We start from the raw sequence: 113,291 nt of genomic DNA, 5'->3' as shown, positions 1-113,291 counted from the left end.
GACCGGCTCCCGGCAGGCCTGGCCGGAGACGGTGCCCGGCCGCAAGGGCGGGGCCTCCCGTCCGGACGACGACGTGGACCCGCTCAACGACGACGACGCGGACGTCAGCGAGCTGTCCGGCATGGCCCTGATCCAGCGTGAACTGGGCGGCCGCGTCATCGAGGAGATCGACCACTCCTGAGTGCCTTCCCCGCCCGAGGGACGGTCGCCGCATGGACGGAGACTGGTGGGGTAACCGGTGTCCGTCCGCCCACGACCCGGCGCGGAACACGTACGCACGCCGGTGCGGAAACCGGGGCGGACGCCGTAGGCTCGGTCGCGACGAACATGTCGCTGGACGCTGAGGAGCGCAACCATCGTGAATCCAGGGGATGTCAACCTCCAGCAGTTGCTGGAGCAGGCTCAGCTGATGCAGCAGCAGCTCGTCACCGCGCAGCAGGAGCTCAGCGACGCCGAGGTCGAGGGCAGTGCCGGAGGCGGCCTGGTCGTCGCCACCGTCAACGGCAGCGGCGAGCTTCTCGATCTCGAGATCAGCCCGCTGGCCATCGACGCGAGCGACCCGGAGGAGACCGCGCAGACGATCGCGGACCTCGTGCTCGCCGCCGTGCGGGACGCCGTACGCGCCGCGGGGGAGCTGCAGCAGGAGAAGCTGGGCCCGCTCGCGCAGGGACTCGGGGGCGGCCTCGGCGGCCAGCTGCCGGGGTTCTAGAGCATGTACGAAGGGGTCGTCCAGAACCTGATCGACGAACTCGGGCTGCTGCCCGGCGTCGGTCCCAAGAGCGCGCAGCGGATCGCGTTCCACCTCCTCGCGGCCGACCCGGCCGACGTCAAGCGGCTCGCGCACGCGCTGCTCGAAGTGAAGGAGAAGGTGCGCTTCTGCCGCGTGTGCGGAAACGTGGCCGAAGAGGACCAGTGCCGGATCTGCCGGGACCAGCGGCGTGATCCGCACGTCATCTGCGTGGTCGAGGAGTCGAAGGACGTGGTGGCGATCGAGCGGACCCGCGAGTTCCGCGGTCGCTACCACGTGCTCGGCGGGGCGATCAGCCCGATCGACGGCGTCGGCCCGGACGACCTGAAGATCCGCGAGTTGATGGCCCGGCTGGCCGACGGCCAGGTGACCGAGTTGATCCTCGCGACCGACCCGAACCTCGAGGGCGAGGCGACGGCCACCTACCTGGCCAGGCTCGTCAAGCCCCTGGGATTGAAAGTGACCCGACTGGCCAGCGGTCTGCCTGTGGGCGGTGATCTCGAGTACGCCGACGAGGTCACTTTGGGCCGCGCTTTCGAAGGACGGAGGCTGCTGGATGTCTGACGAGTGGAACGACCTGGCCGCACGCGTCGCCGGACACGCGCAGAACTTCATCGACGGCCTCACCCGCCTGGCCGGCGGTGAGGGCGGCGACGCGACGCTGCCGCTTCTCCTGGTGGAGGTGGCCCAGGTCAGCCTCGCGGGCACCCAGCTCGGGGCCGCCCAGGACGTGATCCTCCAGGGCAACGTCGAACCCGCGCTGAGCGACGACCCCGACATCGACCCCCTCCGTACGGCTCTCGCCGCCCGCCTCGCCCCGGTGGACGACTACGCCGAGGTGTTCGACCCCTACAAGGACACCGTGGTCACCCCTTACCGGCTGTCCGACGACCTCACGGCGGTGGCGGCCGACCTCATCCACGGGCTGCGGCACTACCAGGCGGGTCGTCCGCTGGAGGCGCTGTGGTGGTGGCAGTACTCCTACTTCAACACCTGGGGCAACCACGCGGGCGCGGCGCTGCGGGCCCTGCAGGCGCTGGTCGCACACACCCGGCTGGACGTGGTCGAAGAGGGCACCGCGGTCTGACCCGGCGGCGGAGCGTCCACATGCTGGTCGGTGCCGGTCTCAGTTTGGGACGTCCAAGTACACTGTGAGCTCCACGTCCTGATTCGTTGGAGATTCCAGTGGCGCTCGTTGTGCAGAAGTACGGTGGTTCCTCCGTAGCCGACGCGTCCTGCATCAAGCGGGTCGCCCAACGGATCGTCGCGACGAAAAAAGCGGGCAACGACGTCGTGGTGGTGGTCTCCGCGATGGGCGACACCACCGACGAGCTGCTCGACCTGGCCCAGCAGGTGTCGCCGCTGCCGCCAGGCCGCGAGCTCGACATGCTGCTGACCTCGGGTGAGCGGATCTCGATGGCGCTGCTCGCGATGGCGATCGCCAACCTCGGTCACGAGGCGCGCAGCTTCACCGGCTCGCAGGCAGGCGTCATCACCGACTCGACGCACGGCAAGGCGCGCATCATCGACGTGACGCCCAGCCGCATCCAGGAGGCCGTCGACGCCGGTCAGATCGCGATCGTGGCCGGGTTCCAGGGCGTCTCCCAGGACAGCAAGGACATCACGACGCTGGGCCGGGGGGGTTCCGACACCACGGCCGTCGCTCTCGCGGCGGCGCTCGGCGCGGACGTGTGTGAGATCTACACCGACGTGGACGGCATCTACACCGCTGATCCCCGCATCGTCCGTACGGCGCGGCAGATCCCGCGGATCTCCTACGACGAGGCCATGGAGATGGCGGCGTGCGGGGCGAAGATCCTGCACCTGCGCTGCGTGGAGTACGCCCGCAGGTTCGACCTGCCCATCCACGTCAGAAGCTCGTTCAGCACCAGGGAAGGCACCTGGGTCGTCTCCGACCCCTACAGCGAAGGAACCGAAGTGGAGCAGCCCATCATCTCCGGGGTCGCGCACGACCGGAGCGAGGCCAAGATCACTGTGGTCGGGGTGCCCGACAAGGTCGGCGAGGCGGCCGCCATCTTCCGCACGCTGGCGGACGCCGAGATCAACATCGACATGATCGTGCAGAACGTGTCGGCCGCGGCGACCGGTCGCACCGACATCTCCTTCACGCTCCCGGCCAACGACAGCCAGACGGCCCTCACGGCGCTGAAGAAGATCCAGAACCAGGTGGCCTTCGAGTCGCTGCTGTACGACGACCAGATCGGCAAGGTCTCCCTGATCGGCGCGGGCATGCGCTCGCACCCGGGTGTCACCGCCAAGTTCTTCGGCGCGCTGGCCGACGCCGGGGTGAACATCGAGATGATCTCGACCTCGGAGATCCGCATCTCCGTCGTCGTGGGGCAGAACGAAGTGGACACCGCGGTCGCCGCCGCCCACCGCGCGTTCGACCTCGACGCCGACCAGGTCGAGGCCGTTGTCTACGGAGGTACCGGACGATGAGCCGCAAGCCCACCCTCGCCGTCGTCGGCGCGACCGGTGCCGTCGGCACCGTCATGCTCGAAATCCTGACCGGCCGCACCGACCTGTCCGACGCGTACGGCGAGATCCGGCTGATCGCCTCGCCGCGGTCCGCGGGCAAGGTGCTGAGCGTGCGCGGCGAGGACGTCGTCGTCCAGGCGCTGTCGCCGGAGGCGTTCGACGGCGTCCACATCGCGATGTTCGACGTGCCGGACGAGGTCTCCGCCGAGTGGGCGCCGATCGCCGCCTCGCGGGGCGCGGTGGCCGTGGACAACTCCGGCGCCTTCCGGATGGACCCGGACGTGCCGCTCGTGGTGCCCGAGTGCAACCCCGAGCAGGCCCGCAACCGGCCCAAGGGGATCATCTCGAACCCCAACTGCACCACGCTCTCGATGATGGCCGCGATGGGCGCGCTGCACCGCGAGTACGGCCTGCGCGAACTGGTCGTCGCCTCCTACCAGGCGGTGTCCGGCGCCGGGGTGGCCGGGCCCGAGCGGCTGTACGCCGAGATCGAGGCCGTCGCCGGCGACCGGACGATGGGCACCGTGGCGGGCGACGTGCGCAAGGCCGTGCCCGACCTGGCCGGATCGCCGTTCCCGGCCCCGCTGGTGCTCAACGTGGTGCCGCTCGCGGGCTCGCTCAAGGACGGCGGCTGGACCTCTGAAGAGCTGAAGGTCCGCAACGAGTCGCGCAAGATCCTCGGCATCCCCGACCTGAGGGTCTCGGCGACCTGCGTGCGCGTCCCCGTGGTGACCACCCACTCGCTGGCCGTCCACGCGACGTTCGAGCGGGAGGTCACGGTCGAGGGCGCCCGCGCGATCCTGGACGCCGCCCCGACCGTCGTGGTGCTCGACGACCCCGCGAACGGCGTGTTCCCCACGCCGGCGGACGTCGTGGGCACCGACCCGACCTACGTCGGGCGGATCCGCCAGGCGCTCGACTTCCCGAACACGCTCGACCTGTTCCTGTGCGGCGACAACCTGCGCAAGGGCGCCGCGCTCAACACGGCCGAGATCGCCGCGCTGGTCGCGACCGAGTTCGCGTAGGGGTCACCTGAACAGCACGTCCCAGTGGGTGGGCTCGTCCGCCCACACGTCCGCCCTCACGTCCGACGGCGCGGCGCGGTACAGCGCCGCGCCGTCGGCGCGTGTGCGCCAGTAGCGGTAGGTGCCCGTGACGTACGCGTCGAGGCACCGGTTGTGCGCGAGGTCCACCTTGTAGCCGTTGCCGTGGCTGTAGTGGCCGTCGGCGTGCCCGGTCTCGGTGCCGCCGGTGACCGTCACCGGGCACCTGCTGTCCCGCCGCAGGTCGATGGTGCGCATCAGCGTGCCGTACCTGATGTCCTCCAGCGACGTGCAGTACGGACGGCGGCGGTCGGCGCAGTCTCCGGTCGACTTCCGGCGCACTCCGGCGTCCAGCAGCAGGCCGGTCGCCCGCGCGTGGCCGATCCGCTCGTCCGCCGCCATCGTGTCCCAGGTCTTCACGGTGGCGACGAACGTGCCGGCCAGCAGCGGCGGAAGGGAGACCTCCCCGCTCACCTCCACACCGGGATCGGCCGCGGGCGGCGGCGCCGGAGGGGGGAGGGGGTCCTTGCCGTGGTGCTGCATGGGCAGGGAGATCAGTACGGCGGTGCCGATGCCGGCCAGCCCCCGCCGTGACGGGCGGACGTCCACGTGCCTCGTTTCCTCACTCGACGACGGGGGCTGAGGTCTTCAATGCCATACGCGGGGCCGGGTGGGCCTGCTGCCACGAGGCGGTTTGCCACGACCCGTGGATCATCTTGTCGGTTCATGACCGGACGCGGGCCCGAGCCGTACAGTGACGAGCGTGGCCGAGAGTACACGGGAGCAGATCGTCGAGACGGCCCTCCGGTTGTTCAGGGATCGGGGGTACGAGGCGACCACGATGCGTGCCATCGCCGCGGAGGCGGGCGTGTCGGTGGGCAACGCCTACTACTACTTCAGGTCCAAAGAGCAGCTGATCCAGGCGTACTACGACCGGGCGCAGGAGACGCACGAGGCGGCCTGTCATGAGGTGTTCGCCGCTGAGCGGTCGTTCGCCGGACGGCTGGGCGGCGTGCTGCGGGAGTGGGTGCGGATCTCCGAGCCGTACCACGAGTTCGCGGTGAAGTTCTTCAAGCACGCGGCGGAGCCCAGCAACCCCCTCAGCCCCTTCAGCGCCGAGTCCGCGCCCGCCCGCGAGTCGGCCATCGCGCTCTACCGGGAGGTGGTCGAGGGATCGGCCGGGCGGATGGACGACGAACTGCGCGAGGAGCTTCCCGAACTGCTGTGGCTGCTGTGGATGGGGGTCGTGTTGTTCTGGGTCCACGACAGCTCGCCCGGCTGCGCGCGCACCTATCGGCTGATCGACCGGGTCGTCCCGCTCGTCGACCGGCTGGTCGGCCTGTCGCATCTGCCCGGCATCAAGGGCGTGGCCAGAGAGGTCATCGAGGTGGTCCACGAACTTCGGGCGTGACCGCGACTCCATACCGTCCGGTTGGTATGGTCGGGGCGAGACCTTGGAAGGGGTGGCCGTGGACCGCTGGGGCATGACGATTCCGTTCTTCGGGCAGACGCCGGTCGAGTCGAAGGAGCTCGTCGCCGAGCTGCCCGCGCTCGGCTACACCGACGCGTGGTCGGCCGAGGTGGGCGGCACGGACGGGTTCGTCCCGCTGGCCCTGGCCGCCGAGTGGGCGCCGTCCCTGCGCCTGGGCACCGCGATCGTCCCCGTCTACACCCGCGGCCCGGCCCTGCTGGCCATGTCGGCGGCCACGCTGGCGGACCTCGCCCCCGGCAGGTTCGTGCTGGGCATCGGCGCGTCGTCCCCGGTGATCGTGGGCAACTGGAACGCCGGCGAGTTCGACAAGCCGTACGCGCGGGTCCGCGACACCCTGCGCTTCCTGCGGGCGGCGCTGGCCGGGGAGAAGGTCGGCGAGAGCTACGAGACCTTCGCCGTCAAGGGTTTCCGGCTGGAGAAGGCCCCCGCGACGCCGCCGAAGATCGTGCTGGCCGCGCTGCGGCCCGGGATGCTCCGGCTGGCCGCCCGCGAGGCCGACGGAGCGATCACCAACTGGCTGTCGCCCGGGGACGTACGGAAGGTCCGGGCCGAGCTGGGGCCGGAGACCGAGCTGACCGCGCGGCTGTTCGTCGTGGTGACCGAGGACGCGGCGAAGGCCCGCGAGATCGGCCGCCGGCTGCTGGCCGCCTATCTGACCGTGCCGGTGTACGCGGCGTTCCACGAGTGGCTGGGCCGGGGAGAGCTGCTGCGGCCCATGCGGGAGGCGTGGGCGGCCGGGGACCGGAAGGCCGCGCTGAAGGCGATCCCCGACGAGGTGGTGGACGATCTCGTCGTGCACGGCGACGCGGCGACCTGCCGGGCTCGGGTGCGAGAGTACGTGGCCAACGGGCTGGACACGCCCGTGCTGGCCCCGCTGCCGGGTGGTGATCTGCCGCTCGCCGACACCGTGCGGGCGCTCGCGCCCGGCGCCTGACGGAACCGGCCGGGTGCCGCCGTACGTTAACCAGAGGGCAAAGCGGGCAGAGGTGTTCCCCTGGAGGTGTCCTCATGGTGAAGGCAGGACGTGCGGCGGCCACCTGGCGCGCCTACCGCGAGGTCTCCAAGCCCGGCTCGCCGGGAGTCCGGGCCCGGCTGCGGGCGGTGCCCCGGATGCTCCGCGCCGCGGTGAAGGGCGACTACCCGGGCCTGACCAAGGGCAAGCTCGCCATGCTCGGCATGGCCGTGGCGTACATCGTGTCGCCCATCGACGTGGTCCCCGACTTCCTCCTCGGTATCGGCGTGGTCGACGACTTCGGCGTGTTCCTGTGGCTGGCGACCGCGCTGCTCGGCGAGAGCGGCCAGTTCGTCGAGTGGGAGAGGGACCCGCACGCCACAGTGAAGTGATCAATTGGTCATAATCCTACCGAATATGTAGGGTAATGCTCAAACATCAGCAAAGGTGCTGATCTACCTCGAAATGAGCGTTACCTCCATGTCTTCACGCGCCTCCGCAGCCACGATCGAAGCCGCCCGCGCGGGGTGGAACGCGTGGCGGGCGGAGCGGCTGGCCTCCGTACTGGCTCCGCAGGGCAACCTGGCCCTGGTGGAGACCCTGTGGCCGGCCCCGGGCGAGGAGGTGTCCCCGGAGGAGGCCCTCGCCGGCCGGCCGTGGAGCGTCACGGCGACGCGGATCGAGCGGTCCCACATCACGACCGGCGAGCCCGAGCACGGCATCCGGCTGTGGGACGCGGACGCGCCCGCCGTCCGCCACTTCGAGACCATCGACGTCTTCCCGTTCGCCCCCGAGTGGGTCGTCGAGGCCGTCTTCACACCGGTGTCCGACGCGCGGCGGCTGCCCTTCGAGCACGTCCAGGACGCCGGCGGCACCCGTGACCACGCCGTCCCCGGCGACATCACCTTCACGCTCGGCGGCACGCCGTACAACCTGGCCGCCTTCGACGACGGGGGGACGCTCCTCCTGGTCGTGGGCGACCGCACCAACGGCTCGGTGACGTACGGCGGCGGGCGGTTCCTGACGGTGGAGCCCGAGCCCGGCGGCCGTGTCGTCCTGGACTTCAACCGCGCCTTCGCGCCGCCGTGCGCCTTCTCGCCCTTCTACAACTGTCCGCTGCCGCCGCCGCGGAACCGGCTGGACGTGCCCGTCGAGGCGGGGGAGAAGCTCCCCGTCTTCCGCGACGGCTTCCTGCCGCACTGATCTCCCCCCTTTCCTCACCGACAGCACCAAGCGAGCGGCCGCATGGCCGCCGACCAGGAGAAACAGTGAACAGCAAGACGACGTCGCTGATCGGCGCCGCGCTCGTGCTCGCGCTCGCCCTCGCCGGGTGCGGTTCGGGCTCCTCCGGCTCGGCAGGGTCCGGTTCGGCAGGGTCCTCCGGCTCCACGAGCGGCGCCGGGGCGACGGCGGCGTACGACCCGGACGCGACGGTCGAGATCGGGTCGCTCTACGAGCCGCAGAACCTCGACAACACGGCCGGGGGCGGGCAGGGCGTGACGGAGGCGTTCAACGGCAACGTCTACGAGGGGCTGTTCCGGCTCACCGACGACGGCAAGGTCGAGAGCCTGCTGGCCGAGGACCACACGGTGAGCAAGGACGGCCTCACCTACACCTTCACGCTGAGGAGCGGCGTGAAGTTCCACTCGGGCAAGCCGCTCACCTCGGCCGACGTCAAGTACAGCATCGAGAAGGTCATCGCTCCCGACTCCCAGTCGGCCCGCAAGAGCAGCCTCGAGGTGATCAAGAGCATCGAGACGCCGGACGACTCCACGGTCACGGTGAAGCTCTCCGGCAAGTCGATCTCGCTCGTCTACAACCTCAGCTACGTGTGGATCGTCAACTCCCAGGCCAAGAGCCTGACGACCACGGAGGACGGCACCGGTCCCTACACGTTGGGGACGTGGAAGCGCGGCTCCGCGCTCACCCTTGAGCGCTTCCCCGGCTACTGGGGCACCCCGGCGACCAACAAGCAGGTCGTGTTCCACTACTTCACCGACGCGACCGCGCTGAACAACGCGCTGCTGACCAAGGCGGTCGACGTCGTGACCAGCGAGCAGAGCCCCGACGCGCTGGCGAACTTCAAGGGCAACGGGGACTACAAGGTCAACAACGGCCAGTCGACGACCAAGCTGCTGCTGGCGTTCAACGACCGCAAGGCGCCGTTCGACAAGGTGCTGGTCCGCAAGGCGATCACCTCGGCGATCGACGACAAGAAGCTGCTCAGCTCGATCTGGGGCGAGTACGGCACGCTGATCGGCTCGATGGTGCCGCCCACCGACCCCTGGTATGAGGACCTCACTTCGGTCAACCCGTACGACCCGGACCTGGCGAAGAAGGAGCTCGCCGAGGCGGGCTACGGGAGCGGCTTCTCCTTCACGCTCGACACGCCGAACTACGACCCCCACCCCACCGTCGCGACGTTCGTGAAGTCGGAGCTGGCGAAGGTCGGGATCACCGTGAACATCAACGTCATCACGGCGGACGAGTGGTACACCAAGGTCTACAAGAACCGCGACTTCGCGGCGACGCTGCAGGAGCACGTCAACGACCGCGACGTGGTCTGGTACGGCAACCCCGACTTCTACTGGGGCTACGACAACCCGCAGGTCGCCAAGTGGGTCGAGCAGGCCGAGCAGTCCGACACGGCCGACGGGCAGACGGAGCTGCTCAAGAAGGTCAACCGGCAGATCGCCGCCGACGCGGCCAGCGACTGGCTCTACCTCTACCCGCAGATCGTCGTGGCGTCCTCGTCGCTGTCGGGCTACCCCGTCAACGGCCTGAACTCCCAGTTCTACGCGTACGGCATCAAGAAGAGCGGCCGGGGCTGATGCCCTCGTCCGTGGCGTCCTCATGACCGTCTACCTGCTGCGCCGGACGGCGTTCCTCGTCGTCTCGCTGTTCCTGGCCGCCGTGGTGCTGTTCCTGCTGCTGCGCCTGCTTCCCGGCGACCCCGCCAACGCGCTGCTGTCGGTCGGGGCGAGCCCGGAGCAGATCGCCGCCGCCCGCCACCAGATCGGGACGGACCAGCCGCTGCCCGTGCAGTTCGTCTCGTGGCTCGGTGAGATGTCGAGGCTCGACCTCGGCGCCTCGTTCGTCAGCACGCTTCCCGTGGGCCCCGAGATCGCCGCCCGCCTCGTCGTGACGGTTCCGCTGACCCTGCTCGCCTTCCTCCTGGCCGTCGTGATCGCCGTACCGGTCGGTTTCGTCGCGGCCTACCGGGCGAGCACCTGGTATGGCTCGGTGCTCAGCGCGCTGTCGCAACTCGGCATCGCGGTGCCCGTCTTCTGGGTCGGCATGCTGCTGATCACGGTGTTCTCGCTCCACCTCGGCGTGCTGCCGGCCGGCGGGTTCCCCCAGGACGACTGGGCGCACCCGGGTGACGCGCTCACCTCGCTGACGCTGCCCGTCGTCACGATCGCCCTGGTCATGTCGGCCTCGCTGATCCGCTACGTGCGGTCGGCCACCCTCGACGTGCTGGGCAGCGACTACCTGCGTACGGCCCGGGCGCTCGGGTCGTCGTTCATCGGGGCGATGTGGCGGCACGGCCTGCGCAACGCGGTGGTCCCGGTCGTCTCGATCCTCGGCATCGAACTCGCCACCACCTTCCTCGGCGCGGTCGTGGTGGAGAGCGTGTTCGCGCTGCCGGGGCTCGGCGGCATGCTCGTGAAGGGCTTCGCGCAGCACGACTACCCGGTCATTCAGGGGATCCTGGTGGTGAGCACGTTCGCGGTGCTGCTCATCGGTTTCGCGGCCGACCTCGTCCAGCGGCTGATCGATCCGCGGCTGCGCCGCTCCCTCGGCGGCGACCTCTCCGGGGACGGCGCATGACCGCGGGCCGCCGCGTCCCCCGGTCGGCGACGCTGGTCGCCGGCTGCGTCCTCGCCGGTCTCGTCCTCGCCGTGGCCGTCGTGTCGTTCTTCTGGCTGCCGTTTCCGCCGGACGACACCTCGGGCGACCGGCTGATGCCGCCGGGCCTGCCCCACCTGATCGGGACCGACAAGCTCGGCAGAGACCTGCTCACCCAGCTCATGATCGGTGCGAGGGTCGCCCTGGAGGCGGGAGCGGGGTCGGTGCTGATCGGCGCGGTCGTGGGCCTCGCGGCCGGCCTCGCCGCCGGTTTCGCCACCCGGTGGCTCGACGACACGGTCTCGGCCCTCCTCGACATCCTCATCGCGTTCCCGACCGTGCTCCTGGCCATGCTGGTGACCGCCGCGCGCGACGCGTCGCTCGGCTCGGCGGTCATCGCGATCGGGCTGGCGATGTCGGCGATCGTGGCCCGGCTGACCCGGGTGCTGGTCAAGCGCGTCCTGGCGCAGGACTTCATCACGGCCTCGCGCACCTCGGGGACGTCCTGGCCCCGGATCGTCGTCGAACACGTGCTGCCGAACATCTGGCCGACGCTGTCGGTCAACCTAGCGCTGCAGTTCGGCCTGGCCGTCCTGGCGGAGGCGAGCCTGTCCTATCTCGGCCTGGGCGCGCCGCCCCCGAACGCCTCCTGGGGGCGGATGCTCCAGGAGGCCCAGGCGAGCGTGTTCATCGCTCCCGCGGGGGTGATCGCCCCCGGCGTCCTGATCGTCGTCCTCGTCGTCGGCGTCAACCTCATCGCCGACGGCGTGCGCGACGTGGCCGACCCGACCAGGAGGAGGACGAGGTGACCCTTCTCACCGTGGCGGGGCTGCACGTGCGCGGCCCCGAGGGCCGCGACCTCGTCTCGGACGCGTCGTTCACGCTCGGCGCGGGCGAGCGGCTCGGCCTGATCGGAGAGTCGGGGTCGGGCAAGTCCATGACCGCCCTAACGATCACGGGTCTCACGCCTCCCGGGTTGACCGTCTCGGGCAGTGTCGTGTTCGACGCGCCCGGCCTCGACCGCAGCCTCGACCGCATCGAGGTCGTTGGGGCGGGGGAGCGGCGGCTCACCTCGCTGCGTGGCCGGGTGACGAGCACGGTCTTCCAGGAGCCGCTCACCGCCCTCGACCCGCTCATGCGCGTGGGCCGTCAGGTGGCCGAGCCGCTCCGGCGCAGGAGGGGGCTGCGCGGACGGGCCCTGCACGCGGCGGTGACGGCCGCGCTCGAGGAGGTGCGGCTCGCCGATCCCGAGCGGATCGCCCGGGCGTACCCCCACGAGATCTCCGGCGGCCAGCGTCAGCGGGTGGCGATCGCCATGGCCCTCGCCTGCGACCCCGCTCTGCTCATCGCGGACGAGCCCACGACCGCCCTGGACGTCACCGTGCAGGCCGACGTCCTCACGCTGCTCGACGGCCTGGTGGAGGAACGGGGGATGGCACTGCTGTTCATCAGCCACGACCTGGCGGTCGTCTCGCGCATCGCCGAGCGCGTCATCGTCCTCAAGGACGGCGTGGCGGTGGAGTCCGGGAACGTCGGCGAGGTCGTCAACGCGCCGCGCCACCCGTACACGAGGGAGCTGGTGGGCAGCGCACGGCGTCTCGACGGCGCCCTTGACGGCGCACTCGAGTGGAGGACGCCATGACCCGGCCCATTTTGGAGGTGCGGGGCGCGCACTTCGCCTACGGCCGCTCGGCCCCCGTGCTCACGGACGTCTCCGTCGCCGTCACGCCCGGACGCAGCCTCGCGCTCGTGGGAGAGTCGGGCGCGGGCAAGACCACACTGCTGCGCCTGCTGCTCGGGCTGGCCAGGCCGACGAGTGGACAGGTCCTGTATGAGGGCAAGGAGCTCGCGCCGCGTGACCGGGCCCTGATGCGGGAGTTCCGGCGCGGCGTGCAGACGGTGTTCCAGGACCCGTACTCGTCGCTCGACCCCCGGCAGCGGGTGGGCAGGATCGTGTCGGAACCCCTCCGTTCGCTGGGCCTCAGGGAGGACATGACCACGCGCGTCGCGGCGGCCCTGGACGCGGTCGGACTCCCCGAGGACGCCGCGAGCCGCTATCCGCAGGAGTTCTCGGGCGGGCAGCGGCAGCGCATCGCCATCGCGCGGGCGATCGTGTGCGAGCCCCGCGTGCTGCTCGCGGACGAGCCGGTCAGCGCGCTCGACGTCTCCACCCGCGTACGCGTCGTCGACCTGCTGCAGGAGCTTCGGGAGACCCGCGCGCTGACGGTCGTGATGGTGTCGCACGACCTGGCCGTGGTGGCCGCCCTCTGCCAGGAGGTGGCCGTGCTGGAGCGGGGCCGGGTCGTCGAGCGGGGGGACACCGCCCAGGTGCTCGGCGCTCCCCGCCACCCCTACACGCGACGGCTGATCGACAGCGTCCCCCGGCTGCCGCCCCTGCCGGCGTCCTAGCTAGAGCTGCTCCTGCCGCAGCCAGGCCCGCGAGGGCAGGGGGTGGCCGAACAGGCGGGCGGCGTTGCCGTACGAGACCCTGGCGATGTCGGCGGGGGGCAGGCTGCCGAGGTTGCGGGCCACGGCGCGCTGAGTGTCGGGCCAGGTGGACTCCGCGCGCGGGTAGCCGGCCTCCAGCAGCACGTGCTCCATGCCCACAGCGAGCCGTACCGAGCTCAGCGCGCTGTCGTCGAGCGTGCCGAAGAAGAAGTTGCGCCGCAGCACCTCGCTGGGCTTGAGGCCGCCCTCCCAGCTCGGCTCACCGGCCACGGGGTGGTCGAGCGCGTAGTCGGCCCGCTCGGCCAGCATCGGCAGCCACCCGACGCCGCCCTCCACGATGAGGACGCGCAGCTTGGGAAAGCGCAGTGCCACCCCCGACCACAGCCAGTCGGCGCAGGCGAACATGGCGCTCGCCGGGATCAGCGTGGTGATCGCCTCGACCGGGGTGTCCGGTGAGGGCACCGGCGCCCAGGAGGACGCGCCGGTGTGCAGGCACACGACCGTGCCGGTCTCCTCGCAGGCGGCGAAGAACGGGTCCCAGTGGCGGCTGTGGATGGAGGGCAGCCGCAGCCGGGTGGGGAACTCGGGGAACACGACGGCCTTGAAACCGCGTGACGCGTTGGCCCTGATCTCCTTCGCCGCGATCTCGGGATCGGGGAGCCAGGGAAGCTGCAGCGCGATCATGCGCTCGGGGTAGGTGCCGGCCCACACGTCGACGTGCCAGTCGTTCCAGGCCTGGACGAGCGCGAGCCCGAGGTCCTGGTCGCGGGTGCGGCCGAAGGCCACCCCCGCCTGGCTCGCCAGCATGCCGGGGAAGCACAGCGCCGCCCAGATCCCGGCCCGGTCCATGTCGCCGATCCGGGACTCGATGTCGTAGCAGCCCGGGCGCATGTCCTCGAAGCGGACGGGGTCGAGCGTCCACTGTTCCTTGGGCAGGCCCGCGCCCACGTCAAGCCCGGCGCAGGGATAGGTGGCGCCGCCGTACCGCCAGACCTGGTGGCCCGAGTCGGTCTCCACGACCTTGGGCGCGAGGTCCTTGTACTTCTCCGGGAGGCGGTCCTCGAAGAGGTCGGCCGGCTCGATCAAGTGATCATCAACTGAGATGATCACGTAGTCCCGCCGCCTCGGCTCTGGGTCGGGATGCAGCGGCGTAGTCACGGTAGTAAACGGTAGGGCCAAGGGATAACACCGTACAAGCTGCGAGGTCTCCGGTTGGTATCCGTTCGCTCACCTTGCGGCGCGTACCGTCACGTCCTGTGACGCCTGCTCCGTCTGGAGGTCGCGGGCCTCCCGGCGCACCAGGAGCACCCACCCGCCCACCGCGATCCCGATGAACAGCCACCACTGCACGGCGTACGCCAGGTTGAGCCCGCCTCCGGCGCCGACGTCGGGCGGAGGCAGGAGCTCGGGGGCGGAACCGCCCTGCGGCTGCTGCGAGGTGAGCTCCACGAAGCCGCCGAAGACCTTGTACGGCAGGCCTTCGGCGATCCGGGGCGTCTCGATCAGCAGGATCTGGCCGTTCGGCAGCCCGGACCGGTTCCTGATGCCGGTGTTGTCCTGCGTCTCGGCAAGACGGAGCCGTCCGGTGACCGTCACCTCTCCCGTGGGCGGGGCGGGCACCTGCGGCGGGGCGTCGGCGGTCGCCCCGGCCGGGACCCACCCCCGGTTCACCAGCACGGCGCCCTGGGGCGTGACGAGAGGGGTGACCACGTAGAACCCGACGCGGCTGTTGAGGGTGCGCCTGCGCACCACGAGCTCGTGGGCGGTGTCGTATCGTCCGGTGGCGGTGACGAGGCGATACTTGTCCCGCTCCGGCACGGACGAGCCGATCGGGTCCAGCCGGTCGAGCGGCACGGGTGCCGCGGCGAGGTTGGCGGTGATCCTCGCGCTCTCGGCCGACCGCTCCTCGAATCGCCCCCACTGCCACCTTCCCAGGAAGAAGAAGGCGGGGATCAGCACGAGCACGAGCAGGTGCAGCCCGACCCAGCGGCGCGAGAGGAGGAAGCGGTACACGTCACCAGCCTAGGCAGCCTGGTGAGTGCCCCCGATTTCAGGCTGGGGTGCTGAGGCGGGCGCCGGGGCCGGGGCGCGGCGTCACCTCGCGTGGGCCGGCGATCCGGTGGCCCTCCTCGCACGCCAGGTGCAGCTCGACGGGCGCGCCGCAGTCGCGGTGGGTCACCACGACCGGCGGTCCCTCGGGGTCGGCCAGATAGCGGTCGCCCCAGTGCATGAGGGCGATCATGATCGGGTAGAGGTCGAGGCCCTTCTGGGTGAGCCGGTACTCGTCGCGCTGGCGCTGGCCGGGCTCCTGGTAGGGCACCTTGCGCAGCAGGCCCTCCTCGACGAGCCGGGACAGCCGCGCGCTCAGCACCTGCCGGGGCGCGCCGGTGCGCGTCTGAAGGTCGGCGAAGCGCCGGATGCCGTTGAACGCCTCCCGGAGGACCAGGAACGTCCACTTCTCGCCGAGCACGGCGAGGGTTCGCTCGATGGAGCAGTTGTCCACCCGATAACGCCGCATGTCGCGCATCGTAACCACAACAGCCTCCCTGCATCTAAGTCTACTTGACAGACTCAGCTCGTTCGGGAGAGGCTGAGTCCATGTTGGGAACTCAGGTGAGGCCCATTGCGGACCTCCGCGCGGCGTGCCCCGGCGACGACGAGGAGCGGGTGCGCCTCTTCGTGGAGGGCCTGTCGCGGGACACGCTGACGAACCGCTTCTTCGTCGGCCCGGGCCGGCCGAGCGCGAGCCTGATCCGCGCGATGGTCGCGCGCGACGACAGGCGTGACGCGCTGCTCGCGCTGCACGGCGACGCCGTGATCGGCCACGCCATGAGCCACCTGTCCGACGGCGCCCGGGGGGTCGAGGCGGAGATCGCGGTCGTGGTGGACGACCGGTGGCAGGGCCTCGGCGTGGGGTCGCGGCTCGTGCGCACCCTCCTGCGGCGGGCGTCCGTGCGCGGCGCGGTGGTCGTCGGCATGGACGTCATGACGGAGAACCGGCGGGTCCTGTCCATGGTGCGCAGAGCCTGGCCCTCTGCCACAATCGATACGTACGGCACATCTGTCGAGATCAAAGCCGACCTCGCATTTGCAGAACAAGGTTCTGTTGGTTCACCATTGACTATGTGAAGAACGCGAAGAGCGGGCGAGACGGCAGGGCCAGGATCATCGAGGGCGCTCTGCGCAGGTTCAGCCAGAGCGGGGTGTCGGCCACCACCCTGGCCAGCCTGCGGCAGGAGAGCGGCGTCAGCGTCGGCAGCTTCTATCACCACTTCACGAGCAAGGAGCACGTCTTCGGCGTGCTCTACGCCGAGATCCAGGAGATGTACCAGGAGGCCTTCGTCGGTGAGCTCGTCCGCCACGAGGACGCCCGCGCCGGCATCGAGGCCATCGTCGCGATGCACATGGCCTGGTGCGGCGAGCATCCCGAGCGCGCCCGTCTGCTGATCAGCGAGCGCCCGCCCCGGCGCAACGAGCCCGGCGGGCCGGAGGTCGCCGAGTCGAGGCGCGAGTTCTTCCGGCAGGTCGCCGACTGGTGGCGGCCGCACATGAAGGACGGCGTGCTCCGCCCCGTCCCCCCGACCATGTGCTACGTGCTGTGGCTCGGCCCGGCGCAGGAGATGTGCCGTCTGTGGTTCAGCGGTGCCCACCAGCCCACCGAGGAGGAGATCCGCGAGCTGGGCGAGGCCGCCTGGAACAGCCTCAAGATGCCCTAGTGGTGTCTGGCCCCGCGATAGATTCGATGCGTGGACGCCCCTTCTGACCTGGTCCGGCGGCTTCGCGGCAGATTCGTGGAGACCGGATACACGATCGACGGCGTGCGTGAGCGGCTGGGCGACATGGCCGCCTCCGCACTGGCGCGTGAGGAGATCGTGCCCGCGCTGCGCGCGACCAGGGACGCCGACCCCCTCGCCACGCTGATCCGGCTGTGGTGGCTGGGCGCCCCGGTCAGCATGGCCGCGGCCGACCTGCCGGTGCAGGACCTCATCGAGGCCGGGCTGCTGGTGCGCCTGGGCGACACCGTGCAGGCCACCGTGCACCTCCAGCCGTGGGACACCGGGACGGGCGACCCTGCGTACGTGGTGTCGGACCGCAAGGTGCGGCCCGGCGATCCCTCCCTGCGGCCCGATCACGTGGTGGGGGCGGGCGGCGCCTCGGCCAACCTCGCCCAGCTCGGCTGGACCGCCCCGGTCGGCCGGGCGCTCGACCTCGGCACCGGCTGCGGCGTGCAGGTGCTGCACCTTGCCCCCCGCGCGGACCACGTGGTCGCGACCGACGTGAACCGCAGGGCGCTGCGGCTGGCCCGCCTCAGCTGGGGCCTGTCCGGCGTGACCGGCGCCGAGGCGCGCGAGGGCTCGATGTACGACCCGGTGGACGGCGAGCGGTTCGACCTCGTGGTGTCCAACCCGCCGTTCGTCATCGCGCCCGAGGCCAGGTACACCTACCGGGAGGCCGGGCGGCGCGGCGACGAGTTCTGCCGCGACCTCGTGCGGCGCACCCCCCGGCACCTCGCCCAGGGCGGTCAGGCGCGCTTCCTCGCCAACTGGCTGCACGTCAAGGGCGAGGACTGGCAGGACAGGGTGGGCGGCTGGCTCGCCGAGACCGGCTGCGACGGCTGGGCCGTGCAGCGCGACGTGCAGGACCCGGCCGAGTACGTCGAGCTGTGGCTGCGGGACTCCGCCGAACACGGCACCTCGGCCTACCGGGAGCGTTACGACGAGTGGCTCGGCTGGTTCGATTCGATGGACGTGACCGGCGTCGGCTTCGGCTGGATCGCCCTGCACGATTCCGGCTCGCTGAGCCCGCTCGTGCGGGTGGAGGAGATGACGCAGTCGGTCGAGCCTCCGTCCGGCGCGCTCGTCGAGGAGGTCCTGCGCGCGGCGCGCGCCGCCCACGAACTGTCCGACGACGACCTGCTCGACGCGCGGCTGCAGGTGGCCGAGGGCGTCGTGGAGGAGCGTGTCGGCCCGCCCGGCGCCGACGACCCCTCCCGCATCGTCCTGCGGCAGACCCGGGGCGCGCGCCGTACGGCCGCCGTGGGGACGGTGGAGGCGGCCCTGGCCGGGGTGTGCGACGGCGATCTGCCCACGCGCCCGCTGCTCGCCGCGATCGCCGAGCTGACCGGTGAGGACCCCGGCGACGTACTCGGGCGGGCTCCCGCCGCGCTGCGGTCCCTGATCGCCGAGGGCTTCCTCACCGTTGCAAGCCCACGTTGATCGGAGTTTGAACGGCCGGGCCGACAGTGGTTCTGGGCGGGCTTCGGGGGGGTTCGGAGTCCGCGCACGAAGCCCGGCCGGTCGCCGACGTGAGGCGGCGAGTCGTCACGGGGCGCACCGGTAAGGATCCGGGCCCCCTGCGCGTCCCAGTGACGACCGGCGGCCGGCCGGGCGTCCAGCCTCCCGCACGCGAAGATGGGTGTTCGGTGTGATCAACCACGTCCGCATGAGCCGGCTCGACGAGGACTTACGTCTCGACCTGTTCGCGCAGGAGGGCGCGGATGTCGTCGGCCTCGGGCGAGCCGAGCCGGGTGAAGATGTCGAGGGCCTTGACCAGGGCCTGCCTGCCCCGGCCGGTCTCCCCGAGGCTCGCGAGGGCCTTGCCGAGGGCGGCCAGTGACTGCGCCTCGCCGTACGGGTGGGTGATCTCGCGGCTCACGGTCAGCGCCTGCTCGGCGTGCCTGGCCGCCTCTGCGTACCGCCCGGCGGCGATGAAGGTGGCGGCGAGCCGGTAGCAGACCCGCTGCTCCCAGACCCGCTGGTTGCTCGCGCGGAAGAAGGTCAGGCACTCGGCGTGGTGGACGACGGCCTCGTTGAGCCGCCCGACATAGGACAGCACGTTGCCGAGGTGGTAGCGGGCGCGGGCCACGCCCGCGCCGCTGCCGATCTCGGAGAAGACCGCCAGCCCGCGCTCGGCCGCGGCGATGGCGTCGTCCGGCCGCCCGAGGCCCAGGTGGTCACGGGCGGAGTAGCACGACGCGAGCGCCTCGCCCGCGGGGTTGCCCGTCTCCCGGTGGACCGCGGTCGCCCGGTCGAACCATTCGAGCGCCTCGGTGTGGCGGCGTCGCCGGCCGGCGACGACCGCCAGCGCGTTGCACGTCTCGCCCAGCACGATGTGGTCGCCGGTCTCCTCGCCCAGCGTCCGCGCGGCGAGGAAATGGGACTCTGCCTCGGCCAGCCGGTTCGCGCCGAACAGCACCCGGCCCAGCACGTAGCGGCAGCGCACCTCGCTGCGCCGCTCACCGGCCCCGCGCGTCGCCGTCAGCAGGGCCGAGGTGCGCTGCTCGAAGTCCCGCTGGTTGGTGCCCGACTCCAGCAGCGGCTCCATCGCCAGCAGCAGGTCGGCCGCCGCCAGCAGGTCTCCGCCCGGCACGTCCTGGGCCCCGGCCGTTTGGGCGACCGCTCCGAACATGTCCTCGGCCTCCGCCGACAGCCAGGCCACGGCCTCGTCGGCGGAGGAGAAGGAATGGCCGCGCACGCCCATGTCGGTGAGGTTGTCGGCGATCGCGCTGCCCTCGTACGCCAGCTGGTGGGCCGCGCCGGCCGACGCCAGGTAGAAGCCGAGCAGCCGCCGCAGGGCGAGCGCGCGGGCCGCGGGCTCCTCGGCGTCCTCCGCCTGCCGCCGGGCGAACAGCTTGAGCAGGTCGTGGAAGCGGTAGCGGCCCGGCGCGGGCGCCTCCAGCAGGCTGGCGTCGACCAGCGACTCGATGACGTCCTCGGCCGCGGCCGGGGTGAGGTCGAGCACGGCCGCCGCCGCGAAGACCGAGATGCCCGAGCCAGACGGCAGCGACAGCAGCCGGAACGCCCGCGCCTGCCGGGCGTCGAGCTGGCCGTACCCGAGGGCGAACGTGGCCGAGACCGCCAGGTTGCCGATCTTCATCTCGTCCAGGCGGCGGCGCTCGTCGGCGAGCCGGGGGACGAGCGAGGCGACCGTCCACGACGGGCGGGAGGCGAGCCTGGCCGCGACGATCCGCACGGCCAGCGGCAGGAAACCGCAGGCGGCGACCACGTCCATGGCGGCGGCCCGTTCCGCCGCCACCCTCTCCGGTCCCGCGACCGCCGCGAGCAGCGACAGCGCCTCCTCGGGCTCCATCACGTCGAGGTCGACGAGCCGAGCTGCGGGCAGGTCGGCCAGTTTGCCCCGGCTGGTGATGATCGCGGCGCAGCCGGCCGAGCCGGGCAGCAGGTGCTCGACCTGCTCGGCGTCGCGGGCGTTGTCGAGCAGCACCAGCATCCTGCGGTCGGCGAGCAGCGAACGGAACAGCGCTGAGCGGTCGGCCAGACCGTCGGGGATGACGTCCATCGGGATGCCGAGGGCGCGCAGGAACGCGACCAGCGCGGTCTCGGGCGCGGTCGGCTCGGCGCCGTATCCCCGCAGGTCGGCGTAGAGCTGGCCGTCGGGGAACAGGTCGTCGGCGAGGTGGGCCACATGGACGGCCAGGGTCGTCTTGCCCACGCCGCCGATGCCCGACATCGCCGCGATCGGCACGCCCTCTCTCGCCCCTTCGCCGCGCAGCAGCGCGAGCAGCCTCCGCACCAGGCCGGTACGGCCGGTGAAGTCGGGCACGGCCGCCGGGAGCTGGGCCGGTCGCGGCATCTCGATCGCCGGGCCGGTCTCGGCCGCCGGGGCGTCATCGTGGACATCCTGCGGCGAGAGCCGTACAGGAGGGGGTGTGGGGGCGAGGGAGGGGTCGGCGGCGAGGATCCGCCGGTGCAGGAGGGCCAGATCGGCACCGGGCTCGATGCCGAGCTCCTCGACGAGCGCATGGCGGGTCTCGGTGAAGACCGACAGCGCCTCGGCCTGCCTGCCGCAGCGGTAGTAGGCCAGCATGAGCTGGGCGCGTAACCGTTCGCGCAGCGGGTGCTCCGCGGCGAGCGCGACCAGCTCGGAGACGATCTCCGCGTGCCGGCCCAGCTCCAGGTCGAGCTCCATGAGCGTCTCGACCGCGCTCATCCGGCGCTCGGCCAGACGGTCGCGCTGGTGCTCGGCGAACGGGCCGACCGCGCCGGCCAGCGGCTCGCCCGACCACAGGCGCAGGGCCCCGCGCAGCCGCCGGGCGGCCTCGTCGGCCCGGCCCGTACCGCGGTCGGACTCGGCGGCGGCGCACTCGCGCTCGAAGACGGCGAGGTCGAAGCGGGCGGCGCCGGATTCAACGGGGCCGAGTCGCAGCGCGTATCCCCGGCCCACGGAGGTCAGCAGCCGTGGTGGGGTCCTCGGGGAACGGTCCGGCTCCAGGACGGTGCGCAGGCGGGAGACGTAGGTGCGCAGTGCGCCGAGCGCGCGCGGGGGCGCGTCCTCGCCCCACACGCCGTCGATCATCTCGTCCGGCGTGACCGGGTGCCCCTCCCTGAGCAGGAGCATCGCGAGAATGGAGCGTTGCAACGGTGTGCCGAGGTCGAGCTCGACGCCGTCACGCCAAGCAAGGACGGGTCCCAGCACGGCGAAGCGCAGGCCGTCCGCGGCGGCGTGATCAGGCATGTGACCTGTCTCCCATTGGCAAGATTTCCGACCAAATGATAGATCGTGTCACGCGGCAGCAGTAGGAGCGGCCGCGCCGGTTCAGTGTGTGTTCAGGTGCTTGAAAGCGGCCTGCAAACCACGGCGACAGCGCTGAAAGCGGGTTGCAGGCGGGCGGGCCTATCACTGAGGTGCAACCCCGACAGCACCCCGCATCGGGGGATCGTCCTCGAACAGGAGAACCGAAATGCGACGCTCCATCACCCTCGGTCTCGCCGCCGCCACCGCCGTCGCCGCCCTCGGGCTGCCGGCCCTCGCGACCGCGGCCAACGCCGCCCCCGCCTCCGCCTCCTCCGCCTCCGCGCCGCACCACGACGACTGGGACTACGACGGCTGGTGGGGCACCTACTGGTCGTCCAACCACCTCGCCAAGGCCAAGGGCTACGTCGACGTGAACTACGACGACGAGGAGTCGAACCGGGTTCACATCACCGGCAAGCTGTACGACAACGACAACCGCACCTACAACCACGGCGGCAAGTGCGCGTACATCAAGTTCCGGGTGTCGTCCTGGGACGACGACGAGGACGACTGGTCCTCCAGCTACAAGTCGTACAAGTACTGCGGCGCCGGCGGCTACAAGCCGATCAACTTCTGGCGCTACGACGTCGCCCAGGTCCAGGCGAAGGTCTGCCAGATCGGTCTGTACAGCAACCAGCCCGTCAAGTGCGGCTACTGGCGCGACATCTACAACGCCTACGACGAGGACTTCGGCTACGACGCCTGACGACCGTCCCCCGTCGGCACCCCCGCATGACGCGGCCCGTCCCTTCCGGGACGGGCCGCTCTTTTCTATGGGCTGATCACGCTGCTTCCGATGCCGTTTCCAGGAGGCCCAGCCGCACCCGCAGGCGGTCGCGTACGGCGGGCCACTCAGGACTCAGGATCGAGTAGTAGGCGGTATCTCGGACCGTGTCGTCGGCGCCTCGGCTGTCCGCTCGTCGCACACCGTCGAGGTGTGCGCCGAGGGCCTCGATGGCGACCCGGGATCGGGTGTTGCGTACGTCTGCCTTGAGGGTGATCCGGTGAACCTGCCAGGTCTCGAAGGCCAGGGAGAGCAACAGGTACTTGCTCTCCCGGTTGACACCGGTGCCCTGGGCCGACGCGGCGAGCCAGGTGTACCCGATGTCCGCGACGGACGGGACCTCGCCCACCGCGCCCTTGGTCCCCGGCGGCCAGGGCATCGGGCCCTGCCAGTACTCCAGGTTCATCAGACGGGTGGCACCGACCACGCGGTCGGTGTGCAGCCACCGGATGGCGAAGGGCATCGTGCGGCCCTCCGCCTGCTCAGCCATGGCGGCCTCCACATAGGAAGCCATCTCATCCCGGCTGGCGGGAACGCGAGTGAAGGCGTATGTCGAACGGTCTTCACTCGCCGCGGCGACGAGGTCGTCGAGCGCCGCGAGGCTGAGCGGTTCCAGGCGCACGGAGCGCCCGGACAGGGTGACAAAAGCGGGCATGAGCACATGATGGGGGCTGCTGACCACGACTGATACCAAATGACACGAGACATCTTGGCGGGGTACGGGTTAAGGGGTGTGCTCGCATGTTAAATCGCAGGTCAGAGCGTTGATTCGGGCCCCGTGCGGCAGGCGGCCAGGGTAAAGATTTGGCCAAAGATCCACGGAGTCCGCCGAACGGTTCAGCGGAGGGTGGCGGGGACATCCGCGGGGGCGCCGAACCAGGTCTCCAGCGCGTTCGCGAGCCCCTCGGCATCGGCCGCGTCCGGGTCCTCCGCCCATGCGACGACGCCGTCCGGGCGGACGAGCAACGCTCCGGGAGCGTGCGGCTCGCGTATCGCCGTCGTGACGGCGGCGACCCGGTCGCCGTGACCGTCCGCCGCCCGGCCGCCGAGCCGGGATCCGCTCTGGCGGACGAGCAGGCCGCGACCGTCGTGGAGGTGGTCGGCGAGCCGTGAGCCGTCCTCGAACTCGTAGTCGGGCGCGCTGCGTCCCACCAGGGGGTGCCCGCTGTCACCGGGCATGTCGTACCGCTGCCAGACGCCGGAGATCTTCTTCACGAAGTAGGTGGTGCCGGTGACCGTCCCGAGCAGGTCGGCGACCACCGCCCGTGCCGCCCGTGCGTGGGCATCGGGACGCATCAGGGCGATCTGGGCGCGTGTCCAGTCGAGCACCCAGGCGCCGATGGGGTGCCGCTCGCGCGTGTAGGTGTCGAGTAGCCCTTCCGGCGCCTGCCCGCGTACGACCGCCGCGAGCTTCCAGCCGAGGTTCACGGCGTCGCCCAGCCCCAGGTTCAGCCCCTGGCCGCCGAAGGGCGAGTGGACGTGGGCGGCGTCGCCGGCCAGCAGCACCCGGCCGAGCCGGTAGGTCGTCGCCTGCCGCGCGTTGTCCGTGAACCGCGTGACCGACGTGATCTCCTTGACGACGACGCCGGAGCCCGTGACGTACCTGACCGCGTCCTGCAGTTCCTCCGTCGTCACCGGCGTGGTCTTGTCAGCCCTGCCGGGCGCGCCGCCGTCGAAGCGCGCGACGAGGATGCGCCCCGGCACCGGCCCGTGGGAATAGATCCCGGTGGGAGTGGCCTGCCAGCCCACGCCGAGGTGCTCGGTGCCCTCCATCTCCGCGATGGCCTGGTAGGCGGTGATCTCCGGATCCGTCCCGGGGAACTCGAAGCCGGCCAGCTTGCGCACCGTGCTCCTGCCGCCGTCGCAGCCCACCAGCCAGCGGCCGTGCACCGGGCCGCCGGTCGTGGTGACCGTGACCTGCTCGCCGTCGTCGGCGAAGCCGGTCACCTCCACGCCGCGCCGCACCTCGACTCCCAGCTCGGCCGCGCGTACGGCGAGAATCTGCTCGAGCTGCTGCTGGGGCACCAGGCCGATCTCGGTGATCGGTCCCCGGCCGGACAGGTCGGGGTCGTCGGCGTCCAGCAGATCGGCGCTCAGCATCATCCCGGCGAAATGGCCGGCGAACCTCGGCGGAGTCCGGCGCGGCCCTCCCGCGGAGGCCTGTTTGCGCATGAAGGCCTGCACGAGCTCCATCGCCCGGGCCTGCACCTCCTTGAGCTCGGGCAGCAGGCCCCGCCGGTAGAGCGCCTCCACGCTCGGCGTGTTGAGCGCGCCGGCCTTGAGCGTCGGGTCGATCTCGGTCAGTCGTTCGAGCACCACGACCGACGCCCCGCCCAGCCGCAGCTCGCAGGCCAGCATCAGGCCGACCGGCCCTCCGCCGGCCACAACGACGTCGTACGACATGTGTCCTCCCCGTAGTTACCGTTGCTAAAAACTTACTGTCGATATAAGTTTTTAGCAACTAGAGTGAGGTGGGTGACGGAGAGCTTGGGGTTGCGGGAGCGGAAGAAGCGACAGACCCGTTCGCTCATCTCTGACGTGGCCTCGAGCCTGTTCATGCAGCGCGGGTTCGACAACGTCACGGTCGCCGAGGTCGCCGAGGCGGCCGGAGTCTCGACCAAGACCGTCTTCAACTACTTCCCTCGCAAGGAGGACCTGTTCCTCGACCGCTATCCCGAGGCTGTCGAGCTGGTCACCCGCGCCGTACGGGAGCGCGCCGAGGGGGAGAGCCCTCTCGCCGCCCTGCGCCGGCTGTTCCTTGACATGCTCAGGGAAGGTCACCCGCTCGGCGGGATCGCGCCCGGATATGAGGTGTTCTGGCAGGTGATCCTGGACTCGCCCGCGCTCAGGGCCCGGGCGAGGGAACTGGTCGAGGAGTTCGAGGGTGTGCTCGCCGGCCTGTTCGCCGAGGCGGCCGGAAGCGAGCCGGCCGACCCGGCTCCGCGGCTCGCGGCCGCCCTGGTCGTCGCCGCCTACCGCGCCGTGTACATCACCAATATCGACAGGATCCGCGCCGGTGATCCCATACAGGACGTGATCGCCGACCGCGCCGCCCAGCTCGACCGGGCCCTGCGCGCCGTCGAAAGCGCCGTCGCCGCTTTCTGAGCAGTCCCCCGGCGTCACCACCCCTTTTTGCTGTGGAACCGAGGTTGACCTGCTGCTCCAACTATTCGCCTCCGGCGGCCCACCGACACCGCCGAAGGCACCAGCAACTCTGCCCCCGCTGCCGACGACACCAGCGGCTCTGCCGTGGGCGAGGCTGCCACCACCGAGTACCCCGCCGACCCTGACCACGGCGGAAGCGTTGACGACACCAGCGAGGCCGACGACGCCGTCTTCGGCGCGATGGGCGAACCCGGTCACGCGGGCGGCACCGACGACCCGGACCACCCCGACACCGCCGAGGCCGGGGCTGAGGCAGATGCCGGTGGGGGGAGCGATGCCGAAGCCGCGGACGCCGGTGCCGGAAGCGCCGACCGTGCCAACACCGATCCCCGCGATGAGGAGTCCCGCCAGCCAGGGCCCGACGAGCGCGGGGCGAGTGAGCGCGAGACCCGTGAGCGCGGGGCCGGTGAGTGCGAGCCGAGCGACGCTGCGAGCGCCGCCTCTGCCGAGAGCGACGACACCCCGCTGGTAGAGGGCGAACACTGCGGCCGTGCCGGGACACAGACTGAAGCAACGCGCGCCATGCGGCGCGGGTCAGCATGGCCTGCAGACCGTGGCGGGCCTTCGGACGCAGCACCCTCGGGCACAGCGCCTTCGGATGCAGAGCGGCCCGATCCTCCTCCCGAGGACGCCTTCTTGCACCACACCCACGCCGGGCCTCGGTCTGCGGGGGACTGCCGGCATGGGCAGGGCGCGCCTGAGGACCACAGCGACGTGCGCTCTGGCCGATACTGCCGTGGCCTGGGCCGCCATCAGCTGGGCGGCGAGGAGCAGGGCCGGGCTCGGCAGGACGCGGCGGACGGCCAGGGCGCGTGCCGGTGCGGCGGCACGGGGCGGTGTTCGCGTGCGACGCAGGCACTGGGGACGGAGACGACGGGGACGGGAGCGTTACCGGGGACGGCGCCGGGGGCATTGATCGGGACGGCGCCGGGGGCGTTGTTCGGGACGGCGTTGGGGACGGTGCCGGGGTTGTTGCTGGCGACCGGGCAGATGCTGCCCGTCACCAGCGTGCACCGCCTGGCCCGCACCAGCAGCCTGGTGCGGCTGGTCATGGACGCCGAAGGGCAGGTGCTCGACATGGGCCGCAAGGTCCGCCTGGCCACCCCCGCCCAACGCAGGGCGATCTTCGCCCGCTACGCGACCTGCTGGATCGACGGCTGCCCGCTCCCGGCGACCATGTGCCAGATCGACCACGCCGACAACTGGAGCACCGGCGGACTCACGGACCTGAAGCTCCTCGGCCCGGCCTGCCAGTTCCACAACCGCGACCGCTACCAGCACCCCCACCGCTACACCCGCCGCAAAACCGGCACCGACCGCTGGACCTTCACCTACCACCGACTCGGAGCCACACGGCTACGGGTTTAGGCGGGCAGCGCCCATGCCTGCTGTGCTGCGACACGGCCGGGAGGATGACTCGGAGCAAGTTGCTGTGATCGAATTGAGGGGAGGAGGCGGGCGATGTCACGGTTCACGGGGAAGTTCGCGGTGGTTACCGGCGCGGCGCGGGGTATCGGTGCGGCGATCGCACGCCGGCTGGCTGCCGAGGGCGCGGCGGTGGCCTGCGTGGACCTCACCGCGGACCGGTGTGCCTCGATCGTGGACGAGATCACCGTCACCGGGGGCAGGGCGGTCGCGTTCGGCTGCGACGTCTCCGACAGCGCTCAGGTAGAGGCGCTGGTGCCGGGGGTGATGGCCGAGTTCGGGCGGATCGACGTGCTCGTGAACAACGCCGGGCTGACCCGCGACAACCTGCTGTTCCGCATGTCGGAGGAAGACTGGGACAAGGTCGTCGACGTGAACCTCAAGAGCGTCTTCCTCGTGAGCCGGGCCGTCCAGAAGCACATGGTGGAGCAGCGGTCGGGAGCGATCGTCAACCTGTCGAGCAGGTCGGCGCTGGGAAACCGGGGCCAGGCCAACTACGCGGCGGCCAAGGCGGGCATCCAGGGGCTCACCGCGACCATGGCGATCGAGTTGGGCCCGTTCGGCGTGCGGGTGAACGCCGTCGCGCCGGGGTACGTCGCGACGCCGATGACCGAGGCGACGGCCGTGCGACTGGGGGCGACGCCGGAGGAGCACCAGGCCGCGGTCGCGCAGGGGGTGCCGTTGCGGCGGGTCGGCCAGCCGACCGAGGTCGCGTCCGTGGTGGCGTTCTTCGCCTCCGACGACGCGTCGTACGTCACCGGTCAGACGCTCTACGTCAACGGTGGCCCTCGGTAAGGACGTGGCCGCGAGCATGAGGATCGGCGTCTTCCTGGTCGCGGCGGGCTTCCCGGGCATGGCGCCGGGGGACGTGCTGCGCGGCACGACGGAGGCGATCGAGGCCGCCGAACGGGCCGGGTTCGACGACGCCTGGATCGCCGAGCACCACTTCATGTCGTACGGCGTCTGCCCGTCCGCGGTGACGCTGGCGGCCGTGGCGCTGGGCCGGACCTCCCGGATCACAGTCGGGACGGCGGTCAGCGTGCTGTCCGTCCAGCATCCGGTCGCGTTGGCGGAGCAGGCGGCGATCCTCCACCACGTGTCGGACGGCAGGTTCCGGCTCGGTGTGGGGCGTGGCGGGCCGTGGCTGGAACTGGAGGTCTTCGGGACCGGTACGGCGAGGTTCGAGCGGGGTTTCCCGGAATCGCTCGATCTGCTGTGCACGGCACTGAACGGCGGCCCGGTGGCGGCGGACGGCGAGTTCTTCCGGTTCAGGGAGGTCTCGATGGTCCCGCAGGCCCGGATGACGCCGGTCGTCGCCTGCACGTCGGACGGCACGGTCCGGCTCGCCGCGGAACGGGGACTGCCCATGCTCCTCGGCATGCACGTCGGCGACGACGAGAAGACGGAGACGATCGCCGCCTACGAGTCGTACGCGACAGGCCCGGCGGCGCACATCGGGGCCGCGCTCGGCTACGTGGCGGACACCACCGAGCAGGCCGTACGGGAGATGCGGGAGTCGCTGCCGCGCTGGCTCGGGCCGGGGCTGGCCGGGTATGTGCCCGTGGACGGCCGGCCGCCGCCGCGACGGAACATCGCGGAGTACGTGGACCTGCTGTGCCGGATCCACCCGGTGGGCTCGGCGGAGCACTGCGTGGAAAAGATCACGACCACGGCGGCGCGGACCGGGCTGCGGCATCTCATCCTGATGGTCGAGGGCGCCGGAGACCGTGCGCGGACGCTGGAGAACATCGCACGCCTCGGCGCGGAGGTGCTTCCGGCCGTGCGAGCGCTGAGACCGGGGGCGGCGTGAAACGGATCGCCGCCCCCGGCCCGATAAGACGGCCCGATAAAACGGCCCGATCGAACCGGCAGGGTCAGCAGTCGACCAGTTCGGGGCTCTGGTTCAGGATCTGCGCGCGGGGAGTGACAAACTCCCGGTACGCCTCGGTGGCGTCGGGGCGGAACACCGCGACGCGGTGGCAGTTCTGGAAGGCCAGCCGTACGCCGAAGTGCCTTTCGAGGGCGCCGCGCATCGCGTCGCTGGCCAGGCAGCGCAGCAACTGACCGCGAGCGGTCTCGTCGGGCGGCGGCACCTGGTTGTCGGCGAAGTCGGCGCCGGACCGGTCCCGCCGCTCGACCAGAGCGGTGATCGTCGCCCAGGCGTACGGCAGCGAGTCGCGGACACAGGCGACGAAGGCCGCGTCGTCCACCTCACCGGTACGGGCCTGGTCGAGCAGGTCGTTGGACACGGACAGCGACATGAGCTGTTCTCCTCTCGGCGTCTGCTCAGAGAGCGGGGACGCAGTTGACGGTAGATCGAACACCGTGGTCCTCCATCTGGCGCGGAGGCGACACGTTCATGAGGCGGCGACGGCGGGGCCGTACACGAAACCGGGGTCGATCTGCGCGACCAGGTCCTCTCCCGTCGCCCGGTTGGCCCACGAGTGGGCGTTCCTGACGTGGAACTCCGCGGCCTGCCTGCCGAACTTCGGCCAGTCCTTGGGCTGCGCGTCGAGGCGGTCGAGCATGGTGGCGAGGGCCTGGTGGGCGGCGGGCTCCAGGTCGTCGAGCGCGAAGGGCCGGCCCTGCTCCATGCCGCGGATGGCGGGGGAGTGGCCGAACCAGGTCAGCAGGTCGTCGCCGACGTGCTCGCGGAGGAAGTCGACGTCCTCCGGCGAGTGGACCTTGTTGCCCAGGACGGCGATCGCGACGTCGAACCCGGCGGCGTGGTCGCGGTACTGCCGGTAGACGCTCACCCCCTGACGGGTCGGCTCGGCCACCAGGAAGGTGAGGTCGAAACGGGTGAACAACCCGGAGGCGAAGGAGTCCGCCCCCGCGGTCATGTCCACCACGACGTACTCGCCGGGGCCGTCGACCAGGTGGTTGAGGTAGAGCTCCACCGCGCCCAGCTTCGAGTGGTAGCAGGCGACGCCGAGGTCGTCCTCCTCGAACGGGCCGGTGACCATGAGCGAGACGCCCTCGACGGAACAGGAGGGGAACAACGGGTCTCCGAGCCGGACCAGCCGCGATCCGCGCCCCGGCGGGGTCGTCTTGACCATGGACGCCGCGTCGCGGATCAGTGGATTGTCGCCGCGCAGGTAGTCCTTGATCTCGGTCAGCATCCCGCCCAGTGGCGGCGGGTGCTCAGCCGGGTCCACCCCCAGGACCAGGCCGAGGTGCTGGTTGATGTCGGCGTCGATCGCGACGACCGGCCCTCTCCGCGTCGCGTACCTCACGAACAGCGACGACAGTGTGGTCTTGCCGCTGCCGCCCTTGCCGACGAACGCCACTCGCATCACGGCCCCCGATCAGGAATGAAAACCGTTGTCACTTTCACTGTGCGTAATCATGGCACAGCAGGGGAGAGCGCGGGTGGATTTCAGGCCGCGGAAGGCGTCGGGACGGCCGACGGAGGCTGGAAGAGCGCGAGCACCCTGACGAGCGTGGGCCGCAGGGCGTCCCAGCCGGCGGCGGGGGTGGTCCAGGTGAGCACGCTCGTCGTCGTGTCCGTGGAGATCACCCGGCGGTACTGGTGATACTTCACTCCCTTGGCCAGGTGGTCCCGTGCCGAGGCCTTGCGCGGGGTCCAGGTGAACTCCCAGTCGGCGGACGCGCCGTGCTCGCCGGTCACGGTCCGGAGGCGCAGTTTGCGATAGGTCCCGGCGTCCGGACGGAGAATCTCCTCCGCCTCGCCGAGCGCCGCCAGGGGATCGGTGCCGCGCTGCGCGGTCACCTCGACCGTGAACACCGCCTCGCCGTCGTGCGAGCGCCACGAGGTCGAGTACGGCCCGTCCTCGCGTGTCCAGCCCCGAGGCACACCGGCCCGCCAGCCGGCGTCGGATGTGTGCCACTTCAGCTTCAGCCGCCGCGCGGGCGGCCCGGACGCCGATGCAGATGCCGAGACCGACGGAAGGACCGACGGGGTGCCCGACGGGGAGACCAGGGCCGATGCCCCGCGAGAGGCGGCCGCCTCGGCCCGGTTGTCCTCGCCGGGACGCAGCCCCGCCCACCCCCCGACAGCCCAGCCCCCGACCGCCCATCCACCCACCGCGCAGGCGACGAGCACGGCCGCCGCGATTCCGGTGATGCGACGAGCACGGCCGGGGTGGTGGCGTACGGGCCGAGATGGGGCGGGCGGCTCGATCTCGGCGAGCAGACGGTCGGCGGTCTCCGCGTCGATCCGCCGCCTGGGCTCCCGGGCCAGCAGCCCGGCGAGCACCGCGCGCAGTTCGCCGGGCACCTCCTCCGACGGCCCCTGAACCGGCGGCCTGCCGGTGGCGGCGGTGTGGAGGGTGGCGCCCAGCGACCACAGGTCGGCGGCGACCGTGCGCGGCCCGCCGCCGGCCCGTTCCGGGGCGAGGTAGGTCTCGGCGCCACGGTCGGTGAGAGAGCCGGCGGGTCCGGGAACCGACACGCCGAAATCGGCGAGCACCACCCGTCCGTCGTGCGCGAGGAGCACGTTGGCGGGCCGGACGTCGCCGTGCCGTACGCCGGCGGCGTGGGCGTGCGTGAGCGCGGCCAGCACCGTGCGGGCGATCCGCGCGGCCTCGGCCGGGGGCAGCGGTCCGTCGCCGGAGACCACCCCGTCGAGCGAGCGCGAGGGGACCAGCTCCGTCACGACGTAGAGGGCACCGTTCTTGTCGGCGCCGTTTTCATTGGCGCCGTCCTCGTCGACGACGTCGTAGACGGCGGCGATGTGGGGGTGGCGCAGCCGCTCGGCCTGGCGGGCGTCACGGGAGATCCGCTGGACGAGCCGCAACCGCGCGGTCTCGCTCAGGTTCGAGGGCAGCAGGACCTCGCGGATCGCGACGGGCCGGTCGAGCAGCGTGTCGCGGCCCTCCCACATCAGCCCGGAGCGGCCGTGGCCGAGGGCGCGGACCAGCCGGTATCGCCCGACGATGAGCTGCCCAGCAGTACCCATCCCGCCTGCCTCTACGCCCCGGCACGTTCCATCTGAATGTGGAGTCTTCCACAACTATCGGGATCAGAGGGGTGGAAGTGAACCGGTTGCGATGTGGGCGAGCGTGACCTCGGTGAGCGTCGCATGCTCGTGGTCGCGCAGCGCCGTCCAGACGTCGCCGAGGGGCTCCGCGACCCCGTGGAAGCCCTCGTTGTCCGGGGGCGTCCCCTCCATGATGAGGACGACGTCGGCGAGCGTGATCTGCTCGGCGGGCCGGGCCAGCCAGTAGCCGCCGTCGGGCCCGCGCTGGCTGTGGATGAGGCCGGCCCGCCGCATCTGCAGCAGGATGTTGTCGAGAAACCGCCGGGGAATGCGCTGGGCGGCCGCGATCCGCTCGGCCGGGACCGGCCCCGGCGCCGCCGCGGCGAGTTCGGCGGCGGCGCGCAGGGCGTACTGGGTCCGTACGGATAGCCGCATGTCTCACACAGCGTCCATCACAGCGTCCGTCGCTGTGTCCGTCACAGCGCGAGCACCAGGGATCGGGCGCCCGGCGCGGGGCGGATGTGCACAGTGTCGCCCGGCCCGAGACCGAGCCGGTCGGCCTGCTCCCGCGTCACCTGGACCCAGGCCTCCTGCCCGCCGATCTCCACCTCCACGCGCACCTCGAAGCCGAGCCGTACGACGCGGGAGACCACGGCGGGCGAGGCGCCTTCGACGGGGCCGGGGCTGATCTCGACGTCGTGCGGGCGGACCAGGCTGCCGCCGATCTCGGTGACCGGGCCCAGGAAGCGCATCACGAACGGGTTGGCCGGGTTGTCGTACACCTCGCCGGGGCTGCCGGTCTGCACGACCTCGCCTCCGGCCAGCACCACGATCGTGTCGGCGACCTCGATGGCCTCCTCCTGGTCGTGGGTGACGAACACCGTGGTCACGTGGACCTCGTCGTGCAGCCGCCGCAGCCACGTCCGCAGTTCCTTGCGCACCTGCGCGTCGAGGGCGCCGAACGGTTCGTCCAGCAGCAGCACCTGGGGCTCCACCGCGAGGGCCCGGGCCAGGGCCATGCGCTGGCGCTGGCCCCCCGACAGCTGGGACGGGTAGCGGTCGGCCAGTTTCTCCAGGTGGACCAGTTCCAGCAGCTCCATGACGCGTTTGCGGATCTCGTCCTTGGGCCGCTTGCGGATCTCCAGCCCGAAGGCCACGTTGCGGAAGACCGAGAGGTGCTTGAAGGCGGCGTAGTGCTGGAACACGAAGCCGACGCCCCGCCGTTGCGGGGACAGCCGGGTGGCGTCGACGCCGGAGATCCGCACCGTGCCGGTGTCGGGCCGCTCCAGGCCGGCGATCACCCGCAGCAGCGTCGACTTCCCCCCGCCGCTTGGGCCGAGCAGGGCGGTGAGCGACCCCGCGGCGACGTCCAGCGACACGTCGTGCAGGACGGGCGTCGTCCCGAACGACTTGTTCACGTCGCGTACCTCAATTGCCATCAGACCGATCCTTCGGGCGCAGGAGCTTGGTGAGCAGCAGGGTGACCACGGCGATCAGGGCGAGGGCCGTGGCGGCGGCGAACGCGGCCGGCTGGTCGAAGTTCTGGAACCGCTCCTCCACGAACAGCGTCAGCGTCTGGGTCTGGTCCACGAGGCGGCCGGAGACCACCGCGACCGCGCCGTACTCGCCGAGTGAACGGGCCAGGCAGAGCACGATGCCGTAGCCGAGGGCCCAGCGGATGCCGGGGAGCGTGATGCGGAGGAACGTCTGGAGGCGGCTCGCCCCCAGCGTGTGCGCCGCCTGCTCCTGCTCGTCGCCGAGCTCCTCCAGGACCGGAACGACGGCCCGTACGACGAGCGGCAGCGCCACGAACACGGTGGCCAGCACCATGCCGGGAGTAGAGAAGATCACCTGGATTCCCCAGCTCTCCAGCAGGCCGCCGAAGGGGGAGAACCGGCCGTACACGAGGATGAGCGCGAGCCCGACGACGACCGGCGAGACGGCCATCGGCAGGTCGATGAACGCCCCCAGCAGCCGCTTTCCGGGGAACTCGTGCCGGACGAGCAGGAGCGCGGTGCCGACCCCGAAGACCGTGTTGGCCACGACCGCCCAGCCGGCGACCGTCAGCGTGACTTTAAAGGCGTGCAGGGCCGACGGGGAGGTCAGGGCCTCGGCGAACGGCGCCAGCCCGTCGCCGAAGGTCCGCCAGATGATCAGCATCACGGGCAGGACCAGCAGGAACAGGACGTAGGCGACGGCGACCAGGCGCAGGACGTGCTTAGCCACGGCGGCTCCCCCAGCGCTGCAGGACGTCGAGCGTGATCAGCGCGACCAGGGCCACCACGAGCAGGACCGTCGAGATCGCGGCCGCGCCGGTGGTGTTGTCGCCCTCGATCTGGCTGAAGATGTTCACCGCCGCGACCTGTGTCTTGAACGGCAGGTTGCCCGAGATGAGCACGGTCGAACCGAACTCGGCGATCGCCCGGGTGAAGGCGAGGGCGGTGCCGGACAGCATCGCGGGGATCAGGTTCGGCAGGATGACCCGGCGGAAGATCTGGAACGGGCCCGCGCCGAGGGAGGCCGCCGCCTGCTCCATCTCCGCGTCGAGCTCCAGCAGGACCGGCTGCACCGTGCGGACGACGAACGGCAGTGTGACGAACAGCAGCGCCAGCACGACTCCGGCCCTGCTGTAGGCCAGGTTGATCCCGAGCGGGGACTGCGGGCCGTACAGCGAGAGCAGGACGAGGCCGGCGACGATGGTCGGCAGCGCGAACGGCAGGTCGATGATCGTGTCGAGCACCGCCCGGCCGGGGAAGCGGTCGCGGACCAGCACCCAGGCGATCGCCGTGCCCATGACCAGGTTGATCAGGGCGACGAGCGCGGAGGCGCCGATGGTCAGCGTGAGCGCCGCCCAGGCGTCGGGGGTGGTGACCGAGCGCCAGAAGTACCCCGGCCCCTCGTCGGCCGAGCGCCAGACGACGGCGGCCAGCGGGATCAGCACGATCAGGCTCAGGTACAGGACGGCGACGCCGAGGCCGGCGGCGGTGCCGCCGGCCAGGCGCCGGGCCGGACGTACGGTGATCGCGGTCATTTTCGCGTCACTTTTCTCGCGTCACTTCTCGGTGGCCACGCCGAGCTTGCGCTCGATCTCCGCGACCTTGCCGGCCTTGGGGTCGAAGAACTCGGTCGTGATCTTGTCCCAGCCGCCGAGGTCCTGGATCGTGAACAGCTGCGGCGGGGTCTGCCAGTCGAAGCCGGTGACACCGTCGATCACCGGGCGGTAGCCGTTCTTCGCGAAGATCGTCTGGGCGTCGGTGGAGTAGAGGTACTTGAGGAAGGCCTGGGCCTCCTTGGGGTGGGCGCTGGTCTTCGTCACGGCCACGGGGTTCTCGATGAGGAGCGTCGCGTCCGGAATGGTGTACTCCAGCTCCTGGCCGTTCTGCTGGGCGAAGATCGCCTCGTTCTCGTACGTGAGGAGCGCGTCGCCCTTGCCGCCGGCGAAGGTCTGCAGCGCCTTGCGGCCGCTGTCGTCCTGGACCGGCACGTTCTTGAGGAGCGCGTCGAGGTAGGTGAGCCCGGCCGCCTGGTCGGCGCCCTTGTTCGACTTGGCGCCGTAGCCCGCGAGGAGGTTCCAGCGGGCGGCGCCGGAGGTGAAGGGGTTCGGGGTGAGGACCTCGATCCCCGGCTTGACGAGGTCGTCCCAGGTCTTGATGCCCTTCGGGTTGCCCTTGCGGGTGCCGATGACGACGACGGACTTGGTGAGCATCCCCTTGGTGGGGCCCGAGTTCCAGTCCTCGGCCACGATGCCGGCCTTCACCAGCCGGGTGATGTCGGTCTCCAGAGAGAACTCGACGATGTCCGCCTTGAGGCCGTTCGCCACGGCGCGGCTCTGGTCGCCGGACGCGCCGTACGACTGGGTGAAGGTGACGTTCTTGCCCTCGGGCGTCTTCTGGAAGGCCTTGATGACGCCCTCGAACGCCGCCTGGGGGGTCGAGTAGGCGACCAGCGCCAACTGCACCTTGCCTCCGCCGTCGCCCCCGCCGGCGTTGTCTCCCCCGCAGGCGGTGACCAGGGTGGTCGTCGCCACGACGGCGGCTGCGATGGCCCCGAGCCTGCGCACTGTCATGCCTGTTCCTCTATTCCGGAGATTCCTACCAAGTCAGTCGGATTAGTCGATATTAAAGACCGTTCCAGGATTCCCGTCAAGCCCGATGGGTTTCCTGGGTTTGTGGCGTCCGTGACAAATCTGCTTCCAGTGATTGTTGTGAAATTTCCAGACAAGACGTGTCGACCAGTGCTAGGAACGTTCGCTATTGGGACATGACCCAAAAGCTCTCTGAGGAAGGACCTTCATGCGCGACCCGGTCACCGAGGACGCCTACGAGCAGGACGGCTCCTACCTCCGGCCGTACATCACGGGCGAAGGCCAGTACGGCGGGGAGGGAGACCGGTTCTGGTCCGAGGAGCAGGACGAGCACGCTCTCGCCGGCGCGCCGGGCGAGCAGGGCGACGTGTTGTCGGAGGACTGGCAGCCGGACCATCCGGCGCAGACCCCCGCCGACCACGCCGACCAGGATGACTACGCCGCCGGACGCACCCCACGGTTCCGGTCCGAGGGACCGGTGGGCGACGAGGAGATGATGCGCGACGGGGAACTGATGCGCGACGGGGACACCGATCCGCGCGGTTTCCTCGGCTCCGGCTGGCGCAATGCCCCGGACTTGGACGAGGACGACGACGAGCGTTCGGGGCGCGGCGGGATGCTGCTGCGCACCGGGCTGATCGCCGTCGGCGTCCTGGGCGCGATCTGGGCGCTGGCGCTGTGGGTCGGGCAGCCCGACGGGGCGGAGTGCGAAGGCGGGGCGAACTGCGCCGCCAAGGCGGGGACGGCCGCCACGGCGCCGGTCTCGCCGGCGCCCGACGGCGACGCCACGGGCGGGGAGTCCGACGCGCTGCCCACCGACGAGCCCACTGACGAGCCCGTCGACGAACCCACCGCGACGGCGCCGACCGACGCTCCCACGGCACAGCCCGCACGCACCCGGCCGGGAACGTCCGGGACCTCGGCGCCTGCCGCGTCGTCCGCGCCCACGCGCAACTCGTCCCGGTCGCACGCGCAGGACACCGGCTCCCAGGGCGACGACGCCCAGCGCCCGTCGCGGTCCCGGGTGTCGGTCGACACGAACGAGCGGTCGTCCGACGACCGGTCGGGCGGGAAGACCTCGGGAACGGACACCGGTGGGTCCGGGGACCAGGCGGCCACGGCCCCCACCGCCGATCCGGTCACCGAGCAGCCGACCAGCGCGCCCGCCCCCACGCAGGAGTCGTCGGGCCGGGGCGGCGGTCTGTTCGGCTGGCTCTTCAACTAGCGGCTAGCGGCTCAGGAGGCCGTGCAGCTGTCCTGAGTGGCGTCGAAGCCCTCCACGTCGTCGAGCGTCTTGGGGGGCTTCATCCCCTGCCAGTCGGCCCCGATCCCCAGGATGAGGGTCTGCGTGGTTCCCGTGCGCACCAGGTGGGACCGCGACTTCTTGAGTTCGCGGAACAGCCTGGACGCACGGCTCTCGCCGTTCCCCGAGTACGCGACGACGGTCTTGGCGTACGGCCTGGGCGCCTGCTCGACCTTGACGATGTGGTAGCCGCGCTGCTCCAGCTCCGCGGCCACCTGGGTGCCGAGTCCCTGCTGCCCGCTGCCGTTGCGGACCACGATGTGGATCTGCGACTTGGGGATCTTCTGCTCGCCGCTCTTGACGTTCTTGGCGATCTGGTCGGCGGCGACCATCTTGAACAGCCGCTGGGCCTGCGGCTCCACCCACTCCACCCGGCCGGGGTTGGTGATCGAGTAGCGCCAGGGGGTGGTGACGAAGCGGATCTGCCCCGCGGTCAGGCCCTCCGCGCTCGTCGCGAGGTCCTTCATCACGCCGATCGTGAGGTCGGGGTCGGTGGTGATCGACTTGGTCGCCGCGTCGAGGAACCCGAACAGCGTCGCGGGGTTGGTCAGCGTCTCGCCGCTCATGGCCTTCTTGGCCATCGAGGCGAGGAACATCTGCTGGCGCTGGATCCGGCCGATGTCGGAGCCGTCGCCGAGCGAGTAGCGGGCGCGGACATACCCCAGCGCCTGCTCGCCCTTCAGGGTCTGCCTGCCCGCGGGCAGGTCGAGCAGCGCCTTCTTGTCGTGGACGGCCTGCGGCAGGCAGACCTGCACGCCGCCCAGCGCGTTCACCATCGTCTTGAAGCCGGTGAAGTCCACCTTCACGAAGTGGTCGATGCGGATGTCGGTGAGGCCCTCGATCGTCTTCCAGGTGCAGGCGATGCCGCCGGAGTTGAACGACTCGTTGATCATCCCGACGTGCGGGCGCTGACCCGGCAGGTTGCCCCTGGCCGCGCAGGCGGGGAGGCGGACGAGTGAGTCGCGCGGGAAGCTGATCAGCACCGCGCCGTCCCGGTTCGGGGAGATGTGCGCCACGATGATCGTGTCGGTGCGCTCGCCGGGGAACTTGCCGTATTTGGCGTTGGCGCCGTTGCGCTGGTCCGAGCCGACGATCAGCACGTTGAGCGCCTTGCTGATCTTCTGCGGGCGTGCCTCGCCCCCGAGATCCTTCTGGGTCACCGTCTCGTGCTTGACGTTGCCGCTCAGCTTGACGTACCCGCCGACGGCGAAGGTGGCGGCACCGGTGAGCACGCCCAGCGCTCCCGACAGCGTGACCCATAGCCACGGCCGCCATTTGGGCGGCGTCCGTTGCGGCGGCGCCGGGAGGTCCTCCACCGGGGGGGCGGGACGGACGTCGACGTGACCCACTGTCGTGCTCCTGAGGGTCGGACCAGGTGTTTCTCACCAGGTCGAGAGCCAGTAGCGGCAAACGGGGCCAAGTGTAGCGATCTCTCCTGAACGTCACCTTTCAAACAGGTAGATCCTCCCCCGGCTGCCCGACCGGCTACACGGCCGGCTTACGCGGGCGGCGCCGTGCTGCCGCGGGTGGTCAGGCGCGGGGCCTCGTCCTCCAGCGGCCTGGCCTCCACGCCGTCGATCAGCGCGAGCAGCCGCTGGGCCGCGTGCGCGCCGTACGCCGGGATGTCGCGGGTGAGCACGGTCAGCGGCGGTCGGACGACCTGGCAGAGCGGGGAGTCGTCCCAGGCGACGACGGACAGGCCGGCCGGCACGTCGAGCCGCATCTCCTGCGCGACCGACAGGCCCGCCACGGCCATGATGTCGTTGTCGAAGACGATCGCCGTGGGCCGCTCGGATGAGCTGAGCAGCCGCCGCGTGGCCCGCGCGCCCTCCTCGCCCGTGTAGTCGGTGTGCACGATCGGGCAGGCGTCCAGCCCGAGGCCCGCGCAGACCTCGTCGAACGCCCGGTCGCGGATCGCCGTGTGCGACAGCCGGGGCAGCCCGGCGACGCGGGCGATCCGCCGGTGCCCGAGCGCGACGAGATACTCCACCGTCTCGCGTACGGCCGCGCGGTCGTCGGCCCAGACCGGCACGAGCGATCCGGCGGCCGAGGGGTGCCCGAGGACGACGACGGGCATGCCCATCTCCTCCACCTGCGGCACGCGGGGGTCGTCGAGGTGGAGGTCGACGAGGATCGCGCCGTCCACCCGGCCCTCTCCCCACCAACGGCGGTAGACGCCCATCTCGGCCTCGTGGTCGCCGACCACCTGGAGCAGCAGCGCGTAGGAGCGGGAGGACAGCTCCGCCTCGATGCCGCTGATCAGCTCCATGAAGAACGGCTCGACGCCGAGGAACCGGGCGGGCCGGCACAGGGCGAGGCCCACGGCGTGCGCCCGGGCGCCGTTGAGCGCCCTGGCCGCGATGTTCGGGCGCCAGCCGATCTCGTTCGCGATGGCCAGGATGCGGGCCCTGGTGGCTTCCGACACCCCTGGCTGGCCGTTCAGGGCGTACGAGACCGCGCCCTTGGAGACCCCCGCCTGCCGTGCGATGTCCGCGATGGTCGGTCTTCTCACGTGTCCCCTCGACTGAACCGGTCCAGTGACCCTCACCCTACTACCGTTACTTTGCCTCCATCTTCTTTCTATTGACACCAGATACATGGTGATTTTACGGTCTCGGTACTTATCCGGTTCAGCAATTGCGAGCCGAACATCATCGGGGCCTGGCGGTAGTGCGGACCCCGCGCGGTGTCGCGTGGGGGAAGGAGAGTCACCATGCGAAACCGAACGCGGTTTCTTATACCGGTGCTGGCGGCCGGCCTGTTGAGCGCGGCATGTTCGGGAGGCGGAGGGTCGTCCACGCCGACGGGCCCGGCGGGAGACGGCGCGGCGGGAGGCGGCGCTGCCGCGCCCGCGGGCGGCAGCGGCGGGGCCTTCCCCCGCAACGAGACCCTCTACACCAGCGGCACCCAGTGGGGACCGCCCGCGAACTGGAATCCGCTGCGCGAATGGGATTTCGCCACCGGCACCAAGGGCCTGGTCTACGAGACGCTTTTCATGTACGACCCGAACACCGACAAGTTCACGCCCTGGCTGGCCGAGAGCGGCGACTGGACCGGAGAGCTGGAATACACGCTCAAGCTGCGCAAGGGCATCACCTGGTCGGACGGCAAGCCGTTCACGGCCGACGACGTCATCTTCACGTTCGAGCTCGGCAAGATGGAGACCGTCCCCTACCATCCGCTCTGGGACTGGATGAAGAGCGCCGAGAAGGTCGACGACTACACGATCAAGTTCACCTTCGCCACGGCCAACTACCAGGAGTGGGCCAACCACCTCTACAGCCGGGCCATCGTCCCCAAGCATCTGTGGGAGGGGCGGTCCGAGGACGAGGTGATGAACGGGGTCAACGAGAAGCCCGTCGGCACCGGCCCGTACGCCTACCAGTCGCACGACCAGGACCGCATGGTCTGGGTCAAGCGCGACGGCTGGTGGGCGACGAAGGCGCTGAACAAGGACGTGAAGCCCAAGTACATCGTCGACATCGTCAACTCCAGCAACGAGGTCGCGATGGGCCTGCTGCTGCAGAAGGGCCTCGACCTCAGCAACAACTTCCTGCCGGGCATCGCGAACCTGGTCAAGGGCAGCTTCGGCATCAAGACCTACTACGACCAGCCGCCGTACATGCTGCCGGCGAACACCACCTGGATGTGGTTCAACACGGCGAAGAAGCCGATGGACGACAAGGAGTTCCGCAAGGCGGTCGCCTACGCCATCGACACCAAGAAGATCGTCGAGGGCGTCTACGGCAACCTGGTCAAGGCGTCCGACCCGTCCGGCCTGCTGCCGCAGTGGGACAAGTACGTCGACAAGAACGTCACCTCGGCGCTCGGCTTCTCCTACAACCCGGACAAGGCCAAGCAGCTGCTCGCCGACGCCGGCTACAAGGACCGCAACGGCGACGGGCTGGTGGAGTCGCCGAGCGGCGCCAAGATCTCGCTGAAGCTGATCGTGCCCGCCGGGTGGACCGACTGGATGGAGGCGGCCCGGGTAATCAGCTCCAGCGCCAAGGCGGCCGGCATCGACATCGAGGCCGACTTCCCCGACTACAACGCGCTCGTCGACGTGCGCAACCAGGGCAAGTTCGACCTCGTCCTCAACAACGACAAGCAGCTCGCGAACACGCCCTGGCTGTACTACGACTACCTGTTCCGGCTGCCGGTGCAGAAGCTGCAGAGCACGACGAACTTCGGCCGGTACGAGAACAAGCGGGCGTGGGAGCTCACGCAGCAGCTCGACCAGGTCAAGCCCGAGGACGTCGAGGGCATGAAGAAGATCACTTCGGAACTGCAGAAGATCCAGCTCGGGGACATGCCGGTCGTCCCGCTCTGGTACAACGGCCTGTGGTCGCAGACCACCGACTCGACCTGGAAGAACTGGCCCACCAGCGCGGCGGACGCGCCGAAGTACCCGCCGACGGTGTGGCGCAACTGGCTGGAGATGGGCGGCACGCTCATGCTCACCGAGCTCCAGCCGGCCTCCGGAGGCTGATCTTCTCGCGCCCCCCTTCCACCCTGCGTACGGGAGGGGGGGCGCCGTTCCGCGACCGGGAGGTCGAATTGCGCCGCTATTTCGGCAGAAAACTTCTCATCTACGGCCTGACGTTCTTCGTGGCCGTGACCATCAACTGGATGATCCCGCGGTTCATGCCGGGCGACCCCGTGCAGAGCATGCTCTCGCGGGCCAACGTCGCACAGCCGGCGGCCGTCGAGGCCATGCGGGCGCACTACACCGCGATGTTCGGCTTCGACCTGCCGCTGTGGCAGCAGTACCTCAACTTCTGGGGCTCGCTGCTGCGGGGCGACCTCGGCATCAGCATCTGGCTGTTCCCCACGCCGGTGTCCGACGTCATCATCCGGGCGGTCCCGTACACGCTGGGCCTGCTGATCCCGTCCATCCTGCTGAGCTGGTTCGCGGGCAACCGGTTCGGCGCGTTCGCCGCGCGGCGCAAGTGGCTCGACAACACCGTGCTTCCCGTCGGCTACGTGCTGACCGCCACCCCGTACATGTGGCTGGCGATCCTGCTGGCCTGGGCGCTCGGCATCGTCGCGGGCGTGTTCCCGGTCGCCGGGGCGTACGGCTTCGACCTGCAGCCGTCCCTGTCGTGGGGGTTCGTCGGCAGCCTCGCCGAGCACTGGTTCCTCCCGTTCGCCTCGCTGTTCCTGGTCGCGTTCGGCGGCTGGGCCATCGGCATGCGCAACATGATCATCTACGAGCTTGAGGCGGACTACGTCAACTACCTGCGGGCCCTCGGCGCGCCTGCGCGGCTGGTGCGGCGCTACGCGTTCAGGAACGCGATCCTGCCCCAGGTGACCGGCCTGGCCCTGCAACTCGGCGTGCTCGTGGCCGGCGCGCTGGTCACCGAAATCGTCTTCAGTTATCCCGGGCTGGGGCACCTGATCCTCCAGGCCATCCAGAACCAGGACTTCTTCCTGCTGCAGGGCACCTTCCTGTTCATCGTCATCGGCGTGCTGATCGCCAACTTCGTCATCGACGTCGCGTACGTCCTGGTGGACCCGCGCACCAGGACCGGGATGGGAGAAGCGGTGTGAGAAGCGGTGGGAGAAGCGCTGTGAGATACGAGGCGCTGCACTTCGCGCTGCGCAACCGCAAGCTGGTCGCCGGCACGGTCGTCATCCTCGTGTTCCTCGTGGCCGGCCTGGTCGGGCCGCTGATGTTCGACCACGGGCCGAACGACTACGTCGGGCCGCCCATGGCCGCGCCGTCGGGGGAGTTCTGGTTCGGCACGACCACCTTCGGCCAGGACGTCTTCGCCCAGTTCCTGTACGGCCTGCGCGCCACGTTCCTCGTGGGCGTGCTCGGCGGCGTGCTGGCGGCGGCCGTCGGCATGGTCGTGGGGTTCGTCGCGGGCTACCGCGGCGGGTGGGTCGACGAACTGCTCACCATGCTCACCAACATCGTGCTCGTGCTGCCCGCGCTGGTCGTGCTGCTGATCGTCAACGCCTACCTGGGCGTGCGCAGCATCGGCGTGCAGGCGCTGTTCATCGGGCTGACCTCGTGGCCGTGGGCGGCGCGGGCGATCAGGGCGCAGACGTTCTCGCTGCGCTCGCGCGACTTCGTCGACCTCGCCCGGCTGAGCGGGGTGCGCACCCCGAGGATCATCCTCAGGGAGATCGCGCCCAACATGAGCTCGTACCTGTTCCTGACGTTCATCCTGCTGTTCGGCAGCGCGATCCTGATCGCCGCCTCGCTCGACTTCATCGGCCTCGGACCCACCGAGGGGGTCTCGCTCGGCCTGATGCTCAACAACGCCGCGCGGTGGAGCGCGCTGCAGCTCGGCCTGTGGTGGTGGTTCATCCCTCCGGGCGCCGGCATCACGGCGATCGTCGGCGCGCTCTACGTCATGAACGTCGGGCTGGACGAGGTGTTCAACCCGAAGCTGAGGGAGATGTGACGTGGCGCTGAATGTCACCGACCTCCGGGTCTACTACCGGACGCTGCGCGGCGAGGTGAAGGCGCTCGACGGCGTCACGTTCTCCGTGGCCGACGGCGAGATCATGGGCCTGGCCGGGGAGTCCGGCTCGGGCAAGTCCACGCTCGCCAAGAGCCTCATCCGCCTGGACGGCCGCATGCGGCACGTCGGCGGCACCGTCGAGCTGGACGGCGCCGCGATGCCGCTGTCGGACGACGACGCGATGGACGAGTTCCGCTTCCGGAAGGTGTCGCTCATCCCGCAGTATTCGATGAGCGCGCTCAACCCGACCAGGAAGATCGGCAGGATGGTCGGCGAGCTGCTGGACTCGCGCGGCGAGCGGCCGGACCGGGCCGAGCTGGAGCGGCGGCTGGAGCTGGTGGGCCTGTCGAAGGACGTGCTCGACCGCTATCCGATCGAGCTGTCCGGTGGCATGAAGCAGCGGGTGGTCATGGTGGTCTCCACTCTGCTGAACCCCTCGCTGCTGATCGCCGACGAGGTCACCTCCGCGCTCGACGTGTCGAGCCAGAAGGCCGTGGCCACGACGCTGCTCGGGTTCCGCGACCGTGGCCTGGTCACGAGCATGATGGTGGTCACCCACGACATCTCGCTCGTCTACCAGATCGCCGACTCGATCATGGTGATGTACGCCGGGCGGCTGGCCGAGAAGGCCCCGGCCGACGTGCTCGTCACCGCCCCGAGGCATCCGTACACCCAGCAGCTCGTCTCCGCGCTGCCCGAGGTGGGGGTGCGCTACGAGGACCGCCGGCTGGCGGGGATCCCCGGCAGTCCGCCGTCCCTGCTCAAGCCGCCCGGGGGATGCCGGTTCAGAGATCGCTGCCCGCTCGCGTTCGACCAGTGCGCCGAGCAGCCGCCGTTCGCCGAGGTGGCCCCGGGCCACCTCGTCGCCTGCTGGAAGGCCGAATAGATGCTCAAGCTCGACGGTGTGTCCAAGGTCTACCGCGTCGGCGCGTTCGGCGGGCGCGAGCTGAAGGCCGTCTCCGACGTGAGCTTCGAGGTCGGCGAGGGGGAGGTGGTCTCGCTCATCGGGGAGAGCGGCAGCGGCAAGAGCACGCTCGGCCGGATGATCCTGCGCCTCGCCTCCGTCAGCGGCGGCACGATCACCCTGGACGGCAGGGACATCACCTCGATCAAGGACCGCAAGGAGTACTACCGGCAGGTGCAGGGCGTCTTCCAGGATCCCTTCAGCTGCTACAACCCCGTCTTCCGGGCCGACCGCGTGTTCGCGATGATCAAGGAGCAGTACTTCCCCAGGGCCGGCGCGGACGAGTGGCGAAAGCGCGTGGAGGGCGCGCTGGAGAGCGTGCGGCTCGACCCCGGCAACGTGCTCGGCAAGTATCCCCATCAGCTCAGCGGCGGGCAGCTCCAGCGCATGCTGATCGCCCGGGCGGTGCTCCTCGACATCCGGCTGCTGGTCGCCGACGAGATCATCAGCATGCTCGACGCGTCGACCCGCATCGACGTGCTCAACCTGCTCGCCGACCTGCGGGCGCGTGGCCTCGGCATCCTGTTCGTCACGCACGACCTGTCGCTCGGCAACTACGTCAGCGACAGGACCGTGGTGCTGCGGCACGGGAGGATCGTGGAGATGGGCCGGACGGACCTCGTCTTCGGCAGCCCCGCGCATCCCTACACGCGCTCGCTGCTGGCCTCGGTCCCCCGGCTGCACGCCAAGTGGACGGACGCCGAGGGGACGGGCGCCGAGGGGACGGGCGCCGTCGAGGACGTGCCGTGCGCGTACCACGAGGCGCCGCAGGAGAGCCGGACCCGCCCCGGGCTGGCCGAGATCGACAGTGATCACTATGTGGCGTGCGCCGATAAGGAGAAAGCGTGAGCTCGTACCGTCCCCTGCACGACGGGTGGACCGTCACCGCCGTGTCGTCGACCGGGCAGCTCCGGCCGGTGGTCGCGGGACTGCCCGCGGCCGTTCCCGGTTGCGTCCACACCGACCTCCTCGCCGCCGGGCTGATCGAGGATCCGTACCTGGACGACAACGAGGACCGGCTGACCTGGATCGGCCGTACGGCATGGTCGTACGAGACCACCTTCACGTGGGAGTCAGCGGGGGACGGCGCTGACGACGACCGGGCGGACCTCGTCTGCGAGGGGCTCGACACGGCCGCCACGCTCGTGCTCAACGGCGTCGAGATCGGCACGACGGCCAACATGCACCGGTCGTACCGGTTTCCCGTGCGGCACCTGCTGAGCGAGGGCGAGAACACGCTCAAGATCCTGTTCGACCCGCCGTACGGGTACGCGGAGGCGCAGAGGGCGGCCCTCGGCGACCGCCCCGGCGCGTACGCCGAGCCGTACCAGTTCATCAGGAAGATGGCCTGCAACTTCGGCTGGGACTGGGGACCGACGGTGGTCACCGCCGGGATCTGGCGGCCCATCGGCATCGAGACCTGGAGCACCGCCCGCATCACCGAGGTGCGCCCCTTCGCCGCGGCGGACGGCACGGTCGAGGTGCACGTCGCGATCGAGCGCGCCGCCGAGCGGCCCCTGACCCTCTCGGCGTCGGTCGCGGGCGTGACCGAAAGCGTGACCGTCGCAGCCGGGCAGCGGCGGACGGTCGTCACGCTGACCGTGCCGGACCCCGACCTGTGGTGGCCGCGCGGGTACGGCGAGCAGCCCCTGTACGACCTCGTGGTCCGGCTGGAGGACCAGGAGTGGACGGGCAGGATCGGATTCCGGTCGGTCGAGCTGGACCGGACCGATGACGCGTTCACCTTCGTGATCAACGGCAAGCCCGTCTTCGTCAAGGGCTTCAACTGGATCCCCGACGACTGCTTCCCCAGCCGGATCACCCGGGAGCGCCTCGCCGAGCGGTTCGCCCAGGCGGCCGCCGCGGGCGCCAACTGCCTGCGGGTGTGGGGCGGCGGCAGATACGAGAGCGAGGACTTCTACGACCTCGCCGACGAGATGGGCCTGCTCGTCTGGCAGGACTTCCCGTTCGCGTGCGCGGCCTACCCGGAGGAGGGCCGCTTCGCCGCGGAGGTGGAGGCGGAGGCCCGCGAGCACGTCGCCCGCCTGGCCCGCCACGCCAGTCTCGTGCTGTGGTGCGGCAACAACGAGAACATCGAGGGCCACGCCGACTGGGGCTGGCAGGAGAAGCTGGAGGGACGCAGCTGGGGCGGCGGCTTCTACTACGACCTGCTTCCCCGGGTCGTCGCCGAGCTCGACCCGAGCCGGCCCTACTGGCCGGGCAGCCCCTACTCCGGATCCCCGGACCTGCCGCCGAACGACCCGGCCAAGGGCACGGTCCACATCTGGACGGTCTGGAACACCCACGACTACACCCACTACGCGACCTACACCCCGAGGTTCGTGGCCGAGTTCGGCTTCCAGGGCCCGCCGACGTACGCGACGCTGCGCGCCGCGGTGTCCGACGACCCGCTGACGCCGGTCTCCCCGGGCGTGGCCCACCACCAGAAGGCGATCGACGGCGACCTCAAGCTGCTGCGCGGCCTCGGCGAGCACCTGCCCCGGCCGGACGGGTTCGACGACTGGCACTACTACACCCAGCTCAACCAGGCCAGGGCGATGGCGTTCGGCATCGAGCGGTTCCGGGCGCTCGCGCCCCACTGCATGGGCACGATCGTGTGGCAGCTCAACGACTGCTGGCCGGTCACCTCCTGGGCGGCCGTGGACGGCGGCGGCCGGCGCAAGCCGCTGTGGTACGCGCTGCGCCGCGCGTACGCCGACCGGTTGCTGACCTTCCAGGGCGACCAGGGCGGCACGCTGGCGGTCGTCAACGACACCGACGAGCCGTGGTCGGGCGAGCTCGCCGTCGACCGGCTCACCCTGGCGGGGGAGATCCTCGCCAAGGAGCGCTTCGACGTGTCGGTCCCGGCGCGGGGCACGGCGTCCGTCGACCTGCCCGAGCTGCCCAGGGGAGGCGCGTGGGCAGGACATCCGGCGGGCGAGGTGCTGGTGGCCACCCTCGACGACGTACGCGCCCTGCGGTTCCCGAGTGAGGACCAGGCCATGGACTACCCGCCGGCGGAGATGGACACGGTGGTCGAGGAGATCGAGGGCGGGCTGCGGGTGCGGGTGACCGCGCGGACGATCGTGCGCGAGCTGGCGATCTTCCCCGACCGGCTCGATCCTCGCGCGACCGTGGACGACCAGCTCGTCACGCTGCTGCCGGGGGAGACCGCGGTCTTCCACGTCACCGGCGGCGAGGTGGACCCCGGCGCGCTCGTGCGTCACCCCGTGCTCCGATGCGTCAACGAACCCCGTTAGTCTCGGAACCCCCCCTTGACGCCCGAAGGACGCATGTGGACCTGCTCACCAATGTCATCAAGGACTATCCCTGGGGCTCCCGGACGGCCATCGCCGAGCTGACCGGGCGGCCCGCCTCCGGGCCGGAGGCCGAGATGTGGCTGGGCGCCCACCCGGCCGCGTCCTCCCGGCTGACCAGGGACAGGGCCGAGATCACCCTCGCCGACGCGGTCACGGCCGACCCGGCGGGGACCCTCGGTGAGGCGGTCGCCGGTCGGTTCGGAGAGCGGCTGCCGTACCTGATGAAGCTGATCGCGGTGGACGCGCCGCTGTCGCTGCAGGTCCACCCGGACGCCGAGCAGGCCGCCGACGGCCACGCCCGGGGGGACGCGAACTACACCGACCCCTGGCACAAGCCGGAGCTGGTCTGCGCGCTCACGCCGTTCACCGGGCTGGCCGGGTTCCGGCCGCCCGGGCAGGCGGCGATGCTCGTCGAGCGGCTGCACGTGAACGCGCTGCGGCCGGTGGTCGCGGCGCTGCGCGACGGCGACGTGCTCGCCGCGCTGCGGGTGCTGCTCGAGTGGCCCCGATCCGGGGGCACGTCCCGGCGCGAGCTGGTCGAGTCGGTGGTGTGGGCGGCCTCCGCCTGCCACACGCCCGACTACGCGCTCGTGGTACGGCTGGCCCGGCGATACCCGGAGGACCCGGCCGTGCTGGCGCCGCTGCTGATGCGCCGCCACACGCTCGCCCCCGGCGAGGCGCTGTTCCTCGGGGCCGGGGTGCTGCACTGCTACCTCGACGGCTTCGGCGTGGAGATCATGGCCTGCTCCGACAACGTGCTGCGGGCGGGCCTGACCGGCAAGCGCATCGACGTGGAGGAACTGCTGCGGATCACCGACGCCGCGGCGCAACCCCTGCCGGTGGAGCCGGCCGGCGGCGCGTACGTGCCCCCGGTGCCGGAGTTCCTGCTCCGCAGGATCGCGCCCGGCGCGGACGGGGCGCTCCCGGGGGGCTTGCCGAGGATCGTGCTGTGCACAGAAGGCGTCGTGAACGTGGGCACGGCCGACGCGGAGGTCAAGCTGCGGCCGGGCGAGTCGGTGTTCAGCGCCGCGTCGGAGGGCTCCGTCGAGATCGGCGGGGACGGCGTCGCCTTCTGCGCCGAACCTCACCTGTGACTCACTTAGCGTGATGTTTGTCCTACGTGGCGTGATGTGAGCGCGTCCCGCGGGTAGGAGCCCCTCATTGTCACGCGCGGCCCGATGAGGGGGATCCATGGGGCGCTTCAGGGTAGCCGGTATCGCCGCGGCGTCGTTGGGGGCGGTCGCGCTCTCCGCCTGCGCCGCCGGTGGGGGCAAGCAGGTCACACACGCGAGCCCGGCCGGTCACCAGCAGAAGAACGCGGCGGCCGGGGCGGCGCTGCGCAAGTCCGAGACGGCCGCCGCCGCTCAGGTGAAGGCCAACGAGCTGGGGCAGGTCCCGGTGATCATGTATCACCGGATCGTCAAGAACCCGCCGCCGGGCGACGACCGCAGCCCGAAGGACTTCCGCGACGAGCTGGAGCGGCTCGCGGCGGAGGACTACGTGCCGGTCACGGCGGCCGAGTACGTCACCGGAAAGATGGACATTCCGGCGGGCAAGCACCCGGTGGTGCTGACCTTCGACGACTCGTCGCCCTCCCAGCTCACACTCGACGGCATGGGCAATCCGACGCCGGACTGCGCGATCGGCATCCTGATGGACGTCGCGAAGAAGCATCCGGGCTTCCGGCCGGTGGCGACCATGTATGTGATCAAGGACCTGTTCGGCAAGGCCCGGCAGGAGGAACAGCTCCAGGTCCTGCAGTGGCTCAAGGACCACAACTTCGACATCGGCAACCACACCCGCGACCACCTCAACCTGCTCGGCAAGCCGAAGGACCAGGTGGAGAAGCAGGTCGCGTCCGGGCAGACGCTGATCACCTCGCTGATCAAGACGCCGCCGGTCACGCTCGCCCTGCCGTACGGCAACCAGCCGCACGAGAAGAAGTGGGCGCTGCAGGGAACGTCCGGCGGCACCCGCTACGACTACAAGGGCGTGTTCCTCGCGGGCTACACCCCGTCGCCGTCGCCGTTCACCAAGGACTTCGACCCGGTCGGCATCCCGCGGATCAGGTCGAAGGAGAAGGTCGGCGACTGCAAGAAGTTCTGCTCGATGGCGTGGCTCGACTGGCTCAAGGCGAACCCCACCGACCGCTACACCTCGGACGGCAACCCCAACACGGTCGCCTTCCCGAAGTTCAAGGCGGCCTTTGTCGCACCGTCGTTCACGTCGCGTGCGCTGCCGTACTGACGGGACGGATGACCGTGCGGGGGCGGCTACCCTGCCTGCATGGACGACGCCATCGCCGACGAGACCGCCCTGCGGGGACTCACACCGCGGCTGATCGGCCCGGAGATCATCGCAGTCTTCGCGGTCTCGCTCGGCGCCAGCGCGCTGCTGTCGCTCATCCGCCTCATCGGCGCACTGACCGCGCCGAAGGACCTGGGCGACCAGCACGCGGTGCTCGTCGGCTCGCTGGCGCCCGGCCGGCCGTGGCTGGATCTCTCGCTGCACCTCGCGGGGATCGCGGTGAACGTGGCGCCGGTGGGCCTCGTCGCCTACCTGCTGGCCCGGTCGGGCGAGTCCGTGCGCACGATCGGGGCCGACTGGCGCGAGCCCGGCCGCGACACGGCGCGCGGCGCCGCGCTCGCGGCGGTGATCGGCGGCAGCGGGCTGCTCTTCTACCTGTTCGCCTTCCGATCCGGGTTCAACCTGAACGTCGTGCCCGACAGCCTGCCGGACTACTGGTGGCGGATCCCGGTCCTGGTCGCCGAGGCCGCCCAGAACGGCGTGCTGGAGGAGGTGCTGGTCGCCGGTTATCTGCTGCACCGGTTGCGGCAGCGCGGCTGGTCGCCGTGGCGCGCGGTCGGGACGTCGGCCGTCCTGCGCGGCTCCTACCACCTTTACCAGGGCTTCGGCGGCTTCCTCGGCAACATCGCGATGGGCGTGGTCTTCGGCCGGCTCTACCAGCGCTGGGGGCGGACCATGCCGCTGATCATCGCGCACACGCTGATCGACGTGGTCGCCTTCGTCGGGTACGGCGTGCTGCGCGGCCGAGTCTCCTGGCTGCCCTGATCTCCTGTCTAATCGGGCGGAATGCGTTCTCTCTGGCGCGCCTGATTGATTTTGGCCCGATCCCGATGCATCGTTGACGGGCCGCCGCACGTCTGGATCCCCCCGGGCAAACCGGCCTGTCCTGGCCGCATTTTCATTCGGGGAATTCGCATGAGGCGTTTATCGATACGCATTCCATATTCGGCGCGCCGTCGCGCCGCCGTCGACCGCCGGCCCGGGGGTCCCACCCGGCCGCCCGGTCGCAGACGTCCGGTCAGCCCGCCGTACCGATGCCGCGTGGGCGGCGGGGCGGGCGTGCACGGCTCCGCCGTACGGGCCGGCGCGATCGCCGTGCCCGTGCGCGCGGCCCTGCCCGTACGGCCCGCTCCCGGGTGCGCCGGGTCGTGGGCGGCGGTCCCGCCGAGGCGGGAGACGGGCGTCTTATTACCACCGGTGCCGAGGGCGCGGTCCGATCCCTTATGTCCAGCACGCCGGGTGCCCGCAGGGGCGCCCGGCGTGTCTCGTCTTCACCCGCTCAGGTTCATCTGCTCAGGCGAGGCAGCGCAGCGCGCTCCTGAGGCGGGCGTCCAGAGGATGGTCGGCGGGCAGACGGCCGACGGTCGCCTCGACGAACTCCTCGGGGGGAAGATCCGCGGTCAGGCCCTCGTCCACCTGCACCTGCACCCGGCCGCAGGCGTGTTCGACCCGCGCGGTGGACCCCTGTTCCTCCAGCACGAACATGCCCACCCGGACCCGCCAGCCGAGGCGGTCGCCGACCTCGCCCGGCGACACCGGAGCCCCGACGTCGTCGGCGTGCGCGGCGTACTCCGAGTCGTAGTGGAAGGTCTGGAGGCCGGCCGGGTAGGGGCCGGCCGACGTGTGCAGCGTGCCGTCGCGGCCGAGGGCCCGCATGCGCCTTCGCGTCTCCCCGTTCCTGGTCCGCCACTCGTCGAGCACCTGCTCCACCGGCAGGCCGCGCCGCCTGCGCACGCACCACTCGTTGAAGTCGCTGAAGCCGCCGTGCACGCCCTCGTGTTCGAGCAGCTCGTAGAACCCGTCGATGTCGTCGTCCAGGCACGCCTGGTTGTACAACTCCTCGCCTGCCAGGTGCGCGAGCACGTCGCGCACGGTCCAGCCGTCGCACCGGGAGGGGCGGTTCCAGCCGTCCTCGTCGAGGGAGGAGAAGAAGCGGTCGAGCCGCGCCGCCTCGGTGTCGAAGATGTCGAAGGGGTCGAGCCCCGCCAGTTCGTCCCGTGCAGAGGTCATGCCTGAGCCGTACCCGGACCCGCCGCACCCTCACTTCGCAGCGGTCCGGTAGGAGGCATCGGGCGGTGTCACGACATTTCTCTCCTAAGTCGGACATTTAAACCTGTGGCGGCCTCAACAATGCGCAGGGGAAGGGAAAGATCGGGTGTTAGCTCGTTTGTCCGGTGATCTGCGCGGAAACCCCGAGATCGGTAAGCACGGTGGTTGTTCTCTGGTTGTTCTAGGGGGAAAACGAAATGGCTAAAAGCACGAGCGTCGCCGGGGTCCTCGCGATCGGCGCCGTCCTCGCCGGTGGCGCCGTGATCGCGAGTGCTCCTCTCGTGGCGGCTCCGGCGGGGGCCGCCACGATGTCCGCCACGATGTCCGCACAGCACGGCCTCTTCCGGGCCGGCCATCCGCACGCGCGGGGCCAGCGCAACCGCCAGAAGAACGGGAACCGGCACAACCAGCGGCTGCGGGAGGAGCAGCGCCAGCACCAGTTCCTGATGCGTGACCTCACGCTGGTCCTCGTCCCGTTCCAGAAGGAAACGACGGGCGCGACGGCCCTGCCGTACAACTGGCAGAACGACAGCGTCTCCGCCCTGCAGTACGCCGACCTGGACCAGATGGACGCGATGCAGGACATGCCCGAGGCGGTCGAGATCAACGCCGAGGGCCAGGAGGGGGACAGCAAGACGACGGTCTCCCCGCGGACGGACGAGCACGACGTGGACAAGAACGTCACCGTCGACAAGGGGAGGCACGACCGCCCGGCGCCCCGGCCGATCACACCCACGCCCACACCCACGCCCACAGTCACGGCGACGCCCACGCCCGCCGCGTCGCCCGCCCCGGCGCCGGTCGCGCGGCCTGCGGCGCAGCCGGCCGCCAAGCCCGCTCCGGCCCCGGCTCCCGTCGCCAAGCCGGTCGTGAAGCCGGTCGTGAAGCCGGTCGTGAAGCCGGTCGTCAAGCCGGTCGCCAAGCCGGTCGTGAAGCCCGCTGTCGCGCCCGTCGCGAAGCCGGTCGTGAAGCCCGCCGTCGCGCCCGTCGCCAAGCCCGCGCCCGCGGCGTGCGCTCCCGCCTGTTCGCCCGGTCTCCTCTCCCTGCCCCTGACCCTGTCGCTCACGGCCAAGGTGTCCCTCGCGCCGGACGCGAACGCGAACACGGGCACGGGCACGGGCACGGCGGCGAAGCCGGCCACCGCGACGACCGCGACCACCGCGCCCACCGCGCCCTCTGGGGCCTGCCAGCCGCCGCTCGCGGGCTGAGGCGTCAGGCGTCCCTGCGGGCCAGCAGGACGGCGGCCAGCGCGTACGGCACCGCCACCCAGGCGACCATGACCGCGAGCGCGGCGAGGGGCGACAGGAGCTCGCCGCCGAGCGACTGGGGGTTGCCGGTGCCGGCCAGCTGGCCCGCCAGGGCGCCGGGGAGGATCGAGCCGATGCGCTCGTTCCAGGGCGCCGGGACGTTGTTGACGATGATCGGGAGCACGTACCAGACCGCCACGAGCGTGGCGATGGCGGCGACGGCCGACCGCGTGCTCACGGCCAGGCACAGGCCGAGCAGCGCGAACATCGCGATGGACAGGCTCAGCGCGAGGAAGAGCGGCATCTGCCGGCTCAGCGCCTCGGCCGACTGCCCCCGGATGGGCCGATCGCCGATGATCAGCCGTCCGGCGGCCCACGTGGCGAGCACGGCCGCGAGGCCGGTGCAGAAGGAGACGACCGCGACGACGCCCGCCTTGGCGGCGAGCACCCGCCCGCGCGACGGCAGCACGGTGAACGTGGTGCGGATCATGCCGGTGCCGTACTCGCCGGAGCAGGTGAGGACGCCCAGCACGGCCAGGCACAGCGAGGCGAGCCAGTTGGCGAGCTCGGGCAGCGACGACACCTCGAGGCGGTCGCGCTGCCCGGGCGGCAGACCCTCCCACAGGTGGACGGCGTACCACGCCAGCAGGGCCATGAGAGCGACGACGACGCCGACCACGCCGAGGACGACGGAGGAGGACCGGAGGGTGCGGAGCTTGAGCCATTCGGCGGCGAGGGCGTCGATCATCGGTCCGCACCCCCACCCGTGAGCCCGGCCGTGAGCCGCATGTAGGTCTCCTCCAGCGAGGCGCCGCGCGGGGTGACCTCGTGGAGGGGGATCGCGTGCCGGGCGGCGAGGTCGCCGATCTCCGTCGGATCGAGGCCGCGCACCGACAGGCCCCCGTCGTCCTCGGCGGTGACCGTCCCGCCCGCGGCCGACAACGCGGCGGAGAGGTCGGCGGCGCGGCTGCTGCGGACGAGGACGTCCCGTACGGCGGTCAGCTCCCGCATCGGCGTGTCCGCGATGAGCCGCCCCCGGCCGATGATGACGAGATGGTCCGCGGTGAGCTCCATCTCGCTCATCAGGTGACTCGACAGGAGCACCGTGCGGCCTTCGGCGGCGAGACCGCGGAGCAGGTCGCGGATCCAGCGCACGCCGTCGGGATCGAGGCCGTTGACCGGCTCGTCGAGCAGCAGCACCGCGGGGTCGCCGAGGAGTGCGGCGGCGATACCGAGGCGCTGACGCATGCCGAGCGAGAATCCGGCGATCCGCTTGCGGGCCACCCCGGCCAGGCCCACCTGCTCGATGACGGACACGACCCGGTCCCGGCCGATGCGGTTGGCGCGGGCCATCCAGCTCAGGTGGGCGAGGGGCGTACGGCCGCCCTGCACCGCGCCGGCGTCCAGGAGGGCGCCCACCTCCCGCATCGGATGGCGGATGCGGTCGTAGCGGCGGCCGCTCACCAGCGCCTCGCCGCTCGCCGGGCGGTCCAGGCCGAGGACGACCCGCATGGTCGTGGACTTGCCCGCGCCGTTCGGCCCGAGGAACCCGGTCACGCGGCCTGGTTTCACGTGGAACGTCAGCCCGTCCACGGCGACCGTGCGTCCGAAACGCTTGGTCAGCTCTCTGACTTCGATCATGTCCCGACGGTCTCGCGGGCCGCCCGCTGCCCGCGTCGGAGCGGGGTGCGATCCGCAGGACCCGCCTCAGACCGTGGCATGACAGACCATGGCAGGAGGCGCGCGTGCGCGCGTATGGCTAGCGTGGGCGCGTGGACGATCCGGACGTGCGGCCGTTGTTCCCCCGGCCGCTGCGCCCCCGTGAGCTGGTCGCGCTCGACGTGCTGGCGGCCGTGGGGTACGCGTTCGTGCTGGTCGTCGAGTCCCCGGACGCGCGGCGCCCGGCGGCCTTGGCTCTGATCGCCGCGATGACGCTGCCGCTCGCGGTCCGGCGGCGGTGGCCGCTGCCGGTCTTCTGCGTCGTCGCGGTCGCGTCCGTGGCGGCCATGACGCTCGGCGTCGTGCGGGAGCCGCTGGCCGCCGCGGCGTACGCGCTCTATCCGGTCGCGCTCGGCACGCGGCGGCGCCGGTGGGAGCCGACGGCGGCGATCGGCGCGCTGACCGTCGGGGCGCTGCTGCTGGCGGCGTTCGGCGGCGTCGCGGCCGGGCCGGAGGTCAGGCGGGTCGTGGAGACCGTCGTGCTCGGCTCACTCGCCCTGGGCGGCGCCTGGACCATCGGCCGGGCGGTGCGGGAGCGCCGGGCGTACGCCGCGCGCCAGGCCGAGCAGGCCGCCGAGCACGCCGTCACCGAGGAACGGCTGCGCATCGCCAGGGAGATGCACGACGTGGTCTCCCACACGCTCAGCCTCATCGGGGTGAAGGCCGGGGTCGCCGCGCACGTGGCGGACCGGCGGCCGGAGGAGGCGCTGGAGGCGCTGCGCGTCATCGAGGCCACGAGCAGGCAGGCGCTGACCGAGATGCGGCACATGCTCGGCGTGCTGCGCACGGCCCCCGGCGCTGTCCCCGGCACGCTGTCTCCGGCGCCGGGCCTCGCGGCGCTGCCGGACATCGCCGAGCGTGCGGCGGCCGCGGGCGTACGCGTGGATCTGGACGTGCGGGTGGCGGACGGACTGCCCCCGGCCCTGGAGCTGGCGGTGCACCGGATCGTCCAGGAGGCCGTCACCAACGTGGTCAGGCACGCGGCCCCGGCGGCCTGCCGGGTGCTGGTGCACGACGAGGGAGGACAGGTGCGGATCGAGGTGACCGACGACGGGCCGGGCCGCCGGGTCCTGCCCGCCGGTCCGTCGGGGCATTGGGTCGGGCATGGGGTGATCGGCATGCGCGAGCGCGTCGCGGCGTACGGCGGGGCCTTCACGGCGGGTCCGCTGTCCGGCGGCGGGTTCCGCGTGCTCGCGCTCCTGCCGCGGGAAGGGGAGGGGACGTGAACGAGCCCGAGCCGATCCGGGTGCTGCTCGCCGACGACCAGGAACTGCTGCGCGGCAGCCTGCGCCTGCTGGTCGACAGCACGCCGGGGCTGGTCGCGGTCGGCGAGGCGGGCACCGGGACGCGGGCGGTCGAGCTGGCCCGCGCCGAGCGTCCCGACGTCGTGCTGATGGACGTGCGGATGCCCGGCATGGACGGCATCGAGGCGACCCGGCGCATCTGCGCCGAACCTTCCGGCGCCAGGGTGCTGATCCTCACCACGTTCGACCTCGACGAGTACGTCTACGCGGGGCTGCGGGCCGGGGCGAGCGGGTTCCTGCTGAAGAACACGCCGCCCGCCGACCTGCTGGCGGCGATCCGCGTCATCGCCGCGGGCGAGGGGCTGCTGGCGCCGAGCGTGACGCGGCGGCTGATCGCCCAGTTCACACAGTCCACACAGTTCGCCCGGACCGGCGCGGACCGGCCTCGCTCCGGGCCCTCGCTCGACGGCCTCACCGTCCGGGAGCGTGAGGTGCTCACGCTCGTCGCGCGCGGCCTGTCCAATCTGGAGATCGCCGCGAGCCTGCATGTGAGCACGGCCACCGTGAAGACCCACATCGGGCACCTGCTCGCGAAGCTCGGCGCGCGCGACCGGGCCCAGCTGGTCATCGCCGCCTACGAAGGGGGGCTCGTCTCCACGACACAGGGACGCCCGTGACAGGCTGGAGTGCGTGGAAGACTTCGATGTGATCGTGATAGGCGCGGGTCCGGCAGGCGAGGTCGCGGCGGGACGGCTGGCGGCGGCCGGCCTCAGCACCGTCATCGTGGAGAGCGAGCTGGCGGGTGGGGAGTGCTCCTACTGGGCCTGCATGCCGAGCAAGGCGCTCCTGCGGCCGGTGGACCTCGCGGGAGAGGTGGGCCGGGTCACCGGCCTGCGGCTCGCCGGTCCGATCGACGCCGGCGCGGTGCTGGCCCGGCGTGACGCCGTGGTCTCGCAGTACGACGACGCGGGGCAGGCCCGGTGGCTCGACTCGGCTGGCGTGACGCTCGTGCGCGGCACGGGACGGCTCGCCGGACCCCGGCGGGTCGAGGTCACGACGGCCGACGGCGGCGTCCGCACGCTTGTCGCGAACCACGCCGTCGTGCTGGCCACCGGCAGCCGCTCGGTGATCCCGCCCGTGGCCGGTCTCGCCGCGGCCGGGCCGTGGACGAACCGTGAGGCGACCGGCGCGCGTGCCATACCGGAGCGGCTCGTGGTGATCGGCGGCGGCGTGGTCGCGTGCGAGATGGCCCAGGCCATGCGCGGGCTCGGGTCCCGGGAGGTCACGATGCTCGTGCGGGGCGGCGACCTGCTGACGAGGATGGAGCCCTTCGCGGGGGAGACGGTCGCGCGGTCGCTGGCGGACCAGGGGGTCGACATCCGCACGCACGAGAGCGCGGAGAAGGTCGAGCGGCCGGAGCCGGGCGGCGAGGTCACGGTGCGGCTCGCGAGCGGGGGGACGGTCAGGGCCGACGAGATCCTGGTCGCCGCCGGTCGCCGGTCCGCCACCGACGACCTCGGCCTGGCCTCGGTCGGGCTGCCGGAGTCCCGTCCGGTCGAGGTGGACGACAGCATGCGGGCCACCGGTGTGGCGGACGGCTGGCTCTACGCGGTGGGAGACGTCAACGGTCGCGCGCTCCTCACGCACATGGGCAAATACCAGGCGCGGGCGGCCTCCGACGTGATCGTCGCCCGTGTCCGGGGCGAGGCGGACGACCGGCCCGGCATGCGCGATCGCGCGGACCGCGCGGGGGCGCCGCAGGTGGTCTTCACCGATCCGCAGGTGTGCGCGGTGGGCCGCACGGAGGCGCAGGCCCGCGCCGAGGGCTTCGACGTGCGGGTCGTGGAGCACGACATGGAGCAGGTGGCCGGCGGCTACCTCCTCGGCGAGGGCTATCGGGGCAAGGCCAAGGCGGTGGTGGACGAGCGCCGCCGGGTGCTGCTCGGCGTGACCTTCGTGGCTCCGGGAGCGGCCGAGCTGCTGCACGCCGCGACGATCGCGGTCACGTCCGAGGTGACCCTGGACGACCTGTGGCACGCCGTCCCGTCGTACCCGACGGTCAGCGAGGTGTGGCTGCGCCTGCTGGAGGCGTACGGGCTCTAGGGAGCGCGGTCACCCGTCAGGGCTGACCAGTCCTGTCTGGTAGGCGATGACGACCAGCTGTGCGCGGTCGCGCGCAGCCAGCTTCGTCATCGCACGGCTGACATGGGTGCGGGCGGTGGCCGGGCTGAGGGACAGCTCGGCGCCGATCTCGTGGTTGCTCAGGCCCCGGCCCACCAGGGCCAGCACTTCCCGCTCGCGCTCGGTGAGCACCGCGAGCCGGTCGTCCGCGGCCTTGGCCGCCTTCCGCAGCGCGGTGAACCGGCCGATGAGACGTCTGGTGATCCGCGGTGCCAGCAGGGCCTCTCCCGCGGCGACCACCCGAATGGCGTGCAGGAGCTCGGCCGGTCCCGCGTCCTTGAGCAGAAAGCCGCTGGCGCCGGCCTGCAGTGCCTCGAAAACGTAGGCGTCGGTGTCGTAGGTGGTCAGGATGAGGATCCGGACGCGCTCAAGCCCACGCATCCGGGTGATCTCGGCCGTGGCCCGGATCCCGTCCAGCTTGGGCATGCGGATGTCCATGAGGACGACGTCGGGACGGGTCGTGCGGGCGCTCTCTACGGCTTCGGCCCCGTTGGTCGCCTCGCCGACCACGGTGATGTCGTCCTCGACGTCGAGCAGCAGTCTGAACCCCGATCGCACGAGCCTCTCGTCGTCGGCGAGCAGCACCTTGATCGGAGAGGCGGCCGACGGTGGGACGAATGCCGTGTTCATAGGCGCGCTCCGGTCGGTACGAGGGGCAGCCGGGCCCTGACCTCGAACCCTCCGCCAGGAGTCGGCTTGGCGTCGAGGTCTCCGCCGAGCAGCTGACAGCGCTCGCGCATGCCCGATATGCCGCGGCCGGCCCCGGCCGGCGCGTCCGTGCCGTCGCCGGATGCCCGATCCGCGGGGCCGCCGCCGGATCCGGTGCGGCGGCCTTCGTCGGCCACGCGGATCTCCAGGCTGTCGACGCTCGGATTCAGTGCGACCGTGACCCGGGTCGGACCGACGTGGCGGATCACGTTGGTGAGCGACTCCTGCAGGATCCGGTAGGCGGCGCTGTCCACCGCGCTCGGCAGCGGCGTCTCAGGGGCGGGCGCTTCGAGCGTGACGTCCAGTCCGGCGTCGCGTGCCTTGGCGGTGAGTTCGCCGATCTGATCGAGGCCGGGGTGGGGGGCGCGGCCGTCGTCGTCGTCACGGAGCACACCGAGGATGACGCGCATCTCGTGCAGCGCCCGCGAGCTGGTCTGCTCGATGGCCCGCAGCGCCGCGCGGGCCTGTTCCGGTCTCTTGTCGAGCACGTGCGCGGTGACCCCGGACTGCACGTTGATGATCGCGATGGCGTGCGCGACGGTGTCGTGGACTTCGCGTGCGATTCTGAGCCGTTCGGCGTCGACCCGCGCGCGTGCTTCGTCCTCACGGGTCCGTTCGGCCAGTTCCGCGCGCGCCTCCGCTTCGGCCGCGATGACCCGCCGGGACCGGACGGACTCGCCGAGAGCCACGCTCATGACCGACGCGCCGATGCGGAAGTACACCCATCCGATGGCGGCGCGCGGCTGGATGTCGGCCGCCGCGACCAGCCACCAGACGGCGAGCACGCCGGTGCCGACACCGGCGATCACCAGCGACCGGCGCCCGTCACCGTAGGCGGCGAGGGTGTACAGGGCGACGAAGAGCCCGAGCCAGCCGGGCCCGTCCGGGAAGTCGAGACCGTAGTACACCAGGCTGGCGAGCGCGGCGGTGACGAACACGGCGACCGGCCACCGGCGGCGGACGGCCAGCACCAGGCCGTTCACCGCCAGCAGCGCGAACCCGAGGTGTCCGAAGTCGGTGAGCGGACGGATCGTCCCCTCGGCGGCGACGCGGATGAGCGTCCCCTGCACCTGCATCACGGTGACGAAGAGCGCGAGTGCCACATCCTGCGCCACCACATGCACGGGGGGCGACGCGGCACGGTGATTCATGCCGTGATCGTACTGTTTCCGCACCCGGACGAGGCTTCGCTCAGACGCGTGAGCCGCTACCCCGGCGGGCGTAGCGGAACGGGAGACGCCTACGTCCGATCGCGTAGACGCCGCCATCCGATGTCAGAGGCCGCGGCGGCCTCACCCGCACGACGATTGCCGCCATGAACGATCACTCTCTCGCACGGCACAGGCCCGGTACGGATGGAGCTCTGGCGAGACTGGCCCGGTTCTGTCATCGGCGGCGCCGCCTGGTAGTCCTGGCCTGGATCGCCGGCGTGGTCGCCCTGGCGATCGCCGGTTTCGGCTACGGCGCCGCTCCCGAGAACGACTTCTCCGGCGGAGACTCCGACTCCGCGAAGGCGCAGGTGCTGATCGAGAGGCACTTCCCCGAGAGGCAGGGGGACACGCTGACTCTCGCGATCAGGACGGAGAGGGGAATCGACGACCCCGTCGCCCGCCGGAGGATCGAGAAGACGCTCGCCGATCTGGCGGCCTCACCGGTCGTGGGGCCGGTGACCTCGCCGTACCAGGACAGGAGCCTGGCGACGCAGGACCGCCGCATCGCCCGCACGACTGTCCCGCTGACCCGGAAGGAGGTGGACAAGACCGAGGTCAAGCCCTTGGTGGAGATGGTCAGGAACGCCTCCGGCGACGGTGTCACGCTGGCGCTGGGCGGAACTCAGGCGGAGAAGGCCGAGACACCTCCGCAGGGTTCGGCCGAGAGCGTGGGCATCCTGGCCGCAGCGGTGATCCTGTTCATCGCCTTCGGGTCCCTGGTGGCGATGGGCCTGCCGATCGTGACCGCGCTGCTGGCGATCGTCGCCGGAATCGCCCTGATGAAGCTGCTGGGCTACGTGGTCCCCGCGCCGGATTTCACCGTCGTCATCGCCGCCATGGTGGGGCTCGGCGTCGGCATCGACTACGCGCTGTTCATCGTGACCCGCTACAAGGACGGCCTGCGGGACGGAGACGAGCCCGAGACCGCCACGGTCAAGGCCATCGCCACCGCTGGTCACGCGGTGCTGTTCGCGGGCACGACCGTCGTGATCGCGCTGATGGGCCTGATCGTCATGGGACAGCGGCTGATGACCGGGGTGGCCGTCGCCACTTCGGCGATCGTGCTCGTGACGATGATCGCGGCGGTGACTCTGCTGCCGGCGTTCCTGGGCTTCACCGGCCACAAGATCGACTCGTTGCGCCTGCCCCGTCGCACGTCCCGGGAGCGCCGTACCCTCGCCGAGCGCTGGGCCGGCGTGGTGCAGCGCAGGCCGCTGGTCTCCGCCGTTCTGGCCGGAGCGGTCCTGGTGGTGCTGGCCGCTCCCACGCTGTCGATGCGGCTGAGCAACCCCGACGCCAGCGTCCAGCCCCGTGACAGGAGCAGTTACCTCTCGTACGAGATCCTCTCCGAGGGCTTCGGCCCCGGCTACGGCGCACCCCTGATCTTCGCCACCGAGGTGGGATCCGGCCAGGCCGATCTGCGCCCCCTCGTCGCAGCGGTCGGCGCGACCGAGGGCATCGCCTACGCCACGCCTCCTCAGGTCAGCGAGGACGGGCAGGCCGCGATCTTCATGGCCTTCCCCACGACCGGATACCAGGACGAGGCGACCGCGGACCTGGTGCACCGGCTCCGCGACGACGTGCTGCCCGGGGCACCTGGCGGCGGGGGAGTCTACGTCGGCGGTCCGAACGCCGCGACGATCGACACCGCCGATGACGTCGGCTCGCGCCTGCCCCTGATGATCGCGGTCGTCGTCGCGGTGTCCCTGGTGCTGCTGATCGCGCTGGTCCGGTCGGTCACGATCGCGCTGCAGGCCGCCGTCATGAACCTGCTGTCGATCGGCGCCGCCTACCGCGTGCTCGTCGCGGTCGTCCAGTGGGGGTGGCTGGGCTCGGTCCTCGGCTTCCCCACCGCCATGCCGATCACGACGTGGGTGCCGATGATGATTTTCCCCGTGCTGTTCGGCCTGTCCATGGACTACGAGGTCTTCCTGATCTCGCGGGTGCGCGAGGAGTACGAGCGCACCGGCGACACCCGGGCGGCCGTCGCCCACGGGATGGCGCGGACCGCCAAGGTCATCACGGCCGCGGCCGCCATCATGATCGCCGTCTTCACGACATCCCTGCTCGGCTCCGACGTCGCGGTGAAGCAGGGTGGTCTCGGCATGGCGGTCGCCGTACTGATCGACGCCACCGTCATCCGGCTGGTCCTCGTCCCCGCGGTGATGGAACTGTGCGGGAAGGCCAACTGGTGGATGCCCGGACGCCGGGCACCGAAGCGGGCCCCGACGCCATCCGCCGAGGCCGGGGAAGCCGAGGTCGGGGAAGAGATCAGGGTCTGAGTCATCGGATCACCAGGGCGGGATGGCGGGGGTCCTCGACGCGGACGACCACATCGGCGGCCCGCAGCGGCCCGGTCTCGCGCTCGTATCGCTCGTAGGCGGGCAGCGTCCACCGCTCCTCCGGCGGCGTGCGGCGGGCCAGCGCGGCGGCCGACAGGGACAGGTGGACGGTCACGTCGAACGGCAGGCCGCGCCCGAGCAGCAGCGCGCCGTCGAGCAGCACCACCCCGCCCGGCTTCAGCGTCACGTAGTCCGCACGGGTGGCCCGGTCGCGCTCGCTGTCCCACAGCGAGGGCAGCACCCGGCCCGGACGGCCCGCCTCCAGCGGCCCGAGCACCTCGCGGACGAGGCCGCCCACGTCCAGCCACTCGTCGTGGAAGACGTCGGGGTCGGTCCTGCCGAACTCCAGCCGGAGCGAGGCGGGGCGCAGGAACCCGGCCGCGGGCACCCGCAGGACCTCCCGGCCGCGCAGGCGCAGCGGCTCCACCAGGTCGTCGGCCAGCCGCCCCGGCTCGGCGGCGGGGGCGCCGTCCACGGCGACGCGCACCCAGGCGTCGCGCGGCCGGTCGGCGATCAGGTCGGCGAGTTCCTCCACGAGCAGGGACGGGGAGACGGGACGCGCACGCACGCCCCCATCATTTCCCACCGAGTGACCAAGGTCCCCCCGGGGCGGGTCGGGCAGCCCTGTGACCATGATCCGGGCTGAGTCAGGCTTCAGACGTCCCTTCATGACTGTGGAGCCCTCATGGACGTCCTGGATCTGTCCCGGTGGCAGTTCGGCATCACAACCGTCTACCACTTCCTGTTCGTGCCGCTCACGATCGGCCTGTCGGTTCTCGTGGCCGGATTCCAGACGGCCTGGCACCGTACGGGTAACGCGGCGTACCTGCGGATGACGAAGTTCTGGGGCAGGCTGTTCCTGATCAACTTCGCGATGGGCGTGGTCACCGGCATCGTCCAGGAGTTCCAGTTCGGGATGAACTGGAGCGCCTACTCGCGCTTCGTCGGCGACGTGTTCGGCGCGCCGCTCGCGATGGAAGGGCTGATGGCCTTCTTCCTGGAGTCCACCTTCCTCGGCCTGTGGATATTCGGCTGGGACAAGCTGCCGAAGAGGGTCCACCTGGCCACGATCTGGCTGGCCGCGATCGGCACGAACATCTCCGCGTACTTCATCCTCGCGGCCAACTCCTGGATGCAGCACCCGGTCGGCTACCGGCTCAACCCGGCCACCGGACGCGCGGAGCTCACCGACATCTGGGCCGTGCTGACGAACGTCACCACCCTCGCGACGTTCCCCCATGTGATCTTCGGCGCGTTCGTGACGGCCGGCGCGTTCGTCATCGGCGTGAGCGCCTGGCAGCTCGCGCGCAGGCGTGAGGTGGACCTGTTCCGCGCCTCGGCCCGCGCCGCCCTGGTCGTCACACTGGCCGCCTCGGCCGGGGTGATGCTGAGCGGCCACTGGCAGGCGCAGATCATGACGAGGCAGCAGCCCATGAAGATGGCCGCCGCCGAGGCCCTGTGGGAGGACGAGGCCTCCGCGGGCTTTTCGATCTTCGCGGTCGGCGACGTGGAGAACGGCCGCAACCACATCAACGTCCAGATCCCCTACGGCCTGAGCCTGCTGTCCACCAACACCCTGGACGGCAGGGTCGAGGGCATCAACGACATCCAGGCGCGCTACGAGAAGACGTACGGACCCGGCGACTACCGGCCGGTCGTCGGCCTCGCGTACTGGTCGTTCCGCCTGATGATCGGCTTCGGCGCCCTGGCGGGGCTGCTGGCGCTGGCCGGTCTGTGGTTCACCCGCCGCCGCAGGCTGCCCGGCAACCCCTGGTTCTACCGGATCGGCGTGCTCGGCATCGGCCTGCCGTTCCTGGCCAACACGCTCGGGTGGATCTTCACCGAGATGGGCCGCCAGCCGTGGACCGTGTTCGGCGTCATGCGGACCGCCGCGGCCGTCTCCCCGGGCTCCGACGTCGGCGAGGTGGCGACCACCCTGATCGGGTTCACGCTGGTCTACGCCGTGCTGGCGGTCATCGAGGTCCGTCTGCTGCTGAAGTTCATCCGGAAGGGGCCGGAGCCCGAGGACGCGGTCCACCGGGACGAGCCCGCTCTCCCCGCCCTGTCGTACTGAAGGACGATCTCATGGAGCTCACCACCGTCTGGTTCCTGCTCATCGCCGTCCTGTGGACGGGCTACTTCGTGCTGGAGGGGTTCGACTTCGGCGTCGGCGTCCTGCTGCCGTTCCTCGGCCGCGACGAGGCCGAGCGCGGCACGCTCACGCGCGCCATCGGCCCGGTCTGGGACGGCAACGAGGTCTGGCTGCTGGTCGCGGGCGGCGCGACGTTCGCCGCCTTCCCCGAGTGGTACGCCACCCTGTTCAGCGGCTTCTACCTGCCGCTCTTCCTGATCCTGCTGGCTTTGATCGTGCGCGGGGTGGCGCTGGAGTATCGCTCGAAGAGCGACAGCACCCGGGGCTGGGACCACGCGTTCTTCTGGGGCTCGCTCGGCCCGGCCTTCCTGTGGGGCGTGGCCTTCGCCAACATCGTGCGCGGGGTCCCGCTGGACGCCCGGCACGAGTACACCGGAGGACTGTTCGACCTGCTCACCCCCTACGCTCTGCTGGGCGGCGCGGCCACGCTGGCGCTGTTCACCCTGCACGGCGCCGTGTTCACCGCGCTCAAGACGACCGGCGAGCTGCGGGAACGGGCCAGGACGGCCGCCCGGTGGACCGGCCTGGCCGCCCTCGTGCTGGGCGGGGCGTTCCTGCTGGTCACGCAGCTCATGACCGGCACGGCGGGCACCTGGGCGAGCGTGGCGGTCGCCGCCGCCGGGATCGCCGGCGCGCTCGTCGCGACGCTGCGCGGCCGGGACGGGTGGGCCTTCCTCGCCAACGCGGCCGCCATCGTCGCGGTCACCGTCACGCTCTTCGGCGGCCTGTGGCCGGACGTCATGCCCGCGCTCGACCCGGCCAACAGCCTGACCGTCCACAACGCGGCGTCCACGCCGTACACGCTGGGCGTCATGACCTGGGTGGCGGCGATCTTCACTCCGGTGGTCCTCGCCTACCAGGCGTGGACCTACTGGGTGTTCCGCCGTCGCCTGACGGTCACCCGCTGACGCATACGAGAGCGCCCGCCTCGGGAGACGAGGCGGGCGTTCTTCATGGGCGCTATCGGTTGAGCCGGCGGCCGGAGATCTGTTCGGGGGCCATGACGATGAAGTGGTCGTGGGTTCCTGGCACCCACGGCGTGAGCGGCAGCGCCGACAGGCGGGCGATCTCCTCCGGTTCCGAGACCGCGCGGGCGTGCCCGACCGCGGTCACCGACCAGCCCCGGCGGAACGTCACGTCGAAGTCGTCGGCCTCGAAGGCGACGACGGCGTTGCGCGCTGCCGCGGCGAGCTTGGAACCGGGGGCGGTCCGGATGACGATGTTCCCGTCGAGCAGGCAGAAGTTGACCGGCTGGACGGCGGGGAGAGCACGATCGGTGAAGACGATCCTGCCGATGGGGGCGGAGGCCAGCAGGTCCAGGCATTCCCCTCCGCTGAGGATCTCCAGGCCGGCCGAGTCGAGCTTCATGTCTGCAAGCCTGCGGGATCGACCGCCGCCGGGTTAGGGACGAAGGTCCCGTCGTCGACGTCGATCGGCCCCGGCTCAGCCGTCCCGTCCGGCCTTGAGGCGGGCGGCGAGCGCGGCGGCCTGGGTGCGGCGCTGCATGTCGAGCTTGCTCAGCAGGTTGGACACGTAGTTCTTGACCGTCTTCTCGGCCAGGAACATCCGCTCGCCGATCTGGCGGTTGGTCAGGCCCTCGCCGATCAGCTCCAGGATCTGCCGCTCCTGGTCCGACAGCGCGGCCAGCGGGTCCTTCTTCGCGGCCTGGTCGCGCAGCCGGTGCAGCATCGCGGCCGTGGTCTGCGGGTCGAGCAGCGACTGCCCGCCGGCCACCGTGCGCACCGCGCCCACCAGGTCCGAGCCGTGGATCTGCTTGAGCACATAACCGGCCGCCCCGGCCATGACCGCGTTGAACAACGCCTCGTCGTCGGCGTAGGAGGTCAGCATCAGACAGGCCAGGCCGGGCACCTTCGAGCGCACCTCACGGCAGACGTCCACGCCGCTGCCGTCGGGCAGGCGCACGTCGAGCACCGCCACGTCCGGCTTCAGCGCGGGGATGCGGGCCACGGCCGACTCGGCCGTCCCCGCCTCGCCGACGATCTCGATGTCGTCCTCGGCGTCCAGCAACGCCGCCACCCCACGCCGTACGACCTCGTGGTCGTCCACCAGGAACACCCGAATCATGACCTGGACGCTAGCCTTTCCCGGGCCGTGGGAGAAGTGGCGAAGGTCCCGTGTCCGGCTCTCAGTGACGGGACAGGCGGCGCAGTGCGCTCCTGATCCTGCCGCCGAACGGCGCGCGCCGCCGGGGCTGGGCGTCGCGGGCCACCCGCAGCTCCGCGAGGGCCGTGGCCGCGTCGGGCCGCTTGGCCGGTGTGGGGTCGCGCATCCGCCGTACGAGGTCCATGACCTCGGGGGCGACGCCTCCGGCGTCCGGCTCGGCGTCCACGCCGGGCGCGGGCAGCTCGCCGGTGAGGAGCTGGAAGGCGATCACCCCGGCCGAGTACACGTCGGCGGCGGGGGTCATCCGGTCGGGGCGGGCCCGGCACTCGGGGGCGACGTAGTGGACGTCGAGGATGTTGGGCAGCTCGTTGGCCACGGTGTGCTTGCGCGGGCCGGGCTTGGCGTAGTCAAAGCCGGTCAGCATCGCGTTGCCGCCGTCGGTGACGAGCACGCAGGCGGGGGTCAGCGCCCGGTGGATGACGTTGTTGGCGTGGACGTGGGCGAGGCCGTCCAGCATGTCCTCCATCACGGCGAGCTTGGCGTCGATGCCCAGCTTGCGCCCGCTGAGGTGCAGGTGCAGGGCCTGCCCGTGGACGTCGTCGAGCACGAGCACGAACCGGCTCTCGTCGTCGATCGCGAAGAAGTCCCGTGAGCGTACGACGCAGGGATGCGGCGGGATCTTCGCGAGCGACTGGTAGGCGTTGGCGATCCGGCGCTGCTCGGCCACCCGCCGCCGCTGCTCGGCCATCGGGTCGGCGCGGTAGACCCGTAGCAGCACGGTCCCGCTGGTCGGGGCGATCGCGTTGATGGCGCGATACTCGGTGACCCGGCTGTCGCCGCCGAGCTGCTCCTCCACCTCCCAGTTGCCGAAGCGCGGGGGCGCGGTCGAGCGGCGCACGGTGCCGTTCAGCGCCTCCAGGATCGCGGTGCGGTACGGCTCGGCGTCGCGGCTGCATCCGTGCCGCACCCGGGACGCGTCGCTGAGCATGGGGATGAGCCCGGGGATCGTGGTGACGTGCCGGGCGTCCCGGCCGCTGGGGTCGACGAGCACGGCTCCGGGGGCGGTCAGCACCACCACGTTGTCGACGTACAACCGCTCCAGCTCGCGGTGCTCCTCGATCAGCAGGCCCTTCAGCGCCCGCGCGGTGCCGCGCAGCTTGGCCACCGGCGAGCCGAACGCCTCCCGGTGCTGGGGGAACCACCGGGTGCCCGACACCTCGAACCGGCCCCGGGCTCCCTTCACGTCGATCACCACGAGCGAGTGGCCGGTGAGCACGACCACGTCCACCTCGAACAGGTCGGCCCCACGCGGGATCTCGATGTTGTGCAGCAACAGCCAGTCGTCAGGGGCGTTGTCCCGCAGGTGCGCGATGACCCTTCGCTCGGCGTCATTGACGGGGCGTCCGCCACCGACGATCTGAGCCATCTCTGCCGCTCCGCCTCTCTGACCAGATTGAGAACTTAATCCTCCTAGGTAGCGGTATTCCCGCGCCACCACTGATTTCCCCGCATTGTCCCAGGGGAAATCTGGAGCTCCATCTTGGGGCTCGCTCCAGCCGGGCGAGCGTGGGGTGCATGATCGGCGATTTGTCGGGGATGGCCGCAATCGCGGTTTGTGATGACTGGTGCCGGGAAACGGAGTCTTTCATGCGAGTTGTCGTGGTTGGTGCGAGCGGAAACGTCGGCACGAGCGTGCTCGCGGCCCTGGAGTCCGAGCCCGGCGTGACCTCCGTCGTCGGCGTGGCCAGGCGGAAGCCGGGCTGGCAGCCGGCGAAGACCGAGTGGCGTACGGCCGACGTCTTCAGGGACGACCTCGATCCGATCTTCGCCGGCGCCGACGCGGTCGTGCACCTGGCCTGGCTGTTCCAGCCCTCGCACGACCCGATCACCACCTGGAACTCCAACGTGCTCGGCAGCATGCGCGTCTTCGACGCCGCCGTCCGCGCCGGGGTCTCCGTCCTCGTCTGCTCGTCGTCCGTGGGGGCGTACTCGCCCGGGCCGAAGGACCCGCCCGTCGACGAGTCCTGGCCGACCCACGGCTGGCCGAACGCCGCGTACGGACGGGAGAAGGCCTACATCGAGCGCGTGCTCGACATCTTCGAGCGCGACCACCCGGACATCCGCGTGGTGCGGATGCGCCCGGGGTTCATCTTCAAGGAGGAGGCCGCGACCGAGCAGCGGCGGCTGTTCGCCGGGCCGTTCCTGCCGCAGCGGCTGGTGCGGGCGGAGCTGATCCCGTTCGTGCCGGACATGCCGCGCCTGCGGTTCCAGGCGCTCCACTCGCGGGACGCCGGCGAGGCGTTCCGGCTGGCGCTCACCCGCGACGTGCGGGGGGCGTTCAACATCGCCGCCGACCCCGTGATCGACCCCGCGGTGCTGGCGGACCTGCTCGGCGCGCGGCGGGTGCCGGTCCCGGCCGCGGTGGTGCGCACGGCGGTGTCGGCCGGCTGGCATCTGCGGCTGATCCCGGCCTCGCCCGGCATGGTGGAGATGGTCCTGCAGGTGCCGATCATGGACACCTCCCGCGCCCGCGAGGAGCTGGGCTGGCGGCCCCGGCACAGCGCGGTGGACGCCCTGCGCGCCGTGATCGAGGGAATGCGGCGCGGGGCGGGCATGCAGACCCCGCCGCTCGCGCCCGACTCGGGCCGGGAGCGGATCAAGGAGGTCACGACGGGCGCGGGCACGCGGCCGTAGGAGACACCGGCGAGGGAGGCGCGATGGCGCTGCTGGACCCCGACTGCGTACGGCGGCTGCTGGAGTCGGCCGACCCGGACGTCGCGCTGGTCTTCGTCCGGGGCGAGTGCCGCGTGCTGCCGCTCGATGAGATCGACGAGAGGCACCGCGCGCTCGTGGTGGTGCGCCGCGCGGACCTGTCCGAGGCCCACGGCGACGAGCCGGTGACGGAGGAGCGGGTGGAGGCGCTCACGCGGTGCCTCGAGAACGCCGTACGCGACCTCGGGGGCTGAAGCCGCCACCCGGTCGTTGATGCGTGACGGAGGCGTCACTTTCGGTAACATCGTCTTGGACACATCCCCATCCGAGCGCGGTCCCCGACTTGTGGAGACGTGGCGCGGCGGCCCGGATATGCCGCCCGATGCCGTCCTCTGAGACAAATGGCGGCGTGTCGCGCGCTGACCCAAAATTCCGGAAAGCGCGACGGACAAATCGGACAGCGAACTTCGCACCGCTGGACAAATCAGGATCAAAAGCTATCGCAAGCTGTGATCTGATCGTCACCCTTCGTACGGAACCTCGAATCCCGCTCGTATTCGTTGCGTGCGCGGTGGGTCACCTGTGAACATCAGGGAAAGGTCCGGAATCCCTCCTACCGGGTCGGCGGCGCGGCAGCGGCGGGGATTCCGCCCATGGTGCGCCTCGGACCGGCAGGCAACGGATTCCTGATCGGGCCGATCGACAGTTCCGAGACATCGATCTCGGACAGCGCATATGGGGAGGGGGCCCCGATGACTGCTATCAGGCCCCGCGGGAGCGGGGGACGCCGTCACGAAGGGCGGATTCACGACCCGGAGTTCGGCTCGTGGATCGGCGAGGTGGCCAGAGCGGTCCGGGACGTGGTTGACAGCACACCCCGGACCATCCGCCTCTGCGCCCTGATCGCGGTTGCCGCCGCGTCATGGGCATTCCTCAGGTAGCCGTCCAGCAGCCATGAGGAGGTGGTCGCGGACCCAGGTTAAGGCGGCCGGAGAGCCGTGACGGCCCGGTTTACGGGATCCGGACGATAACCAGGGTCAACCAGGGGCCGACCGGGGGCAGGCCGGGGGACGAGACGCAGGGTTCAGCCCGGCGCCTCCTGGGTCCGCGACGGGGCGGGCGCCCGCTCAGACGGAGTGGGCGCTGCGCCCCAGGGCGGCACCCTCGCCGACCTGCATGAACAGCCGGATCGTGGACTGCCCGGGGATCCGGTCGATGGTCACCGAGTCGCACAGCTCGCCCATGAGCCACAGGCCGAAGCCGCGGTCGCCGCGGCCGCTGGGCCGCTCGCTCGGCACGGCGCCGGGCCGCAGGACGCCGACGCGGTCGGCGACGTCGACGGCGAGCACGCCGCCGTCGCAGGAGATCGCCAGCGTGCCGGCTCCCCCTCCGTGTTCGAGCACGTTGATGGCGGCCTCGTTGGCGGCGATGACGAGATCGTCCAGCCGGGGGCCGGTGAGGCCCGCCTGCGCGGCGTAGCGCTGGATGTTCTCGCGCAGCGCCGCGAGATCATCCGTAATCGGCCACTGCCGGCGATGATCCACCACCTGTCCTCCTCGCCGCCGTCTTTCCCGGCCGGGTCTGCCGCCCGATGCCTTCGAGGCTACCGTCTCGTTACCCTTTGCCTGCCTTCACCTGGGAGTTGACCGCGCGCCGACCGCGTCGAGGGCCTCGGCCAAACTCGGCGCGACGGTGAAGGCATTGATCAATCCGGTGAGTCTGAAGATCCTCGCCAGCCGGGCGTTCGGGCCCGCCAGCGTCACCGCGCCGTCGCGCTCCTGCATCAGCTTCCGTATGGACAGCAGGATCCGGATGCCCGTGGAGTCGCAGAAGCCCAAGTCGCTCAGGTCGAGGACGAGTTCGCGGTGCTCCGCGCCGAGGACCGCCTCGACGTCGCGGCGCAACAGCTCGGCGTTCGTGTAGTCCAGGGCGCCGTCGAGCGCGACGACCAGCACGTGGTCGGCGACCGGGGCGGACACGGGGGTCAGTACGACGGCGGCGGTCACGGAACACACCTCGGCGGACGCTGCGGGGACGAGCGGACGGTGGGGGGAAGCAGGGGGACGGGCCTGGCCGAAATCCCGGCCAGGTTCGCCAGTCTAGAGCAGCGACGTCCCACTACCGGGGCGTACGGCCTGCGGAGAGCCGGACGGTCAAGAAACGCCATGTGGGGTTTCCTGCCCGATGGCCGGGGGGAGTGGGGGACTAACCAACTGGACCCCTCCTGAAAAGACCGCTTATGCCAGACGTGACAAGGGAGGTCCAGTTCGACGCCACGCATGGACCCTCCCTCGTCGCGCAGGCACCGGTGAGTTCGGCGACGCTCACGCTCGGAGTCGAGGAGGAGTTCCTGCTCGCCGACCCGCGAACCGGACGGGTCGTCCCGGCGGCGCGGACGATCCGCGAGCGGGCGGCAGGGCCGGGGGCGGACCGGCTGGTGTTCGAACTGACGCAGTTCCAACTGGAGAGCAACAGCGCCGTGCACACCGGCCTGCACGATCTGCACGGCGATCTGCTGGACATGCGCCGCGCGGCCGCCCGCGCCGCCGCGAGCGCGGGGCTCGCGCTCCTCGCGTGCGGCACCGCCCTGGACGGCAACGCGGGAGTGCCGCCGCTGTCGTCGTGCCCTCGCTATCAGGACATGCTCCGCGAATTCGGGGCGATCATGGACTGTCAGGGCGTCTGCGGCTGCCACATCCACGTCGGGATCGCGGACCGCGAGGAGGCGGTGCGGGTCAGCAACCACCTGCGGCCCTGGCTACCGATCCTGCAGGCGCTCGCGGCGAACTCGCCGATCGCGGACGGCCGGGACACCGGCTATGCCAGCTGGCGTGCGCTGATGATGGGCAGGTGGCCGAGCGCGGAGCCACCGCCGTTCTTCCGATCGGCCGAGCACTACGAGAGCCTGGTCAACGGCATGCTCGCCGGAGGAACGATCCTCGACCGCGGGATGATCTACTGGCTCGTCCGCCCGTCCGATCACGTGCCGACGCTGGAGATCCGCGCGGCCGACGTGTGCCCGACGGCCGCGGAGACCGTGCTGCTCGCCGGACTGGTGCGGGGGCTGGCCGAGACGGCGCTGCGCGAGGTGCGGGCCGGCGCGCCCGCCCCGGAGGTCGAGGACACCCTGCTGCGGGCGGCCTACTGGAGGGCCGCCCGTGACGGCGTGGACGGCGACGCCCTCGATCTGCTCGGAGGAGCCGGGGTTTCCGGAGCCGGGGTTTCCGAAGGCAGGGCTTTCGGAGGCAGGGTGCCGGCCTGGCGGCTGGTCGATCGCCTGCTCGAACACGTGCGGCCGGTGCTGGAGGAGAACGGCGACTGGACGCCGCTGACCGACCAGCTCGAGAGGCTGCGCCGCAGTGGGTCGGGGGCGGCGCGTCAGCGGGCGGCGTACGCCCGGCGCGGCCGGCTGCACGACGTGGCCGAGCTGCTCACAACGCAGACGACCGCCTCCTGCTGGGCCTGACCGAGCCGGTCCTGAACCGTCACTCCGCGACGACGCGGAGCGTCTTCAGACTGGGGTCGCTGACGTCGGGGATGTTCATGCCGCCTTCGAGCCCGCTGGTCAGATAGCTCAGCACCGGCTGGGTGATGCGCTCGCCCGGGCACAGGGCGGGCGCGCCCGGCGGGTACGGCGTCACCATCTCGGCCACGATCCGGCCCACCGCCTGACCGGTGGGCACGTTCTCGACCCGGCCGAAGAACGCGTCCCTGGGCAGCATCGCGATGTCCAGCTCCAGCTCGCCCGGCTCGGGCACGTCGATCACGGCCGCGGGCGGCAGGTCGCGGGCCGACGACAGGGCGCGCAGCGCGTCGAGCAGCATGCCGGCCGTCTCCTCGCCGTCGGCGACGGTGATCTCGGCGCTGACGCGGCGGTGGTCGCTCAGGGAGAGGTTGACGTGGCAGCGCTCGCGCACCCAGTCGGCGGCGTGGTAGCCGTCGACGCCGAGTCCCGACACGTCGATCACGATCTTCAGGGGGTCGACGTCGAAGGCGCGGGTGTTCTCCTTGCTCAGCACCCACAGGCCGTGCATCTTGCCGATCTCCCTGCGGACCGACTCCGCGAGCCCCAGCGTGCGGTCGAGCAGGTCCTCGCCGTGCTCCACCATCTGCCTGCGCCAGCCGTCGAGCGCCGCGTAGATCAGAGTGGAGGGGCTGGTCGTGCCGAGCAGGTCCTCGCGGGCCTTGAGCACGGCCGGGTCCACCCGGTTGCCCTGCAGATGGAACACCGAGCTCTGCTCCAGCCCGTTGCCCATCTTGTGGACGCTCGTCACGCACAGGTCGGCCCCGGCGTTCATGCCCCACGTGGGCAGGTCCTCGTGGAACGGCAGGTGGGCGCCCCACGCCTCGTCCACGATGAACGTCCGGTCATACCGGCGGCACACCTCGTTGATCCCCTGCAGGTCGCCGCAGGTGCCGTAGTCCACCGGGCTGGCGACGATGACGCCCTTGGCGTCCGGGGCCTCCTTGAACGCCTCCTCCACCGCCTGCGGCGTGGGCGGATACGACATGTGCAGGTCGCCGTCCCAGTCCCCGTGCACCCAGACGGGCTGGACGCCGCTCAGGATCAGTGCCGAGATGACCGACTTGTGGGCGTTGCGGGCGACCAGCAGCCTCTCCCCGGGGCCGGCGACGGAGAGCATGGCGCTCTTGACCGACAGGGAGCTGCCACAGGTGGAGAAGAACGCCTGATCGGCGTTGACCGCCTCCGCCATGAGCTGCTGCGCCTCTTCGAGCACGCCGTTGGTCTGCAGCCGGTCGTCCAGGCCGTTCATGATCATCACGTCGTTCTTGAAGAGGTCCCCGCCCAGGACGTCCCGAACCCGGGGATCGATTCCCCGCCCCTGCTTGTGGCCCGGAGGCGTGAAGTTGACGTCTCCCCGCCGGTGATAGGCCGCGAGCGCTTCCAGCACGGGTGCACGGGACTGATCCATGTCCGTGTTCCTCCCATGAACGGTGTGGGGCCGTTCCATCCGTCCGCGCGGACCCGGACCTGACCGGCGCAAACGACCGCGGCAGGCGGAAGCCCCCGCCCTCGGCGAGAGGGCGGGGGCGGCTTGGTCAATCGGGTGTTCAGACCATGGACACGTCGTGCGAGGCCGACAGCACCATTGCGGCGACGGCTTCGACGGGCGTGCCGTCGATGACGAACGTGTCGCGCAGCCGGGTCGCCTCAAGGACGATCTTCAAGATGCCGTGAACTCCGGTGAGCCGCACGGAACCCGCGGCCTTCTCGATGTCGTCCCGGGCGTCCAGTAGCGCTTCGAGGCCGCAGGAGTCGCAGAACCGCAGACCGGACGCATCCACCACGATCCTGATGCGACCCTGGCGGACAAGATTCCTGATCGCCCTCCGGAGCATGTCCCCGCTGGCGATGTCGAGTTCACCTCGCAGCGCGACCACGACGGCCGGCTGGTGATCGCTCACAGTAATCTCGAGCTGCTGCGTTGTCATATACGCGCCTTCATCCATATTTTTCGGGCGTACTGTCTTAAGCGACGCTACCCGGCAGAGTGTCAGGTCCCGGTAATGCGCGACGGTCGATGGTATGCGGGTACGTCCAGCAATCCCACCTGTACGCCAGAATGTGGCAAATAGGTAAAGAAGTTGGGGCTCGCGGCGATCTTCGGGGGTGTGTCCCGAACCTCCCGGGATCACGGGGAAACCCCTGTGTCACAGGGGCTCGCGGCCTTCGGGTGATCGCCGGAGGCGGGCTTGCGGACGTGGTGGCCGGCACGGGCCGCCCGGTCTCGCGGATGTGGAGACTGGAGTTCCTCAAATATACCAGCTAGCCAGACAAATGGGGCGTATCCCGCCTTTCTCGAAAAATGCTTACTCTTCCCATTCCTTCTTGAGGAGCGCATTACCGACCTTGCCGGGCCCGTGGCTCATGCCTGACCGGTCTATCCGGAAGGTCACGGGAATGCCAGGCGCCGGCGCTTGACCCGTCCGCGCGCGGGTAGAGGGCCGGTTCCCCGGAAGTACGGCGAACGGGAGGATCGGCATGGCGGACGAGATCACCGCGGGCAGGAACGCGGCGCGGGCGCTCACGGCCAGGGCGCCCGGCTGGATGGTCTGGTACGGCGAGCGCACCGGAAGCTTCTGGGCCGTCCCCCGGGCCGGGACCGCGATCGTGCCCCGCATGCTGGAGGCGCAGACGGCGGACGACCTGGAGAACGAGATCCGGAGGGCCGAGGGCCGCCCCACGCGGGAGCAGACGCAGCCGGAGACGGAGGAGGCCGCCCGGCACCGCCGGCCGCCCGCCGAGACGCCGGCTCCCCGGATCCCCGTCGGACGCTGACCCCTACAGGCGCACGACGACGTATCCGCCGGGACCGAGCCTGCCGCCGGCGGGCCTGCCGGTGATCAGGTCGGTGCCGTGAACCGGCACGGGCTGCTCGTCTTCTGTGTGGTTGACGGCGAAGACCAGGTCCTGGCGGCGTACGACCTCGACGCCGGGGACGCCGCTCCCGGCCAGCCCGGCGCGGGCGAGGACCCGGGCGTAGCCGGAATCGTCGAGCCGCGTCGAGACGTACCACGCCGTGCCGCCGCCGTGGCGGTGGCGCGTGACGGCGGGCCCGCCGCCGGGGTAGCGGGCGACCGCCTCGGCCCCGTCCAGGTGGACGATCTCGCTCCACATCGTCGCCTGGCCGAATTCCGGCAGTTCGACAGGCTCGTCAAGTGGGTGGAACTCCTCCACGCGGATGCCGAGGATCTCGCGCAACGCCCCCGGGTAGCCGCCCGGCCTGATCCGGGTGTGCTCGTCGGCGATTCCGCTGAAGAACGACACGACGAGCGTGCCGCCGCCCTCCACGTACGCCGCGAGGTTGCGGGCGGCCTCGTCGGAGATCGGATAGAGGCTCGGCACGAGGACCGCGCGGTACGCCGGCAGATCATGCGACGGATGGGCGAAGCAGGCGGCGACGCCCTGCCGCCACAGCACCCGGTGGGCCTGCTCGACGGCCGCCAGGTAGTCGATCTCGGTGGACGGCAGGCCTGGCCCCTGGACCGCCCACCACGCCTCCTCGTCCCACAGGATGGCGACCTCCGCCTCGGCGAGCGGGCCGTCGACGGGTGCGGGAATGCGCTCCAGCGCCTCGCCCAGGGCGCAGACCTCACGGAAGACGCGGGAGTCCGGGCCGGTGTGCGGCACCATGCCGGGATGCCACTGCTCGGCGCCGCCGCGGGAGGCCCGCCACTGGAAGAACATCGCGCCCTTCGAGCCCCGGGCGACGTGTTGCAGGCTGTGCCTGGCGATCTCGCCGGGCTCCTTGGGCGCCTTACGCGGGCCCAGAACGTATCCCGTGGCCTGCTCCATCAGCAGCCAGGGCCGCCCGCCCGCCCACGACCGGGCCAGATCGGCGGCGAACGCGGTCTGCCCGGCCGCCGCCATGCCCCGCCCCGAGGGATAGTCGTCGATCGCGACGATGTCCACCTCGCGCGACCACTTCCAGTGGTCCACGCTGGCCCAGCCGGCCAGCACGTAGTTGGTGGTGACGGGCACCCCGGGGGTCAGCTCGCGCAGCAGGTCGCGCTGCTCGGTGAAGTGGGCGAGCATCTCGTCGGAGACGAACCTGCGGAAGTCGAGCGCCTGCGCCGGGTTGGGGAGATACTGCGTGGCCCGGGGTGGGGTGATCTGTGCCCAGTCCGAATAGTGCTGGCCCCAGAACGCGGTCGTCCAGGCGTCGTTCAGCGCGTCGAGGCCGCCGTACCGCTCCCGCAGCCAGGCCCGGAACGCCGCGGCGGCGTGGTCGCAGTGGCAGGGCGTGCCGTACTCGTTGTGCACGTGCCACATCGCCGTCGCGGGGTGGTCGCGGTAGCGCTCGCCGAGGGCGCGGGTGATCCGCAGCGACGCCTCGCGGTACGCCGGGGCGCTCACGCAGTAGGTGTCGCGGCTGCCGTGCGTGAGCCGTACGCCGTCCCGGGTGACGGTCAGGGCGTCGGGGTGCGCCAGGGAGAACCAGGGCGGAGGAGAGGCGGTCGGGATGGCCAGGTCCACCCGGATCCCGCCGGCGGCGAGCAGATCGAGCACCCGGTCGAGCCAGCCGAAGGTGTAGCGGCCCTCGGACGGCTCCAGCCGCGACCAGGAGAAGACGCCGACGGTGACGAGGTTGACTCCGGCCCGGCGCATGAGCGCGACGTCCTCGGCCCAGACCTCCTCGGGCCACTGCTCCGGGTTGTAGTCCCCTCCGTACCACAGCGGCATGCACATCAGCCCTTGATGGCGCCGATGATGACGCCCTTGGTGAAGTGACGCTGCACGAACGGGTAGATGACCAGGGCGGGCAGCACGGCGATGACGACGATGGCCATCTTGATCGCGAGAGTCGGCGGCGCGACGTGGCCGAAGCCGTTCACACCCACGGTGGCCGTGGGGAGCGGGTTGGAGTCCACGACGTACGACCGCAGGACCAGCGCCAGCGGCCACATGCGGGTGTCGTCGATGTAGAGCATGGCGTTGAACCACGCGTTCCAGTAGCCGACCGCGTAGAGCAGGCCGATCACCGCCGTGACCGCCTTCGACAGCGGCAGGACGATCCGCCACAGGATGCGGAACTCCCCGGCGCCGTCGATGCGGGCGCTGTCGAGCAGCTCGCGCGGGATGTTCATGAAGAACGCGCGCAGCACGACGACGTTGAAGGCCGACACGGCCGACGGCAGGATCAGCGACCAGTACGTGTCCTTCAGCCCGAGCGAGGCGACCATCAGGTAGGTCGGGATCAGGCCGGGGAAGAACACGAACATCAGCAGCACGCAGAACAGGATCGGCCGGTGGAACAGCGTGCCCGGCCGCGACAGCGCGTACGCTCCGAGGACGCTCACACCGAGGCTGACGGCGGTGCCGACGACGGTGACGCCGGTGCTGACCAGAACCGCGCGGCTGACCACGCTGTCGGAGAAGATCTGGCGGTACGCGTCGAACGTGATGCCGTCCGGCACCAGCACCAGACCGCCGACCCGGTTCACCGTGCCGGCCGACGACAGGCTGGTCAGCACGATCGTGTAGAGCGGCAGCAGCACGGCGAGCACGATGAGCGCGAGCACACCGCCCTTGCCGATCCGGCCCGCGACCGAGCCCGGCTCCTCCCAGGGCGCGAGCCCGGAGACCTTCGTTGTGCTCATGACCGCGAATACACCCCCCGCTCGCCCAGGGCGTGCGCCACCCGGTTGGCCACCAGGATGAGCGCCAGCCCGACCAGGCCCTTGAACAGCCCCGCCGCCGCGCCGTAGCCGAAGTCGCCCGTGCGCAGGCCGGACCAGTAGACGAAGGTGTCGAAGACCTCCGACACCTTGCTGCCGACCGCGCCGCGCTGCAGCATGAACTGCTCGAAGCCGACGTTGAGCGCGTCGCCGAGCCGCAGGATCAGCAGCAGCACGATGACCGGGCGCAGGCCCGGCAGCGTGATGTGCCACATGCGGCGCCACCGGCGGGCCCCGTCGACCGCGGCGGCCTCGTACAGGTTCTGGTCGATGGTGCTGAGCGCGGCGAGGAACACGATCGCGCCCCAGCCGGCGTCCTTCCAGACCGTCTCCGCGGTCACGAGCAGGATGAACGTGTCGGAGTTCGTCATCCAGTCGATGCCCGAGTGCCCGTGATCGCGCAGGATCTGCGCGATGAGGCCGGCGCCGCCGAACATCTGCTGGAAGATCGCGACCACCAGCACCCAGGAGAAGAAGTAAGGCAGGTAGACGACGCCCTGGATGAAGGCCCGCAGCCGCCCGGAGACCACGCTGTTGAGCAGCAGCGCGAGCGCGATCGGCACCGGGAAGTAGAAGACGAGCTGGAACGCGGTGATGCCCAGGGTGTTCACCACCGCCCGGATGAACTGCGGGTCGCCGAACAGCTGGGCGAAGTTGGTGAAACCGATGATCGGGCTGCCGAGGATGCCGCCGCTGAACGGGTTGTAGTCCTGGAAGGCGATGACGTTCCCCAGCGCGGGGACCCACCAGAAGGCGGTGACGAGCACCAGCATCGGCATGGCCATGACCAGCAGCGGCCAGTCGCGGCGCAGCCGCGCGGCGAAGGAGTCCTGCCGCGCGCCGACGGCCGGCCCGGCCGGGGTCGCCCCGGGCCGGACCTCCGTCACGCTCTTCGTGTCCGCGTCGGCGCTCACAGCCGGCCGTTCTCCCTGGCGACCTTCATGTAGAACTCGCGGGCCTCGTTGCCGCCCTGCTCCTGCCAGTCCTTGACGATCTGGGCCCACTCCGAGACCGGCCGCTTGCCGCGGAAGATCTCGTTCATCTTGTCCTCGGTCGGCTGGGTCAGCCCGGCCATCTTGGACGGCCTTTCGACCCGGACGCCGACGAACGGGTCGTTCTCCAGGTATCGCGAGGCCGTCTGCTCCCAGCCGTGGTACGCCTCGACGTAGCCGGGATACTGGTTCTCGGTGATCGCGCCGGGCCGTCCGGCCAGGAACAGGTACGTCGGGGCGACCTCCTTGCGGCCGAGCGCGGTCTGCTGGACCTGCCCGTCCTTGATCGTGAAGTGCTTGCCCTCGACGCCGTCGTTCACCAGGTCGTACTCCTGCGTGCCGTACGGCGCGGAGCACCAGTCGGCGATGCCGAGCAGCTCGCGGGTGCGGGCGTCGCCGAGGCCCTTCCTGATGAAGCAGAACATGCCGGCGGGCTCGTTGCGCCAGACGATGACCTTGCCGCCCGGGTGGGCCGGATAGGGGTCGGCCGCCCGTACGTCGATCTTCGGGTTGCTGGGCAGGTAGCGGCCGAGGATCTCGTGGATCGCGCCGAGCCCGTCCTTGTACATGACGAGCTGCCCGCTGCCGAAGGGCTCCTTGTGGTCGGCGAACTGGTTGGCCACGACGTCCGGGTGGACGTATCCCGCTTCGAACAGCTTGGTCATGAGCTCGATCGACTGCAGGAACTCCGGCGTCTCGTACTTGTAGATCAGCGTGCCGTCGGGCTGCTTGCGCCATTCGCGCGGGGCGCCGAACGCCCGCTGGAGCTCCTGGCCCATGTCGCCGAACGCCCAGCGCTTCTTCTTCGGGTCGGTCAGCTCCCTGCCCAGCGTGAGCAGGTCGTCGGCGCTCTTGGGCACGGACAGGCCGAGTTCGTCGAGGATGTCCGTGCGGACGATCGTGGCGAACGGGTAGGGCGCGTTCTGCCACGGGATCCCCTGGAGCACGCCGCCGAACACGCCGTACGTCCACGCGGCGGTGTCGTAGTTGGCCAGCAGCGGGAACTCCTTGGCCTTGTCGCCCGCGAGGTAGGGCGACAGGTCGGCGAAGAGCTTGTTGGCCGCCTCGGTGAAGTGGGCGATGGAGTCGATGTTCCAGCCCGGGATCTGGATCATCTCGGGGACGTCGCCGCTGGCGAGCAGGGTGTTCAGCTTGTCGACGTAGGTGTTGCCGTCGGAGATGTTGAACCGGACGACCCCGCCGAGCCGCTCGTTGACGGCGTCGTAGTAGGAGTTGTCGCCGAGGCCGGGAGGGACGGTGCCCCACAGCGGTGTCATCGCCCTCACCTCCGCGCCGCTGGTGATCGGCTTGGCGGTGACGGCCTGGACCGTCGTGCCCGGCCTGGTCAGGAAGCCGGGTTCGACGAATTCGGAGGCCGGCAGGTCGGGCGACAGGCCCGGCACCTGGAACGGCACGCGGGTGGGCACGAGGCCCTTGAGCTTGTCGGCGGCGACGGCGGTGCCCTTGGACACTTCCTTCTTGGCCGCGCAGCCGGTGAGGCCTGCGGCGGCGAGCGCGCCCGCGCCGACCAGCCCGAGGAATCCGCGGCGGCTTGTCAGGAGGCCGCCGGGGGGTTGGCTCATGGGTGCGATCCTTCCGGCCGGGGACGGAGTCATTTAGTTCGTCTGCTGGCCGAACAAATTAACCGGTTAACGGAGTGGCGACAAGGTTTCATGAAACGTTCATCGCCGCCGCGGGATCGCTCGTACGGGCGATCCGCCGACCCCCCGGACTGGCGATACTGGGGCGTTGTGTCACTGTCGTCCCTGAAGTCCCGATTGCAGAGCCGATTGAAGAGCCGATTGCGGGGCCTGCCCCCGCCCGTCGTGGACGCGGTCCTCGTGCTGGCGGTGCTCGCCGGGCAGTCCGCGCCCTTCCTCCTCACCCAGCCGGCTCCCGGCCGCCCGCCCTGGACCGTCGCCGAGTATCTGCCGGTGCTCGGGGCCTCGATCCCGCTGCTGTGGCGGCGGCGCATGCCCGTGACCTGCCACCTCGTCGTCGCCGTCTCCATGGGCTGGTACGCGTTGTACGACCCGATCCAGCCCGCACAGCCCATCTGGTTCGGCTCGCTGGTCGCGATGTACACGGTCGCGGAGAAGAGTCCGCCCGTGCGCCGTTATCTGGCCGCGGCCTTCGTCGGTCTGGGATTCCTCATCCAGACCGGGCTCGCCACCACGGCGCGCGGCGTGGTCCTGTGGGCCGGTGCGTACGCCGTCGGCCGGGCCGCCGCGATGCGGAAGGCGTACTCCGCCGCGCTGGAGGCACGGGCCGTGCAGCTCGAACGGCAGAAGGAGATCGAGGCCGAGCGGGCGGCGGAGCGGGAGCGGGCCAGGATCGCCCGCGACATGCACGACATCCTCGCGCACGCGGTCAGCCTGATGGTCGTGCAGGCCGAGGCCGGACCGGTGGTCGTGCGCGGCGACCCCGAACGGGCAGAGAAGACCTTCGACGCGATCGCGGCGGCGGGCCGGGACGCGATGGCGCAGCTCAGGCGGATGCTCGGGGTCCTCAAGGAGACCGAGGCGTCCCGGGGTCCGCAGCCGACGCTCGCCAGGGTGCCCGAACTGGTCGCCGCGGTGTCCGCGACCGGGCCGCGCACGACGCTCACCGTGCGGGGACGACCGCGGCCGGTCCCTCCGGACCTCGACGTCGCGGCCTATCGGGTCGTCCAGGAATCGCTTACCAACATCGTCAAACACGCCCGGGCCGCGTCGGCGACCGTGGCGGTCGACTGGGAGGACGACGATCTCGTGATCACTGTCATCGACGACGGACGCGGGCCGGGAACGCCGAGCCCGGCGGCCGGCGGCAACGGGCTGATCGGTATCAGGGAGCGGGCCGCCGCCTGCGGTGGCCGGGCCGCCTTCGGCCCCGGGCCGGACGGCGCCGGCTTCCGGGTCACCGTACGGCTCCCGCTCGTGGAGACGGCGGTGGCCCGGTGATGGGCCAGGTGATCGGCCCGGTGATCAGAGTGGTGGTGGCGGACGACCAGGAACTCGTCCGCGGCGGGTTCGCCATGATCCTGGACGCGCAGCCGGACATCGAGGTCGTCGGCGAGGCCGGCGACGGCCGGGCCGCCGTCGAGGCCGTGCGGGCGCTGCGGCCCGACGTCGTGCTCCTCGACATCCGGATGCCGCGTATGGACGGCATCGAGGCCGCGAAGGTCATAGCGGCCGAGACCGGCTGCAGAGTGGTCATGCTGACCACGTTCGACCAGGACGAGTACGTCTACGACGCCCTGCACGCGGGGGCCAGCGGCTTCCTGCTGAAAGACGTGCGCCGCGACGACCTCGTGCACGCCGTACGCGTCGTCGCGGCGGGGGAGTCGCTGCTCGCGCCCTCGGTCACCCGCCGCCTGATCGGCGACATGGTGAGCAGGGCCAGGCCCCGGCCCGCTCCGGCCGGTCTGGACGCGCTCACCGCCCGCGAGCGGGAGACGCTGGAGCTGCTCGGGCGCGGGCTGTCGAACGCCGAGATCGCCGGGCGCCTCGTCGTCAGCGAGCACACGGTGAAGACGCACGTCAGCAACGTGCTGTCCAAGCTGGGCCTGCGCGACCGGGTGCAGGCGGTGATCCGCGCCTACGAGTCGGGGCTCATCCTTCCGGGGAGCTGACTCCCTCGCGCGGGGGGGAAGGAAGATCGCCGATGTGGGCGATCTCCGCGAGGGGTGTGTCCCGAAACGATGGGGTCATCCCCGAACGAGATCCCTCAAGGAGAACCGCGTGTTCACGAAGGTCGTCACCCTCGCTCTGGCCGCCGCGATCACCGTCCCCGCCGTCGCCGTTCCGGCCGCGGCGGCCGCGGCTCCCGCCGCCAGGTGTTCCGCCGCCACCCGGCCTTCGGCGCCGACGTCGCTGCCCGCCCTCGACGCCGCGGCCCTGTGCCGGTCCATCTCCGGCCTGCCGAACGGGCAGGCGACCTACTCCCTCGTCCGGGTGCGGGGCGAGGCGGGCTCCTGGACGGGCTCGTCGGGGGTGCGCGACGTGCGGACCGGCGGCCGGGTGCCGGACGGCGCCCGGTTCCGGATCGGCAGCGTGACCAAGGTGTTCACCGCCACCGTGGTCCTCCAGCTCGTGGGCGAAGGGAAGATCGACCTCGACGGCACGGTGCAGCACTACCTGCCCGGGCTGCTGCCCGCGAGCTACCCGTCCGTGACGGTCGCGCAGTTGCTGAATCACACGAGCGGCCTGCCCAGCCCGACCCTGCCCGGCGACGACCAGTGGATCCTCGACCACCGGTTCGACACGTGGACGCCCCAGCGGTGGATGGACGGGGTGGCGAAGAACGCGATGGAGTTCACGCCGGGGACCAAGCAGCACTACCTCAACACCAACACCATCGTCCTCGGCATGCTGATCGAGAAGGTCACCGGCCGGCCGTACGGCGACGCGGTGCGCGCTCGAATCATCCGCCCACTCGGCCTGCGGCACACGACGATCCCGGGCGAGGACGTGCGCATCCCCGGCCCGCATGCCAAGGGCTATATGGCGGTCGACGGCAGGCTGGTGGACGTCACCGAGATGAGCCAGACGATGCCCTGGGCGGCCGGAGAGATGATCTCGACCACCGCGGACCTCGACCGGTTCATGGTCGCGCTGTTCCGCGGCAGGCTGCTGAAGCCCGCACTGCTGGACAAGATGTTCACGCTGCCGAAGGGCGTGCCGATGTACGACGGCAACGACGACCCGTCCGACGACCAGCCCGCGGCGTACACCATGGGCATGTCGGTGATGACCCTGCCCGGCGGGGTGACGATCTACGGCAAGACCGGCAGCAGGTACGGCTACAGCACCGGCATGTTCGCCACCCGCGACCTCAAGCGCAGGGTGGTCGTCTCGGTGGGCTCGACCACCAAGGGCGACTCGGCCATGCTGCAGACCGTAGGCCTGGCCGCCTTCGCCTCCTGAGGACTCTTGGGGACTCTTGAGGGCTCCTGGGCCGGTCGGCTCAGGAGTCCATTTCCGGAATTGCGGACGGACGAAATAGGATCGCTCCGGAATTGACATATGCCCGCAAACAGGGTTGACATTGTCCGTAATGCGATTGAATTGCGGAGATAGCGCCGGATTCAACTACCCGTCAGTACAATTTTGTCACCTTACACCCTGTCTGACCAGCGCAGATGTCACGAATATCCGCGCACTGTGTCCAATATCCGGTAGTGCGGACGCATTTCCGGATGAGAATGACATAATGCGTGGGAGCGCTCCCGCTCTCCTGGCTGCATTCTCCGCAGCGCCATCCGGCACGCCTGCCCTGAGGGCACGTTGGAAGGAAGGTGCCGCGTCTCCATGACGGCATTCGGCAAAAGTCCTCCGTCCCGGCCGCATCTCGACGGAAATGTTCCGTCGGACGTCGTCCGCGCCGGCTCCCGCCCCTGGGCGCCCCACCTGTGGTGGATGGCCCTGGCCGTCGGGGCGCTCGGCTTCGCCTTCGTGTGGCTGGCCACGCCGCACGCGAGAGAGATCGGCTCGCCCTGGGAGCTGGTGGCCAAGCTGGTCGCGTTCGCCTGCCTGTGCGTGGCGATCGCGGTCTTCCCTTGGGTGTCGCCACGGCTGAACTGGCTGCTCTACGTGCCGTTCGTCTTCTTCACCGGCTATCTCATCCCGCGGATCAGCTGGTTCTACTACGGCGACGGCGCTCGGGCCCAGGGCGACAGCTTCTACACGCACCTCTATCTGCTGCTCTACCCGGGCATCGTGCTCACGGTCGCCGCCGCCTACCGCATCGGCGGGGGCACCCCGGGCCGCTGCCTGAAGATCATGCTGACCGGGGTCCTCATCGTGTTCTCGGGCTTCCTCGACCTCATGTGGTTCGTCGTCAACCCGGTCGCCATCCCCGAGGTCATCGACGCGCCGCACATCAACCTCTTCACCGGGGGGCCGATCTCCTTCGGCGCGACGATCGTGTTCGCGCTGGTGCACGTCCCGATCATCGTCGGGGTCAACCTGCTTCCCCTCGACCGCTGGATCGGCCGCCTGCTCGGGGCGGGTGACCCGTGAGCGTCGCCGTCGACATCTCCGTGAGCATCTCCGTGGCCGCGCCCGCGTACAACGAGGCGGACACCATCGCGGCGGTGGTGGGCGAATGGCAGGACTACCTGGAGAACGCCCCGGCCGTGGGCGACTGGGAGATCGTCGTCTGCGACGACGGGAGCGTGGACGCGACCGGCGAGATCCTGGCCGGCCTGCGGGACCGGTGCCCGCGGCTCGTCGTCGTCACGTTCGAGCGCAACCGCGGCGCGGGCGCGGCCATCGCCGCCGCGATCGCCCACACCCGGCTCGACTGGGTGGTGCTGCTCGACTCCGACGGCCAGTTCCCGATCGCCAACCTCGACCGCGTCCTGCCGCGCGTCCAGGCCGGGGAGGCCCTGGCGTTCTCCGGCGCCCGGATCAGGAAGGCCGACGGCGTGGCCTACCGATGGGGGTCGGCGGCCAGCGGCGCGGTCAGCAACCTGCTGCACCGCACGCGCTACCGCGACTTCAACTCGATCTTCAAGGTGGTGCACGGCCCGCTCTTCCGATCGCTGCCGCTGGAGTCGGCCGGGATGAACTGCTCGACCGAGATCACCGCGCGGGTCGCCGAGATGGGCCACGAGTGGGTGGAGGTCCCGATCGAGCACCGGGAGCGCGGCGGCGGCGCGCGCGGCTGGCGATACTGGCGCGGCGCCCGCGACCGGGCCCTGTTCGTCGCCTATCTCGGCTACCGCCACTGGTTGCTGCGCCGGGGGGTCCTGCGCCGGCCGTCCGCGCGTGAGGAGACCCGATGAACGTCGCGGTGACGATGTTCAGCGGCGGCAGAGGGGCGGCCGGCATCGCGAGGGGCATGCTGGGCACTCCGGGCGTCGGCCTGTCGCTGATCGTGAACGGCTACGACAACGGCCTTTCCACCGGCGCGCTGCGGCGCTATCTGCCCGGGATGCTCGGGCCGTCGGACTTCCGCAAGAACCTCCTGCTCCACCTCGACCCCGCCGATCCCGCGCAGGCCGCGCTGGCGACCGTGCTCGAACACCGGCTGCCGGGCGGGACGACGCCCGCGGGGCTCACCGCCGTCATCGAGTCGATCGCCGCGCGGCGCGATCCGTTCGCCGCGCTGCCGGAGGCGGCTCGCGAGGCCGTCACGGCCGACCTGCGCGTGTTCGCCCGGCGGCTCGCCGTGTATCCGCACGGGCTCGACCTCGCCGACTGCGCGCTCGGCAACCTCGTGTTCGCGGGGGCCTACCTGCGGCTCGGCCGGGACTTCAACGCCGCCGCCGACGCCTGTGCCCGCACGTTCGGCTCCCCCGTACGGCTGCTCAACGTGACCAACGGGGAGAACGCCTTCCTGGCCGCGCTCCGGGCCGACGGCAGCCTGCTGGCCGACGAGGCCGACATCGTCGCGCGGCAGGGCCCCGGAGCGATCACCGACCTGTTCCTGCTGCGCGAGCCGCTCGGCGCGCGGCGGCGGGCCGAGCTGGAGGCGCTGCCGCCCGCGTGGACCAGGGAGGTCCTGCGCCGCGAGCGCGCCGAGGTGACGCCGAACCCCCGGGCGCTTGAGGCGATCCGCGACGCCGACCTCATCGTCTACGGCCCCGGCACCCCGCACTCCTCGCTCCTGCCCAGCTATCTCACGCCGGGCGTGGCCGACGCCGTCGCGCGGAGCCGGGCGGCGGCCAAGGTGTTCGTCGTCAACATCCGGAGCGACCACGACGTCCGGGGGTTGAGCGCGCCCGGCCTCGTGGATCGCACGCTGGCCTACCTCGGCGATCCCCGCAACGGGCGGCGGCTGGTGACCCATGTGCTGAGCCATCGCGCGTCCGCGCCGGACGCCCCGGCGGTGCCGTACGGCGTGCTCGACCGGGGGGAATGGGCGGGGGCCCGCTGGATCACCGCCGATCTGAAACACCCTAGCCGTCCCGGCCTGCACAACCCCGGACGCACGGCGGAGGCCCTGCTCGCCATCAGGAACGAGGCGGCCTTGGTGCGGGCCCGATGACGGCGTTCCTGGCGGACGCGTGTGCCCGCCGCGTCTGGCTCTTCGACCTCGACGGCACCCTCGTGGACTCCTGCCCGGCCCACGAGGCGGCCTTCCTGCGGGCCATCGCCGAGGTCGCGCCCGACCGGCTCGCGTCCTTCCGGTACGCCGACCACGCGGGCGCGAGCACCCGCGAGGTGGCGGTGCGCCTGCTGGGCGACGGCGGGGAGGCGGACCGGCTGGCCCGGCTCAAGCAGCGGCTGTATCGCGAGCGGGCCGACGCGGTGGCCGTGTTCCCCGGCGCGCGGCGGCTGCTCGGTCGTCTGGTCGCCGGGGGCCGCGACGCCTATCTCGTCACCAGCGGCAGCCGGGCGTCGGTCGCGCGGGTGCTTGCGGCCGGCTCGCTGGGCGCGTACTTCCGGGGGGTGCTCACCAGCGACGACGTCCCGGCGAGCAAGCCCGACCCGGCCTTCTACGCGTACGCGTGCGCGCACTGGGGGCTCGACCCCGGCGCGGCCGTGGTGCTGGAGGACTCCGCGCACGGGGTGGCGTCGGCGGTCGGCGCGGGCCTGACGACCCTGCACGTCCACGCGGCGGAGCCCGCTCCCGGGGCGGTGGCCGTGCGCGACCTGGAACAGATCGTGTCTCTCCTGCTCGCGGAGGTGGGCGGTGCCGGCTGAACGGTTGTGCGCGGTGATCCCGGCGGCCGGGCGGGGCACCCGCCTGGGCCTGGACATCCCGAAGATCATGGTGGAGATCGCCGACGGCGTCACCGTGTGGCACGTGCTCCACGAGCGGCTGCGGCCGTACGTCGAGCACGTCCACGTCGTGATGTCCCCGCACGGTGAGGGGCCGTTCCGCGCGCTGGCGGCGGAACAGATCGCGGCCGGCGCGGTCTCGGTGAGCGTGCAGGACAGGCCCACCGGTATGGGCGGCGCGATCTTCGGCGCCGCGCCGCACTGGGAGGCCCACGGCGCGATCCTCGTGGTCTGGGGCGACCAGGCGGGCCTGTCCCCCGAGACGGTCGGCCGCGTCGTCCGGGCGCACGAGAAAGGGTTCACGCTCCCGCTGGTGCCGATGGACGACCCGTACGTGGAGTACGAACTCGACGACGCCGGGACGCTCGTGCGGGTGCGCCAGTCGCGGGAGGGCGACGAGTGCCGCCCCGGCGGGCTCAGCGACGTGGGCGTCTTCTGCCTCAGCACGCGCCTGAGCACCCTCTCCAGCACCGAGGGGCTCCGGGAGGAGTGGACCCGCTACCTGGGCGAGGCGGCCGTGGGCGCCCGCACCGGGGAGGTCAACTTCCTGCCGTTCCTGCCCTACCTGTCGCGGGAGCGGAACTGGCCGCTGACGGTGGTGCCGGTGACCGACCCCGACGAGGCGCGCGGCGTCAACACGGCCGACGACCTCGAGTTCGCCCGGCGGGCACACCTGCGGTGGGCGTGACGGGGTGGGCGCGCTGACGGACCGGGCGGCCGGGCTCCTGGCCGCCCACCGCTGGGCCGCCGGGCCCACGTTGGTGAGCACCGTGGCCAGCGGCACGGCCGCCGCGACCACGCTCGTGATCGCACGAGGGGTCGGCGCCGCCGCGTTCGGCCACTTCACCGTCGTCCTGTCGATCGCGCTGATCGTCACCGTCGGCATGCTGACGAGCCTCAACTACGTCATGTTCCAGGAGCTGCCGCGGGCCGAGCCGGGGGCGCGGCCCGCCCTGGTGACGACGGCGCTGCTGGCCACGCTCGTGCTGGGCGCGGCGGCGTTCGCCGCGGGTCTCGCGGCCGCCCCGCTGCTGACCGCCGCGCTCGGCGTGGACACCCGCACGCTCGTCTTCGCGCTGGCGCTGGCGCTGTCGATGACGCTCAACCAGCTCACCGAGAGCTTCCTGCGCGGGCTGAAGCGGTTCCGCCTCGTCGCCGGGCTCAAGCTCGCCGTGGCCGTCGTCTACCTGGGGGCCGCCGCATGCTGCCTGCTGGTCTTCGGTGTGCGGGACGCCGAGCCCTACCTGGTCGCGCTGATCGGCACCAACCTGGTCTTCGCCCTGGTCTCCGTCGCCGGGTTCGAGGTCGTGCCCCGGTCCTGGTCGTGGGCGCTGGCCCGCTCGCTCTACCGGCACGGCACGTACGTCACCGCGATCGCGGCGCTCACGGCGGTGGTGTTCGGGGTGGACGTCATCTTCCTCAACCACTGGGCGCCCCGGGCCGACGTGGGCGTCTACTCCGTCTACAACGGCTTCCCCAAGCGGCTGCTCGGCGTGGTGTTCACCGACGGGGTCGGCCTGGTGCTGCTGCCCACGCTGGCGACGTCGGACAAGCCCGCCGTGATGCGGCGGATCGCCCGGCTCGCCCCGGTGGTGTTCGCGGCGACCGCCGTGTTCTCGTTCGCGGCGAGCACGGTCTTCTTCCTGCTCATGGGGGGCGAGTATCCGTACTCGCTGGGCCTGATGGCGCTGTCGGCGCTCGGGATCGGCGCGCACACGGTCTTCAACCTCCAGCAGGTCGCCCTGACCATGGACGGAGTGCGGGGGGCGAAGGTGCTCATCGGCTGCCTGCTGGCCGGGACGCCGCTCGCGCTCGCCTGTCAGGCGGCGCTCATCGCGTGGCAGGGACTGGCCGGCGGGCTGGTGGCCTTCGCCCTGAGCAATCTCGTCCTCGTGGCCGTCGTGACGGCCGTCTCCGCCCGGCTCTACCGGCCGGCCGGCGCATTGGAGGTGCGCGGGTGAGGATCGCCCACGTCATCAACCAGTTCCCGCCCAACATCACGGCGGGGCTCGGCCGGTATGCCGAGCTGATCGCGCCGCATCTGGCACGCGACCACGAGATGGCGGTCTTCACGCTGAACGACGGCCGCCTGCCCGTGTGGGAGCGGATCGGCGGCATCGGCGTGTACCGGCCGCGCGGGCGGGTGCTCGGCGCGATCGCCCGCCGCCGGCGGCTCAACCGGACGCGGGGGGTGGAGTTCCTCCTGCTCGCGCTGACCGTCGTGGTGAGCAACTGGCGTTACTTCCTGCTCCTGCGCCGGCTGCGCCCCGGCCGGCGGCCCGATCTCGTCGCCGTGCACGACTCGACGAACTTCCTGTGCGGCCTGCTGTGCCACTACGTGCTGCGGCTCCCGGTCGTGTTCCACGTCCACACCACCGAATACGGCGTCGCCCCGCAGCGCAGCATCACCGACCCGCTCAACCTGTTCGCCGCGCTGGAGCGGTGGCTGGCGCGGATCTCCCGGCGGGTCGTGGTCGCCACGCCGGAGGTGCGCGGGCAACTGCTGGAGGCGGGCTGGGACCGCTCGCCCATCGACGTCGTCCGCCTCGGCGGCACGTACGAGCGGGTGGTCGCCGACCCTGCGTTCGACCGCGGCACGCTGCGTCTCGGCGCGGCGGACCTGCGCGCCCGGCTCGGCATCGCCGAGGAGGATCCGGTGCTGCTGTTCGTCGGCCGCCTCGAACGGCAGAAGGGGATCTATCCGCTGCTCGACGCCATGCGCGACATCGCGCCCGCCGTGCCGGGGCTGCGCCTGGTGCTCGTGGGGGAGGGCGACGAGGCGGGCGTCGCGCGGATCGCCGGGGAGACGGGGCTCGGCGGCCGGGTGCTGACCTCCGGCGGCTTCGTGGACGGGCGGGCGCTGCTGGACTATTACGCGATGGCCGACGCCTGCGTCTTCCCCTCGCTCTTCGAGCCGTTCGGGCTGGTGGCGACCGAGGCGATGGCGTTGGCCCGGCCGGTGATCCTCGGTGACGGCTTCTCCCGGATCTTCCTCGGCGACCCCGCGCGGCCCGCCGTACGGTTCGTGCGGGCGGCCGATCCCCGCGACATCGCCGACGGGGTGATCGAGGTCATGACCGATCCCGCGCTGCGCAGCGCCCTGGCCGAGCGGGGCGAGCGGCTGGTGCGGGAGACGCTGAGCTGGAGCCGCGCCGCCGAGGAGACGCTCGCCGTCTACGCGCGGGTGCTCTCCACCGTGCTCTCCGCAGAGGGGACGAGGCGATGATCTCGCTGGTCGTGCCGTGCTACAACGCGGCCAGGACGCTGCGGTTGTGCCTGGAGTCGGCGCTGGCGCAGACCCGCGTGCCCGGCGAGATCGTCGTGGTGGACGACGCGAGCACCGACGGATCGGCGGAGATCGCCGAGGAGCTGGGCTGCCGGGTCGTGCGCCTGCCGGAGAACCGAGGCGTGTCCGCCGCCAGGAACGCCGGGATCGACGCCACCGCGGGCGATGTGATCTTCTTCCTCGACTCCGACGTGGCGCTGCGGCCCGACGCCGTCGCGAACGCGATGGAGATCCTGGAGCACGATCCCGAGGTCGGCTGCGTCCACGGGGTCTACGACACCGTGCCGCTGATCGACGACGGGCCGGTCGAGTGGTATCGCATTCTCCACGCGGTGCACTGGCGCCGCCGCCACCTCGGGGAGGTCAGCAGCGTCGTGTTCGCCCTCGCCGCCGTCCGCCGCGACGTGCTGCTCGCCGTGGGCCGGCTCGACGAGCGGCTGCGCGACTGCGAGGACGTCGAATACAGCAGCAGGCTCGCCGTACGCAGCCGGATCGTGCTGACCGACACGGTCGTGGGCCGTCATGACGACGGCAGCCGCCTGCTGCCGATCCTCGGCGAGCAGTGGCGGCGGGCCCTGCCGCTGATCCCGCTCGCGCTGACCACGACCCGGCGTGGCGCGGCCAAGCCGGAGCACGCCAACAGCCCGGCGGGCATCCTGTCGTGCGGGCTCGCCCTGGCCGCGCTGGGGCTGGTGCTGCTGAGCCTGCCGTTCGGGCTGTTCCACCCCCCGCTGCTCGCCGTCCCCGCCGTGTTCGTCGCCGGGTTCGTCCTCGCCGATCCGGAGCTGGTCGGGTTCGTACGGCGGCAGCGGGGGCCGGTCTTCGCCGTCTACTTCATGGCCGTCCACCTGGTCGTCCACGTGGTGCTCGTGGCGGGCCTGGCCGCAGGCTCGCTGCGCCTGCTGACCGGCCCGCGGGACGGCCGCGCCGAAGCCGCGTGAGACGTCAGGCGCAGCCGACGCGCCGGGTGCTCAGGGCGATGTCGTCCACCCAGAGGTCGTACGCCGCGGGGGACGGGTTCGGCTGGTAGAGCTGCCAGCCGATCTTCACGGTGTCGAAGAGGGGGAAGACGAAGTCGGTGTCGTTGCCGCCGTGACTGCGGGTCGACACGGTGAGGTCGGGCTTGGGCACGCCGTCGAACCAGAGCGAGATGGCGTTGTCGGCGGGGTCCATCCGCCATTCGACGCACTGCCACACGTCCGCCTGCGACGGGGCCGACTCGCGCCAGTTGGTCCAGTCGCCCGTCGGTCCGCCGTCCGCGCCGACGCCCCACAGGTCCTTGCCCAGCGTGGGGACCCACTGGCCGCCGAGCGGCCGGACGATCTCCGGGCCCGCGCCGGTGGCCTCGACCAGCGTGTAGTGGGCCCAGTCGGGGGCGGTGGGGAACGCCTTCACGCGTAGCCGCAGGCGGCCGTAGAAGCCGTTGCCGGGCGGGGCGAAGTCGTCCACCTTGAGGAACGCCCGGCCGTTGCCCTCGGTGTGGACGTGCAGCATCTTCTGGCCGCGGGCGCCGCGCTCCACCGTGAGCGTGCCGTGCTTGGTGTCGACGCCCCACTTGAGGCTCGCCGCGCCGCCGACCGGCAGCGACTGGAAGTCCTCGCAGAACAGCGTGCCGCCCTTCGCGCAGGTCTCCGGCCCGTGTGGCGGGGGCGGGGGCGCCGAGGCGGAGGCGGCCGGTGCGGCCGTCAGCGGCAGCAGCAGGGCCAGACCGGACGACACCACGGATAACAGTCGTCGCACGACACGCTCCTTTTCCCGGTGACAACGGCAGAAGTAAGGTACGCCAATTGGGAGCGCTCCCATAGGGCTGCGTGGAAGATCGAGGAAAGGGAGGAATCGCGCGGATAATCTACGCGTGAACGGACCTTCCCGGCGATTATTTCTCCAGCTCGGCGGGCTCGCCGCGGTGGCCGCGGCCTGCGCTCCCCGTCGTCCGGCCGACACCGGGACCTTCACCCCGTTGCGCCGCCGATGGCGGGAGGTCACCCTCGGCTACCCGGGGACGTTCGACCCGGAGCGGGAGCCGTACCGGACCCGGCTGGCGCGGCTGGGCGCGGAGGCCGCCCGGCACCGCGACGCGATGACGCCCGCACGCGGGTCGCTCTGGCCCGACCTGCCCTTCCCCTCGCTCGACGCCACACCGGCCCGGTTGCGGGCGATGGCCCACGCGTACGCGCTGCCGGGCACCGGGCTGACGGCGGAGCCGGGCCTCGGCACGGCGGTCGCCGAGGGCATCGAGCACTACGTGAGGCACGTGTACGCCGCGGACGCCGAGCAGACGGGCAACTGGTGGGACTGGCAGATCGGGACGCCCAGGGCGCTGCTCGACGCGGCCGTGCTGGCGGCTCCGCACCTGACGGACACCCAGGTCTCCGCGCTGTGCGCGGCGGTGGACGCCTTCGTCCCGGAAAGCCGCCTGGACGACTACGAGGGCAACAGCACCGGGGCGAACCGAGTCGATCTGTGCACGGTGACGCTGCTTCGGGCGATCGCCGGGGCCGACCCCGATCGTGCCGCGCTCGCGGCCTCCGCGCTCTCCCCGGTGTTCCCCTACGTCACCGAGGGCGACGGCTTCCACCGCGACAGCTCGTTCATCCAGCACGGCTCCGTGCCCTACCAGGGCGGGTACGGCGCGGTGCTGCTGACCGGCCTCGCGACGCTGTTCGCCGTGCTGCGCGGCACACCGTGGGAGATCACCGACCCGGCGGCGCGCACCGTCCTCGACGCCGTGGACCGGGCGTTCGCGCCCTTCGTCCACGACGGCGCCTGCATGGACCTCGTCCGCGGCCGGGGCGTCGGCAGGCAGTCGTACGGCGACCACCGGAGGGGCAGGGAGATCGCCGCGGCGGTCCTGCTGCTGGCCGAGACCGCCCCGGACGCCGAGCGGGCCCGCTGGCGGGCCATGGTCAAGGGCTGGGCCGTGCGCGACACCGCCAAGCCCATGCTCGGGGTGGCGGCACAGGGCGACCTCGCGTTCCACGCGCGTCTGTCGGCGGTGCTCGACGACGCGACCGTCCCGGCCGCCGCCGAGCCCGTCGGGCACCGCCTGTTCCCCATGAGCGCGCGCGCCGTCCACCGCAGGCCCGGCTGGTGCGCGGCGGTCAGCATGGCCTCCTCCCGCGTCGCGCACTACGAGCACGGCAACGGCGAGAACCTGCGCGGCTGGCACACCGGCTCCGGGATGCTCTACTGGTGGGCGCGCGGACACGGCGACCACTACTCCGACGCCTTCTGGCCCACCGTGGACCCCTACCGGCTGCCGGGGACGACGGTCTCCACCCGGAGGCTGCCCGACGGCGCGGGCGGCGCGTGGGGCGACACCCGCCCGCCGGCCGAATGGGTGGGCGGCGCGACCGACGGGGTGTACGCCGCCGTGGGCCAGCACCTGTTCGGCCTGGAGAGCACGCTGGAGGCGTTCAAGTCCTGGTTCTTCCTCGACGACGCCGTGGTCTGCCTCGGCGCCGGCATCACCTGCCGCGACGGCGTGCCGGTCGAGACCGTCGTGGACAACCGCAGGACCGGCGCCCGGCTCACCGTGGCGACCGGATGGGCGCACCTGGACGGCCACGGCGGTTACGTCGTGCCCGCCGGCCAGGCGCTGCGCACGCTGCGCGAGGACCGCACGGCCGCGGGGGTCACCCGGGCCTACGCGACGCTGTGGCTCGACCACGGGGTGCGTCCCAGCGGGGCCGGTTACGTCTACCTCCTCATGCCGGGGGCGGGCCCGGCCGAGACCGCCGCCCGCGCCGCCGATCCCGGCTGGGCCCGGGTGCTCGCCAACACCCCGGCACAGCAGGGGGTCGAGGTTCCGTCGCTGGGCGTCACCGCGGTCAACTTCTGGACGGGCGGGCGGGCCGGGGGAGGCGCGGGCGGCCTGACGGCCTCCGACGCGTGCGCGGTCCTGGTGCGCGACCTCGGCGACGGCACGGCCACGGTGACGGTGGCCGACCCCCGGTGCGCTCTCGACGGGCTGACGGTGACGTGGGACCGGCCGGTGGCGGCGGTCACACGCGGGCACCCGCTCCTGGACCGCGCGGAGACCGGCGCCCGGCTCACGCTCACGTTCGCGGGGACGGCCGGCCACGAGGGCGCCTCCTGCACGGTGACCGTACGGCTGGGCGCTGCGGCGGCGTGAGCGCGTGTCATCATGAACGCCGTGCCCACCCTGCCTGACGACCTGGACGACGCGCTGGAAGCGTCGCTCGGACGCTTCCCGATCGCCGACCTGACGCGGAGCGTCCAGACGCTCATCCGGCAGTATCGGGAGGGCTTCGACCGGAGCGTGCCCGCGCTGGGCTCGGAGGTCGCGGTCGCGGCGTACGCCGGCTATCGCATGCCGGCGACCTACAGCGCGGTGCGCTCCGCGCTGCGTCAGGTCGCCCTGCGGGCCCCCGGCTTCGCGCCGGAGACGCAGGTTGACGTGGGCGGCGGCACGGGCAGCGCGCTGTGGGCCGCGAGCGCGGTCTGGCCGACGTTGCGCACGGTCACCGTCCTGGAGCAGTCGCCCTCCGCCATCGCCTTCGGGCGCCGGCTGGCCGGTCGCGCGCCCGCCGCGGCCGTACGCGAGGCGCGCTGGCAGCAGGCGTTCGTCGACAGGAGCGCGCCCACCCCGACGGCCGACCTGGTCACGATGTCCTACGTGCTCGGCGAGCTGTCGCCCGCCGTCCAGGAGGACGTGGTCGGGTCCCTGGCACGGGGAGCGGCCCGCGGCGCGGCCATGCTGGTGATCGTCGAGCCCGGCACGCCCGCCGGGTACGCCCGGATCGCGGCGGCCCGGCGGCTGCTGGCCGCGTCGGGCCTGCACGTGGTCGCCCCCTGCCCGCACGACGGCGAGTGCCCGATCCGCCCGGACCAGGATTGGTGTCACTTCGCGGTCCGCCTCAACCGCACCGCCCTGCACCGGCGGGTCAAGGACGGCACGCTGAGCTTCGAAGACGAGAAGTTCTCCTACGTCGCGGCGTCGGCCCGGCCGTGGCCGCGAGCGGAGAGCCGGATCCTCCGCCACCCCCTCAAGCGCAAGGGGCTGGTGACGCTGCGCCTGTGCACGATGGAGGACGGACTGGCCGACCGCGCGGTCTCCAAACGGCAGGGCGAAATCTACCGCGAGGCGCGCGACGCCGTCTGGGGCGACGCCTGGCCGCCGCCCGCCGATCAGTCGCGTCCTCCCGAGTGAGTCCGGGCGGCCGGGGAAGCACCAGTTCGACCGTTTCGTAGGATGGGGCAAATCATCCACCGGCAAAGCGGACCCCCCGAGGCCCCGGCCCGAGACCCCGGCCCGGTGTGACGGAAGGAGCTCGACGTCAGCACCGTCGACGAAGCGTCCGGCAGGCCGATGCCGCTCGCCTCCACCACCGAGGCGAGCCGTCTCGCGGCCGTGCGCCGCTACGCGGCCCTGGAGACCGCCTCCGGCGCCGCGTTCGACCGGGTGGCCGCCCTGGCCGCGCGAATCTTCCGCGCTCCCTTCGCCACCGTGACCATCGCCGGCGACGACACGGTCCGCGTCATCGCCGCGCACGGGCTGCCACCGCGCCGCGGGCTCGTCGAGAGCCTGTGCGAGGCGGCCGTACGGCACGGCGGCCCTTACGTCGTCCAGGACGCGCGGCTGCACCCCCACGCGGCCGGAGACCCGGCGGTGCACGGTGAGCCGGGCATCCGCTTCTACGCCGCCGCGCTGATCACGACGCCCGACGGCGAGGCGCTGGGCAGCGTCAACGTCATGGACGTCCACCCCCGTGAGGCCGGGGACGAGGAGCTCGCCTGCCTGCGGGACCTGGCCGGCCTCGTCATGGACGAGCTCGAGGTGCGGCTGGCCACGCACCGCACGGTCGAGGTCGAAAGGGAGCTGCGGGCGGGCGCGGAGCGGCTGGCCCGCACCCTCCAGCGCACCCTGCTGCCGCCGGCGCTGCCCCGGGTGCCCGGACTGCGCGCGGCCGCCGCCTATCACCCCGTCTCGGCCGACGAGGTGGGCGGCGACTTCTACGACCTGTTCCCCCTCGACGGCGACCGGTGGGGGTTCTTCCTCGGCGACGTCTGCGGCAAGGGCGCCGGCGCGGCCGCGCTGACGTCACTGGTCCGCTACACCCTGCGCGCCGCGGCCGTCTACGACGCCGATCCGCACGCGGTGCTGGCCAATCTCGACGCGGTCCTGCAACAGGAGCACGCGGGCGGCGACGCCCCGGCGCCGTACTGCACGGCGGTCTTCGGGGTCCTGCAGCCCGACGGCGACGGGTTCGGGGTCACGCTCGCCACCGGGGGGCATCCCCCGGCGCTGGCGGTGCGGGCGAACGGCGCCGTCGAGCCCATCCACCCGGCCGGGGGGCAGCTGATCGGCATCCTGCGCAATCCCCACTTCGCCCAGGTGAGCGCGCGCCTGAACGCCGGTGACGCGCTGCTGCTCTACACCGACGGCCTCACCGAGGCGCGGACGCCGTCCGGCTCGATGCTCGACGAGGACGGGCTGACCGCCTATCTCGCCGCCGCCGGGCCCACGAGCGCGGACGACCTCCTGACCACCGTGCACGACCTGATCACGGCCCTGGGCAAGGGGGTGTCGGACGACACCGCGGTCCTCGCCCTCTCCGTACCGCCAGCAACTCGAACGCCGTCCTCCGGGAGTCTCGGTGCAGCATGACAACGGTCTGACCGTCAGCCTCCAGTCGCCCAGCTCCGGTCCGCGCCTGCTGATCGTGGCCGGCGACCTGGACCATCACACCACTCCACGACTACGGGCGGCCCTGGAGGGGGTCGAGTTCGGCCCCGGCGCCGGCCTGGTCGTCGACCTGTCCGGCCTGACCTTCTGCGACTCGACCGGCATCGCCACGCTGGTCGCGGCCCACCAGCGCGCCGCCGACGCGGGCGCCGCCCTGCTCCTGGCCGGTCTGGACTCCGACATCGCCCGCGTCTTCCAGATCATGGGCCTGGACCAGCTGCTCTCCTTCTACGACAGCCCGGAAGAGGCCGTACGCGCGCTGAGCAAGTGAGCAGGGGCGGGCCGCGCGGCTACAGGGGCGCGGCGACGACGACGGCGATGTTCTGCTGGATGTCGCAGTTCCTGGTCCGGCGGCAGAAACCGTCCGCCACGCTGGTCGCCCCGCCCGCGGTGCTGGCCGCCGTGTGCTGGTGGCCGCGATTGCGGGTGGGGCTGTCCAGGTAGACGATGTTCCGGTTGCGCGTGCCGTTGCCGACGGAGGCCGGGCCGTCCCCGTCTCCCCGCCCGGCCCGCGCGAACGCGGGAGCGGTGAGCAGGACCTGCGCGGCGGCGGCCGCGACGAGGACGACGGCGAACAGCGGGACACGCCCAGATGCGCCGCGTGAATGAAGCATCGCCACCGCCCGTCCGCCCGGAGTCTCGTCACACCGTAGCCTCCGCCCGGGCCCGGCCGGCGTTCTCCGGCGTCCGTGTCCCGCCAAGTTCTCGCCGGTTCGCCGTGCGTCAGCGTCCGTTGATCACGGTGCCGCTCGTCCTGGGGGAGCTCTGGTTGCGGCCCCGCAGATTCTGGGACCCCCTGCAGCCGGGCCGGTGCATGCAGTTGGAGGCCTGCGTGTTGACCGACGCGTCCACGCCGGTGATGAGCTGCTGTGTTCCCGACATGTTCCGCTGGCTGCCGGAGAGCAGGGAGCTCAGGTTGTTCTGACCGTTGTTGATCACGTACCTGGAGTTGGCGCCGTTTCCGCCGCCGCCACCCGGTCCCCGGCCCGTGGCCGCGCCGGCGGTCGTGGGGACGAGGACGAGGCCCGCGCTCGTGACCGCGAGCGCGGTCAGCGCCAGCAGTCGCGCCGCCGGGCGGGTGAGCGCGTGCCGCCCCCTGTCGTGAGCCCTGTCGTGAGCCCTGTGACGAGCACTGTGACGAGCCATGTTCTCCTGCGCCTTCCCCGTCGTCCGTGATCCGTCAGCGCGGACCTGCCGGGCATCTACCCCCGCAGGACGCGCCGGTCACGGTCGCTGAACGAGGATTAGGACCTCCCAGCGGAACGATCTCCGTTGTGCTCTGATCCCTCGCCGGCGAGAAGCAATCGGAAACTGTCGTAGCGGCCGCGTATTGTCCGATCGACGCGGCGATGGGAGTCTTCGATGACGGAAGTGCGCACATGGCTCACCGGTCTCGGGCTGGTCGAGTCGCCGCGCTGGCACGACGGCCGCCTGTACTTCTCCGACTGGACGGCGCACGAGGTGATCGCGCTCGACCTGGACGGCACGCACGAAGTGGTGGCCCGGGTGGACTCGCTTCCGCTCTGCACGGCCTGGCAGGCCGACGGACGGCTGGTGATCGTCGATTCGGCGCGGGGGTTGCTGCAACGGCTGGAACCCGACGGCTCGCCGGCGACCCTGGCCGACCTCACCGGTCTCGGGCGCAGCTGGAACGACATCGTCATCGACGGCCGTGGCAACATCTACGTCAACCGCATCGGTTTCGACATGGCCACCGGTGAGGCGTTCGCCCCCGGATACGTCGTGCACGTCGGCCCCGACGGTTCGGCACGCCAGGTGGCGGACGATATCGCCTTCCCCAACGGCATGGCCGTGACGCCGGACAATTCGACGCTGATCGTCGCCGACTCGTACGGCAACAGGCTCATCGCCTTCGACATCGAGGCGGACGGTGGCCTGTCCGGTCGCCGGGTCTGGGTCGAGACCGGCGAGGACCACCCCGACGGCATCTGCATCGACGCCGAGGGCGCGGTCTGGTACGCCGACGTCGGCAACAAGCGCTGCGTCCGGATCCGGGAGGGCGGTGAGGTGCTCCAGACCGTCGAAGTCGACCGGGGATGCTTCGCCTGCACACTCGGCGGCAAGGACGGGAAGACGCTGTTCATCGTGGCGGCCGAATGGCGCATGCCCGAGATGGTGCCACCCGGGACCGGGCAGGTGCTCTCGACCGAGGTCACGGTGCCCGGCGCGGGTTGGCCGTAGAAGTCCGGCGCCTGGGCGCCGACCCGCTGTCCCGCCGGGTTCGCACTCGAGAAGAGCGGACCACGTCGCTCTGCCGGTCGGACGCCCGCACCCGCTGCGTCAGCTCGCAGAGGCGCGACCGCCGGCGGCACATGATGCTCTGCGCGTTCGCCAGGCCGCCGACCCCGACCGTCCTCTGGTGGATGCCGGTCCCGCTTCGCGCGCTGCCCACCGTCAGCTGGCTGACGTTGCGAATCCCGTTGCCGAGGCGGACGGTGGCGGTGTTGCCGTTGCGGTCGCCGCTCCCGGCCGCACGGGCGACCGCCGCGTGGGCGACAGCCGCCTGCGCGGCGGGGGCGGGCGGCAACGCGGCGAGCGCCGTCGCCACGGCCGCCGCCAGGGCGATACCGCCGCGCATCAGCGGTTCACCGCCCACGCCGGGGAGCGTCGTCCGACGGGCCGCGTGCGCCGATGTTCTGCGACAGCGCACAGAGCCGGCCGCGCGGTCGGCACAGGCCGCCCTGCACGCTGCTGAGCCCGCCCACATCAGCGGAGAACTGGTGGAGGGCGCCGCGCAGGTGCGTGCTGCCCATCGCCACCAGGTTCCGGTTGCCCGAGCCGTTGCCCACGCGTACGGCCGAGCGGTTCCCGTTGCCGTCACCGGCCACCACGGCGTACGCGTCCACCGGTGCGAGGGCCAGCACGACGGCGAGCGTGACCGCGACCGGCGCGTGCCGTCGCGGCGGACGGCCGGGGGATCGCGTGAGGGCATGGATGATCGGCATCGACGTGCCTCCTACCCCGCTCGCGGGCCCGTGTCCCGGCTCCGGCGGAAACCGCAGCGGATCATTCCCCGCCCGTTGAGCGGCCGCCCCCTGGGTGAAGGGGCGGCCGGTCGCCGGTTATCGGCTGGTCACCTCGTACGTCCGCAGGTAGTCGAACGTCGCGGTGGCGCCTGCCGCGTTCATCGAGATCAGGCCGATCCGCACCGGCCCGGTGCGCGGGAGCGACCAGGTGCCGCCCCAGGTCCAGTGGGTGCCGTCGGTGCTCGACGCCATCCGGACGTCGTGCTCGCCGTTCTCCTGGTCGTAGTGGTAGACGAGCCGCAGCCAGGTGGTCTCCGCGACCGGGCCGCCGAACATGGGCGCGTTGGCGACCGCGGTGGGCGGGGTGGTGCCGGGGCGCGGGCCCTCCTTGCCGAACTCGGTCTGGTGGAGCACCGCGCCGTTGCCCTGGTTGAGCGGCAGGATCGAGTGGGTCAGCTTCAGCCACCGGTCGTCGTTCTCGTACAGCAGCAGACCGGCCTGCTGGTTGCCCTTCGTGCCGTCGAAGGTGAGCTTCGTCTCCACGGCGAAGTCGCCCTGCGGCGCGTCGCGGAGCAGGATCGACGCGGTGTTGTTGCCCAGGTACAGCTCGGCGTTCTGGGTCGGCCAGACCAGGGAGCCGTTCGACAGGGTGGCCGACGGGTTGCGGACCTTCGTCCAGCCGGTGGGCGAGCCGGCGCCGTCGAACTCGTCGGAGTACGCCGGGAGCAGCGTGCCCAGGACGGGATCGGGCACCCGCTCGGTTACCGGCCGGTACAGCGGAGCGGCGCCCACGTTGTCGGCGTCGGCGGCGCCGCGCGTGGTCACGCCGATGGCACCCGAGGTGGGCGCGCCGTCGGGCAGCGTCATGGAGACCGTCGCCAGCGGGTCCCCGAGCCGGTCGGCCGACACCGACACGACCAGCGCGTTCCCGCGCCGCTCGGCGGCGACGTTGTGCCAGGAGCCGTAGTCGAACGAGGACGGCAGCGGGCTGCTCGCCGTCGTCGTCCTGCCGCGCGCCTTGGCCGTGACGACGAGCTCGCCGCGCTCGCGGTCGAGCCACGCGGTGATGTCCTTCGAGCCGTTCTCGCGGGTCACGACGAGCCCGGCGGCGGCGCCGCCCTCGCCCAGCCGCAGGTCGGCCTCCACGCGGACGTCGCCCTGGACCCGGTCGTCGCTGAGCTCGCTGGTCACGCCCTTGCCGGTGAGGTGGCCGAGCGAGTCGGGGTCGGAGGCGAGCTTCCACGGCCCGGTCCACCCGTCCTTGCCCTCGTTGAACGTGCCGCCCACGGTCCACGCGGTGACCGGCGCCGGCTGCTCACCGGTGGACGGCCCGGCCCCGGCCCGTACGACCGGCCAGCCGTCGATCCAGTCGAGCCGGTCGATCATGAGGGGCCGCCGGCTCAGGTTGCCGATCGTCGTGCCCCACGTCGTGGTGACCGGCCCGAACTCGGGGGCCGACGAGGGGATCGCGTGGTAGACCAGCCAGTCCTGCCCGCTGAGGTCGGTCTGGACGGCGTTGTGCCCCGGGCCGGCCCAGCCGTTGCCGTTGGCCGCGAGGACGATGCCGTCCTTGCTGGTCAGATCCATCAGATCGACGCCGGTCGGCGTGGTGAACGGCCCGAGCGGGCTGCCGGAGCGGCCGACCTTGACCGTGTAGCCGCTGAACGCGCCGTCGCAGCACCCGGCGTCGGAGTAGAACAGGTAGTACTTGTCGTCGCGCCGGACGACGAAGCCGCCCTCCATGCGCCGCCCGCGGGCGATCTGCGTGACCGGGCCGGTGACCTCGGTCGCCTCGGCGTTCATCTTCGCGCCGCAGATCGTGTCGTAGCTGCCCCAGTAGAGGTAGTTGTCACCGTTGACGTCGGTGAACATGGCCTGGTCGATGTTGCCCGTCGGGCAGCCGCTGCCGCCCGCGGGGACGATCATGCCGTGGTCGGTCCAGGGCCCGGTCGGGCGCGGGCTGGTCGCGAGCCCGACGCCGCCCGTGGAGAGCGCGTACGTCAGGTGGTAGGCCCCGTTCACATACCGGATGTCCGGCGCCCAGGGGCGCGTGCCGTTCGGCCACCACGAGGGGTGGTCGTCTCCGGTGTAGACGTCTCCCGCGTACGTCCAGTGCACCATGTCGGGGGACGTGAGCATCGGCAGGATGTGCTCGTTCTTCCCGTCGATGGGGTTCGTGGTGCCGTAGGCGTACCAGAGGCCGTCTTTGCCGCGGATCATCGTGGGGTCGGGGAAGGTCTGCACCGCCCCGGCGCTCACCGGGTTGGTGTAGGTGGGGCCGGACGCCGCCTGCGCTGTTGCTGCCTGAGCGGGGGGCATCACGGCCACGGAGGACGCGAGGAGTAAGGCTCCGATCACCAGTTGTCTCACGGCGAGCACCGTAGACAGGCGAAATTTTTCCGTCGAGACGTCGTCAGAATCCCCTGTCCCACCCGCCTCAGCGGCCTCCGGCCGGTGCGGCAGGATGCCTGGGAGCTTGTCGAGGAAGCGTCCGCGCTGGTCAGAGGTTTTCGTCAAGCTCCCGGACAGATTCATCGATTCTTTTTGTCGGATGGTTGACGTAAAAAACAGACGAACCTTAGGTTTCCAGCGTGTCAACGACCTCCAACGGCGTGCATGCCCTCGTGCGCCGCTCCCATGAGGAGCGGGTGTTGCGCGTGCTCCGCCAGAACGGCGCGCAGAGCCGTAACGAGATCGCGGCCAGGGTCGGCCTGTCACGCACCACGGTCTCCGAGATCACCAGCGATCTCCTCGGCCGCGGCGCCATCCGCGTCGTCGACACCGACGCCGTGGAACGCGTGGGCAGCGGCCGGCCGGCCGAGCGGCTCGCGCTGGACCCGGCCTCGGGCCAGTACATGGGCGTCGACTTCGGCCACCGCCGCGTGAACGTCCTGGTGGCCGACGCCGCGCACGACATCATCGCGTCGGGGACCGCCCGCTACGAGGAGTCGGCGCAGTGGCCCGAGCGCCTCGACGCCGGGCTCGCGCTGATCGACCGGCTGAGCGCGGAGACCGGCGTCCACTACGGGGCGCTTCAGGCGATCGCCGTCGGCGTGCCGGGCTGGGGCGACCGATCGAGCGCCGACGGAGTGGCGGAGGTGTTCGCCACCCGCTTCCACGCCGGCGTGATCGTCGACAACAACGTGCGCTTCGCCGGGCTGGCCGAGGCCCTGCACGCCCAGTCCGACTCCGTACGCGACCTCATCTACCTGCGCCTGTCCGACGGCGTCGGCGGAGGCCTCGTGGTGGGCGGGCAGCTCGTGAAGGGCGCCAACGGGTACGCGGGGGAACTCGGCCACGTGACCGCCGTCCCCGGCGGCGCGCGGTGCCGCTGCGGCAAGAACGGGTGCGTGGAGACCGTCGCGTCGGTCCCCGCGATCCTCGGGCGGTGCCGCGAGCTCGGCGTGCCCGTGGACACGCTGGACGACCTGAAGGCGGCGGTGGAGATCGCTCACCCGGTCGTGGACCAGGTGCTCCGCGAGGCCGGCACGGCGGTCGGCCGGGTGCTCGGCACGGCGGCCATGACACTCAACCCCGACGAGATCGTGCTCGGCGGCGAGATCATCCAGGTCGCTCCTGCCCTGCTGCGTCAGGTCGCGGACACGGTCACCTACGAGCTGTCGTGGCGCACCGACGCGGCGCCCGTGATCCGCCCCGCCCTGCTCTCGGACGACGGCGGGGCGCGCGGGGCCATCGCGGCCCTGTTCCACGAGTCCCCCCTGCTCGCCGGATACGAAGCGAACGTCACGACGGACGGAGGCCGATAGTGGCCGTGACCAGTGCGGGCGCCACGAGGGACGGCAACGCCCCCGCCCGGCCGCGCAAGAACCGGACCTTCCTGGTCCTCAACATCATCTCGATCGTGGCCGGAATCGCGATCTGGTGGGGGTTGTCTCTGGCCGGTCTCCAGTTCCCCACGCCGGCCGAGGTCGTCTCGGCCGCCTGGAAGATGATTCAGGACGGCACGCTCGCCACCGACGTCGGAGCCTCACTCGGGCGCGTGCTCGCCGGGTTCGCCCTCGGCTCGCTCGCGGCGGTGATCGTCGGCTTCGCCATGGGCTGGTACACGGTGGCCCGCGGCCTCTTCGAGCCGTGGATCCAGTTCTTCCGCACGATCCCGCCGCTGGCGATGCTGCCCCTGGTGCTCGTCCTGATGGGCATCGGGGAGAGCCCCAAGATCTTCGTCATCTTCCTGGCGGCGTTCCTGTCCTGCGTCATCTCCACCTACCAGGGCGTGGTGAACGTGGACAGGACGCTCATCAACGCGGCGCGGGTGCTCGGCGCAGGCGACGGGACCATCTTCGGCCGCGTCGTGGTGCCGGCCTCGACGCCGTTCATCCTCGTGGGCATGCGGGTCGGGCTCGGCTCGGCCTGGGGCACGCTGGTGGCCGCGGAGCTCCTGGCCGCGCAGGCCGGGCTCGGCCACCGGATGCAGAGCGCGCAGCTCTACTACGACCTTCCGACGATCTTCGTCGGCATCATCGCGATCGGGGTCCTCGGCCTGATCATGGACCGGCTGCTCATGATCGCCGGCAACAAGCTGACGGCCTGGCAGGAGAACCGATGAGCACTCCCAAGATCTCCGTACGCGACGTGCAGAAGGTCTTCCCGGTGGGGAAGGAGCCGTTCGTCGCGCTCGGCGGCGTCTCGCTGGACATCGCCGACAACGAGTTCGTGACCGTGGTCGGCCCCTCCGGCTGCGGCAAGAGCACGCTGCTCAACATCCTCGCCGGGCTGGAGCAGCCCACCGGCGGCGCCGCGCTGGTGGACGGGAAGCCGGTCACCGGCCCCGGCCCCGAGCGCGGCGTCATCTTCCAGCAGTACGCGTTGTTCCCGTGGCTGACCGTCCGCGAGAACGTCGAGTTCGGCATGCGCACCGCGAAGGTCCCCAAGGGGGAGCGGCGGGAGCGGGCAGAGCACTTCATCCGCCTTGTCGGCCTTGAGCAGTTCGCCGACGCGCTGCCCAAGACGCTGTCGGGCGGCATGAAGCAGCGCTGCGCGATCGCCCGTGCGTACGCCGTGAACCCGTCGATCCTGCTCATGGACGAGCCCTTCGGCGCCCTGGACGCGCTGACCCGGGTGCGCCTCCAGGAGCAGCTCCTGGAGACCTGGAGCAAGGAGCGGCGCACGGTCATGTTCATCACCCACGACGTCGACGAGGCGGTGTTCCTCGCCAACCGGGTGGTCGTCATGGCCGCCAGGCCGGGCCGCATCGCCGAGATCATCGACGTCGATCTCCCCTATCCGCGCGACGAGGACATGCGGCTGAGCCCCGAGTTCGGGGCGCTGCGCAACCGCGTCTGGCATGCGGTGTACCACCAGCGGCAGATCAAGGAGCCCGCGCAATGAAGAAGACACTCCTGGCCGCCGCGGCGGTCGTCGTGGCACTGTCGGCGGCGGCCTGCGGGTCGGACGACTCCGCCGGGTCGGGCGGCGCGGGCGGCGCCACCCACGTGAACTTCGGTTACATCGCCGACTTCAACGGCGCGAGCCTGCTGGCCGTCGCCGACAAGCAGGGCCTGTGGAAGAAGCACGGCGTCGACGCCAAGGTCAGCGTGTTCACCAACGGCCCGCTGCAGATCCAGGCGCTGGGCACCGGCGACCTCGACTTCGGCTACATCGGCCCCGGCGCCATGTGGCTGCCCGCGTCCGGCAAGGCCAAGGTCGTCGCGCTGAACACGCTCGGCAACGCCGACCGCGTCATCGCCCAGGCAGGCATCACCTCGCTGGAGGGCCTGAAGGGCAAGACGATCGGCGTGCCCGAGGGCACCTCCGGCGACATGATCCTCACGCTCGCGCTGAAGAAGGCCGGGCTGACCAAGGACGACGTGAAGATCGTCCCGATGGACGCGTCCACCATCGTGTCGGCGTTCACCTCCAAGCAGATCGACGCGGCCGGCTTCTGGTACCCGGCCATCTCGACGATCAAGAAGACCGTCCCCGACCTGGTCGAGCTGGCCAAGAACGAGGACTTCGCCGACACCGTGTCGTTCCCGACCGCGTTCGTCGGCGGCAACGACGTCGTCGCGAACGAGAAGGACAAGACCGAGAAGGTCATCGGGGTGCTGCGCGACGCCATCCAGTACCGCAGCGAGCACCTCGACGAGACCGTGGCCGCGACCGCCGAGATGCTGAAGCTCCCGGCCGACCAGGTCAAGGCCGACGCCGCCAACTCCAAGGTGCTGTCGCTCACCGACCTGGACGGCTACAGCAAGGACGGCACGATCGAGAAATGGCTGAGCGGGATGGGTGACTACTTCGTCGGCGCGGGCAAGCTGCCCTCGGCCGTGGACCCGAAGACGTACTACACCGGCGATCTGTTCACGGGCGCCGCCAAGTGAACGTTCTGTTCCTGATGACCGACCAGCACCGGGCCGACACCCTGGGCGCGTACGGCAACCGCCTCGCCGCCACTCCGGTGCTGGACGAGCTGGCCCGGACCGGGACGCGATTCGACCGCTGGTACACCCCCACCGCGATCTGCACGCCGGCGCGGGCGAGCCTGCTCACCGGGCAGGCGCCGTTCAGGCACAAGCTGCTCGCCAACCACGAGAGGAACGTCGGCTACATCGAGGACCTGCCCGACGACCAGTGGGCCTTCTCCACGGCCCTGCGCGACGCCGGGTACAACTGCGGGCTCATCGGCAAGTGGCACGTCGGGCACCACCGGCGGGCGGCCGACTTCGGGTTCGACGGGCCGGACCTGCCGGGGTGGCACAACCCCGTGGACCACCCGGACTACCTGGACTATCTCAAGGCGAACGACCTTCCGCCGTACGAGATCCACGACCGCATCCGCGGGACGCTGCCGAACGGCGGGCCGGGCAACCTGCTCGCCGCGCGGCTGCGCCAGCCGGTCGAGGCGACGTTCGAGCACTACCTCGCCACCCGGGCGATCGAGATGCTGGAGCGGTACGCCGCAGAGCCGAAGCCGTTCTTCCTGCAGCTCAACTTCTTCGGCCCGCACCTGCCGTACATCGTGCCGGACGAGTATTTCGACATGTTCGACCCGGAGCTGGTCGAGCTGCCCACGTCGATCGCCGAGACCTTCGCCGGCAAGCCGCCGGTGCAGGCCAACTACAGCGCGCACTGGACGTTCGACACCATGCCGTTGGAGGTGACGCGCAAGCTCATCGCGGTCTACTGGGGCTACGTCGCGCTCATCGACATGGAGATCGGGCGGGTCATGGACGCCATGCGGCGCCTCGGCCTGAACGACGACACGGCCGTGTTCTTCACCTGCGACCACGGCGAGTTCACCGGCGCCCACCGGCTGCACGACAAGGGCCCGGCCATGTACGAGGACATCTACCGCACGCCCGGCCTGCTGCGGATCCCCGGCCAGGAGCCCGGGGTCGTCCGCACCGAGTTCGTCAGCCTGCTCGACTGCACGGCGACGATCCTGGAGCTGGCCGGGATCGACCCCGCCCCGGCGGTCGACTCGCGCAGCCTCGTGCCGCTCGCCTCCACCGGCGAGGTGCCGTGGGAGCAGGACATCGTCTGCGAGTTCCACGGCCACCACTTCCCGTACCCGCAGCGGATGATCAGGACCGACCGCTACAAGCTGGTCGTCAACCCCGACTCGACCAACGAGCTGTACGACCTGTTCACCGACCCGGACGAGCTGCTCAACGTCTACGGCCACCCCGAGATGGCGGAGGTGCGCGGACGGCTCATGCGGCGGCTCTACCAGGTGCTGCGCGACCGGGGGGACAACTTCTACCACTGGATGACCTCGATGTACGACGTCGGCGACGTCTCCTACGACCCGACGCTGAGCGGGCTGGACGAGGCGACCTACCGGTGAGCAGGCGTCCGAACATCGTCATGATCCTGACCGACGACCACGCGTCGCACGCGGTCGGCGCGTACGGCTCGGTCGTCAACCGGACGCCGCGGATCGACGAGATCGCCGGCCTCGGCGTCCGGTTCGACAACTGCTTCGCCACGAACGCGCTGTGCTCGCCGAGCCGGGCCAGCATCCTGACCGGCACGTATTCGCACGTCAACGGCGTCTCGACGCTGGTCACGCCGATCGACGCGGCGCAGCCGACGTTCGTGAGCCAGTTGAAGGCGGCCGGATATCGCACCGCGATCGTCGGCAAGTGGCACATGGGGGACGGCCCGGGACACAACCCGCAGGGGTTCGACTACTGGGACGTGCTGATCGAGCAGGGGGAGTACTTCGACCCGTCGTTCCTGTCCGAGGAGGGCCTGCGGACCGTACCCGGCTACGCCACGGACCTCATCACGGACATGGCGCTGGGCTGGGCCGGCTCGCTCGACGGCGACGATCCCTACTGCCTGCTGATCTACCACAAGGCGCCGCACCGCCCCTGGGAGCCGGACGACAAGCACGCCGGGATGTACACCGACCCCATTCCTGTTCCGTCCACGTTCGACGACGACTACGCCACGCGCTCGTCGTCCGCGCGGCGGGCCGCCATGCGGATCGCCGAGCACCTGAACGCCGAGGACCTCAAGCAGGACCCGCCCGAGGGGCTGTCGTACGAGGAACTGGCGCTGTGGAAGTACCAGCGCTACATGGAGGACTACCTGGCCGTCGTCGCGTCGGTGGACGACAACGTCGGCCGGGTGGTCGACTGGCTGCGCGAGCGCGGCGACTTCGACGACACGCTGCTGATGTACTGCTCCGACCAGGGCTTCTTCCTGGGCGACCACGGATGGTTCGACAAGCGGTTCATGTACGAGGAGTCGCTGCGGATGCCGCTCGTGCTGAGCTACCCGCGGCGCATCCCGTCCGGCCAGGTCCACACCGGGATCGTCACGAACGTCGACTTCGCGCAGACCGTGCTGGACGCCGCCGGGGTGCCGCACCATCCCCGGATGCAGGGCCGCAGCTTCCTCGCCGACCTGACCGGCGAGCCGGGCCCGCCTCCCGCGGAGGGCATGTACTACCGCTACTGGGAGCACGACGACGTCTTCCACAAGGCGCCGGCCCACTACGGCTACCGGACGTCCCGCTACAAGATCATCTATTTCTACAACGACGGCATGGGCATCCCCGGCACGGGCGCGTTCACCTACCCGGGTGAGTGGGAGCTCTACGACCTGGAAGCCGACCCGGAGGAACTGCGTAACGTCTACGACGACCCGGCCTACCGCGAGGTGCGCGAGGAGATGAAGATCCGCATGTGGCACGCGCAGGCGGCTCTCGGCGACGAGCCGCATCCCAGCCAGCCGGTGCCCCAATCACTGGAAAGCACGGGAATCTGATGTCCTGCTGCACGCCCGCCACGCCCGGGCGGCCGTTGGAGCCCGTCCGTTTCACGGCGCACGGGTTCCACGGGATCGAGCAGGTGCGCCTGCCCGGCGGCGGGTTCCTGATGGGCGACGCCACCGGCGACGGCAACCCCGGCGACGGCGAGGGGCCCGTGCACGCGGTCACCGTGGCGCCGTTCTCGATCGACGCCACGACCGTGACGGTCGCGGACTTCGCCGCCTTCGCCGACGCGACCGGCTACCGCACCGAGGCGGAGGAGTACGGCTTCTCCGCCGTCTTCCACCTGGCGATGCGCGCCCACCCCGACGACGTGATGGGACCGGTGCCCGGCACCCCCTGGTGGGTGGGCGTGCGCGGCGCCGACTGGCGGCACCCCGCCGGGCGGCTGTCGCAGGCCGAGCCCGACCATCCCGTGGTCCACGTGAGCTGGAACGACGCCATGGCGTACTGCTCGTGGGCGGGCCGGCGGCTGCCCACGGAGGCCGAGTGGGAGTACGCCTCCCGGGGCGGCCTCGACGGCGCCCGCTACCCCTGGGGAGACGACCTGCCTCAGGACGAGTGGCGGGTCAACATCTGGCAGGGCGTCTTCCCCACGGAGAACACCCTGGACGACGGCTACCTCACGACCGCCCCGGTGCGCACGTTCGCGCCCAACGCGTACGGGCTGTGGCAGACGGTGGGGAACGTCTGGGAGTGGTGCGCGGACTGGTACGCGCCCGACTACTACGTCTACTCACCCTCGGACGACCCGCGCGGTCCGCTGCGCGGCAGGGCCCGGGTGCTGCGCGGGGGCTCGTTCCTGTGCCACGACTCCTACTGCAACCGCTACCGCAACTCGGCGCGGTCGTCGAACACCCCCGACTCCTCAATGGCCAACGCCGGGTTCCGCACCGTATCCCTGTGACCAGGGGATCCTGACCCTTCCAGCGCTGCGACGCCCGCGCTGCCCTCCTACCTTCAGCAGGCGCTCAGCCCGCTGAGCTACGCGAAGCAACAGACCCGCACCCGGTTGATCCTCTGCGGCAGCGCGTTGACCACCATGGCGCAGCTGCTCTCCGGCGGTGCGCCCCTGCGTGGCCGTGCCGGTATGGAGCTGGTGGTCCGCCCCTTCAGGTTCCGAGAGGCCGCGGCGTTCTGGGGGGTCCGGCACGATCCGGAGCTGGCGTTTCGACTGCACGCGCTGCTCGGTGGAACCCCGGCCTATCTGGAGATGAGCGGGGGATCGGGGCCCGCAGGAGTAGCGGAGTTCGACCGCTGGGTGCAGCGGCGCCTGCTGAACCCGGCCTCCGCGATGTTCCGCGAAGGCGGCCTGCTGCTCCGGGAGGAGCCCTCGATCGCCGATCCGACCTCGTACTCGGCCACGTTGAGCGCGATCAGCGCCGGCAACCATCGGCGTTCGGAGATAGCGGCGGCGCTGGGGCGTCCGAGCAGTGCCCTCGCCCATCTGCTGGCCGGCCTTGAGGACATCGGGCTGATCGAGCACATCGACGATGCCCGGCGGGGCAAGCGCAGTGTCCACCGCATCGCCGAGCCCGTCGTGCGCCTGCACCAGCTCGTCATCCAACGCCACGAGGCCGAGCTGGTCGCCGGTCGGGCCGAGCGCGTCTGGAAGGCCAACGCGGACACCGTCGCCTCGCAGATCTACGGCGCGCACTTCGAGGACCTCGCGCGGCAGTGGTGTTTCGAGCACGCCTCACCGGACACCCTCGGCGGGGTGGCGAGCACGGTGCGTCCGACGGAACTGCCGTGCCGGGAGCACCGCCGGGGGCACGAGCTCGACGTCGTCGTCACGGAGTCCGTCTCGTTCGCCGCCGACCGGATCATCGCGATCGGGGAGGCCAAGGGCACCGAGGCCCCTGTCGACGTCGCTCAGCTGGAACGGCTGGAGCACCTGCGCGGGCTGCTGCCCAGCGGCAAGGTGGGCGCTCTGCCCAAGCTGCTCCTGTTCGGGCGCTCGGGGTTCTCCTCCGCGCTGGCCCGCCTCGCCGACAGACGGCCCGACGTCGAACTCGTCGACCTGGGCCGTCTGTACGGCGGAGCGTGAGACCCTGCGGCTACTTGCCGAAACCGGCGGTCAGGCCGCTGAGCAGCTGACGGCGGCCGACCGTGTAGAGGATCAGCATCGGCAGGATGGTCAGC

General features: G+C 71.3%; 109 protein-coding genes (2 of these 109 cut by a window edge). 68 read left to right on the top strand and 41 right to left on the bottom strand.

Annotation, left to right across the window (positions count from 1 at the left end; translation table 11 throughout):
* From ACIBK1_RS01895 to ACIBK1_RS01870, 6 genes are all read left to right on the top strand, one after another.
* On the top strand, positions 1–181 hold the final stretch of the coding sequence (locus ACIBK1_RS01895; protein ID WP_396731616.1) for a DNA polymerase III subunit gamma and tau. The gene continues 2,003 nt to the left of window position 1, outside the view; the window shows 181 of its 2,184 coding nt (coding positions 2,004–2,184); the start codon falls outside the window, past its left edge; its stop codon occupies positions 179–181.
* Between the two features lie 177 nt (positions 182–358).
* Positions 359–709 (top strand): YbaB/EbfC family nucleoid-associated protein, encoded by a 351-nt coding sequence (locus ACIBK1_RS01890; RefSeq protein WP_030508658.1) that lies wholly within the window; start codon positions 359–361, stop codon positions 707–709.
* A gap of 3 nt (positions 710–712) precedes the next feature.
* A complete protein-coding gene (gene recR / locus ACIBK1_RS01885; protein ID WP_030508659.1) occupies positions 713–1,312 on the top strand; it encodes a recombination mediator RecR in 600 nt (199 codons plus the stop codon).
* On the top strand, positions 1,305–1,835 hold the full coding sequence (locus tag ACIBK1_RS01880; RefSeq protein WP_030508660.1) for a DUF5063 domain-containing protein: 531 nt from the start codon (positions 1,305–1,307) through the stop codon (positions 1,833–1,835). Before recR ends, ACIBK1_RS01880 begins: the two co-directional genes overlap by 8 nt.
* 98 nt (positions 1,836–1,933) lie before the next feature.
* Positions 1,934–3,208, top strand: a complete 1,275-nt coding sequence (locus ACIBK1_RS01875) for an aspartate kinase (RefSeq protein ID WP_030508661.1) — start codon at positions 1,934–1,936, stop codon at positions 3,206–3,208.
* Positions 3,205–4,272 carry an aspartate-semialdehyde dehydrogenase gene (locus ACIBK1_RS01870; RefSeq protein WP_396731607.1) on the top strand — a complete coding sequence of 356 codons (1,068 nt, stop codon included), beginning with the start codon at positions 3,205–3,207 and terminating at the stop codon, positions 4,270–4,272. The genes ACIBK1_RS01875 and ACIBK1_RS01870 overlap by 4 nt, the downstream gene beginning before the upstream one ends.
* Before the next feature lie 3 nt (positions 4,273–4,275).
* Here the strand turns inward: ACIBK1_RS01870 and ACIBK1_RS01865 are convergent, their stop codons facing one another.
* Entirely contained in the window at positions 4,276–4,899 is a 624-nt protein-coding gene (locus ACIBK1_RS01865) for a hypothetical protein (protein WP_396731604.1), read from the bottom strand.
* 154 nt (positions 4,900–5,053) lie between these two features.
* On the opposite strand from ACIBK1_RS01865, the gene ACIBK1_RS01860 reads away from it, so the two are divergent.
* The 9 genes from ACIBK1_RS01860 to ACIBK1_RS01820 all read left to right on the top strand — a co-directional run bounded on the left by ACIBK1_RS01860 (position 5,054) and on the right by ACIBK1_RS01820 (position 12,992).
* The gene (locus tag ACIBK1_RS01860; RefSeq protein WP_231513926.1) at positions 5,054–5,701 is read left to right on the top strand and encodes a TetR/AcrR family transcriptional regulator; all 648 of its coding nucleotides are present in this window, start codon (positions 5,054–5,056) and stop codon (positions 5,699–5,701) included.
* Between the two features lie 73 nt (positions 5,702–5,774).
* Positions 5,775–6,716 carry an LLM class F420-dependent oxidoreductase gene (locus ACIBK1_RS01855; protein ID WP_363530913.1) on the top strand — a complete coding sequence of 314 codons (942 nt, stop codon included), beginning with the start codon at positions 5,775–5,777 and terminating at the stop codon, positions 6,714–6,716.
* A 74-nt stretch (positions 6,717–6,790) separates the two neighbouring features.
* Positions 6,791–7,126 (top strand): YkvA family protein, encoded by a 336-nt coding sequence (locus tag ACIBK1_RS01850; RefSeq protein ID WP_396731601.1) that lies wholly within the window; start codon positions 6,791–6,793, stop codon positions 7,124–7,126.
* A gap of 88 nt (positions 7,127–7,214) precedes the next feature.
* A complete protein-coding gene (locus ACIBK1_RS01845) occupies positions 7,215–7,937 on the top strand; it encodes a DUF1684 domain-containing protein (RefSeq protein ID WP_396731598.1) in 723 nt (240 codons plus the stop codon).
* 65 nt (positions 7,938–8,002) lie between these two features.
* Positions 8,003–9,565, top strand: a complete 1,563-nt coding sequence (locus ACIBK1_RS01840; RefSeq protein WP_030508668.1) for an ABC transporter substrate-binding protein — start codon at positions 8,003–8,005, stop codon at positions 9,563–9,565.
* 22 nt (positions 9,566–9,587) lie between these two features.
* Positions 9,588–10,565 carry an ABC transporter permease gene (locus ACIBK1_RS01835; protein ID WP_030508669.1) on the top strand — a complete coding sequence of 326 codons (978 nt, stop codon included), beginning with the start codon at positions 9,588–9,590 and terminating at the stop codon, positions 10,563–10,565.
* The gene (locus ACIBK1_RS01830) at positions 10,562–11,392 is read left to right on the top strand and encodes an ABC transporter permease (protein ID WP_030508670.1); all 831 of its coding nucleotides are present in this window, start codon (positions 10,562–10,564) and stop codon (positions 11,390–11,392) included. The genes ACIBK1_RS01835 and ACIBK1_RS01830 overlap by 4 nt, the downstream gene beginning before the upstream one ends.
* Positions 11,389–12,225, top strand: a complete 837-nt coding sequence (locus ACIBK1_RS01825; RefSeq protein ID WP_396731594.1) for an ATP-binding cassette domain-containing protein — start codon at positions 11,389–11,391, stop codon at positions 12,223–12,225. Before ACIBK1_RS01830 ends, ACIBK1_RS01825 begins: the two co-directional genes overlap by 4 nt.
* The gene (locus ACIBK1_RS01820) at positions 12,222–12,992 is read left to right on the top strand and encodes an ABC transporter ATP-binding protein (RefSeq protein ID WP_396731591.1); all 771 of its coding nucleotides are present in this window, start codon (positions 12,222–12,224) and stop codon (positions 12,990–12,992) included. Before ACIBK1_RS01825 ends, ACIBK1_RS01820 begins: the two co-directional genes overlap by 4 nt.
* Here the strand turns inward: ACIBK1_RS01820 and ACIBK1_RS01815 are convergent, their stop codons facing one another.
* The 3 genes from ACIBK1_RS01815 to ACIBK1_RS01805 all read right to left on the bottom strand — a co-directional run bounded on the left by ACIBK1_RS01815 (position 12,993) and on the right by ACIBK1_RS01805 (position 15,549).
* Positions 12,993–14,117, bottom strand: coding sequence for an amidohydrolase family protein (locus tag ACIBK1_RS01815; protein WP_231513927.1), 1,125 nt, complete (start codon positions 14,115–14,117; stop codon positions 12,993–12,995). It abuts the gene before it with no gap.
* A 141-nt stretch (positions 14,118–14,258) separates the two neighbouring features.
* Entirely contained in the window at positions 14,259–15,044 is a 786-nt protein-coding gene (locus ACIBK1_RS01810; RefSeq protein ID WP_363530900.1) for an SURF1 family cytochrome oxidase biogenesis protein, read from the bottom strand.
* A gap of 37 nt (positions 15,045–15,081) precedes the next feature.
* Positions 15,082–15,549, bottom strand: coding sequence for a winged helix-turn-helix transcriptional regulator (locus ACIBK1_RS01805; RefSeq protein ID WP_197042658.1), 468 nt, complete (start codon positions 15,547–15,549; stop codon positions 15,082–15,084).
* A gap of 95 nt (positions 15,550–15,644) precedes the next feature.
* Here ACIBK1_RS01805 and ACIBK1_RS01800 point away from each other — a divergent pair, with 95 nt between their 5' ends.
* The 3 genes from ACIBK1_RS01800 to ACIBK1_RS01790 are packed head-to-tail and all read left to right on the top strand — an operon-like array spanning position 15,645 to position 18,247.
* Positions 15,645–16,160 carry a GNAT family N-acetyltransferase gene (locus tag ACIBK1_RS01800; protein ID WP_363422785.1) on the top strand — a complete coding sequence of 172 codons (516 nt, stop codon included), beginning with the start codon at positions 15,645–15,647 and terminating at the stop codon, positions 16,158–16,160.
* Entirely contained in the window at positions 16,157–16,747 is a 591-nt protein-coding gene (locus ACIBK1_RS01795) for a TetR/AcrR family transcriptional regulator (protein WP_076439794.1), read from the top strand. The genes ACIBK1_RS01800 and ACIBK1_RS01795 overlap by 4 nt, the downstream gene beginning before the upstream one ends.
* A 30-nt stretch (positions 16,748–16,777) precedes the next feature.
* Positions 16,778–18,247, top strand: coding sequence for a DUF7059 domain-containing protein (locus ACIBK1_RS01790; RefSeq protein ID WP_396731587.1), 1,470 nt, complete (start codon positions 16,778–16,780; stop codon positions 18,245–18,247).
* 247 nt (positions 18,248–18,494) lie between these two features.
* Here ACIBK1_RS01790 and ACIBK1_RS01785 read toward each other — a convergent pair whose 3' ends face one another.
* The gene (locus ACIBK1_RS01785) at positions 18,495–21,506 is read right to left on the bottom strand and encodes an AfsR/SARP family transcriptional regulator (protein ID WP_396731584.1); all 3,012 of its coding nucleotides are present in this window, start codon (positions 21,504–21,506) and stop codon (positions 18,495–18,497) included.
* 226 nt (positions 21,507–21,732) lie between these two features.
* Between ACIBK1_RS01785 and ACIBK1_RS01780 the strand changes: the two genes are divergently transcribed.
* Entirely contained in the window at positions 21,733–22,272 is a 540-nt protein-coding gene (locus tag ACIBK1_RS01780; RefSeq protein ID WP_030508680.1) for a hypothetical protein, read from the top strand.
* 76 nt (positions 22,273–22,348) lie between these two features.
* Here the strand turns inward: ACIBK1_RS01780 and ACIBK1_RS01775 are convergent, their stop codons facing one another.
* Both ACIBK1_RS01775 and ACIBK1_RS01770 read right to left on the bottom strand, forming a co-directional pair.
* Complete coding sequence (locus ACIBK1_RS01775; protein ID WP_076439787.1) at positions 22,349–23,005, bottom strand: GNAT family N-acetyltransferase; 657 nt, start codon at positions 23,003–23,005, stop codon at positions 22,349–22,351.
* A 182-nt stretch (positions 23,006–23,187) separates the two neighbouring features.
* Complete coding sequence (locus ACIBK1_RS01770; RefSeq protein ID WP_396731580.1) at positions 23,188–24,753, bottom strand: FAD-dependent oxidoreductase; 1,566 nt, start codon at positions 24,751–24,753, stop codon at positions 23,188–23,190.
* A gap of 72 nt (positions 24,754–24,825) precedes the next feature.
* Between ACIBK1_RS01770 and ACIBK1_RS01765 the strand changes: the two genes are divergently transcribed.
* From ACIBK1_RS01765 to ACIBK1_RS01750, 4 genes are all read left to right on the top strand, one after another.
* On the top strand, positions 24,826–25,455 hold the full coding sequence (locus ACIBK1_RS01765; RefSeq protein WP_396731577.1) for a TetR/AcrR family transcriptional regulator: 630 nt from the start codon (positions 24,826–24,828) through the stop codon (positions 25,453–25,455).
* Between the two features lie 774 nt (positions 25,456–26,229).
* Complete coding sequence (locus ACIBK1_RS01760) at positions 26,230–26,883, top strand: HNH endonuclease signature motif containing protein (RefSeq protein ID WP_396731574.1); 654 nt, start codon at positions 26,230–26,232, stop codon at positions 26,881–26,883.
* A gap of 93 nt (positions 26,884–26,976) precedes the next feature.
* Entirely contained in the window at positions 26,977–27,735 is a 759-nt protein-coding gene (locus tag ACIBK1_RS01755) for a glucose 1-dehydrogenase (RefSeq protein WP_030508685.1), read from the top strand.
* A 16-nt stretch (positions 27,736–27,751) separates the two neighbouring features.
* The gene (locus ACIBK1_RS01750) at positions 27,752–28,750 is read left to right on the top strand and encodes an LLM class flavin-dependent oxidoreductase (protein ID WP_030508686.1); all 999 of its coding nucleotides are present in this window, start codon (positions 27,752–27,754) and stop codon (positions 28,748–28,750) included.
* A gap of 64 nt (positions 28,751–28,814) precedes the next feature.
* On the opposite strand, the gene ACIBK1_RS01745 is transcribed toward ACIBK1_RS01750, so the two are convergent.
* The 8 genes from ACIBK1_RS01745 to ACIBK1_RS01710 form a co-directional block, all read right to left on the bottom strand.
* Positions 28,815–29,201 (bottom strand): SCO5389 family protein, encoded by a 387-nt coding sequence (locus ACIBK1_RS01745; RefSeq protein ID WP_142652536.1) that lies wholly within the window; start codon positions 29,199–29,201, stop codon positions 28,815–28,817.
* Between the two features lie 96 nt (positions 29,202–29,297).
* Positions 29,298–30,236: an ATP-binding protein gene (locus ACIBK1_RS01740; RefSeq protein ID WP_396731570.1), complete on the bottom strand. Its 939-nt coding sequence runs from the start codon at positions 30,234–30,236 to the stop codon at positions 29,298–29,300.
* A gap of 83 nt (positions 30,237–30,319) precedes the next feature.
* Positions 30,320–31,861 (bottom strand): serine/threonine-protein kinase, encoded by a 1,542-nt coding sequence (locus ACIBK1_RS01735; RefSeq protein WP_396731567.1) that lies wholly within the window; start codon positions 31,859–31,861, stop codon positions 30,320–30,322.
* A gap of 63 nt (positions 31,862–31,924) precedes the next feature.
* Entirely contained in the window at positions 31,925–32,317 is a 393-nt protein-coding gene (locus tag ACIBK1_RS01730; protein ID WP_036406946.1) for an RrF2 family transcriptional regulator, read from the bottom strand.
* Between the two features lie 41 nt (positions 32,318–32,358).
* Complete coding sequence (locus tag ACIBK1_RS01725) at positions 32,359–33,321, bottom strand: sulfate/molybdate ABC transporter ATP-binding protein (protein ID WP_396731564.1); 963 nt, start codon at positions 33,319–33,321, stop codon at positions 32,359–32,361.
* On the bottom strand, positions 33,311–34,108 hold the full coding sequence (locus ACIBK1_RS01720) for a sulfate ABC transporter permease subunit (protein ID WP_030508692.1): 798 nt from the start codon (positions 34,106–34,108) through the stop codon (positions 33,311–33,313). Before ACIBK1_RS01720 ends, ACIBK1_RS01725 begins: the two co-directional genes overlap by 11 nt.
* A complete protein-coding gene (gene cysT, locus ACIBK1_RS01715; protein WP_030508693.1) occupies positions 34,101–34,913 on the bottom strand; it encodes a sulfate ABC transporter permease subunit CysT in 813 nt (270 codons plus the stop codon). The genes ACIBK1_RS01720 and cysT overlap by 8 nt, the downstream gene beginning before the upstream one ends.
* 21 nt (positions 34,914–34,934) lie before the next feature.
* A complete protein-coding gene (locus ACIBK1_RS01710) occupies positions 34,935–35,948 on the bottom strand; it encodes a sulfate ABC transporter substrate-binding protein (RefSeq protein ID WP_030508694.1) in 1,014 nt (337 codons plus the stop codon).
* A gap of 226 nt (positions 35,949–36,174) precedes the next feature.
* On the opposite strand from ACIBK1_RS01710, the gene ACIBK1_RS01705 reads away from it, so the two are divergent.
* A complete protein-coding gene (locus tag ACIBK1_RS01705; protein WP_396731560.1) occupies positions 36,175–37,191 on the top strand; it encodes a hypothetical protein in 1,017 nt (338 codons plus the stop codon).
* 11 nt (positions 37,192–37,202) lie between these two features.
* Here ACIBK1_RS01705 and ACIBK1_RS01700 read toward each other — a convergent pair whose 3' ends face one another.
* Entirely contained in the window at positions 37,203–38,618 is a 1,416-nt protein-coding gene (locus tag ACIBK1_RS01700) for an LCP family protein (RefSeq protein WP_396731557.1), read from the bottom strand.
* Positions 38,619–38,767: 149 nt separating this feature from the next.
* Positions 38,768–39,781: a LacI family DNA-binding transcriptional regulator gene (locus tag ACIBK1_RS01695; protein WP_030508697.1), complete on the bottom strand. Its 1,014-nt coding sequence runs from the start codon at positions 39,779–39,781 to the stop codon at positions 38,768–38,770.
* Between the two features lie 201 nt (positions 39,782–39,982).
* Between ACIBK1_RS01695 and ACIBK1_RS01690 the strand changes: the two genes are divergently transcribed.
* The 9 genes from ACIBK1_RS01690 (at position 39,983) to ACIBK1_RS01650 (ending at position 51,098) form a co-directional block, all read left to right on the top strand.
* On the top strand, positions 39,983–41,758 hold the full coding sequence (locus ACIBK1_RS01690; protein WP_030508698.1) for an ABC transporter substrate-binding protein: 1,776 nt from the start codon (positions 39,983–39,985) through the stop codon (positions 41,756–41,758).
* Between the two features lie 68 nt (positions 41,759–41,826).
* The gene (locus ACIBK1_RS01685; RefSeq protein WP_030508699.1) at positions 41,827–42,819 is read left to right on the top strand and encodes an ABC transporter permease; all 993 of its coding nucleotides are present in this window, start codon (positions 41,827–41,829) and stop codon (positions 42,817–42,819) included.
* Positions 42,816–43,682 carry an ABC transporter permease gene (locus ACIBK1_RS01680; RefSeq protein ID WP_387067695.1) on the top strand — a complete coding sequence of 289 codons (867 nt, stop codon included), beginning with the start codon at positions 42,816–42,818 and terminating at the stop codon, positions 43,680–43,682. Before ACIBK1_RS01685 ends, ACIBK1_RS01680 begins: the two co-directional genes overlap by 4 nt.
* A gap of 1 nt (position 43,683) precedes the next feature.
* Entirely contained in the window at positions 43,684–44,628 is a 945-nt protein-coding gene (locus ACIBK1_RS01675) for an ABC transporter ATP-binding protein (RefSeq protein ID WP_030508701.1), read from the top strand.
* Positions 44,629–45,555, top strand: a complete 927-nt coding sequence (locus tag ACIBK1_RS01670; protein ID WP_396731550.1) for an ABC transporter ATP-binding protein — start codon at positions 44,629–44,631, stop codon at positions 45,553–45,555.
* On the top strand, positions 45,552–47,966 hold the full coding sequence (locus ACIBK1_RS01665) for a glycoside hydrolase family 2 protein (RefSeq protein WP_030508703.1): 2,415 nt from the start codon (positions 45,552–45,554) through the stop codon (positions 47,964–47,966). The genes ACIBK1_RS01670 and ACIBK1_RS01665 overlap by 4 nt, the downstream gene beginning before the upstream one ends.
* A 35-nt stretch (positions 47,967–48,001) precedes the next feature.
* Entirely contained in the window at positions 48,002–49,120 is a 1,119-nt protein-coding gene (manA, locus tag ACIBK1_RS01660) for a mannose-6-phosphate isomerase, class I (RefSeq protein ID WP_030508704.1), read from the top strand.
* A gap of 97 nt (positions 49,121–49,217) precedes the next feature.
* Positions 49,218–50,273: a polysaccharide deacetylase family protein gene (locus ACIBK1_RS01655; RefSeq protein ID WP_030508705.1), complete on the top strand. Its 1,056-nt coding sequence runs from the start codon at positions 49,218–49,220 to the stop codon at positions 50,271–50,273.
* A 39-nt stretch (positions 50,274–50,312) separates the two neighbouring features.
* Positions 50,313–51,098 carry a CPBP family intramembrane glutamic endopeptidase gene (locus tag ACIBK1_RS01650; protein WP_197042660.1) on the top strand — a complete coding sequence of 262 codons (786 nt, stop codon included), beginning with the start codon at positions 50,313–50,315 and terminating at the stop codon, positions 51,096–51,098.
* A gap of 528 nt (positions 51,099–51,626) precedes the next feature.
* Here ACIBK1_RS01650 and ACIBK1_RS01645 read toward each other — a convergent pair.
* Positions 51,627–52,343: a maleylpyruvate isomerase family mycothiol-dependent enzyme gene (locus ACIBK1_RS01645; RefSeq protein ID WP_030508707.1), complete on the bottom strand. Its 717-nt coding sequence runs from the start codon at positions 52,341–52,343 to the stop codon at positions 51,627–51,629.
* Between the two features lie 236 nt (positions 52,344–52,579).
* On the opposite strand from ACIBK1_RS01645, the gene ACIBK1_RS01640 reads away from it, so the two are divergent.
* Positions 52,580–53,590, top strand: coding sequence for a hypothetical protein (locus ACIBK1_RS01640; RefSeq protein ID WP_396731543.1), 1,011 nt, complete (start codon positions 52,580–52,582; stop codon positions 53,588–53,590).
* Positions 53,591–53,594: 4 nt separating this feature from the next.
* Here ACIBK1_RS01640 and ACIBK1_RS01635 read toward each other — a convergent pair whose 3' ends face one another.
* Positions 53,595–54,377 carry an ABC transporter permease gene (locus ACIBK1_RS01635; protein WP_030508709.1) on the bottom strand — a complete coding sequence of 261 codons (783 nt, stop codon included), beginning with the start codon at positions 54,375–54,377 and terminating at the stop codon, positions 53,595–53,597.
* Positions 54,374–55,270 carry an ABC transporter ATP-binding protein gene (locus ACIBK1_RS01630; protein ID WP_030508710.1) on the bottom strand — a complete coding sequence of 299 codons (897 nt, stop codon included), beginning with the start codon at positions 55,268–55,270 and terminating at the stop codon, positions 54,374–54,376. The genes ACIBK1_RS01635 and ACIBK1_RS01630 overlap by 4 nt, the downstream gene beginning before the upstream one ends.
* 131 nt (positions 55,271–55,401) lie before the next feature.
* Here ACIBK1_RS01630 and ACIBK1_RS01625 point away from each other — a divergent pair, with 131 nt between their 5' ends.
* The 3 genes from ACIBK1_RS01625 to ACIBK1_RS01615 are packed head-to-tail and all read left to right on the top strand — an operon-like array spanning position 55,402 to position 58,695.
* A complete protein-coding gene (locus ACIBK1_RS01625; protein WP_396731539.1) occupies positions 55,402–56,574 on the top strand; it encodes a sensor histidine kinase in 1,173 nt (390 codons plus the stop codon).
* Positions 56,571–57,269, top strand: a complete 699-nt coding sequence (locus tag ACIBK1_RS01620) for a response regulator (RefSeq protein WP_030508712.1) — start codon at positions 56,571–56,573, stop codon at positions 57,267–57,269. The genes ACIBK1_RS01625 and ACIBK1_RS01620 overlap by 4 nt, the downstream gene beginning before the upstream one ends.
* 13 nt (positions 57,270–57,282) lie before the next feature.
* Positions 57,283–58,695: a dihydrolipoyl dehydrogenase family protein gene (locus tag ACIBK1_RS01615; RefSeq protein WP_197042661.1), complete on the top strand. Its 1,413-nt coding sequence runs from the start codon at positions 57,283–57,285 to the stop codon at positions 58,693–58,695.
* Positions 58,696–58,704: 9 nt separating this feature from the next.
* Here ACIBK1_RS01615 and ACIBK1_RS01610 read toward each other — a convergent pair whose 3' ends face one another.
* Entirely contained in the window at positions 58,705–59,403 is a 699-nt protein-coding gene (locus ACIBK1_RS01610; RefSeq protein WP_030508714.1) for a response regulator transcription factor, read from the bottom strand.
* On the bottom strand, positions 59,400–60,632 hold the full coding sequence (locus ACIBK1_RS01605; protein WP_396731534.1) for a sensor histidine kinase: 1,233 nt from the start codon (positions 60,630–60,632) through the stop codon (positions 59,400–59,402). Before ACIBK1_RS01605 ends, ACIBK1_RS01610 begins: the two co-directional genes overlap by 4 nt.
* 164 nt (positions 60,633–60,796) lie before the next feature.
* Between ACIBK1_RS01605 and ACIBK1_RS01600 the strand changes: the two genes are divergently transcribed.
* Positions 60,797–62,974, top strand: coding sequence for an MMPL family transporter (locus ACIBK1_RS01600; protein WP_396731531.1), 2,178 nt, complete (start codon positions 60,797–60,799; stop codon positions 62,972–62,974).
* A 1-nt stretch (position 62,975) separates the two neighbouring features.
* Here the strand turns inward: ACIBK1_RS01600 and ACIBK1_RS01595 are convergent, their stop codons facing one another.
* Positions 62,976–63,602: a uridine kinase gene (locus tag ACIBK1_RS01595; protein ID WP_396731528.1), complete on the bottom strand. Its 627-nt coding sequence runs from the start codon at positions 63,600–63,602 to the stop codon at positions 62,976–62,978.
* Between the two features lie 117 nt (positions 63,603–63,719).
* Between ACIBK1_RS01595 and ACIBK1_RS01590 the strand changes: the two genes are divergently transcribed.
* Both ACIBK1_RS01590 and cydB read left to right on the top strand, forming a co-directional pair.
* Positions 63,720–65,108, top strand: coding sequence for a cytochrome ubiquinol oxidase subunit I (locus ACIBK1_RS01590; RefSeq protein ID WP_396731525.1), 1,389 nt, complete (start codon positions 63,720–63,722; stop codon positions 65,106–65,108).
* A gap of 11 nt (positions 65,109–65,119) precedes the next feature.
* Positions 65,120–66,094 carry a cytochrome d ubiquinol oxidase subunit II gene (gene cydB / locus ACIBK1_RS01585; protein ID WP_030508719.1) on the top strand — a complete coding sequence of 325 codons (975 nt, stop codon included), beginning with the start codon at positions 65,120–65,122 and terminating at the stop codon, positions 66,092–66,094.
* 52 nt (positions 66,095–66,146) lie between these two features.
* Here cydB and ACIBK1_RS01580 read toward each other — a convergent pair whose 3' ends face one another.
* From ACIBK1_RS01580 to mads6, 3 genes are all read right to left on the bottom strand, one after another.
* The gene (locus ACIBK1_RS01580; protein ID WP_030508720.1) at positions 66,147–66,554 is read right to left on the bottom strand and encodes a pyridoxamine 5'-phosphate oxidase family protein; all 408 of its coding nucleotides are present in this window, start codon (positions 66,552–66,554) and stop codon (positions 66,147–66,149) included.
* Between the two features lie 75 nt (positions 66,555–66,629).
* Positions 66,630–67,271 carry a response regulator transcription factor gene (locus tag ACIBK1_RS01575; protein WP_357321238.1) on the bottom strand — a complete coding sequence of 214 codons (642 nt, stop codon included), beginning with the start codon at positions 67,269–67,271 and terminating at the stop codon, positions 66,630–66,632.
* 61 nt (positions 67,272–67,332) lie between these two features.
* Positions 67,333–68,736: a methylation-associated defense system protein kinase MAD6 gene (gene mads6, locus ACIBK1_RS01570; RefSeq protein WP_030507821.1), complete on the bottom strand. Its 1,404-nt coding sequence runs from the start codon at positions 68,734–68,736 to the stop codon at positions 67,333–67,335.
* A 221-nt stretch (positions 68,737–68,957) separates the two neighbouring features.
* Between mads6 and ACIBK1_RS01565 the strand changes: the two genes are divergently transcribed.
* Both ACIBK1_RS01565 and ACIBK1_RS01560 read left to right on the top strand, forming a co-directional pair.
* Positions 68,958–70,004, top strand: coding sequence for an NAD-dependent epimerase/dehydratase family protein (locus ACIBK1_RS01565; RefSeq protein ID WP_030507822.1), 1,047 nt, complete (start codon positions 68,958–68,960; stop codon positions 70,002–70,004).
* A gap of 23 nt (positions 70,005–70,027) precedes the next feature.
* The gene (locus ACIBK1_RS01560; protein ID WP_396731520.1) at positions 70,028–70,276 is read left to right on the top strand and encodes a hypothetical protein; all 249 of its coding nucleotides are present in this window, start codon (positions 70,028–70,030) and stop codon (positions 70,274–70,276) included.
* Between the two features lie 873 nt (positions 70,277–71,149).
* Here the strand turns inward: ACIBK1_RS01560 and ACIBK1_RS01555 are convergent.
* Together ACIBK1_RS01555 and ACIBK1_RS01550 are read right to left on the bottom strand one after the other, a co-directional pair.
* A complete protein-coding gene (locus ACIBK1_RS01555; RefSeq protein WP_357314650.1) occupies positions 71,150–71,569 on the bottom strand; it encodes an ATP-binding protein in 420 nt (139 codons plus the stop codon).
* An 84-nt stretch (positions 71,570–71,653) separates the two neighbouring features.
* Positions 71,654–72,028 (bottom strand): STAS domain-containing protein, encoded by a 375-nt coding sequence (locus ACIBK1_RS01550; protein WP_051761672.1) that lies wholly within the window; start codon positions 72,026–72,028, stop codon positions 71,654–71,656.
* Between the two features lie 233 nt (positions 72,029–72,261).
* Between ACIBK1_RS01550 and ACIBK1_RS01545 the strand changes: the two genes are divergently transcribed.
* Entirely contained in the window at positions 72,262–73,488 is a 1,227-nt protein-coding gene (locus ACIBK1_RS01545; RefSeq protein WP_363526080.1) for a carboxylate-amine ligase, read from the top strand.
* 19 nt (positions 73,489–73,507) lie between these two features.
* On the opposite strand, the gene ACIBK1_RS01540 is transcribed toward ACIBK1_RS01545, so the two are convergent.
* Both ACIBK1_RS01540 and ACIBK1_RS01535 read right to left on the bottom strand, forming a co-directional pair.
* Positions 73,508–74,956, bottom strand: coding sequence for an aminotransferase class I/II-fold pyridoxal phosphate-dependent enzyme (locus ACIBK1_RS01540; protein ID WP_030507828.1), 1,449 nt, complete (start codon positions 74,954–74,956; stop codon positions 73,508–73,510).
* Positions 74,957–75,095: 139 nt separating this feature from the next.
* Positions 75,096–75,476, bottom strand: coding sequence for an STAS domain-containing protein (locus tag ACIBK1_RS01535; protein WP_051761673.1), 381 nt, complete (start codon positions 75,474–75,476; stop codon positions 75,096–75,098).
* A gap of 550 nt (positions 75,477–76,026) precedes the next feature.
* On the opposite strand from ACIBK1_RS01535, the gene ACIBK1_RS01530 reads away from it, so the two are divergent.
* Positions 76,027–76,323, top strand: a complete 297-nt coding sequence (locus ACIBK1_RS01530; RefSeq protein WP_051761674.1) for a hypothetical protein — start codon at positions 76,027–76,029, stop codon at positions 76,321–76,323.
* A gap of 3 nt (positions 76,324–76,326) precedes the next feature.
* Here ACIBK1_RS01530 and ACIBK1_RS01525 read toward each other — a convergent pair whose 3' ends face one another.
* From ACIBK1_RS01525 to ACIBK1_RS01510, 4 genes are read right to left on the bottom strand one after another with little or no spacing between them, the layout of a single operon-like run.
* Positions 76,327–78,234 carry a beta-galactosidase gene (locus ACIBK1_RS01525; protein WP_396731516.1) on the bottom strand — a complete coding sequence of 636 codons (1,908 nt, stop codon included), beginning with the start codon at positions 78,232–78,234 and terminating at the stop codon, positions 76,327–76,329.
* Entirely contained in the window at positions 78,234–79,145 is a 912-nt protein-coding gene (locus tag ACIBK1_RS01520; RefSeq protein WP_396731513.1) for a carbohydrate ABC transporter permease, read from the bottom strand. Before ACIBK1_RS01520 ends, ACIBK1_RS01525 begins: the two co-directional genes overlap by 1 nt.
* The gene (locus ACIBK1_RS01515; RefSeq protein WP_387067755.1) at positions 79,142–80,137 is read right to left on the bottom strand and encodes an ABC transporter permease; all 996 of its coding nucleotides are present in this window, start codon (positions 80,135–80,137) and stop codon (positions 79,142–79,144) included. The genes ACIBK1_RS01520 and ACIBK1_RS01515 overlap by 4 nt, the downstream gene beginning before the upstream one ends.
* Entirely contained in the window at positions 80,134–81,798 is a 1,665-nt protein-coding gene (locus ACIBK1_RS01510; RefSeq protein WP_396731510.1) for an extracellular solute-binding protein, read from the bottom strand. Before ACIBK1_RS01510 ends, ACIBK1_RS01515 begins: the two co-directional genes overlap by 4 nt.
* Positions 81,799–82,005: 207 nt before the next feature.
* On the opposite strand from ACIBK1_RS01510, the gene ACIBK1_RS01505 reads away from it, so the two are divergent.
* From ACIBK1_RS01505 to ACIBK1_RS01455, 11 genes are all read left to right on the top strand, one after another.
* A complete protein-coding gene (locus ACIBK1_RS01505) occupies positions 82,006–83,157 on the top strand; it encodes a sensor histidine kinase (RefSeq protein ID WP_396731507.1) in 1,152 nt (383 codons plus the stop codon).
* Positions 83,157–83,828 (top strand): response regulator, encoded by a 672-nt coding sequence (locus ACIBK1_RS01500; RefSeq protein ID WP_030507836.1) that lies wholly within the window; start codon positions 83,157–83,159, stop codon positions 83,826–83,828. Before ACIBK1_RS01505 ends, ACIBK1_RS01500 begins: the two co-directional genes overlap by 1 nt.
* Positions 83,829–83,937: 109 nt before the next feature.
* On the top strand, positions 83,938–85,122 hold the full coding sequence (locus ACIBK1_RS01495; RefSeq protein ID WP_036406407.1) for a serine hydrolase domain-containing protein: 1,185 nt from the start codon (positions 83,938–83,940) through the stop codon (positions 85,120–85,122).
* Positions 85,123–85,506: 384 nt separating this feature from the next.
* Positions 85,507–86,217, top strand: coding sequence for a hypothetical protein (locus ACIBK1_RS01490; protein ID WP_231513869.1), 711 nt, complete (start codon positions 85,507–85,509; stop codon positions 86,215–86,217).
* Positions 86,214–86,984: a glycosyltransferase family 2 protein gene (locus tag ACIBK1_RS01485; protein WP_030507839.1), complete on the top strand. Its 771-nt coding sequence runs from the start codon at positions 86,214–86,216 to the stop codon at positions 86,982–86,984. The genes ACIBK1_RS01490 and ACIBK1_RS01485 overlap by 4 nt, the downstream gene beginning before the upstream one ends.
* Entirely contained in the window at positions 86,981–88,189 is a 1,209-nt protein-coding gene (locus ACIBK1_RS01480) for a 2-phospho-L-lactate transferase CofD family protein (RefSeq protein WP_396731502.1), read from the top strand. Before ACIBK1_RS01485 ends, ACIBK1_RS01480 begins: the two co-directional genes overlap by 4 nt.
* Positions 88,186–88,848: an HAD family hydrolase gene (locus ACIBK1_RS01475; protein ID WP_396731499.1), complete on the top strand. Its 663-nt coding sequence runs from the start codon at positions 88,186–88,188 to the stop codon at positions 88,846–88,848. The genes ACIBK1_RS01480 and ACIBK1_RS01475 overlap by 4 nt, the downstream gene beginning before the upstream one ends.
* Entirely contained in the window at positions 88,838–89,614 is a 777-nt protein-coding gene (locus tag ACIBK1_RS01470; RefSeq protein ID WP_231513870.1) for a nucleotidyltransferase family protein, read from the top strand. Before ACIBK1_RS01475 ends, ACIBK1_RS01470 begins: the two co-directional genes overlap by 11 nt.
* A 4-nt stretch (positions 89,615–89,618) precedes the next feature.
* A complete protein-coding gene (locus ACIBK1_RS01465; RefSeq protein WP_030507843.1) occupies positions 89,619–90,887 on the top strand; it encodes a lipopolysaccharide biosynthesis protein in 1,269 nt (422 codons plus the stop codon).
* Positions 90,884–92,152: a glycosyltransferase family 4 protein gene (locus ACIBK1_RS01460; protein WP_396731494.1), complete on the top strand. Its 1,269-nt coding sequence runs from the start codon at positions 90,884–90,886 to the stop codon at positions 92,150–92,152. The genes ACIBK1_RS01465 and ACIBK1_RS01460 overlap by 4 nt, the downstream gene beginning before the upstream one ends.
* The gene (locus ACIBK1_RS01455; protein WP_030507845.1) at positions 92,149–93,153 is read left to right on the top strand and encodes a glycosyltransferase family 2 protein; all 1,005 of its coding nucleotides are present in this window, start codon (positions 92,149–92,151) and stop codon (positions 93,151–93,153) included. The genes ACIBK1_RS01460 and ACIBK1_RS01455 overlap by 4 nt, the downstream gene beginning before the upstream one ends.
* A 4-nt stretch (positions 93,154–93,157) precedes the next feature.
* Here the strand turns inward: ACIBK1_RS01455 and ACIBK1_RS01450 are convergent, their stop codons facing one another.
* Positions 93,158–93,952, bottom strand: a complete 795-nt coding sequence (locus ACIBK1_RS01450; RefSeq protein WP_396731491.1) for a hypothetical protein — start codon at positions 93,950–93,952, stop codon at positions 93,158–93,160.
* A gap of 115 nt (positions 93,953–94,067) precedes the next feature.
* On the opposite strand from ACIBK1_RS01450, the gene ACIBK1_RS01445 reads away from it, so the two are divergent.
* The 4 genes from ACIBK1_RS01445 to ACIBK1_RS01430 all read left to right on the top strand — a co-directional run bounded on the left by ACIBK1_RS01445 (position 94,068) and on the right by ACIBK1_RS01430 (position 99,192).
* Positions 94,068–96,347, top strand: a complete 2,280-nt coding sequence (locus ACIBK1_RS01445; protein ID WP_396731488.1) for a polysaccharide lyase 8 family protein — start codon at positions 94,068–94,070, stop codon at positions 96,345–96,347.
* A gap of 21 nt (positions 96,348–96,368) precedes the next feature.
* Positions 96,369–97,385, top strand: a complete 1,017-nt coding sequence (locus ACIBK1_RS01440; RefSeq protein WP_396731486.1) for a small ribosomal subunit Rsm22 family protein — start codon at positions 96,369–96,371, stop codon at positions 97,383–97,385.
* Positions 97,386–97,544: 159 nt separating this feature from the next.
* Positions 97,545–98,843, top strand: coding sequence for a PP2C family protein-serine/threonine phosphatase (locus ACIBK1_RS01435; protein ID WP_396731483.1), 1,299 nt, complete (start codon positions 97,545–97,547; stop codon positions 98,841–98,843).
* The gene (locus ACIBK1_RS01430; protein WP_357321827.1) at positions 98,833–99,192 is read left to right on the top strand and encodes an STAS domain-containing protein; all 360 of its coding nucleotides are present in this window, start codon (positions 98,833–98,835) and stop codon (positions 99,190–99,192) included. The genes ACIBK1_RS01435 and ACIBK1_RS01430 overlap by 11 nt, the downstream gene beginning before the upstream one ends.
* 19 nt (positions 99,193–99,211) lie before the next feature.
* On the opposite strand, the gene ACIBK1_RS01425 is transcribed toward ACIBK1_RS01430, so the two are convergent.
* Complete coding sequence (locus ACIBK1_RS01425; protein WP_156080893.1) at positions 99,212–99,535, bottom strand: hypothetical protein; 324 nt, start codon at positions 99,533–99,535, stop codon at positions 99,212–99,214.
* Positions 99,536–99,644: 109 nt separating this feature from the next.
* Positions 99,645–100,067 (bottom strand): hypothetical protein, encoded by a 423-nt coding sequence (locus ACIBK1_RS01420; RefSeq protein ID WP_396731480.1) that lies wholly within the window; start codon positions 100,065–100,067, stop codon positions 99,645–99,647.
* A gap of 216 nt (positions 100,068–100,283) precedes the next feature.
* On the opposite strand from ACIBK1_RS01420, the gene ACIBK1_RS01415 reads away from it, so the two are divergent.
* The gene (locus ACIBK1_RS01415; RefSeq protein ID WP_363423280.1) at positions 100,284–101,123 is read left to right on the top strand and encodes an SMP-30/gluconolactonase/LRE family protein; all 840 of its coding nucleotides are present in this window, start codon (positions 100,284–100,286) and stop codon (positions 101,121–101,123) included.
* Here ACIBK1_RS01415 and ACIBK1_RS01410 read toward each other — a convergent pair.
* The 3 genes from ACIBK1_RS01410 to ACIBK1_RS01400 form a co-directional block, all read right to left on the bottom strand.
* Entirely contained in the window at positions 101,095–101,538 is a 444-nt protein-coding gene (locus tag ACIBK1_RS01410; RefSeq protein WP_396731477.1) for a hypothetical protein, read from the bottom strand. The two genes, ACIBK1_RS01415 and ACIBK1_RS01410, sit on opposite strands and share 29 nt — an antisense overlap.
* Complete coding sequence (locus ACIBK1_RS01405) at positions 101,528–101,887, bottom strand: hypothetical protein (RefSeq protein ID WP_396731474.1); 360 nt, start codon at positions 101,885–101,887, stop codon at positions 101,528–101,530. The genes ACIBK1_RS01410 and ACIBK1_RS01405 overlap by 11 nt, the downstream gene beginning before the upstream one ends.
* Positions 101,888–102,004: 117 nt before the next feature.
* Positions 102,005–104,278 carry a family 43 glycosylhydrolase gene (locus ACIBK1_RS01400; RefSeq protein WP_396731471.1) on the bottom strand — a complete coding sequence of 758 codons (2,274 nt, stop codon included), beginning with the start codon at positions 104,276–104,278 and terminating at the stop codon, positions 102,005–102,007.
* A 221-nt stretch (positions 104,279–104,499) separates the two neighbouring features.
* Between ACIBK1_RS01400 and ACIBK1_RS01395 the strand changes: the two genes are divergently transcribed.
* From ACIBK1_RS01395 to ACIBK1_RS01360, 8 genes are all read left to right on the top strand, one after another.
* Positions 104,500–105,675 carry an ROK family transcriptional regulator gene (locus ACIBK1_RS01395; protein ID WP_030507857.1) on the top strand — a complete coding sequence of 392 codons (1,176 nt, stop codon included), beginning with the start codon at positions 104,500–104,502 and terminating at the stop codon, positions 105,673–105,675.
* Entirely contained in the window at positions 105,675–106,475 is an 801-nt protein-coding gene (locus ACIBK1_RS01390) for an ABC transporter permease (RefSeq protein ID WP_197042588.1), read from the top strand. The genes ACIBK1_RS01395 and ACIBK1_RS01390 overlap by 1 nt, the downstream gene beginning before the upstream one ends.
* The gene (locus ACIBK1_RS01385; RefSeq protein ID WP_396731468.1) at positions 106,472–107,257 is read left to right on the top strand and encodes an ABC transporter ATP-binding protein; all 786 of its coding nucleotides are present in this window, start codon (positions 106,472–106,474) and stop codon (positions 107,255–107,257) included. The genes ACIBK1_RS01390 and ACIBK1_RS01385 overlap by 4 nt, the downstream gene beginning before the upstream one ends.
* Positions 107,254–108,249 (top strand): aliphatic sulfonate ABC transporter substrate-binding protein, encoded by a 996-nt coding sequence (locus tag ACIBK1_RS01380; RefSeq protein WP_396731465.1) that lies wholly within the window; start codon positions 107,254–107,256, stop codon positions 108,247–108,249. Before ACIBK1_RS01385 ends, ACIBK1_RS01380 begins: the two co-directional genes overlap by 4 nt.
* On the top strand, positions 108,246–109,715 hold the full coding sequence (locus tag ACIBK1_RS01375) for a sulfatase-like hydrolase/transferase (RefSeq protein WP_231513872.1): 1,470 nt from the start codon (positions 108,246–108,248) through the stop codon (positions 109,713–109,715). Before ACIBK1_RS01380 ends, ACIBK1_RS01375 begins: the two co-directional genes overlap by 4 nt.
* Positions 109,712–111,145, top strand: a complete 1,434-nt coding sequence (locus tag ACIBK1_RS01370) for a sulfatase family protein (RefSeq protein ID WP_036406416.1) — start codon at positions 109,712–109,714, stop codon at positions 111,143–111,145. Before ACIBK1_RS01375 ends, ACIBK1_RS01370 begins: the two co-directional genes overlap by 4 nt.
* Complete coding sequence (locus tag ACIBK1_RS01365) at positions 111,145–112,056, top strand: formylglycine-generating enzyme family protein (RefSeq protein ID WP_030507863.1); 912 nt, start codon at positions 111,145–111,147, stop codon at positions 112,054–112,056. The genes ACIBK1_RS01370 and ACIBK1_RS01365 overlap by 1 nt, the downstream gene beginning before the upstream one ends.
* Before the next feature lie 135 nt (positions 112,057–112,191).
* A complete protein-coding gene (locus ACIBK1_RS01360; RefSeq protein ID WP_396731461.1) occupies positions 112,192–113,196 on the top strand; it encodes an ATP-binding protein in 1,005 nt (334 codons plus the stop codon).
* Positions 113,197–113,206: 10 nt separating this feature from the next.
* On the opposite strand, the gene ACIBK1_RS01355 is transcribed toward ACIBK1_RS01360, so the two are convergent.
* Positions 113,207–113,291, bottom strand: partial view of a carbohydrate ABC transporter permease gene (locus ACIBK1_RS01355; RefSeq protein ID WP_081903513.1) — the 3' portion only. The gene runs 818 nt beyond the window's last position; 85 of the gene's 903 nt are visible here — the last part of the coding sequence; its start codon lies off the right edge, out of view; the stop codon is at positions 113,207–113,209.

The sequence above is a fragment of the Microbispora rosea genome (assembly GCF_044460045.1).
In the GTDB taxonomy this organism is placed as follows: Bacteria; Actinomycetota; Actinomycetes; order Streptosporangiales; family Streptosporangiaceae; genus Microbispora; species Microbispora rosea.
The sequence above is the reverse complement of the archived record's forward strand: the minus strand, read 5'-3'. Positions and strand labels throughout refer to the sequence as shown.

Excerpts from the sequence above, each read along its gene's own strand:
- recR (WP_030508659.1), top strand. The coding sequence starts at position 713 with ATGTACGAAGGGGTCGTCCAGAACCTGATCGACGAACTCGGGCTGCTG.
- ACIBK1_RS01880 (WP_030508660.1), top strand. The coding sequence starts at position 1,305 with ATGTCTGACGAGTGGAACGACCTGGCCGCACGCGTCGCCGGACACGCG.
- ACIBK1_RS01870 (WP_396731607.1), top strand. The coding sequence starts at position 3,205 with ATGAGCCGCAAGCCCACCCTCGCCGTCGTCGGCGCGACCGGTGCCGTC.
- ACIBK1_RS01855 (WP_363530913.1), top strand. The coding sequence starts at position 5,775 with ATGACGATTCCGTTCTTCGGGCAGACGCCGGTCGAGTCGAAGGAGCTC.
- ACIBK1_RS01850 (WP_396731601.1), top strand. The coding sequence starts at position 6,791 with ATGGTGAAGGCAGGACGTGCGGCGGCCACCTGGCGCGCCTACCGCGAG.
- ACIBK1_RS01845 (WP_396731598.1), top strand. The coding sequence starts at position 7,215 with ATGTCTTCACGCGCCTCCGCAGCCACGATCGAAGCCGCCCGCGCGGGG.
- ACIBK1_RS01835 (WP_030508669.1), top strand. The coding sequence starts at position 9,588 with ATGACCGTCTACCTGCTGCGCCGGACGGCGTTCCTCGTCGTCTCGCTG.
- ACIBK1_RS01830 (WP_030508670.1), top strand. The coding sequence starts at position 10,562 with ATGACCGCGGGCCGCCGCGTCCCCCGGTCGGCGACGCTGGTCGCCGGC.
- ACIBK1_RS01820 (WP_396731591.1), top strand. The coding sequence starts at position 12,222 with ATGACCCGGCCCATTTTGGAGGTGCGGGGCGCGCACTTCGCCTACGGC.
- ACIBK1_RS01805 (WP_197042658.1), bottom strand. The coding sequence starts at position 15,549 with ATGCGGCGTTATCGGGTGGACAACTGCTCCATCGAGCGAACCCTCGCC.
- ACIBK1_RS01785 (WP_396731584.1), bottom strand. The coding sequence starts at position 21,506 with ATGCCTGATCACGCCGCCGCGGACGGCCTGCGCTTCGCCGTGCTGGGA.
- ACIBK1_RS01780 (WP_030508680.1), top strand. The coding sequence starts at position 21,733 with ATGCGACGCTCCATCACCCTCGGTCTCGCCGCCGCCACCGCCGTCGCC.
- ACIBK1_RS01775 (WP_076439787.1), bottom strand. The coding sequence starts at position 23,005 with ATGCCCGCTTTTGTCACCCTGTCCGGGCGCTCCGTGCGCCTGGAACCG.
- ACIBK1_RS01770 (WP_396731580.1), bottom strand. The coding sequence starts at position 24,753 with ATGTCGTACGACGTCGTTGTGGCCGGCGGAGGGCCGGTCGGCCTGATG.
- ACIBK1_RS01755 (WP_030508685.1), top strand. The coding sequence starts at position 26,977 with ATGTCACGGTTCACGGGGAAGTTCGCGGTGGTTACCGGCGCGGCGCGG.
- ACIBK1_RS01750 (WP_030508686.1), top strand. The coding sequence starts at position 27,752 with ATGAGGATCGGCGTCTTCCTGGTCGCGGCGGGCTTCCCGGGCATGGCG.
- ACIBK1_RS01745 (WP_142652536.1), bottom strand. The coding sequence starts at position 29,201 with ATGTCGCTGTCCGTGTCCAACGACCTGCTCGACCAGGCCCGTACCGGT.
- ACIBK1_RS01740 (WP_396731570.1), bottom strand. The coding sequence starts at position 30,236 with ATGCGAGTGGCGTTCGTCGGCAAGGGCGGCAGCGGCAAGACCACACTG.
- ACIBK1_RS01735 (WP_396731567.1), bottom strand. The coding sequence starts at position 31,861 with ATGGGTACTGCTGGGCAGCTCATCGTCGGGCGATACCGGCTGGTCCGC.
- ACIBK1_RS01730 (WP_036406946.1), bottom strand. The coding sequence starts at position 32,317 with ATGCGGCTATCCGTACGGACCCAGTACGCCCTGCGCGCCGCCGCCGAA.
- ACIBK1_RS01725 (WP_396731564.1), bottom strand. The coding sequence starts at position 33,321 with ATGGCAATTGAGGTACGCGACGTGAACAAGTCGTTCGGGACGACGCCC.
- cysT (WP_030508693.1), bottom strand. The coding sequence starts at position 34,913 with ATGACCGCGATCACCGTACGTCCGGCCCGGCGCCTGGCCGGCGGCACC.
- ACIBK1_RS01710 (WP_030508694.1), bottom strand. The coding sequence starts at position 35,948 with ATGACAGTGCGCAGGCTCGGGGCCATCGCAGCCGCCGTCGTGGCGACG.
- ACIBK1_RS01705 (WP_396731560.1), top strand. The coding sequence starts at position 36,175 with ATGCGCGACCCGGTCACCGAGGACGCCTACGAGCAGGACGGCTCCTAC.
- ACIBK1_RS01690 (WP_030508698.1), top strand. The coding sequence starts at position 39,983 with ATGCGAAACCGAACGCGGTTTCTTATACCGGTGCTGGCGGCCGGCCTG.
- ACIBK1_RS01670 (WP_396731550.1), top strand. The coding sequence starts at position 44,629 with ATGCTCAAGCTCGACGGTGTGTCCAAGGTCTACCGCGTCGGCGCGTTC.
- ACIBK1_RS01655 (WP_030508705.1), top strand. The coding sequence starts at position 49,218 with ATGGGGCGCTTCAGGGTAGCCGGTATCGCCGCGGCGTCGTTGGGGGCG.
- ACIBK1_RS01650 (WP_197042660.1), top strand. The coding sequence starts at position 50,313 with ATGGACGACGCCATCGCCGACGAGACCGCCCTGCGGGGACTCACACCG.
- ACIBK1_RS01645 (WP_030508707.1), bottom strand. The coding sequence starts at position 52,343 with ATGACCTCTGCACGGGACGAACTGGCGGGGCTCGACCCCTTCGACATC.
- ACIBK1_RS01640 (WP_396731543.1), top strand. The coding sequence starts at position 52,580 with ATGGCTAAAAGCACGAGCGTCGCCGGGGTCCTCGCGATCGGCGCCGTC.
- ACIBK1_RS01635 (WP_030508709.1), bottom strand. The coding sequence starts at position 54,377 with ATGATCGACGCCCTCGCCGCCGAATGGCTCAAGCTCCGCACCCTCCGG.
- ACIBK1_RS01630 (WP_030508710.1), bottom strand. The coding sequence starts at position 55,270 with ATGATCGAAGTCAGAGAGCTGACCAAGCGTTTCGGACGCACGGTCGCC.
- ACIBK1_RS01610 (WP_030508714.1), bottom strand. The coding sequence starts at position 59,403 with ATGAACACGGCATTCGTCCCACCGTCGGCCGCCTCTCCGATCAAGGTG.
- ACIBK1_RS01605 (WP_396731534.1), bottom strand. The coding sequence starts at position 60,632 with ATGAATCACCGTGCCGCGTCGCCCCCCGTGCATGTGGTGGCGCAGGAT.
- ACIBK1_RS01600 (WP_396731531.1), top strand. The coding sequence starts at position 60,797 with ATGAACGATCACTCTCTCGCACGGCACAGGCCCGGTACGGATGGAGCT.
- ACIBK1_RS01590 (WP_396731525.1), top strand. The coding sequence starts at position 63,720 with ATGGACGTCCTGGATCTGTCCCGGTGGCAGTTCGGCATCACAACCGTC.
- cydB (WP_030508719.1), top strand. The coding sequence starts at position 65,120 with ATGGAGCTCACCACCGTCTGGTTCCTGCTCATCGCCGTCCTGTGGACG.
- ACIBK1_RS01580 (WP_030508720.1), bottom strand. The coding sequence starts at position 66,554 with ATGAAGCTCGACTCGGCCGGCCTGGAGATCCTCAGCGGAGGGGAATGC.
- ACIBK1_RS01575 (WP_357321238.1), bottom strand. The coding sequence starts at position 67,271 with ATGATTCGGGTGTTCCTGGTGGACGACCACGAGGTCGTACGGCGTGGG.
- mads6 (WP_030507821.1), bottom strand. The coding sequence starts at position 68,736 with ATGGCTCAGATCGTCGGTGGCGGACGCCCCGTCAATGACGCCGAGCGA.
- ACIBK1_RS01565 (WP_030507822.1), top strand. The coding sequence starts at position 68,958 with ATGCGAGTTGTCGTGGTTGGTGCGAGCGGAAACGTCGGCACGAGCGTG.
- ACIBK1_RS01560 (WP_396731520.1), top strand. The coding sequence starts at position 70,028 with ATGGCGCTGCTGGACCCCGACTGCGTACGGCGGCTGCTGGAGTCGGCC.
- ACIBK1_RS01545 (WP_363526080.1), top strand. The coding sequence starts at position 72,262 with ATGCCAGACGTGACAAGGGAGGTCCAGTTCGACGCCACGCATGGACCC.
- ACIBK1_RS01540 (WP_030507828.1), bottom strand. The coding sequence starts at position 74,956 with ATGGATCAGTCCCGTGCACCCGTGCTGGAAGCGCTCGCGGCCTATCAC.
- ACIBK1_RS01535 (WP_051761673.1), bottom strand. The coding sequence starts at position 75,476 with ATGACAACGCAGCAGCTCGAGATTACTGTGAGCGATCACCAGCCGGCC.
- ACIBK1_RS01530 (WP_051761674.1), top strand. The coding sequence starts at position 76,027 with ATGGCGGACGAGATCACCGCGGGCAGGAACGCGGCGCGGGCGCTCACG.
- ACIBK1_RS01525 (WP_396731516.1), bottom strand. The coding sequence starts at position 78,234 with ATGTGCATGCCGCTGTGGTACGGAGGGGACTACAACCCGGAGCAGTGG.
- ACIBK1_RS01520 (WP_396731513.1), bottom strand. The coding sequence starts at position 79,145 with ATGAGCACAACGAAGGTCTCCGGGCTCGCGCCCTGGGAGGAGCCGGGC.
- ACIBK1_RS01510 (WP_396731510.1), bottom strand. The coding sequence starts at position 81,798 with ATGAGCCAACCCCCCGGCGGCCTCCTGACAAGCCGCCGCGGATTCCTC.
- ACIBK1_RS01500 (WP_030507836.1), top strand. The coding sequence starts at position 83,157 with ATGGGCCAGGTGATCGGCCCGGTGATCAGAGTGGTGGTGGCGGACGAC.
- ACIBK1_RS01490 (WP_231513869.1), top strand. The coding sequence starts at position 85,507 with ATGACGGCATTCGGCAAAAGTCCTCCGTCCCGGCCGCATCTCGACGGA.
- ACIBK1_RS01480 (WP_396731502.1), top strand. The coding sequence starts at position 86,981 with ATGAACGTCGCGGTGACGATGTTCAGCGGCGGCAGAGGGGCGGCCGGC.
- ACIBK1_RS01475 (WP_396731499.1), top strand. The coding sequence starts at position 88,186 with ATGACGGCGTTCCTGGCGGACGCGTGTGCCCGCCGCGTCTGGCTCTTC.
- ACIBK1_RS01455 (WP_030507845.1), top strand. The coding sequence starts at position 92,149 with ATGATCTCGCTGGTCGTGCCGTGCTACAACGCGGCCAGGACGCTGCGG.
- ACIBK1_RS01435 (WP_396731483.1), top strand. The coding sequence starts at position 97,545 with ATGCCGCTCGCCTCCACCACCGAGGCGAGCCGTCTCGCGGCCGTGCGC.
- ACIBK1_RS01425 (WP_156080893.1), bottom strand. The coding sequence starts at position 99,535 with ATGCTTCATTCACGCGGCGCATCTGGGCGTGTCCCGCTGTTCGCCGTC.
- ACIBK1_RS01420 (WP_396731480.1), bottom strand. The coding sequence starts at position 100,067 with ATGGCTCGTCACAGTGCTCGTCACAGGGCTCACGACAGGGCTCACGAC.
- ACIBK1_RS01415 (WP_363423280.1), top strand. The coding sequence starts at position 100,284 with ATGACGGAAGTGCGCACATGGCTCACCGGTCTCGGGCTGGTCGAGTCG.
- ACIBK1_RS01405 (WP_396731474.1), bottom strand. The coding sequence starts at position 101,887 with ATGCCGATCATCCATGCCCTCACGCGATCCCCCGGCCGTCCGCCGCGA.
- ACIBK1_RS01385 (WP_396731468.1), top strand. The coding sequence starts at position 106,472 with ATGAGCACTCCCAAGATCTCCGTACGCGACGTGCAGAAGGTCTTCCCG.
- ACIBK1_RS01380 (WP_396731465.1), top strand. The coding sequence starts at position 107,254 with ATGAAGAAGACACTCCTGGCCGCCGCGGCGGTCGTCGTGGCACTGTCG.
- ACIBK1_RS01365 (WP_030507863.1), top strand. The coding sequence starts at position 111,145 with ATGTCCTGCTGCACGCCCGCCACGCCCGGGCGGCCGTTGGAGCCCGTC.
- ACIBK1_RS01360 (WP_396731461.1), top strand. The coding sequence starts at position 112,192 with ATGGCGCAGCTGCTCTCCGGCGGTGCGCCCCTGCGTGGCCGTGCCGGT.